We start from the raw sequence: 97822 nt of genomic DNA on the forward strand, positions 1-97822 counted from the left end.
GGCGGCGGGTCGCGCGCCGGCGGAGCCGGAGCCGGCTCTGGGCGGCTCGGCCCCGTCCGGCCCCGTCGCCTCGTTGCCTTTCTCGACCATCCACCCGCTCCCGCCGCCTGGTCCACGCCGCCGGCTCCCCCCCGCTCGATCGCCACGGGTGGGAGGACTCCTGCAGCCCGCTCCCGCGACGGCCCACGCCAGGACCACAAAACGCCGACAGGCGGGCACCTTACCGAGCGAGCGCCGCGGCGCCTATGCGCGCCGCCGCCGCCGGCCCGCGGCCAGCCCTTCCGCCGCAGAGCCCCGAGCCGAAGACCGGCCTGGCCGGTGGGAGTCCCCACCGGCCAGGCCGGGTCCGAACCAGCGGTGGCCTCGGTGACCTAGGAACCGGACCCGGCCGGGTCCGAGGAATCGGTGCGGCGGCCGGGCGTGTCCGGGGGCCGGGAGGGCTCAGACCGCCTCGCCGATCCGGTGGACGCGCATCGTGTTGGTCATGCCGGCGACGCCCGGCGGCGTGCCCGCGACGACGACGACCAGTTCACCCGGGCTGCACCGGCCGATCTTGAGCAGCGCCTCGTCGACCTGACGGACCATCTCGTCGGTGCTGTTGGCGAACGGGACGACGAACGTCTCGACTCCCCACAGCAGCGCCATCTGGCTGCGCACCGCCGGGATCGGCGTGAAGCCGAGCACCGGGACGTGCGACCGGTAACGGGCGAGGCGGCGGGCGGTGTCCCCGGACAGCGTGTGCGCGACCAGGTAGCGCGCCCCGACGGCGGCGCCGACCTCGGCCGCGGCCTGGGCGATCGCGCCGCCGAGGGTGCGTGGCGCGGTCCGCAGCGCTGGGATCCGGGACAGGTCGTTCTCGGCTGTCTCGATGATCCGGGCCATCGTCGAGACGGACTCGATCGGATACGCCCCCACGCTCGTCTCGGCGGACAGCATGATCGCGTCAGCGCCGTCCAGGACGGCGTTCGCGCAGTCGCTGGCCTCCGCCCTGGTCGGCCTCGGCGCGCTGATCATCGACTCGAGCACCTGAGTCGCCACGATCACCGGCTTCGCCCGCTCGCGGGCGGCGCTGACCGCCCGCTTCTGGACCAGCGGCACGTCCTCGAGCGGCAGCTCGACGCCCAGGTCCCCGCGGGCGACCATCAGGGCGTCGAACGCCTCGATGATGCCGTCCAGCTCGGCGACCGCCTGCGGCTTCTCGATCTTCGCGATGACCGGGATCCGGATCCCGGCCTCGTCCATGATCTCGCGGACCTTGCTGGCGTCCGCCGCCGAGCGGACGAACGACAGCGCGATCATGTCCACGCCCAGCTCGAGGGCGAAGCGCAGGTCTTCCTCGTCCTTCTCGGTCAGCGCGGGGACGGTGAGCGCCGCGCTCGGGATGTTCATCCCCTTGTTGTTGCTGACCGGACCGCCGATGACGACGGTGGTGTGGACGTCCGTGTCGGTGACGCCGTCGATAGCCAGCGCCAGCCGGCCGTCGTCGACCAGGATGCGGTCACCCGCCTTGACGTCGCCGGGCAGGCCCGGGTAGGTCGTGCCGACCTGGTGCTGGTCGCCCTCGACGTCACGAACGGTGATCGTGAACTGCTCGCCGGGGACGAGGGTCACCCCACCGGTGGCGAACGTCCCCAACCGGATCTTCGGGCCCTGCAGGTCGGCGAGGATGCCGACGGCACGCCCGGCCGCGTCACTGGCCTCCCGAACCCGCCGGTACACAGCGGCATGCTGTTCGTGGCTGCCATGCGAGAAGTTAAGTCTTGCTATGTCCATTCCGGCATCGACGAGGGCGCGCACCCTCTCTGGGGAGTTGGTGGCCGGTCCCAACGTACAGACAATCTTGGCTCTTCGTGGCACGAGTTCCAGCCTAGAAAATGATCGTCTTGGTTTGGACGCCGGCCCACACTGTTGTGCCGGCGCGTCGTTCTTCACCCGCCACCTTCGGCGGACAGTCCTGGAGTAACCGTACATCCCGTAACCGGTGCAGCGTGGAGCGCAACGGCGTACGGTCAAGTCACCGGCATCCGCCGGCTCTTCCCTGTGCATCTTGGCGCCCACGGCCGTTCAAGGTTACGCATCGTCGCGCGATCTTCGACCGGGGGTGCACCGGGCGGCGTCGGATCGACGACAACCGCCGGCCTGCCCGCGCCCGGAGGGCCCGCGGCCATGGCAGGCGCGACCACCGGAAAGCGAGTGGCGAGGTGGGCGGCGCCGACGCGGCCACCGGTATGGCAGGCCTGACGCCCGCCGCTGCGCCCGGGACGACATCCAGACGCCCCGGAATGTAGGGGCGAGCGACGATCCTCCTGATGCGCTCACCGACGTGTGCGGAGGTAGCGATGGTACAGCGGCTCAAGGACTTCCGGAGCGTGGCATGAGCGTCAATCCGGCGATTCACCGCAGGCCGTCGGGCGATGTGGACATCGCCCTTCCGACCGACGAGCCCGAGCCGTCGCGCGACGCGCCACCGCGCGGTTCCAACAACGCTTCGGTCGACGGTGGATTTACGTCGTCACCAACGACAACGGAATAACGAGACGCCGCCGTCCTGAAACGCCGCCTCAGCCGAGTATGGCCGTATACGGCACGTATCTCGACGTAAGGCCACCAGGGCTCCCCAACTGGGCGACACATACGCCTCCGGGACCGACCACACCGGCGAGCGCCCCAGCGTCCGTCTCAGGCGGAGGCCAGGCGCTCCACCGGACCTTCCAGAGCGCCGAACTCCCCGATCGGTCCCGCCTCCGCCTCCGCCTCCGCCGGCGCCGGCGCCGGCGCCGGGGAGAGTGGGGAGCCGGCCGCGAACTGCGTGCGGTAGAGCTCGGCATACAGGCCGTCGCGCGCCAGCAGGTCGGCGTGCCGCCCCTCCTCGGCCACCCGGCCGTCGGAGATCACGAGGATTCGGTCCGCGTCCCGGATGGTCGAGAGCCGGTGCGCGATGACCAGCGCCGTCCGCCCGCGCAGCGCCGCGCCCAGCGCCCGCTGCACCGCCGCCTCGGACTCGCTGTCCAGGTGCGCGGTGGCCTCGTCCAGCACGACGACGCTCGGCTCCTTCACCAGCAGCCGGGCGATCGCGAGCCGCTGCTTCTCGCCGCCGGACAGGCGGTAGCCGCGGTCCCCCACCACGGTGTCCAGCCCGTCGGGCAGGGACCGCACCAGCGCGCCGATCCGCGCCGCGTCCAGCGCCGCCCACATCCGCTCGTCGGTCGCGTCCGGGCGGGCATAGGCCAGATTGGCCCGGATCGTGTCGTGGAACATGTGGGCGTCCTGGGTGACGACGCCGACGGCGGCGCGCAGCGACGCGAGCGTGACGTCCCGGACGTCGACGCCGCCGACCCGGACGGCGCCCCCGACCGCGTCGTAGATCCTCGGCACCAGCTGGCTGATCGTCGTCTTGCCCGCTCCCGAAGGACCGACCAGCGCGACGAGCTCGCCTGGCGCCACCCGGAAGGTCACGTCGTGCAGCACCGGCGCCGGGACGCGCGGGTCGAGCACGGCGACCGACTCCAGCGAGGCCAGCGAGACCTCGCTCGCCGCCGGGTAGCGGAACGACACGTGGTCGAACTCGAGACTGGTCCCACCTGCGTGCACCGGGAGCTCCGCCGCTCCCGGCCGGTCGACGATGGCCGGCTCGAGGTCGAGAACCTCGAAGACCCGCTCGAAGGACACCAGCGCGGTCATCACGTCGACCTGCACGTTCGACAGCTGGGTGAGCGGCATGTACAGCCGGCCGAGGTAGGCGGTCAGCGCGACGATGGTGCCGACCGCGATGTGCCCCTGCGCCGCGTAGCGCCCGCCGAGGCCGTAGACGACCGCCGTCGCGAGCGAGGCGACCAGCGTCAGCGACGCGAAGAAGATCCGTCCGTACATCGCCTGGGTGACGCCGATGTCGCGGACCCGCCCGGCCTGGCGGCGGAACACGCCGGCCTCGCGCGCCGGGTCACCGTAGAGCTTGGCCAGCAGGGCGCCGGCCACGTTGAACCGCTCCGTCATGGTCGTGTTCATCTCGGCGTTCAGGCTGTAGCTCTCCCGGGTGAGCGCCGCCAGTCGGGGCGCGAGCGCCCGCGCCGGCAGGACGAACACCGGCAGCAGGACCAGCGCGATGAGCGTCACCTGCCAGGACAGCGTGAACATCGCGGCCAGCGTGAAGCTGACGGTCAGCACGTTGGAGAACACCGCCGACAGGGTGTTGGTGAACGCCGACTGGGCGCCGAGCACGTCGTTGTTGAGCCGGGTGATCAGCGCGCCGGTCTGGGTGCGGCTGAAGAACGCCAGCGGTTGGCGCTGCACGTGGTCGAACACCTGGGCGCGCATGTCGAAGATCAGGCCCTCGCCGACGCGCACCGAAAGCCAGCGCTGCAGCAGCGACATCCCGGCGTCGACGAGGGCGATCACCGCGACGACGCCGGCGAGCACCTCGACCACACCGACCCGGCCGGGAATGATCCCGTCGTCGATGATCGCCTTGAAGATCAAGGGGAGGGCGGTACCCAGGGCCGCATCGAAGACCACGACCAGCAGAAACCCGATCAGCAGCCGCCGGTAGGGCCGAGCGAAGGCGATGATCCGCCGCGTCGTCCCCGGCCGCAGCTTCTGCCGGGTGACCGACCTGTCTCGTTGGAAGCCGCGCATGGTCGTCCACGCGCCCGCCTGTCCCCCTGCCGGTCCCGCCATCCGCCGCCCTCGTCACTTTCTGTTCATGTTCCGCCCGTGTCCGCTCGGCCCATGGCCGGGCCGACCGATGTCGCCGCGTGGCCATGCGAACCAGCCTCGTTACCTGGTTGCAAGGACCAGCCCCATGCCCACCATTCCTGCCGTACCCCGCTGGGTGCGGCCGCCAGGCGGCGGTGTTCCCGCGCCGAACAGGAACGCTAAAACTTCAACCGGGGTTGAGGTCAAGGAGGCGAGGCGCCGCCGGCTCCGATGGTCAGCCGGCGGGATGGTCCGCGAGACAGCGGGCGAGGGCGGCGCGCTCGGCGACCGACCCCGTGTCGCGGCCGCGGCCGGCGGCGGCGCGCAGCAGCGCCTTCGTCTCGGCGGCGGCGGCGCGCGGGGCGGCGAGCAGTGCCGCGACGAGGTCGTCGACGGCGGCATCGAGGCTCGCCCTGGGCACGACCCGCTGCGCGACGCCGACGGCGCGCGCCTCGGCCGCGGTGAGCCCGCGGCCGGTCAGGCACAGGTCGAGCGCGGTCGGGTAACCGACGAGCGCGACGAGGGTGGCGCTGACGCCGAGGCCGGGTACCAGCCCCAGCGAGGCCTCGGGCAGCGAGAGGACGGCGTCCTCGGTCAGGACGCGCAGGTCGCAGGACAGCGCCAGTTGCAGGCCGGCGCCGCTCGCCGGGCCGGCGACCACCGCGACGCTGACCAGGTCGGCCCTGGCCGACAGCCAGGTGAACCCGGCCTGCCACTCGGCGACGCGACGCTCCACGGCGTCCGTCGTCAGGTCAGCGCCATCCAGGGCGGCGCGGTCCGGAGTACTCAGCGCGGACCAGATGTCGCCGCGCAGGACGACCACCCGGATGTCGCCTGGCAGCGCCCGGCCGACGGCCGCGAGCGCCGCCGCCACCGAAGGCAGCCGGGCTGCGGCAGCCAGGTCGTCCGTGACCGGTTGGTCTGAGGCCGGCTGCTCGCCGGGAGGTTGGTTTCCGGGCGGACGGTTTCCGGCCGGTTGTTTCTCGGTCCGTTGTTTTTCGGTCGATGGGTGGAACGTGACCGTCGCGCACGAACCCGTGACGGTCAGTCCAAGACCGGCCGCCGCCGTCCAGGCGGCGGCCGGCGTGGGCACGATCAGGCGCTCTTCTTCTTGCTGCCCCGGGTCGCCCCACCACGGCCCCGCAGGGTCGTTCCGGACTCGGACAGGATCCGGTGCACAAAACCGTACGACCGGCCCGACGACTCCGCGAGGAGTCGGATGCTCTGCCCGGACTCGTACTTCTTACGAAGTTCGGCGGCCAGCTTGTCACGCTCGGCGCCGGTGATCCGGGTCCCTTTCCTAAGCTCGGCCAACGTGGCCCCCTCCGTGTAGATGATCTGCGAACCGATCTTCACTCAGCTTCGGGAAACGCGCCACTCGAAGCACATGTGATCCATCACACGCGATCAGTGGCCCCCTGCCGCGCCCGTGGAGCCGACGTCGCTCCCGCTCCGCCCGCGCGCGGGCACAAGTCCCGACGCCCGAACGGTTCCTGGCCGCGGGCCGATGACCTGCGCGCCCGGATCGGATCAACGTCACGGCGTCAGTCTCCCCAATCACCGCCGCCGTTCCTAACAGGGAACCCGGCGCGTCGCGGGTGACACGAGCCCACACGGGCCCACACACCCCGCCAACCGCCGCTCGGCAGCCGCCGCCAGCGGCTGGCGCCGGGAGCCGGCCGGGCAGGTCGCGCTGGCAGTGGTTACCGTCATGTTGTGATCGCGGTACCGGGCCTCGCCGCATGACCGCCGCCGATACCGCCTCGAGGCCCGAGTCCGGCGCCGATCCTCCCCGCGCCGACCCCTCCGGCGCCGATGTCCCGGCCACCGGTGTCCCGGCCACGAGCGCCCCCGCGGCCGGCGGCGCGGGCGTGGGATCACCCTCACCGGGTGTCGCGCCGGCCGGATCGGGCGCGCAGTGCGTGGGTCGAGCCGGGTCCACCCCGCGGAGCTGGCTGGGGGGGCAGGCTGGCGAGGCCGTCTCGTGGGTCCTGGCGACGGCGGCGCTGGCCGGCGTCACCGCCCTGCTGGCCACCTCCGGCGTCACGTACGCGTCCGATGGGTCGGCTACGGACGCGAGGATCGCCTGGGGCACGCTGCCGCTCGCCTGGCCGCCGCGGCTGGGAACCGCGACCCTGCTGCCGTTGGCGCTGGCCGCGCTGGTGCTCTGCTCGGTCGCGCTGGTCGCCCGGCGCCGGACGGGCCGGCCGTCGCCCCCGTTCGGCCCGCTGCTGGGGCTGTCGTACGTCGTGAGCGCCGGTTGGTGGCTCGCGCTGGGGGTAGCCTCCCCACGTGGCCTCGGGGCACCGGTGGGCCTGCTGGCCGCCGCCGACCGGCACCCGTCCGATCTGCTGGACCGGGTGAGCGGCCAGCCGCCGGGGCCGGAGCTGCTCGTCTGGGTGCTCGGCCAGCTGGGGATCCGCGGCGCGACGGCGGTCGGGGTGGCTTTCACCCTGATCGGCGCCCTGGTCGTGCCGATGGTGGGGCTCGCGGTGCGCTCGCTGTGCCACGCGCCGGCGGCCCGCCGGCTGCTGCCGGTACTGGTCCTCGCGCCGTGGGCGCCGTTCGCCGCCGGCGGTCCGGACGCTGTCACGGCGGCGGTGGCGGCGTCGGCGGTGGCCGTCGGCGTCGTCGGCTCCGAGCGGGGACGGCGCGCCTGGTGGGCGCTGGGCGCCGGGCTGCTGCTCGGCGTGTCCGGGCTGTTCGCCTACCCGGCGCTGTGGCTGGGGGTGGCGGTGGCCGCGGCCTACTTCGTGCGCCGCCGCCCCATGCTGAACGTCATCACCGGCGCGGGCGCGCTCGCGCCGTTGTTCGCCGTGCGACTGACCGGGTACTCCTGGCCGGAGGGCCTGGGGCGGGCCGGCGCCGACCCGTTCGACCACGCCGCGCTGACCTGGCTGGTGCCCGACCTGCTGGCCGTCTCCCTGTGCTGCGGCCCGGCGCTGGCGCGGGCCGCGCGGCGGGTCTCGATGACGCCGGGCTGGCCCTTCCTCGTCGGCGCGGCCGCGGCGGCGCTGTTCGCCCTGCTGGCGGGCCTGGCGGCCGGCGGCGTGCAGACGAGCTGGCTACCGCTGTTCCCGTGGCTGGTGGTGCCGGCGCTCGCCCCCCGGCCGCGCCCGGCGCTCCCCGGCGACACCAGCAGCGCCGGCACGCTGCCCTACGGCCTGGTCGGCGCCGGCGCCGTGGTCGCCGTCGCCGTCGCCACTCTCCTCACGCCCGGCTAGTGCCGGTTTCGAGTAGTCGCCAACCCGACCGGCTGGAGCCCGCGGTCACCTGACCACGGCTTCCAGCCAGCCGTGACGAACCGGTGACCCAGCTGCCCACCGCTAGGTCCTGAATGTTCTCTGCAGCACCAGGGCCAGCCCGAAGCCATAGGCCGGCAACAGGATGAACAGCAGCCACGGGGTTATGTTGACGACGAGGACGACCGCGAGAGCCGAGAGTACGACATAGATCACGAATGCCGGGGAGCGCAGGAGACGGCCGAGAACTCGGGTCGGTGTCATCTCCGCTACGGCCTCCAGGACCTCTTGCGCGTGAACATACGCCTCGCCCCCGCCAGGCGGAGCCCCTGAACCTGAGACCCGCGCTGGCCCTGACAGCCGCCTTGCCGACGTACATCGGCCCGACGTTGCTACCGGCTCCGACGACCCCGGCCCGAGATATATCCACCTCGCGTATGGCGGCCTCCGCCCACCCCGTATGCCCCGACTCCCGCGGCCGCTCGATCCGAGCAGGGCGCGGGCCGGGCCTGGGCCGTGTCAGCTCGCGGTCAGCTCGGCGGGGGCGCGGGGGATGTCGGGCTCGAGGTAGACGCGGCAGGTGGTGGGAGCGGCGGCGCGCAGGCGGCGCTCGGCCTCGTTGATCGCCGCGGCGACCTCGGCGACGGTCAGCCCCTCGTCGAGGCCGATCTTCGCGGCGACGAGCAGCTCGTCCGGCCCGAGGTGCAGGGTGCGCATGTGGATCACCGCCGTCACCGACGGCGCGGAGACCAGGGCCGCCCGGATCGCGGCGACCACGGCGGGCGTCGCGGCCTCGCCGACGAGCATGCCGTAGCTCTCGACGGCCACCACGATGGCCACGATCAGCAGCAGCACGCCGATGGCCAGCGTGCCGGCGCCGTCCCAGATCGGGTCGTCGGTCAGCAGCGTGAGCCCGACGCCGGCGAGCGCGAACACCAGGCCGATGAGGGCCGCGAAGTCCTCGAGCAGCACCACCGGCAACTCGGGCGCCCGGGCTTCCCGGATGAAGCGCCACCAGGTCGCGTCTCCCTTGTGGTGGCGTGACTCACGGATCGCGGTCCGGAACGAGAACCCCTCCAATCCGATCGCGACCAGCAGGACGATGACAGCGACGAGGCCGGACTCCAGATGGTGCGGGTGGCGCAGCTTCTCGACGCCCTCGTAGACGGAGAAGAGTCCACCGACGCTGAACAGCACGATGCCGACCAGGAAGCCGGCGATGTAGCGTGAGCGGCCGAACCCGAACGGGTGGTCCTCGTCGGCCGGCCGGACCGACTGGCGCTGGCCGAGCAGCAACAGCCCCTGGTTGCCGGAGTCGGCCACCGAGTGGATCGACTCGGCCAGCATCGATGACGACCCGGTGAACAGGAACGCGACGAACTTCGCCACCGCGATCCCCAGGTTGGCGGCCAATGCCGCCAGAACCGCCTTGGTACCGCCGCCCGCACTCACCCGAAACCGTCTCCTCACCAGAAACCGGGCCTTCCGACCCGCGACCTGCCGGCAAGTCTGCCAACTCCCCCAAGCGGGCGGGCCGCTGGGTGCTTCTACAGGCAGGTGGCAGCTGATAGTGCGAACACCCGGTGACGAGGCGCCCTCCCCCGCCACCGGTCCGGCGGCTCCCGCTGGTTCTAGGCCAGGTCGATGAGCTCGAGGAGGTCCGGGGACCAGTTGTCCTCGACGCCGTCGGGCAGCATGAGCACCTTGTCGGGGTTGAGCGCCTCCACGGCGCCCGGGTCGTGGGTGACGAGCACGACGGAGCCCTGGTAGGTCGCCAGCGCCGAGAGGATCTCCGCGCGCGACGCCGGGTCGAGGTTGTTGGTCGGCTCGTCGAGCAGCAGCACGTTCGCCGCCGAGCAGACCAGCCCGGCCAGCGCGAGGCGCGTCTTCTCGCCGCCGGACAGCGTCCCCGCGAGCTGGTCGACCGTCTCGCCGCTGAACAGGAACGCGCCGAGGATGCGGCGCAGCTCCACCTCGGAGGTGTCCGGGGCGGCGGAGCGCATGTTGTCCAGCAGCGAGCGGTCGTGGTCGAGCGTCTCGTGCTCCTGCGCGTAGTAGCCCATCCGCAGCCCGTGGCCCGGGTTGACCCGGCCGGTGTCCGCCGGCTCGACCCCGGCGAGGATCCGCAGCAGCGTCGTCTTGCCGGCCCCGTTGAGGCCGAGGACGACGACCCTGGTTCCCCGGTCGATCGCCAGGTCGACGTCGGTGAAGACCTCCAGCGACCCGTAGGACTTCGACAGTCCCTCGGCGGTCAGCGGGGTGCGCCCGCACGGCGCCGGGTTCGGGAAGCGCAGCTTCGCGACCTTGTCCGCGACCCGGGTCTCGGCGAGGCCGGCGGCCAGCCGGTCGGCGCGGCGGTCCATCTGGTGCGCGGCCCGTGCCTTGGTCGCCTTGGCGCGCATCTTGTCGGCCTGGGCCTTCAACGAGTCGATCTTCTTCTCGGCGTTCGCCCGCTCGCGCTTGCGCCGCTTCTCGTCCTGCTCGCGCTGGGTCAGGTAGGTCTTCCAGCCGACGTTGTAGACGTCGAGTGCGGTGCGGTTCGCGTCCAGGTGGAAGACCTTGTTGACGGACTTGTCGAGCAGGTCGACGTCGTGGCTGATCACGATCAGGCCGCCGGTGTGGGCCCGCAGGAAGTCCCGCAACCAGCCGATCGAGTCGGCGTCGAGGTGGTTGGTCGGCTCGTCGAGCAGCAGCGTCGCGTCGGCGTTGCCCGCGCCGGCGAACAGGATCCGGGCGAGTTCCACCCGGCGGCGCTGGCCGCCCGACAGGGTGCCGATCGCCTGCGCGAGCACGCGGTCGGGCAGGCCGAGCGACGAGCAGATCCGCGCGGCCTCCGCCTCGGCCGCGTAGCCGCCGAGCACGCCGAAGCGTTCCTCGAGCCGGCCGTAGCGGCGGATGGCCCGGTCACGGGCGGTGTCGTCGGCGAGCTCGGCCATCTCGACCTGCAGCTTGTCCATGTCGCGCAGGAGCTCGTCGAGGCCGCGGGCGGACAGCACCCGGTCGCGGGCCGACTCGGTCAGGTCGCCGCTGCGCGGGTCCTGCGGCAGGTAGCCGACCTCGCCTCGCACGTCGATCTTGCCGCCGAACGGCAGGGTCTCCCGCGCCAGCGTCTTCAGGAGGGTCGTCTTGCCCGCGCCGTTGCGTCCGACGAGACCGATCCGGTCCCCCGGCTGCACTCGGAACGACACCGGCTCGACGAGGATCCTGGCTCCGGCCCGCAGCTCCAGGTCGGTCGCGATGATCATGAAGTATGTGGCCTCTCGGGACGTGGACGTGGGAGGACAGCCACGACCGCGCGCGGCGGCCGCTCGTCAGGGCAGGCAGGAAGGCGGGTAGGCGGCCAGCGGTCAGCCCGTTGGCGGGCCGACTTGGCTCGCTCGCTCACTCCAGCTGGACGAGGCGCTCCATCAGGTACCTGAGGCCGTTTCCGATCGGTCCGGGGCTCGGCCCCGGGGCAATGGACTCGGGCGTGGACGAGGCCCGCCCGCGAGAACGACCGGCGGCCCACGCCGCCCCCGCGCGGTCGACAGGCGCTCGGCCCGCGTCACGGCGGAGGCATCATCTCCAGGGTACGTGCGCCGGGGCGGCGAGATCCTCGCCCAGGGTGTTAAACCGGCGTCACTCAGCCACCGCCCGCTCGGGTGGCCAGCCGGCCGGCTCGGGCCCGCCGGCCGCTACCTAGCTCAGGCGGGTGACGTTCACCGTGACGCCAAGCGACGACGAGGTGCCGCCCGAGTAGACGCCGCGCATGGGCGACACGTCGTCGTAGTCGCGGCCGCGGGCGACGACGACGTGCCGCTCGCCCGCGCGCACGGCGTTGGTCGGGTCGAAGCCCCACCAGTCGCCGAACCAGCCCTCCACCCAGGCGTGACTCTGGCCCTCGACCGTCTCCCCCGGCTCGGCGTCCACGAGCGGGTGCAGGTAGCCGGACACGTATCGGCCCGGCATCCCGGCCGCGCGCATCAGTACCAGCGCGAGGTGCGCGAAGTCCTGGCAGACGCCCTCGCACTGCCGCCAGGCCTCGACGGCGGACGTGTGCACGCCGGTCGTGCCCGGGCGGTAGGTCAGCCGGTCGCGTACCCAGTCGCCGACGGCGAGCACGAAGTCGGCCGGGTCGTGCGCCGCGGCGAGCTCCCTGCCCGCCTCGACGAGCTCGGGGTGGTCGGGGGTGTAGCGGGCGGGGCGGAGGAACTCGACGTGCCGGTCGGCGGTCTCGTCGGAGCGCAGCGCCGGCCAGCTCGCGGCACCGGCGGGCGGCTCATGCTCGGGCGCGGTGCGCACCAACGAGCGCCCGGTGACCACCAGCTCCGTATGCGGGGTGTGGATGTCGAACGCGGTCACCTGGGTACCCCAGTAGTCCCAGTACCGGTAGGTGGTGACCGCCGGCTCGGTGCGCACGGTCGCCTCCAGCGTCAGCTGCCCGCTGCCGGTCTGCGGAACGATCCGCGCCTCGTTGTACGACGACAGGACCGGGCTGGAGTACCGATAACCCGTCGAGTGCTCCACGCGTATCTGCCAGCTCATGTCAGTCCTTCCGGAGCGGGGTCAGACCGGGACCTTGGTGGCCCAGGCACGCGGCGACTCCCGGGCGAAGTAGCGGTCCGTGATGGCGGCGCTGACCTCCGAGCAGGTCCGCTGCATGCCGCGCAGCAGCTCCGGCATGTCCTCGACCAGCTCGTCGACGCCGCGGAACTCCAGCTCGGTACGGGCCAGGCCCACGCCACGGCGGGCCGCGTCATGCACCGTGGTCCGCCCACCCCGGCGGCCGCTGTCGAGCTCGGCGAGGATCTGCTCGGCGAGCGCGAGCGACCAGTAGACCGAGCGCGGGAACAGCCGGTCCAGCAGCAGGAACTCGGCGACCCGGGAGGCGTCGACCGCGCGCCGGTAGGTGCGCAGGTAGGACTCGTGCGCGCCACAGGAACGCAGCAGGCTCACCCAGCTCTGCGAGTTCGGGTCGTCGCCGATGCTCGACGACAGCAGCCGGGCGGTCATGTCGACCCGCTCCAGGCTGCGGCCGAGCGCCAGGAACCGCCAGCCGTCGTCGCGGGCCAGGGTGGCGTCCACCAGCCCGGCGAGCATCGCGGTGCGCTCGCGGATGTACCGGAAGAAGATGTGCGGGCCGAGGCGGCGGGCGAGCTGCTCGGTGTGGTCGAGCTCGTTCCAGGTCGCGTTGAGGCATTCCCAGGCCTCGCTGGACACGACCACCCGGGCGCTGCGCGCGTTCTCCCGAGCCGCCGAGATCGCGCCGACGATGCTCGACGAGTTGTTCCGGTCATAGCCCAGCAGCTCGACGACCAGGTGCGAGTCGACAGATCCGGCGGGCGGCGGGGTTCCCATCACCGCGAGCAGCTCACGCCCGGCCGACGCCTCGTCCAACCAGGGGTCCTCCAGCACGCGGTGGACGTGGACGTCGAGGATGCGCGACGTGCTCTCGGCCCGCTCGACGTACCGGCCGATCCAGAACAGGGACTCCGCGATCCGGCTCAGCATGTGGCCACCGCCTCGTCCTGGTCGCGCTGTTGGTTCTGTTGTTGCTGTTGTTGTTGCTCGCCGGACGAGTCTGGTCCTAGGTCGGGGCCCTGGGCGGTCTCGAAGTCGCCGACGACGTGGCGGCCGTAGGCGCCGGGGCGTTCGCCCTCGGCGAGCTCGGGCGCGAGTACCCAGGTGTCCTTCGAGCCGCCGCCCTGGCTGGAGTTGACCACCAGGCTGCCTCTGGGCAGCGCGACCCGGGTGAGCCCGCCGGGCAGAACCCAGATCCGGTTGCCATCGTTGACGGCGAACGGCCGCAGGTCGATGTGGCGCGGGCCGAGCCGGTCGCTGGACAGCGTCGGCGACGTCGACAGCCGCACCACGCGCTGCGCGATCCAGCCCCGCGGGTCGGCGATCACCTGCGTGCGCAGCGTCGCCAGCTCCTCGTCGGTGGCCTGCGGCCCGATGACGATGCCCTTGCCACCGGAGCCGTCGACCGGCTTGACGACGAGCTCGTCGAGGTGGTCGAGCACGTAGGCGCGCTGGTCGGGATCCTCGACCCGGTACGTGTCGACGTTGGGCAGGATCGGCTCCTCGCCGAGGTAGTACCGGATCAGTTCCGGGACGTAGGTGTACATGAGCTTGTCGTCGGCGACGCCGTTGCCGACGCCGTTGGCGATCGTGACCCGCCCGGCCCGGGCGGCGTTGACCAGCCCGGCGCAGCCGACGACCGACTCGGGCCGGAACTGCAGCGGGTCGAGCCAGTCGTCATCGACCCGGCGGTAGATGACGTGCACAGGCTGCTCACCCTCGGTGGTGCGCATCGTCACCCGGTTGTTACGGATCGTGAGGTCACGGCCCTCGACCAGCTCGACGCCCATCTGCCGGGCGAGCAGCGCGTGCTCGAAGTAGGCCGAGTTGTAGATGCCCGGGGTGAGCACGACGACCGTCGGATCGGCCACCTCGGGCGGCGCCGCGGCGCGCAGCGCGTGCAGCAGATGCGAGGCGTAGTCGGCGACCGGGCGGACCCGGTGGGTGGCGAACAGCTCCGGGAACACCCTGGTCATCGCCCGGCGGTTCTCGATGACGTAGCTGACCCCGCTCGGCACCCGGACGTTGTCCTCGAGCACCCGGAAGCGACCGTCCTCGTCGCGGATCAGGTCGATGCCGGAGACGTGGCAGCGCACCCCGTTGGGCGGGTCGATGCCGTGCGCGGCCCGGTGGAAGTGCGAGCTGGACATCACCAGCCGGCGCGGCAGGATGCCCTCCTCGAGGACCTCGGCGCGGCCGTAGACGTCGGCGAGGAACGCCTCCAGCGCGCGCACCCGCTGGACCACGCCACGTTCGATGGTGTCCCACTCGGAGCCCGACAGCAGCCGGGGAACCAGGTCCAGCGGGAACGGGCGCTCCTCCCCGAAGAGGATGAACGTGATCCCCGCGTCCCGGAACGCCCGGTCGAGCGCCGCCTTGCGGGCCGCCAGGTCACCACTGCTCAGTGGCCGCAACGCGTCGTAGAGAGCCGCGTACACCTCTCGAGGCGTGTCAGCAGCCTCGAAAACCTCGTCCCAAGCGGCGGTGGCCTGCACCTCCGCCGGATATCCCTCGAACAGGTCCGCCACGGCCGCAGCGTAGGGCGCGGATGTTTCCACGACATAACCAACCGATCTACCCCAACGGTGACCAGAACCACTCCACCAGAACACCGGAAGGCCACCCCTAAGACACCACGGTCGCCCGTGGTCCTGCGTCGCCCGCCGCGACCCGCGCTCCCGAGCAGGCCAGGACCGTGAGAGGCTGGGCGGCGGCGCCACGGATCAGGCGCGGCCGCCGCGCGACCGGCGCTCCAGACATCTCTGGCCCTGACCTCGATCGGAAAGGCCGCACACGCCATGACGACGCTGCTGGTGACCGGTGCCGCCGGCTTCATCGGATCGAACTTCGTGCGCTACTGGCGCACCTGGCACCCGGCCGACCGGATCGTCGCGCTCGACGCGCTCACCTACGCCGGCCTGCGCGAGAACCTCGCCGACGTGCTCGACGCCGCGGCGGACGAGGGCGAGGCGACGTTCGTCCACGGCGACATCCGCGACCGGGAGCTCATCGAGTCGCTGCTGCGCGAGCACAGGGTCGACACGGTGGTCAACTTCGCCGCCGAGTCGCACAACAGCCTGGCGATCCTGCGGCCCGGTGACTTCTTCTCCACCAACGTGATGGGTACCCAGACCCTCCTGGAGGCGGCCCGCACGGTGGGCGTCGGCCGGTTCCACCAGATCTCCACCTGCGAGGTCTACGGCGACCTGGACCTCGACGACCCGGGAGCCTTCACCGAGGACTCGCCCTACCTGCCGCGCACCCCCTACAACGCGGCCAAGGCCGGCGGTGACCACGCCGTACGCGCCTACGGCTACACCTACGGCCTGCCGATCACCATCACGAACTGCTCGAACAACTACGGGCCGTACCAGTTCCCGGAGAAGGTCATCCCGCTGTTCATCGCCCGGGCGCTGCGGGGCGAGCCGCTGCCGCTGTACGCGTCCACGAAGAACCGGCGCGAGTGGCTGCACGTCACCGACCACTGCCGGGCGATCGACGCGGTGCTCGAACGCGGCCGGATCGGCGAGACCTACCATGTCGGCAGCGGCGTCGAGGCTGACATCGAGACCATCGCCGACACGATCCTCGCCGAGCTCGGCCTGCCCGACACGCTCAAGACGATCGTGCCGGACCGCCCGTCGCACGACCGTCGCTACCTGCTGGACTCCGGCAAGCTGCGCGCGGAGCTGGGCTGGGCACCGCAGATCGAGTTCACCGACGGCATGCGCTCGACGATCGCCTGGTACCGCGACAACGAGTCCTGGTGGAGTCCGCTCATCGGCCGCTCCCCCGTCCAGGAGACCGCCTGGAGCGGCACCTGACCGACCGTCCTCGGCACGGGGCCGATTCGCGGGTCCATTCGCCGGTCGGCCCCGGCCCGGTCATCGAAATGCCAGCTCAACGACGTCAGCAAGGGCGTGTGCGGGCGAGCTCGGCGCACTAGGCTGCGAGATGTGCCGGATTTGCCTGGTCGGTCAAGATGAGGGGGCCGGGGCCCAGGGTGCTCGGCCTGGTGCTCGCTGGTGGCAAGGGGACGCGGCTGGCTCCGCTCACCGCCGACCGTGCCAAGCCCGCGGTGCCGTTCGGCGGGCTGTACCGGCTGGTCGACTTCGCGCTGTCGAACCTGGTGAACGCCGGCTACCTGCGGATCGCGGTGCTCACCCAGTACAAGAGCCACAGCCTGGACCGGCACATCACCACCACCTGGCGGATGAGCACCCTGCTGGGCAACTACATCACCCCGGTGCCAGCCCAGCAGCGCCTCGGCCCGCAGTGGTTCGCCGGCAGCGCCGATGCCATCCACCAGTCGCTCAACCTGGTCCATGACGAGTCCCCGGACATCGTGGTCGTCTTCGGCGCGGACCACGTCTACCGGATGGACCCGCGCCAGATGGTCGCCCAGCACATCGAGACCGGCGCCGGGGTGACGGTCGCCGCGCTGCGGGTGCCGCGCACGGAGGCCGAGGGGTTCGGCGTCATCCGGCCGGCGGCCGACGGCCGCACGATCGAGGCGTTCCTCGAGAAGCCGGCCGACCCGCCGGGGCTCCCGGACTCGCCCGACGAGACGTTCGCGTCGATGGGCAACTACGTCTTCTCGACGAAGGTGCTCCTCGACGCCCTGCACGCCGACGCCGCCGACCCGGACAGCGTGCATGACATGGGCGGCGACATCATCCCGAGGCTCGTCAACCAGGGCCTCGCCGGCGTCTACGACTTCAGCGAGAACGAGGTTCCCGGCGCCAAGGAGCGCGACCGGGGCTACTGGCGGGACGTGGGAACGATCGACGCCTACTTCGACGCCCACATGGACCTGTGCACCCTCGAACCGGTGTTCAACCTGTACAACCCGCACTGGCCGATCCTGACCAGCGTCCCGTCGCTGCCGCCGGCGAAGTTCGTCCGGGACGCCCCCGGCCGCACCGGCATGGCGGTGGACAGCATCGTGAGCAACGGGGTGATCGTCTCCGGTGGCCTGCTGCGCCGCTCGGTCCTGTCCCCCGGGGTGCGGGTGAACTCGTGGGCACGGGTGGAGAACGCGGTGGTCATGAACAACACCGTGGTCGGCCGGCGGGCGGTGGTGCGGGACGCGATCCTCGACAAGAACGTCGTCGTCCCGCCCGGCGCCGAGGTCGGCGTCGACAAGGAGCACGATCTGGCTCGCGGGTACACGGTCAGCGCCGAGGGCATCACCGTCGTCGGCAAGGGCGTCACCGTCGAGTAGCCGGCCGTCTCGGCCTCGTCCGGCACCAACCCCCCAGCAACACCAACACCTCAGCAAAAGGACCACGTGGGATGCGCGTCGCGCTGCTGACCCGGGAGTACCCGCCGAACGTCTATGGCGGCGCCGGCGTGCACGTCGAGTACCTGGCCCGCGAGCTCGCTCGCCTCGTCGACCTGACCGTCCACTGCGAGGGCGACCCGAAGGCGGATGACCCGGCCATCCCGTCGCCCAGCGCAGGCGGCCCGGTCCCGGCGGTCCGGCGTCACCGGCCGTGGACCGAGCTGGACGGCGCGAACGACGCTCTTCGCACCTTCTCTCTGGACCTGTCCATGGCGGGCGCGGCGACCATCGACCTGGGCGGCGTGGACCTCATCCACTCGCACACCTGGTACACGAACCTGGGCGGCCACCTCGCGGCGATGCTCGCCGGGGTGCCACACGTGCTGACGTCGCACTCGCTGGAACCGCGCCGCCCGTGGAAGGCCGAGCAGCTCGGCGGCGGCTACCGACTGTCCTCCTGGGCGGAGAAGACCGCCATCGAGGCCGCGTCCGCCGTCGTCGCCGTCAGCGCTGGCATGAGGACCGACATCCTCGACGCCTACCCCGGTGTCGACCCGGCGAGGGTCCACGTCATCCGCAACGGGATCGACACGGACGAGTACTCCCCCGACCTGGGCACCGACGTGCTGGAACGCCACGGCGTCGACCCGGACCGCCCGTCGGTGGTCTTCGTCGGCCGGATCACCCGGCAGAAGGGCGTACCGGTGCTGCTGCGCGCGGCGGCGGAGCTGGACCCGCGCGCCCAGCTGGTCCTGTGCGCCGGCGCTCCAGACACCCCCGAGCTGCTGGCGGAGGTGACCGAGCTCGTCGACGCGCTCCATGCCCGCCGCGACGGCGTCATCTGGATCTCCGGCATGCTCCAGAAGCCCGAGGTCATCCAGCTGCTCTCGCACGCCTCCCTGTTCGCCTGCCCGTCGGTCTACGAGCCGCTGGGCATCGTCAACCTGGAGGCCATGGCCTGCGGCGCCGCGGTCGTCGCCTCCCGGGTCGGCGGCATCCCCGAGGTCGTCGACGACGGGGTTACCGGCCTCCTCGTCCCCCCGGACGACCCGCCGGCGCTGGCCGCGGCCATGAACGAGCTCCTGGCGGATCCCGCGCGCTCCGGAGCCATGGGCCGGGCAGGCCGCGACCGCGCCGTCACCGAGTTCGGCTGGCCCGCCGTCGCCCGCCAGACCGCCCGCCTCTACGAGTCCCTCCTCGCCGGCTGACACCCGGCCACCGGGCAGCCAAAAGAGCCCAAGTCCTTGTGGACTTGGGCTCTTCAACCGCCGGGGGCGATCACCCGTCGCCTCGTAGTTCTTACCTATTTTGGCTTCGGACTCGTCCTCGACGGCACTAGCTACATACCTCCAGTGCCGACCCGCAAACACAGCGTTACAAGATTTTCTGGACCCGCGACAGTTGCGCCGGCGCACCAGTCCGCCGGCGACACCCCGCGGCTCCAACAGGCCTGCCAACAGCCGGCAAGTCGCACGGATCCGCCAGCGTTCGATCAAGCCAAGGTACGAGCGCACCACCGGTCGCGCCGACCCACCATCGAAGCGCCCCCATGCGGTCCAGGACGACACTCATCGCCAGATGCACGTGCATATGCTCACCCATATGCACGCGCTACCATAAAGTGACCGTGTCGCCCACAGACTTCCGGAGTTCGCCCCATGGATCGGTTGGTCGATGCGACGTGCCAGCGCTCGCGGGCTCCGCGGAGGAAAACGACCATGACCATGCGCGAACGACCTCAACCTCCAGCCGTCGACCACGACTCCGGCCGGTTCCCGGTCGCCGTCGTCGTCGACGGCTGGAATGTCCGGAGCCAGGTCAGCCGGGCCTTCGGCCAGGCCAGGCACGTGACGTACCCGGGACTCGTCGGCGGTCTCCGGGCCTACGGGCTCGAGGTGGTCTCCGCCGACCTCGCGCTTGGCATCGAGCCGGCGGACGGGCCACGGTCGGTCACCCCCGGAGGCAGGCTGGCGGCGGCGCTGGCCGACAACAACGAGTTCGCGCGGCGGTGGGAGACGACTCCCGGTGCCAGGACTCTGCCCGGCCGGCTGCGGTTGTCGGACACCCGAGGAGAGTTGGAGGAGAAGCTGGTCGACGTCCTCTGCGCCGTCCAGATCTGCCGTCTGGCCACCCAGATTCAGCAGGGTGACTCATCAGCCCGTGGAATCGTCCTACTCAGCCGCGACATGGATCTCATCCCGGCGTGCCAGTTCGCGCACGAACTCGATGTTCCCGTCTGGGTCGCGGCCCGGGAGACCGTCCACCGGCGCCGCCGAGATCACGGCTGGCTTCTCCTGGATGACGCCGCATTGGCCACGATGGCCGGGTTTCGCGGCCGGGCGGTGCTCGAACGGCGAGCGACGGTCGCCCGGCTCCTCCATCCGGCCGCCGGGATGCCCCCGCCCCCGTGCCGCGTGATCGTGTCCAGCGTCGACGGTCCCGGACGGTCGGTGCGGCTCCACAGCCGGGACGGTGGCGTACCAGCCTCGGCGCCCGTCACGGCCATGCCGCGAGGGGTTCGACCCGGCAGAAGTGTGGATCTCTTCCCCATCGGGGTTGACATCAATGAGCACAACGGATTCCCGATCCTCCTGCTGGACCGACGCCCCAACCCGGGCTTGCCCAGCGGAATCGCCACTGGCGTGGTGGAACGTTGCCTGGACCAGCTCAGGCGGCAGATCAGGGTGGCGGGCGCGACGCACGTCGTGTACGTACCGGTGGGAGCCGCCCTGCCGGGCGAGCGGACGCTTCTGCTCATGCCGGCCGGTGGACGCGCGCTGTACATCGGTCCGGCTGGCGCCGTGGGCGGCCAGGCCTCGGGGCAGGACCGACGGGTACGCGTCGTCACAATCACCGAGGTACGGCCAACACTCAGTGCGCCGGTGTACCGCCAGGTCCGCGAGGTAACCGGGCGGCCGATGGAGTACGCCGTCGGGCAGCTGGAGTTCGGGCACAGAACGGTCATCATCGCGCACCAGGAATCACGCCTGGCGACTGGAGACCGCCTAGCTGTGATCACTGTTGGCGTATCGACCGGCGCTCAGGCCACGGTGCCGCTCATGATGCAGCTTGGCTCCCGGCTGCCTGAGCGGAAGACCATGACGTAAAAAAAACTCGCCGGAAGTCCGATGGACTTCCGGCGAGAGCCGGCCCTTGCGTCCGGCACGGCACGAGCGCGCGGAACCTTCCCATGCGCAGTCGCAGCATACCTCAGAAGCCACGGCGGGGCGGCGACGTTCCGTGCGGCTCCAGCGTGACGATCTCCGTCGCGTCCGTCGCCTGCCGGTGCCCGCATCACCGGGATGCGCCACCGAGACGTCCCGTCCTCGACCTGTCAGACGTTGAAACCAAGGGCGCGGAGCTGCTCGCGGCCGTCTTCGGTGATCTTGTCGGGGCCCCACGGGGGCATCCAGACCCAGTTGATCGTGATGTCGGTGACCAGCGAGTCCGGGCCGTCGACGAGCGCGGACCGGGCCTGGTCCTCGATCACGTCGGTGAGCGGGCAGGCGGCTGACGTCAGCGTCATGTCGAGGGTGGCGGCGTTGTCGTCGGAGACAGTGATCCCGTAGACGAGGCCGAGGTCGACGACGTTGATGCCGAGCTCGGGGTCGACGACGTCGCGCATCGCCTCCTCGATGTCCTCGATCGCCGCCTTGTCGACGGACGGGGCACTGAGCCGGGGCTGGCTGGCCGCGCCGGGCACCATGGCGCCCGCGGTCACGGCCTCCGGCAGCGGGGCGTCCTCGGCCAGAGCGGTGTCGGAAGGAGCGGTGCTGTCGTTCATGCCTGCTTCTCCTGCTCGGGAACGGACCCGGCCTCTAGAGGAAGGGGGGATGCCTCGGCGGCGGAGTCGGTGGGCGACCCGCTGGCGGCCTGGGCAGTGGCGTCCTTCCAGGCCATCCAGCCCAGCAGCGCGCACTTGACCCGGGCCGGGTACTTCGACACCCCGGCGAACGCGACCGCGTCCTCGAGGACGTCCTCGTCCGGCTCGACGGTGCCGCGGGACTGCATGAGCGCCAGGAACTCGCGTTCCAGCGTCATCGCGTCCTCGACACTGCGGCCGATGACCAGGTCGGTCATCACGCTCGCGGACGCCTGGCTGATCGAGCAGCCCTCGCCCTCGTAGGAGACGTCCACGACCGTGTCATCGAGGATCTTCACCCGCACCGTGACCTCGTCGCCGCAGGTCGGGTTGACGTGATGCACCTCGGCGTCGAACGGCTCGCGCAGCCCACGGTGGTGCGGGTTGCGGTAATGGTCCAGGATGATCTCCTGGTACATCGAGTCCAGCTTCACGCTCCGAAGAACCTCCGCACCCCGGCCAACCCTTCCACCAACGCGTCGATCTCGCCGGTGGTGGTGTAAAGGTGGAACGACGCCCTGGTCGTCGCGGGAACGCCGTAGCGCAGGCACACCGGCCGGGCACAGTGGTGGCCGACGCGAACGGCGATCCCCTGCTCGTCGAGGACCTGGCCGACGTCATGCGGGTGGATCGCTCGTCCGTCCTTGCCCGCGAGCAGGAACGAGATCGCCCCGCCCCGGTCGACGGCCTCGGCCGGGCCGATGATCCGCAGTCCGGGCACCTCGACGAGCCGCTCCAGCGCGTAGATGGTGAGCGCGTGCTCGTGCGCGGCGACGGCGGCCATCCCGGCCCCGCCCGCGAGCCCCGTCAGGTAGTCGACGGCGGCGCCGAGCCCGACCGCCTGGGCGATCATCGGGGTGCCGGCCTCGAACCGGTGCGGCGGCGGGGCGTAGGTGCTCCCCTCCATCGTCACCAGCTCGATCATCTCGCCACCACCGAGGAACGGCGGCATGACCTCGAGCAGCTCCCGGCGCCCCCACAGCACGCCGATGCCGGTCGGGCCGCACATCTTGTGCCCGGTGAAGGCGAAGAAGTCGACGCCGAGCGCCGCCACGTCCACCGGCAGGTGCGGCACCGACTGCGAGCCGTCGACCACGGTCAGCGCCCCGACCTCGCGGGCGCGGGCGGCGATCGTCGCCACCGGGTTGACCGTGCCCAGGATGTTCGACTGGTGGACGAACGAGACGACCTTCGTCCGGGCGTTGACGACCTCGTCCAGGTTGGACAGGTCGAGCCGGCCGTCGTCGGTCAGACCAAGCCAGCGCAGCGTCGCGCCGGTGCGCTGGCAGAGCATCTGCCAGGGCACCAGGTTCGAGTGGTGCTCCATCTCGGTGATGACGACCTCGTCGCCCGGGCCGAGCCGGAAGCGCTCGGCCTCGCCGCCGTGGGACGCCGCGTTACTGAACGCGTAGGCGACGAGGTTGAGCGCCTCGGAGGAGTTCTTGGTGAAGACGACCTCGTGCCGGTCGGGCGCGCCGATGAACGCGGCGACCTTGTCGCGGGCGGCCTCGTAGAGCGCGGTCGCCTCCTCGGCGAGCACGTGGATGCCGCGGTGCACGTTGGCGTTGTGCAGCTCGTAGTACTCACGCTCGGCGTCGAGCACCGCGCGCGGCTTCTGCGACGTCGCCGCGCTGTCGAGGTAGACGAGCGGCCTGTCGCCGTGCACGACCCGGTCGAGGATCGGGAAGTCCTTGCGGACGAGCTCCACGTCGAACTCCGCGACGTCGAGCTTGAGAGTGCCAGCCATCGCGCTCACGCTCCCGCGCCGACCTTGACGTACCTGTCGTAGCCGCCCTCTTCGAGCGTGGCCGCGAGCTCCGGGCCGCCCTCGTCGACGATCTTCCCGCCGGCCATCACGTGCACGAACTCCGGCTGCACGTAGCGCAGGATCCGGGTGTAGTGCGTGATCAGCAGTGTGCCGGTCTCGCCGGTCGCGCGGACCGCGTTGATCCCCGCGGAGACGACCCGCAACGCGTCCACGTCGAGGCCGGAGTCGGTCTCGTCGAGGATCGCGATCTTCGGCTTGAGCAGCGTCATCTGCAGGATCTCGTGACGCTTCTTCTCGCCGCCGGAGAAGCCCTCGTTCACGCCGCGCTCGGCGAACGCCGGGTCCACCTCGAGGTCCTTCATCGCCTCCTTGACCTCCTTGATCCACAGCCGCAGCTTCGGGGCCTCGCCCCGGACGGCCGTGGCGGAGGTACGCAGGAAGTTGGAGACGGAGACGCCGGGCACCTCGACCGGGTACTGCATGGCCAGGAAGATGCCGGCGCGGGCGCGGGCGTCGACGCTCATCGCGAGCACGTCCTCGCCGTCCAGCGTGATCGAGCCCTCGGTCACCGTGTACTTCGGGTGGCCGGCGATCGAGTAGGACAGCGTCGACTTGCCGGAGCCGTTCGGCCCCATGATCGCGTGCGTCTCGCCCTTGCGGACGGTCAGGTCGACGCCCTTCAGGATCTCGCGCGGGCCCTCGCCGTCGGTCTCCACCGTGACGTGCAGGTTCTGGATCTCCAAGGTCGACACCGGTCAGGTCACCTTCACTTAAGGTTGGCGGCGGCCAGGTCGACGTAGACGTCGCCGCCCTCGATGGTCACGGGATAGGTGGGCACCGGGTCGGTGGCCGGGAGGCAGGTCGGCTTGCCGCTCTCCAGGTCGAACTGGGAGCCGTGCAGCCAGCACTCGATCTTCCCGTCCTCGACCTCGCCGTCCGACAGCTGGACGTCCTGGTGCGAGCACTCGTCCCGGATCGCGAACACCCGTCCGCCGGAGCGCACCACGCACACCGGCGTCGGCTCGTCCGCACCCTCTACATCAAGCTCGACGCCCAGCGCCGCCTCCTCGGCGACGTCGTCGAGCGCGCACACCCTCTGCCGACTCACGAGCCCACCGCCGCCAGCTCGGCGTCGACGGTGGCGGTCACCCGCTCACGCAGCGACTCGATGCCGACCCGGTCGAGCACCTCGCCGAAGAAGCCGCGCACGACCAACCGGCGCGCCTCCTCGGCCGGGATCCCCCGGGCCATCAGGTAGAACAGCACCTCGTCGTCGAACCTGCCCGTCGCGCTGGCATGGCCGGCGCCGGCCACCTCACCGGTGAGGATCTCCAGGTTCGGCACCGAGTCGGCCCGCGCCCCGTCGGTCAGCACCAGGTTGCGGTTGATCTCGTAGGTGTCGGTACCGACCGCGTCCGCGCCGATGAGCACGTCACCGATCCACACCGAGTGCGCGTCGAGGCCCCGCAGGGCGCCCTTGTAGGTCACCCGGCTGCGGCAGTTGCGCTCCTGGTGGGTGACCAGCAGGCGGTGCTCCTGGTGCTGTCCGGCGTCGGTGAAGAACAGCCCGGCCAGCTCCGCGTCCCCGCCGGGGCCGCGGTAGTCGACCGTCGGGTTGATCCGCACCAGGTGGCCGCCCAGCGTGATGTGGGTGGCCCGCAGCTTCGCGTCCCGGCCGAGCGAGAAGGCGTGCGCCCCGGCGTGCACCGCGTCGCCGTCCCAGTCCTGCAGCGAGACGAAGGTGACCGACGCGCCGTGGCCGACGTACACCTCGACGTTGCCGGCGTACTTCGCCGTGCCGGTGTGGTCGAGAACCACGGTCGCGCGCGCGAACGGGCCGACCTCGATCGCCAGGTGGCTGTAGCAGACCCCGCCTTCGCCCCGCAGCGCCACCATGACCGGCTCGGTCAGCTCGGCCTCGGCCGGGACCGTGACGGCGACGGCGCCGCCGGCCCGCACTGTCGCGAACGCCGCGACCCGGTCGACCGGGGTGAGCACCCGGCCGACGCGCGGGTCGCCCGAGTCCACGAACTCGACCTCGACGCCCTCCGGCGCCGCGACCGAGATGTCGATCTTCCCGTCGGGCTCCTGGCCGGCGATCAGCGGCTTGAGCGGGCGCAGCGGGGTGAACCGCCAGGCCTCCTCCCGACCGGTCGGCACGGGGTGGGCCTCGGGGTCACGGGACCGGACCGGGGCGCTCGGCGCCGGCACCATCGGCGGGCGGCCGGTGGCGTCAATGACCGCCATCAGCCGACCGAGCCTTCCATCTGCAGCTCGATCAGCCGGTTGAGCTCGAGGGCGTATTCCATCGGCAACTCACGGGCGATCGGCTCGACGAAGCCGCGCACGATCATCGCCATCGCCTCGTCCTCGGCCAGGCCCCGGCTCATCAGGTAGAAGAGCTGGTCCTCGCCGACCTTGGAGACGCTGGCCTCGTGACCGATCGACGCGTCGTCCTCGCGGACGTCGACGTACGGGTAGGTGTCGGACCGGCTGACCGTGTCGACGAGCAGCGCGTCGCACTTCACGGTCGAGCGCGACTGCGTCGCGCCCTCGTGGATCTGCACGAGGCCGCGGTAGGACGTCCGGCCGCCGCCGCGGGCCACCGACTTGGAGATGATCTGTGACGACGTGCGCGGCGCCGCGTGCACCATCTTGGCGCCGGCGTCCTGGTGCTGGCCCGCGCCGGCAAACGCGATCGAGAGCACCTCGCCGCGGGCCCGCTCGCCGAGCAGCCACACCGCCGGGTACTTCATCGTCACCTTGGAGCCGATGTTGCCGTCGATCCACTCCATCGTGCCGCCCTCCTGGCAGGCGGCCCGCTTGGTCACCAGGTTGTAGACGTTGTTGGACCAGTTCTGGATGGTCGTGTACCGGCAGCGCGCGTTCTTCTTGACGACGATCTCGACGACCGCGGAGTGCAGCGAGTCCGACGAGTAGACCGGCGCGGTGCAGCCCTCGACGTAGTGCACGTAGGCACCCTCGTCGACGATGATCAGTGTCCGCTCGAACTGGCCCATGTTCTCGGTGTTGATCCGGAAGTAGGCCTGCAGCGGGATATCGACGTGCACACCCGGCGGGACGTAGATGAACGAGCCGCCCGACCAGACGGAGGTGTTCAGCGCGGCGAACTTGTTGTCGCCGACCGGGATCACCGAGCCGAAGTACTCCTTGAAGATCTCCGGGTGCTCGCGCAGGCCGCTGTCGGTGTCGAGGAAGATGACGCCCTGCTCCTCGAGGTCCTCACGGATCTTGTGGTAGACGACCTCGGACTCGTACTGGGCAGCGACGCCGGAGATGAGGCGCTGCTTCTCCGCCTCCGGGATGCCGAGCTTGTCGTAGGTGTCCTTGATGTCCGCGGGCAGGTCGTCCCAGCTCTCCGCCTGCTTCTCGGTGGAGCGGACGAAGTACTTGATGTTGTCGAAGTCGATGCCCGAAAGGTCCGCGCCCCACGTCGGCATCGGCTTGCGCTCGAAAAGCTTCAGGCCCTTAAGCCTAAGGTCGGTCATCCACGACGGCTCGGACTTCTTCGCCGAGATACCGCGGACCACCGTCTCGGACAGGCCACGCTCGACGTCGTCGGCATAGGCGTCGGCGTCGGCCCAGCCGAACTTGTACGAGCCAAGCCCCTCGAGGGCGGTCTCGGCAGAGGTAGTCATGTCGTTATGATCCTCACGGGCACGGGAGAGTTCCTCGTCGGCACCGAGGACCCGGTGCCGGTAGCGGTCTTGCCGGGGACGTGCGTCGTGCAGACACCGTCGCCGTGGGCGATGGTGGCGAGCCGTTGGACGTGGCTGTCGAGTAACCGGGACAGCGCCGCCGTCTCCGCGTCACACAGCGCGGGGAAGCGCTCGGCGACATGCTGGACCGGGCAGTGGTGCTGGCAGATCTGGGTACCGCTGGGCACCTCGGAGACGCTGGCCGTGTAGCCGGCGTCGGTCATCGCCGCCGCGAGCGCCGCGGGACGGTCCTCCTCCGGTACACCCTCGACCGCGGCCGCGAGCAGGGTCTCCAGCTCCTGGCCGCGCCGCTCGGCGAACGCGGCGACCGCGCCGCCGCCCGCGACCTCGTCGAGAAACCGCAGCGCACCGGCCGCGAGGTCGGAGTAAGCCGTCGGACCGGCCTCCTCGTGCCCCGCGTCGGTCAACGCGTAGTGTCGGGCCGGGCGCCCCCGGCCTCGCGGGCCACGGGCGTGCACGGTCGTGGGCGTGATGATCCCGTCCGCGACCATCGCGTCGAGGTGGCGACGCACCGCCGCCGGCGAGAGGTCGAGCCGGCGCGCGAGGTCCGCGGCGGTCGAGGCCCCCGCCTCCAGCAGGATGCGCACGACACGATCCCGGGTGCGCACATCGGCCCCCGCCGGCATCAACGCCGGCGAGACCGCGGCACCTGGGCCCGCGTCGAGGTCCTGCGTGGATTTCACAACACCAGTGTGCCCTATTTACCGGCCACCGTCGAACCGGCGTCCCACCACTGTGATCCGTCAGTCTCTTCCCGGCCGGGCGCCCCCCTCTATTATCCAGACCACCCTGCGGGCGGCCGCGACGTGAAGTGCACACTGGCACGATGCGGATGCAACGGGTCATGCCGACACGTTCGGGCGTTCCGGGCAAAGCGGCACGACAGGTAGCCGCGCTGGTGGGGGCCCTGCTCCTGGCAGCGGGCCTCGCCGGCTGCGGTGGCGGCGGACCGAAGGACAACGGGCTCGCCAAGGCCTCGGCGACCGAGGTCGGCAATCGGACACTCGATGCCTTCCGCCATGCCGAAAGCGTCCGGGTGCTCGGACGGCTCGCCAGCGGCAGCGCCGACAACAGCGCGTCCAGCTGGGACCTGCGGATGGCGGGCGCGGGCACCAGCGGCACGTTCACCAGCGGAAAGCACAAGATCGATGTCGTCAAGGCCAACGCCGACACCTTCATCCGCGGTGACCAGGGCTACTACCAGGAGATCGGCGAGAGCGACGCCTCCGCCCTCCTGGCCGGCCAGTGGGTACGGCTCACCCCGACCCAGGCCAACCAGTACCGCTTCCTCACCGTCGAAGGCCTGGCGCTCTCGCTGACCGAATACCTCAGCACCCTGTCGGGCACCGTCACCCCCACCACGTTCGCGGGCCGCGACGCCGTCCTGGTGAAGGGCTCCGGCGTCACCCTCTACGCCGCCGCGACCGGCGACCCGGTCCCGCTGCGGATCGACGTCGTCGGCAGCGACAACGGCCGCATCGAGTTCACCGACTACGACTCGGCGACCACCGCCAAGGCCCCGGAGGGCGCCGTCGACCTCGGCCGGCTCGGCTAGCTCCAGGGCTTGGCTAGCCCCAAGGCTTGGCCAACCTGGGCTCAGCAGCCCAGGCCCGGCCGGCCATGGCCCCTTCCGGCCGGGTGATCGGCGATAGCATGCGGCGGTGCCCGAGCCGGTGGTGGTCGCGATCGACCAGGGGACGACCGGCACGACGGTCTGCGTCCTCGACCGGGACGCCCACGTCGTGGGCCGGGCGCACGCCGAGGTCGCCGTGTCCTACCCGCGCCCGGGCTGGGTCGAGCAGGACCCGGAGAAGCTCTGGCGCGGCGTCGTCGACACCGTGGCGGCCGCGCTCACGGCGGCCGGGCGCCGCGCCGCCGACATCGCGGCCGTCGGCATCACCAACCAGCGCGAGACCGCCGTCCTGTGGGACCGGCGGACCGGTCAACCCGTCCACCCGGCGATCGTCTGGCAGGACCGGCGGACCGCCGCCGCCTGCGAACGGCTCGCCGCCGACGGGCACGGCCCGGCCGTCGCCGAGCGCACCGGCCTGGTGCTCGATCCCTACTTCTCCGGCACCAAGATCGCCTGGATCCTGGACTCCGACCCGGAGCTGCGCCGCCGCGCCGGGCGCGGCGAGCTGGCCTTCGGCACCGTCGACACGTGGCTTGCCTGGCGGCTCACCGGCGGGCGGACGCACGTCACCGACGTCACCAACGCCTCCCGCACGATGCTGCTCGACCTGGCGTCGGCCAGCTGGTCGGTGCCGATGGCCGAGCTGCTCGATATCCCGATGGAGCTGCTCGCCGAGGTGCGTCCCAGCTCCGAGGTGTACGCCGAGACCGACCCGGCCGCGTTCCTGGGGGTGGCGGTGCCGGTCGCCGCGGCGATCGGCGACCAGCAGGCCGCGCTGTTCGCGCAGGCCTGCGTCCAGGTGGGGCAGGCCAAGAACACCTACGGGACCGGCTCGTTCGTCCTGCTCAACACCGGCCCGACGCCGCCGCCCCCGAGCGCGCGGGGCGCGCTGCTGCGCACCGTCGCTTTCCAGCTGGCCGGCGAGCCGGTGCACTACGCGTTCGAGGGGGCCGTACTCGCGACCGGCGCCGCGGTGCAGTGGCTGCGCGACGGGCTGGGCGTGATCGGCTCGGCGGCCGAGACGGCCGAGCTCGCCGCGTCCCTGACCGGCAACGACGGCGTCTACTTCGTCCCGGCGCTGGCCGGCCTCGGCGCGCCGCACTGGGACGCCCGGGCGCGCGGCACCCTCGTCGGGCTCACCCGCGGCACGGGCCGGGCGCACCTGGCCCGCGCGGTGCTGGAGTCGATCGCCTACCGCACCCGGGACATCGCCGCGGCGATGGGGGCCGCCGGCACGCCCGTCACCGAGCTGCGCGCCGACGGCGGCGCGGCCGCCAACCCGTGGCTCATGCAGTTCCAGGCCGACATCCTCGGCGTCCCGGTCGACGTGCCGGACAACCTGGAGACCACCGCGCTCGGCTCCGGCTACCTCGCCGGCCTCGCGACCGGCTTCTTCCCCGACCGCGCCGCCCTCGCCGCGCTGCGCCGCACCGCCGTCCGCTACGAGCCACGGCTGGCCGCCACCGAGCGCGACCGCCTCTACGCCGACTGGCTGCGCGCCCTCGACCGCTCCCTGGACTGGTCTCGCGACTGACGGATCGACCAGACGGGCCCCGCCGGGGCCAGCCGTCGGCGGGCGGCCACGAAGGCCGCCCGGACGGGCCATCACCGTTTCGCATCGATCAGGGTGACCTTTCCCGACATATCGGATATTTGGCGCGCAGGGCAACGAACAGACCACACAATCGGGCTGGCGAATCCCGGCGAATCTACTGTCTGCGAAACCGAACCATGACAGTCTGTCACGGGGGCGGTTGGCGCTCCCGTTCGCCCCCTGTCCCCCGGACGGAGACCGTGACCGACACGGACTACGCCGTCGAGCTCGGCCGGCGCCTGCGCGCGGTCCGTAACCGGCGTGGCATGTCGCTACTCGACGTGCAGGAGATCACCGCCGGCCGATGGACCGCCGGCACCCTCGGCGCCTACGAGCGCGGCAGCCGAGTCATGCGGGTGCACCGGCTCGTCGAGCTCGCCGAGCTGTACGACGTGCCCGCGACCCTGCTCGTCCCACCGACCACCGACCACCGCGAGACCGACGGCCTGCCGCCGCTGGTGATCGACCTGCGCCGGCTGCGCAAGCTGCCGCCGACCCGCACCGGCCCGCTGCGGCGCTGGATCGCGATCGTGCAGGTGCTGCGCTCGGAGAACGCCCGCGACGTGCTCCGGCTGCGCCGCTCCGACCTGACGTCGCTCTCGCGCCTCTACTCGACCACCCCCGAGCTGCTCTACGAGCGGCTCGTCGCCTGGGGCGCGCTCGTCGACCCGGGCACCGAGACATCGGCCGGCGCCGGTGACGGACGACGCCGGCCGGGCGTCGGCGTGGACCGGCCACGGGCAGGCGGCCCCTCGGCGCCCCCTCGGCAGGGGCCGCGCCGCTGACCCCCGGCCCGTGCCCCGCGCGGGCCGGGGGCCAGCCGGCGGATCATGCGCAAGGGTGCCGGCGGGGGCACCGTAGGATCGGCGCGTGGGCGAGATCCTGGCTGTCGAAGTCGTCGACCTCGTCAAGTCGTACGGGCGGGCCCGCGCGGTGGACGGCCTGTCGTTCGAGGTGCCGGCCGGGAGGGTGACCGCCCTGCTCGGGCCGAACGGCGCGGGCAAGACGACGACGGTCGAGATCTGCGAGGGGTTCCGGCGCGCCGACACCGGCACGGTCCGGGTCCTCGGCGCCGACCCGCGGGACGCCCGGCTGCGCCCCCGGGTCGGGGTGATGCTCCAGGCCGGCGGGATGTACCCGGGTGCCCGGGCCGACGAGATGCTGCGGCTCGTCGCCGCGCACCACGCCCATCCGCTCGACCCGGACGCGCTGCTCGCCAGGGTGGGCCTGGTCGGGGCCCCGGCCCGCACACCGTTCCGGCGGCTGTCCGGCGGCCAGAAGCAGCTGCTCTCGCTGGCGATGGCCGTGGTCGGGCGACCCGAGCTGGTGTTCCTCGACGAGCCGACGGCGGGCCTCGACGTGCGAGCCCGCCATGACACCTGGGACCTGGTCGAACAGCTGCGCGCCGCCGGGGTGACGGTCGTCCTCACCACGCACGCGATGGACGAGGCGGAGAAGCTCGCCGACCAGGTCGTGATCATCAATCGCGGTCGGGTGGTCGCGGCCGGCGCCCCGGTCGAGCTGAAGGGCGGCGGCGCCGACGGCGAGCTGCGGTTCCGCGCGCCGGGCCGGCTCGACCTCGACCAGCTGCTCACCGCGCTGCCGGTCGGCTCGCGCGCCGTCGAGCGCGCCGGCGGGCACTACATCGTCAGTGGCACCGTCGACGCCGCGTTCGTCGCCGCGGTCATGGCCTGGTGCGCGAACAACGGCGTGCCGGCGACCGACGTGCGCGTCGAGCAGCGCAGCCTGGAGGACGTCTTCGTGGACCTGACCGGCTCGGAGCTGACCCCGTGAGCGCGGCCGACCCGGTGGGAACCCTGGCCCCGGCCGAGGCGCCAGCCCCCGTCCGCGCCCCGCTGGACCTGCGGCCCGCGCCCGGCGCCGCCCGGTGGCCCCGGATGCTCGGCGCGCAGACCCGGATGGAGCTGACCCTCAACCTGCGCCACGGCGAGTCCGTGCTGCTCACCCTGATCATCCCGATCGGGCTGCTGCTGTTCTTCTCCGCCGTCGACGTCCTGCCGTCCGACGGCCGTGACTCGGTCGACTTCCTGGTGCCCGGGGTACTCGCCCTCGCGGTGATGTCAGCCGCATTCACCGGGCAGGCGATCTCCACCGGGTTCGAACGCCGCTACGGCGTGCTCAAACGGCTCGGCGCGACCCCGCTGCCCCGCTGGGTGCTGCTCGCCGGCAAGACACTCGCGGTACTCGCGATCGAGGTCCTGCAGGTGGTGCTGCTCGTCGCGGTCGGGCTCGCGCTCGGCTGGGAGCCGCGGCTGCCCGGGACCGCCGCCGGCATCGGCTGGCTGGCGGTGCTGCTGGTCCTCGGCACGACCGCGTTCAGCGGCCTGGGCCTGCTCATGGCGGGCACGCTGCGCGCCGAGGCGACCCTGGCCGCGGCCAACGGCGTCTACCTGCTGCTGCTGCTCGTCGGCGGGGTGGTGTTCCCGCTGTCGGAGCTGCCAGGCTGGCTGCGCGCCCTGGCCGAGGGCCTGCCGACGGCGGCCCTGTCCGAGGGCGTAAGGGCCGTGCTGGCCGACGCCGCGTCCCCGGGGGCGGGGCCGATCATCGTCCTGGTGTGCTGGGCTGTCGCCTCCGTGGCACTGGCGGCGCGCACCTTCCGCTGGGAATGACCGCCCCGGCCGGGTGTCCCGCCTGGGCCGGGTGTCCCGCGACCGAGACGTAGGATGGCCGCGATGTCTTCTACAGCCCGTCGAAGCAATCCGGTGGCGACCCTCTGGGACCGGCTGCCGGTGGTGAGCCCGAGGGTGTTCCGGGTCCTCACGCTGATCAGCCTGGTGTTCCTCGGGCTGATCGTGGTCACCGGCGGCGCGGTCCGGCTGACCGGCTCGGGGCTCGGCTGCCCGACCTGGCCGCAGTGCGGCGACGGCTCGTTCACGCCGCACAGCCAGTACGCGCTGCACGGGGCGGTCGAGTTCGGCAACCGCATGGTCAGCATCCTGATGGGCGTGTTCATGCTGGTCACGCCGCTGGCGGCGCTGCGGTTGGCGGACCGGCGGCGGCGGCGCGACCTGGTGTGGCTGTCGCTCGGGCTGTGGGCCGGCTTCGTCGGTCAGGCCGTGCTCGGCGGGATCACCGTGCTCACCGACCTGCACCCGGCGACCGTCGCCGCGCACTTCCTGCTCTCGATGCTGCTGCTCGTCGACGGCGTGGTGCTCTACCGCCGGGCGAGGCAGGGCGCGGGCCCCGTCACCGTCTCCGTCCGCCGCGAGCTGCTCTGGCTCGCCCGGGTCCTGGTCATCGTGGCCGCTGGGGTTCTCGTCCTCGGGACCGTCGTCACCGGCACCGGGCCGCACAGCGGCGACGACGAGAAGGCCAAGCGGTTCGGCTTCGACATCGTCAACGTCGCGCAGCTGCACGCGGACAGCGCGATGCTGGTCACCGGCCTCGCCGTCGCGATGGTCTTCGCCGTCCGGATCGCGCGGGCCTCCCCGGAGGCCCGCCGCTGGGCCGACGTGCTGGTGGTGACGATCGTCGCCCAGGCCGCCGTCGGCTTCACCCAGTACTTCCTCGGCATCCCCGCCGGCCTGGTCGCCCTCCACGTAGCCGGCGCCACCCTGATGTGGATCGCTGCCCTCCGCCTCTGGCTGGCCCTCCCCGACCGGCCGGCACTCCCCCAGGCCCCGGAGTTGGACGCCCAGGCCGTCGCTGACGCTCCGGATGATGACGATGAGGCCAGGCTTCAGCCGGCCGCGCCGGTCACGACAGGCGCATAGGCACGGCAGGTGCACAGGCACTACAGGCGCACAGGCACTACAGACCCATAGGCACGGCAGGCGCACAGGGCCGACGGTTCGACTTGCTCCGACTCGGGAGAGCACTCCTGGTGCAGGTAAGCCGCAGCTATGTCTCGACGTTCACGGCTGCCCGCTCGCGCTCCAGGCGGCCGGCGAACTCTCTGAGCAGCTGACTGGCGCCGATCCCCGGCCTACAGCCGAGCTCCGATCCCAGCCTCAGCCTCAGCCTGACGAATCCTTGGGCACTCTCGGACCCGCGATGGTCCCGCCGCCTAGACCAGCGGGCTGACGGCCACCGCGAGGAAGAGGATGGTCAGGTACGTGATGCTGTAGTGGAACAGGCGCATCGGGCGGGCGGGCTCGCCGCGGGCCACCCGGCGGACGAGCCGGTGGGCCTCCAGCAGGAACCAGGCGCCGACGACGACCGCGACGGCCAGGTAGACCAGCCCCGCGTCGGCGACCGGGTACAGCACGAGCGACGTCGCGACCATCACGTACGAGTAGATCAGGATCTTGCGGGCGACCTCGCGCAGCGGCGCCACGACCGGCAGCATCGGCACGCCGGCCGCCGCGTAGTCGTCCTTGAACTTGATGGCCAGCGCCCAGAAGTGCGGCGGCGTCCAGAAGAACACGACGCCGAACAGCACGACCGCGCCCCACCCGACCGTGCCGGTCACCGCGGACCAGCCGATGAGCACCGGGAAGCAGCCGGCCGCGCCGCCGATGACGATGTTCGACGGGGTCCGCCGCTTCAGCCCCAGCGTGTAGACGAACACGTAGAAGGCGATCGCGCCGTCGGCGAGCAGCGCCGACGGCCAGTTGACCAGCAGCCCGAACAGCAGCGTGGACACGACGCCGAGCACGATGCCGAACCACAGCGCCTCGACCGGGGTGACGGTCGCCCTGACCAGCGGGCGGCGCTTGGTCCGTGCCATGAGCTCGTCGATGTCGCGGTCGACGTAGCAGTTGATGGTGTTCGCGCTGCCGGCGGAGAGCGTGCCGGCCACCAGTGTCACCGCGATCAGCCACAGCGACGGCAGGCCACGGTCCGCGAGGATCATCACCGGGATCGTGGTGATGAGCAGCAGCTCGATGATGCGCGGCTTGGTGAGCGCGATGTACGCCCGCGCCTTGGCCAGAGCGAACGCAAGGCGGCCGGTCGCGCCGGCCGGTACCTGGGAGCCGGCGGTCGCCGTACCCGGTGCGGCGGTGACGGGCTCCGAAATGGTCGACATGTCGGCTACCTCGACGGCGTCCGCGATCGCCGGCGTCTGGGTGGAAGCTGTGGTCACGGTGCCCGTCTGGCCACCCGCGGCGGTTGCCCGATGGACGCCGGAACCGGCCACGCGCGGGCGCGGCACGGGCTGCCGGCGGCGCAGGGCTGCCAGGGTGGACAGAGCGACCTCGCGTTCTCACCCCAGGAGCGGGGCGGCACCGTTTGCGCCCGCCTGGGCGGGTCGAGTTCTACGTCGCGTCGGAGTCTAACCGCCCGCGGGACGCGCGGGCATGCCGGCCGGGCGGCCGACGTTCTCCGCAAGGCGAGCAACCGTTGCCCGAGCGGTGAGATCTCCAGCTGTTCATGTGGGCACCCTGTTCACGAGCGTGACCTCGGCGGGCACACTAGGCCACAGGAGGTCCGCGCACCCGGGCCCGAAACGGCTGGAGGACGTGGCCAGGGCCACGGGCCGGCCGTGGGGGCGACCGTCCAAACCGGCGGCGGTTGCGCGGATGAGCTATGCATCACCGGGTAGGGAGCCGCTGTGCACGGCGTCTCCGCTGAGAGGATCTACCGACCATGACCAACCCGCTCTCCGACCTCTCCGCCGCCGGAGTGGCGGTCTGGCTGGACGACATCAGCCGTGACCGGCTTCTCAGCGGCAACCTCGCCGACCTGGCCAGCACTCACAGCGTCGTCGGCGTCACCACTAACCCGAGCATCTTCCAAAAGGCGATCACGTCCAGCAAGGCGTATGCCGAGCAGCTGCACGACCTCGCCGTCCGCGGCGTCGACGTGGGCGAGGCCATTCGCCTCATCACCACCGCCGACGTGCGGTCCGCCTGCGACATCCTGCGTCCCGCCTACGACGCCAGCGGAGGCGTCGACGGGCGGGTGTCCATCGAGGTCGACCCGCGCCTGGCGCACCTGACCGAACGGACCCTGGCCGAGGCCCGTTCGCTGTGGTGGATGGTCGACCGGCCGAACCTGTTCATCAAGATCCCGGCCACCGTGGAGGGCCTGCCGGCGATCACGGCCACGCTGGCGGCCGGGATCAGTGTCAACGTCACACTGATCTTCGGGCTGGACCGCTACGACGCGGTGATGGACGCCTTCATGAGCGGCGTCGAGCAGGCGATCGCGAACGGTGTCGACGTCTCGGATCTGCAGTCGGTCGCCTCCTTCTTCGTCAGCCGCGTCGACTCCGAGGTCGACAAGCGGCTCGAGAAGATCGGCACCCCGGAGGCGAAGGCGCTGCGCGCCAAGGCGGCCATCGCCAATGCCCGGCTGGCCTACGAGCGCTACGAGAAGGCGTTCGGCACCGAGCGGTGGGCGGCGCTCGCCGCCGCCGGCGCGAGCCCACAGCGGCCGTTGTGGGCGTCGACATCGACGAAGGACCCCACGCTGCCGGACACCCTCTACGTGCGCGAGCTGATCGCGCCGGGGACCGTGAACACGATGCCGGAGGCGACGCTGCTGGCGTTCGGCGACCACGGCGACGTGCCCGGCGAGACGATCCGGCCGCTCTACGCCGACGCGCACGCGACGATGGCGGCCCTCGGAGGCGTCGGGGTCGACGTGGACGACGTGGTCGAGGTCCTCGAGCGGGAGGGCGTCTCCAAGTTCGAGGACTCCTGGAACCAGCTGCTCGACGCGGTCCGCGGGCAGCTCGAGGCGCACTGACCGGCCGCCGCCGGGCCGGCGAGGGCGACCCGCCGGCCCGGCCGGACCGGTCGAAGCACCCACGGCCGAAGCACACAGAGCCGAAGCACACAGCGTCAAAGCGCACAGAGCCGAAGCACACAGAGCCGCCAGACCCAGGCAACCTACTCAGCCAGCACAGACAGGGGGAATCGCAGGTGGCGCCCACGGCAGGTGGCAACCCGCTGCGCGATCCGCGAGACCGTCGGCTGCCCCGGCTTCCCGACGCCAGTGCCCTCGTGGTGTTCGGCGTCACCGGGGACCTCTCTCGCAAGAAGCTCATCCCGGCGGTGTACGACCTGGCCAACCGCGGCCTGCTGCCGCCCGGGTTCGTGCTGCTCGGCTTCGCCCGCCGGGACTGGGAGGGCCACGAGCCGTTCATCGAGTTCGCCAGGGAGTCCGCGGAGAAGGGCGCCCGCACGCCGTTCCGGGAGGAGACCTGGGACCGGCTGGCGTCGTCGATCAGGTTCGTGCGCGGCTCGTTCGACGACGACGCTGGCTTCGACCGGCTTGCCGAGGAGCTGAGAAGCCTCGAGAGCAGCCACGGCATCTTCGGCAACGCGGCGTTCTACCTGTCGATCCCGCCGTCGGCGTTCCCGGTGGTGCTCAAGCAGATGGAGCGCACCGGTCTGGCCGACGAGGCGAAGGCTGGCGGCTGGCGGCGCGTCGTGGTGGAGAAGCCGTTCGGGCACGACCTGAAGTCCGCCCGTGAGCTGAACTCGCTCGTCGACGAGGTCTTCGGCAAGGCCGACGTGTTCCGGATCGACCACTACCTGGGCAAGGAGACCGTCCAGAACCTGTTCGCGCTGCGGTTCGCGAACACGCTGTTCGAGCCGATCTGGAACTCCCAGTTCGTCGACTCGGTGCAGATCACGATGGCCGAGGACGTCGGCATCGGCACCCGCGCCGGCTTCTATGACGAGACCGGCGCCGCCCGCGACGTGCTGCAGAACCACCTGCTCCAGCTGCTGGCGCTCACCGCGATGGAGGAGCCGGTCAGCTTCGGCGCGGAGACGATCCGCACCGAGAAGATCAAGACTCTGCGCGCGGTGTCGCTGCCGACCGACCTGGCCCACTACGCGATCCGTGGCCAGTACGAGCAGGGCTGGCTCGCCGGCGAACGGGGGCGCAGCTACCTCGACGAGGAGAACATCCCGCCCACGTCGACGACCGAGACCTATGCGGCGGTGAAGCTGGGCATCGAGACCCGCCGCTGGGCCGGCGTCCCGTTCTACCTGCGCACCGGCAAGCGGCTGCCCCGCCGGGTCACCGAGATCGCGATCAGCTTCAAGCAGGCGCCGCACCTGCCCTTCGACGCGACCGACACCACCGAGCTCGGCCACAACCAGCTGGTCGTCCGGGTACAGCCGGACGAGGGCGTGACGCTGAAGTACGGCTCCAAGGTGCCGGGAACCGCGATGGAGGTCCGCGACGTCGCGATGGAGTTCCTGTTCGGCGAGGCGTTCACCGAGGCGCTGCCGGAGGCCTACGAGCGGCTGATCCTCGACGTCCTGCTCGGCGACGCGATGCTGTTCCCGGACAACGCCGAAGTCGAGGAGTCGTGGCGGATCATCGACCCGCTCGAGGAGTTCTGGTCCGGGACCAAGCCGTTCCCGTACCGGTCCGGCAGCTGGGGACCGGCCGCGGCCGACGAGATGCTCGCCCGCGACGGCCGCCGCTGGCGCCGGCCCTGACATGGTTCGCTCCGTCCGGGCTGTGTCTCTGGTTCGCTCCGTCCGGGCGCGGCGCTCCGGCCCCGTACTCGCTTCGCTCCCACGGGACCTCCGCGCCGCGTCCTCCTCCGCGAACGGGCGCTCCGGCGACCTCCGCTGCGGCCCAACCCCATCGCTTCGCTCGGGGCCGGGCCTCCGCGGAGGCACGCCTACGCGCCAGCTCGGTCGCGTCTCGTGTGAACGGAACAATCACCATGAACTCTGCGGGGGCACATCGCTGAGCTCGTGGCCGCGCCTCCGCGTGCACCGTCAGCCCGCCCTCCTCGTCACAAGGAGCTCACTGTGACCACTCTCTGGGATACGACCGGGTCGGCGGTGGTCAAGGCGCTGTCGGCGGAGCGGCGGGCGGCGGGGGCGCTCGCCTTCGGGCTCGCGCTCACGCTCGTCGTGGTCGTCGACGAGAAGAACGTCGCGGCCGCCGAGAGCGCGGCCACGGCCGCCGCGGCCGCGCACCCGTGCCGGCTGCTGATCGTGGTGCGCCGCCAGATCGACGCGCCGCACCCGCGGCTGGACGCCGAGGTCTCGATCGGCGGGGGGCTCGGCCCCGGCGAGGCGATCGTGATGCGGATGTACGGCCGGCTGGCGCTGCACGCCGAGTCGGTGGTGCTGCCGCTGCTGGCCTCTGACGCGCCGGTGGTCACCTGGTGGCAGGACGAGCCGCCGACGCGGATCGCGTTCGACCCGCTCGGGGTGTTCGCCGACCGGCGGGTGACCGACTGCGACCGGGCGCCCGACCCGCTGGCCGCGCTGCGGCTGCGCGCGGCCGACTTCGAGCCGGGCGACACCGATCTCGCCTGGACGAGGATCTCCGGCTGGCGCACGCTGCTCGCCGCCGCGTTCGACGGACGCTCCGACCGTCCGCGCTCGGCCCACATCGACGCCGAACCGACCGACCCGAGCGCCCAGCTGTTCGCCGGGTGGCTGCGGGCGAAGCTCGGGGTGCCGGTCGACGTGGCGGGCACCGGGAAGCGCGGGATCCAGGCCGTCCGGGTGGCCGTCGACGACGGTGAGGTCGCGGTGGCCCGCGCCGACACCCGCTCGGGCACCATCACCAGGCCCGGGGTGCCGGCGCGCCGGCTGCCGCTGCGCCAGCTCGACGTCGGCGACCTGCTCGCCGAGGAGCTGCGCCGCCTCGACCACGACGTCATCTACGCGGAGGCGCTGTCCGCCTGGAGCGGCATCCCCGATCTGGCCAGGCGCTCGGGACACCGCGAGCACATCTGGCAGGACCCGATGGAGTCACCGCCCGCCGTCGCGGCGGCGGCGGCACCCGCGGCCGGAGCCGACAGCGGGCCGGTGGCGGGAGGCGGCAGCTGATGGAGCTGATCGTGCACCCGGACGCCGGCCTGCTCGCGAAGGCCGCGGCCGCCCGGCTCATCACCGCGCTCGTCGACGCGCAGTCTCAGCGCGGCGAGGCCTCGATGGTGCTGACCGGCGGTGGCATCGGCATCGCGCTGCTGCGCGCCGTCCGCACGAGTCCGGCGCTGGACGCGGTCAACTGGTCGAAGGTGGACGTCTGGTGGGGAGACGAGCGGTTCGTGCCCGCCGACTCCCGGGACCGCAACTCCAGCCAGGCCCGCGAGGCGCTGCTCGACCATGTGCCCGTCGACGAGAAGCGGGTGTTCGAGGCGGGTGCCCTCGCCCCGGCGGGCGGGTCCGTGGGCGTGGCTGGTGGCTACGCGAAGCCAGAGCAGGCCGCCGCCGACTACGCGGCGGCGCTCGCCGCCCGCGCGCCGGCGGGCACGGCCGTGCCGGCGTTCGACGTGCTGCTGCTCGGCATCGGCCCCGAGGGCCACGTCGCGTCGATCTTCCCGCACTCCCCCGCCGCGGCCGCGACGGAGCCGGTCGTCGCCGTCCGCGACTGCCCCAAGCCACCGCCCAACCGGGTCTCGTTCACCTTCTCGACCATCCAGGCCGCCAGGCAGGTGTGGGTGATCGCCGCCGGCGAGGAGAAGGCGGACGCCGTGGCCACGGCCGTCACGGGCGCCGATCCGCTGGACCTGCCCGCGGCCGGCGCTCGTGGCCTGGAACGCACCCTCTGGCTCGTCGACCGCGCGGCCGCCTCCCGTTCCAGCCTGAGCACCTGAGGCCGGTTCTCGCCGGCGCGGCGCCGATGGCGTCGAGTCCCCGTGACGGTGAAATCCCGTTGCGGGCCCTAGGGGTGTGACCCAGACTTGATCTCGTGTTGGTGACCTTCTCGCCTGACGAGACGCGCAGCGGTGGGTCGGTCGCATCGATCATCCGGCCAGACGGGGTGGTCCTGCGGCTCACGTCCTACGACCGGAAGTACTCCGTGCCGCACGACCTGGCGCATTTCGTCGCCGAACGCGAGTTCCGCATGGCCCGGGGCTTCTGGGGCAGCGTCGCGTCCGGGGTCATGTTCGCCAGCATGCGAGTGGTTGCCGGTCGTCCTCGTCATGACGCGGAGCGGCGGTCCCGGGCGATCCTCGCCGCGAACCAGCGGCACCTCATGCTGGCCGAGGTGGTGGCCGGCGTCGTGCACCGGGCGGTCGACGAGGTGGACCAGGGCGTCGAGGCCGCGCTGACCGCCGCCTGGGGCAGCGTCGGTACCGGCGCGCCGCCGTTCGACCCGGCCGGCGGGCCGGCGGCCGCGCGGCGGCTGCGGGAGCTGCGCGACCAGTGGCGGGAGCTCCCGCCGGGCGGCGAGCTGGCGTTGACGTGGGATGTCCCGGCCCAGGCGGCTCCCGGTGTTCCTCAGTCCCGGCACCGCGCCGCCGTCCGCGCGGACGGTGGCCGCCGGGGCGGCGGCCACCGCTGACACCACCGAGCCTCCGGATCCGCGCTATCCCCGGGTAAGCGTGGCCAGGCCGGCGGAGGTGACGACCGTGGGGTCGTAGTAATAGCCGAGCGTCCCGTCACCGTTCAGGGTGAGCCTGACTCGGAAGACGCCGATGCAGACCATGTTGTTCTGCGTCAGGATCTCCTGGACGTCCATCTGGGCCACGCCCGCCTCCCGCAGCACGAGGTCCGCGACACAGCCCTCGGACGACCGCGACGTGCCGACGGTCTGGCCGATGACACCGCCCCGCAGGTCCAGCGTCACCTCGAAACGGATCGGGGGCAGGGTGAAGGTCGAACCGTCCGGCGCCACGCCGGACGTGTCCACGCCCTGGGTGACGGTGCCGTGCCAGCGGCCGAGCATGCCCACCGGCACGACGCCAGCGCCGTTGGCGCCGCCGGTTGCGGCAATGCCCCCGCTGCCACCGGTGCCGGCGGTCGCCGCGGCTCCCGTACCGGCCGCGGTGGCGCCGGCTGGGCCCGACGCCGCCGCGGACGTCACGCCGCCGGAGGGCGCCGTCCCGGCCCGCGTGGACGAGGGCGGCGAAGGGCCGGTTCCGCCACGCGCCGCCCCGATTCCCCAGGCGGCCAGCCCCAGAAGCAGGAGAACGGCGACCACCGCGGCCACGCCGGGCGGCACGGGCAGCGGCAACGGGCGGTGAAGGCCCGCACGGCCGCCGCCGCCGCCGTCTTCGCCAGGCCCACCGGCCGCCGGGTCCAGCTGGCCCAACGGCACTGGTGCGGCACTCGACGCCCCCGGCCGCCCCAACCGCGGAGGCGTCGTCGTCGGCGGCTCGGGTGCGGGCGGCTTGGATCCGGGCGGCTCGGGCGCCCGCCCGTGGGGAGACCGCTCTGCCAGCGGACCGTCGGGTAGCGGCGGCCGGTCGGGCGGCGACGCGTGGAGAACCGGTACGCCCGCCGGAGGGGAGATGGGTCCTGGTCCATCGGGAGACGGCGGGAGCTGCGCCGCAGGCCTGGCGTCGTTGGTGAGGAGGCGCAGGGCGCGGGTAAGCAGGGCGGCGGCGCCGTCGGCGCGCAGCCGAGCCCCGGGGTCCTTGGTGAGCAGACCGGCGATCACCGGGGCGAGCGGGCCGACGTCGCGGGCCGGCTCCGGCTGGTGGTTCAGGACGGCGTGCAGCGAGGCGAGCAGGGAGTCCCGATGAAACGGGGCCAGGCCGTCCGCCGCGTAGAACAGGGTCGCGCCGAGGGCGAACAGGTCGGCGGTGAGCGTCGCCGGGCCGCCGCGCAGCCGCTCGGGCGCCATGTAGGCGGGCGTGCCGCTGGGCAGGCCGGCGCCGACGGGCTGGTGGGTCAGGGTCGGGTCTGCGGCCGAGGCCGCGATCCCGAAGTCGGTGAGCAGCACCCGGCCGTCGTGCGCGAGCAGGATGTTGGACGGTTTGACGTCGCGGTGGACCACGCCGAGCCGCTGCCCGGCGACGAGCGCGTCCAGCACGGCGAGCCCGATCCGCGCGACCTCGGCGAGGGGGCACGGCCCGTCCCGCGCGACCGCCTCCTGCAGCGAGCGGGCGGCGACGGCCTCCATGACGATCCACGGCGCGCCGTCGTCGACGACGGCGTCGTGGACGGTGACCACGTGCGGGTTCGCCCGCAGCTGGGCGGCGCTGCGGGCCTCCTGCAACGCCTGCGCCACCCAGGTGGCGGTCGAGGCCACCCAGCCGTCCGCGCTCCCGCCGTCCGCGCCCTGCGCGCCGTTCCCGCCGGCGCCGTCGTGGGCGCCCCCGCCAGGCCCACCGGCGCCACCAGCCACGCCGGGGCCGGCGAACGCGAACGGCGGCCGGATCTCCTTGACCGCGACGTCCACATGCAGCAGCTCGTCACGCGCGAGCCACACGGCCCCCATCGCGCCGACGCCGATGAGATCCGCCAGCCGGTACCGCCCGGCGATCAGCCGCCCGATGGCCCCCGTCGGCCCGGCCGGCAGAGCGACCTCCGCCGGCCCGACGGGCTCGACAGGCTCGACGTGCCCGGCAGTGGCCTCGGTCCCCATCCGCCCGCCGATCCGCTCGCACGCAACGCACGGGCCGTGGCCCAGGTTGAGCGAAGCGTAACGGGTCAGACTGGCCGGTTCCGGAACAACGCCAAATCCTGGCGTCGGCGGCGGCGGGTGCCCGGCGCCGGCGCCGGCGTCACTCCAGGGGAGCGGTCAGGACGAGGTGGGGGACCCCCGAAGCTTGGCGAGGGCCTCCGCGAGGATCGCCTCCCCGTCCTTCTCGTTACGCCGTTCCCGGACGTAGGCGAGATGGGTCTTGTACGGCTCGATCTTGGGCGGCGCGGGGGTGTTGTCCCGGTCACGACCCGCCGGGTAGCCGCAGCTCGGGCAGTCCCACTGGTCTGGGATCGCGGCTTCCGCGGCGAACGACGGCCGCGTCTCGTGCTGGTTCGCGCACCAGAAGGACACCCGCTGCCGAGCGGCCGTCTCTCCCCGCTCGGCCTCTCCCATCGGTCCCGCCCCGACCCGGCTCCCCCGGATGGCGTTGCCACCTGCCACGGCCCGCGTACTCCTTCTCCTCAGTTCCAGCCAGGTCAGCGCCGGCAAGGTCAGCCAGCGCCAGCCAGGCCGCTTTCGGCGCCAGCCAACGAGCCGGCGCCAGCCACATCAGACCTCGGACCAGGTATAACCCGGTTCGCTCTGGGGCGAGTGTAGGACGCGGGTGCCACCACGTGACGCACCGGGGGATTCCAGACCCCATGGGCCGTCCGCGGACGCCCGGGAAGCCGCTATGCCGGCCCCAGGGAGACGCCGGCCGGGTCGCCGGTGCCGAGCGACGGGACCGGGGTGAACGCCAGCACCGAGGAGCTGTGGAACCGCGGCTCGGCGACCACGGCGAGCGGGATGACGGCGACGTCGCGCAGCACCGTCGCCTCCAGGTCCGCCCACGCCCCGGCGCGCAGCGTCTCGGTCGTGGCGCGCAGGGCCACACCCATCGTCGCGACGACGTCCCTGGTGTCGTAGCCGCCGTCCACGGCTCGCTGGCCGACCCAGTTCGGGTCGAGCAACGGCTGGAACACGGTTCGCCCCGCGTCCCCGAACCACAGCGGGGTGATGGTCGTCAGTGCCAGGTCCCAGCTCTGCGCCAGCGGGCTGACCGCCGCCGTCGCGAAGTCCGCCGCCGAGCGCGCCTGGACGTCCAGCTTCACGCCCACCTTCGCGAACGTCTCGACCAGGGCCGAGGCGACGACCGCGTCGGGCCGGCTGTCGGAGGTGAGCAACGTCAGCGTGCTCACCGGCCCGCCCGGAGCGTTCGCGAGCCCCTGCCCGCACCGGGTGGCGTCGCCGGCGCCGGACGGGGTCGGGAACGGGTCCAGCGGGCTGTAGCCGGTCATCGTCGACTGCAGCAGCTGCGTCGCGGCCGTGGCGAACGGCGGACCGCCGAGCGCCTTGACGACCGCGATCCGGTCGATGCACGTCGCGAGCGTCTCCCGGACGGCCAGGTCGTCGAGGGCCGCGGCCGCGGGCCCGTGCTGGGCGACTGCGAGCAACATGGTCGATCCGGTGGTCGGTACCGACAGCCGCGGGTCACCCGCCGCCAGCAGGGCCGCGGCGCGGTCCAGCGGGACGGCGGCGTCCAGGGCCATGTCCGCCTTGCCCGCCTCGATCTCCGCCTGCGCGGTCGCCGCGTCCACCCCGGTGCGGATCTCGATGTGGTCCGGCAGGGCTCGGCGGACGAAGTCGATCGAGGCGTTCCACTCCGGGTTGCGGGACAGCAGGTACGTGCCGCTGGTCCTGGAGGTGATCCGGTACGGCCCGTCGGAGACCAGGTTCGCCAGGTAGTCGGGCGAGTTCGGCAGGTAGTCCAGCGCCTCGTAGGGCACCGGTGCCGACGCCGGCAGCGCGAGCACGTCGACGAAGTCGTTGACGGGCTCCGTCAGGTGGAACGCGATGTCGGTGTCGTTGATCACCTGGATGCCGGCGGGTGACTGGGTCTCGATGAAGTCCCTGACCTGGTCGATCGGCTTCGTGAACAGCGCGGTGCAGTAGTCGTTGAACCCGACGACGGTCGCCGAGAAGTAGCCGCGCAGCGGCGACGGGGTCGGCGGCGCGCACAGCCGCTTGATCCCACGGGCGACGTCGGACGCGGTGATCCGGCGCGGAACCGGGGTGTCCCAGCGGGCCGACGAACGCAGCCGCACCCGGATCACCTGGCGGTTGTCGCTGACCTGCGGCGCACCGGCGGCGAGGTCCGGGCGTGGGACGACGGAGTTGTCGACGTCCGAGTCGGCGGGGTAGGCGTACAGCGTGCGGCTCACCAGCCGGGTGAAAACCCGGTCGGCGGTCGTGGCGGCCCAGCCGGGGTCGCCGGTGGGCATGGCGGACGTCACCAGGCGCAGGGTGCCGCCTGGTTTGTCGGTCGGCTGGGCGGCGGTGGACGGGCTCACCGAGGCCGTCGGAACGGGGCCGTTCGACGAGCCGCCGCAGCCCGCGAGCACGGCGGCGACGGCGAGTAACGCCGCAAGCACGGGGACAGGGTGAAGGGCCGACCGGCGCCTCGCGCGGCCGGCGGCGCGGCGCGGGCTCAACTCTTCAGCAGCAGGCCGAGCCCGATGATCGCGATGATCCATATCGTCCCGACGGCGATCGTCAGCCGGTCGAGGTTCTTCTCGACCACCGACGAGCCGCCGAGCGACGACGAGACACCACCGCCGAACAGCGTCGACAGGCCGCCGCCCTTCGCCCGGTGCAGCAGCACCAGCATCACGAGGATGACACTCGTGATGATCACGACGATGGACAGCCCGATTGCCATCTAGACCAGCTCCCGCTCCTCGGGGAAGTGGCAGGCGACCTGGTGGCCCGGCTGGATCTCCACCAGAGGTGGCTCCACGGTCCTGCACACCTCCTCGGCCTTCCAGCAACGTGGGTTGAACCGGCACGCGGCGGGCGGGTTGAGCGGGGTTGGTGGGTCGCCCCGCAGCAGGATCCGCTCCCGCCGGTGTTGCTTCGCCGGGTCCGGCACCGGGACGGCCGACAGGAGGGCGTGGGTGTACGGGTGCAACGGATGCTCGTACATACCGACCCGATCGGCCATCTCGACGATCGTGCCAAGGTACATCACGGCGACCCGGTCACTGATGTGGCGCACCACCGAGAGGTCGTGGGCGATGAACATGTACGTCAGCCCGAGCTCGGACTGCAGGTCACCGAGCAGGTTGACGACCTGGGCGCGCACCGAGACGTCGAGCGCGGAGACCGGCTCGTCGGCGATCACGAGCTTGGGATTGGTCGCGAGCGCCCTGGCGATGCCGATGCGCTGGCGTTGGCCACCGGAGAACTCGTGCGGGTAGCGGTTGAGGTGCTCGGGAGAAAGGCCGACGAGCTCGAGCAGTTCCCGGACGCGAGCCCTGAGGGCATCCCCCGACAGGTCACCGATGATCTTCAGCGGCGCGGCGACGATCGACCCGACGGTGTGCCGCGGGTTCAGCGACGTGTACGGGTCCTGGAAGATCATCTGAATGTCCCGCCGCAGCGGCCGCATCGCGCGGGCGGACAGGTGGGTGATGTCCCGCCCGTCGAACTCGACCGTGCCGCCGGTCGGCTCCAGCAGCCGGGCGATCGCCCGGCCGGTGGTGCTCTTGCCGCTGCCGCTCTCTCCCACCAGCCCCAGCGTCTCGCCGCGGTGGATCGCGAAGTTCAGCCCGTCGACGGCGCGCACCGCGCCGATCTTGCGCGCGATCAGCGCGCCCTGGGTGACCGGGAAGTGCACCTGCAGGTCGGTGACCCGCAGCAGTGCTTCCGCCTCGGGCGTCTCGGCCGGCCGGCCGGGCTTGGTCAGCACGGCCGGCTGGCCGGGCTCCGGCTTCGACGTGGACGGAGCGTCCGCCCCGGTCTCAGCCGCTCCCGCGGCGCCGGGCTTCGTCACCTCGTGGCTGTTCACAGGCTCGGTGCCACCTCCTCACGGAAGATCCGGACACGGGCTTCGACCGGCAGGTGACAGGCCACCCGGTGGCCGGGCGCGACCGTCTCCAGCGTAGGCCGCTCGGTGCGCGTCGCCGGGCCGGCGAGGTTGGCGTACTGGCAGCGAGGGTGGAACGGGCAGCCGTCCGGCACGGCGATGAGGCTCGGCGGGTTGCCCGGCACGGCGCGCAGCCTCTCGGCGCGGGTCCGGTCGAGCCGGGTGATCGACGAGAGCAGGCCCCAGGTGTAGGGGTGCTGCGGCGCGCTGAAGATCTCCTGGACCGATCCATGCTCGACGGCGTTGCCGGCGTACATCACCAGCACCTCGTCGGCGATCTCGGCGACCACGCCGAGGTCGTGGGTGATGATGACGATCGCCGAGTTGAACTCCTTCTGCAGGTCGTTCAGCAGGTCGAGGATCTGGGCCTGGACCGTGACGTCGAGCGCCGTCGTCGGCTCGTCCGCGATGAGCAGCGAGGGGTCACAGGACAGCGCCATCGCGATCATGGCTCGCTGGCGCATGCCGCCGGAGAACTCGTGTGGGTAGCTGTCGACCCGGCGGGCCGCGGACGGGATGCCGACCCGGTCCAGCAGCTCGATCGCCCGCTTCTTCGCCACCTTCTTGGACACGTCGTGGTGCACCCGGTAGGCCTCGATGATCTGGTCACCGATCTTGAAGTACGGGTGCATGGCCGACAGCGGATCCTGAAAGATCATGGCCATCTCCCGGCCACGCAGCGAGCGGACCCGCTCCGGCGACGAGGTGACGAGGTTCTCGCCGCCAACCCAGATCTCGCCGTCCACCGTGGTACGCCGGCCGCGCTGCAGGCCCATGACGGCGAGGCTCGCCGCGCTCTTGCCCGAGCCGGACTCGCCGACGATGCCGAGGGTCCTGCCGCGCTCGAGGCTGAACGACAGCCCGTTGACGGCGCGCACGTCGCCGTCGTCCGTGCGAAACGTCACCCGCAGGTCGCGCACGTCGAGATACGGCCGGTCCCCCTTCACGAGAGCGGCGCCCGCGGCGCCCGCGGCATCCGATGACTCGGGCCGCGTGGTCATCGCTGCCTCCTCGTCCTGTCGTGGCTTGCTCGCGCGGTCTCTGGCACCTGGGAAGCGGTCATGTCGGGCGCACCCGGGGGTCGACTACGGCGTAGAACACGTCGACGAGGATGTTGGCCAGGACCACGAAGCCCGCCGCGAAGATCGTGACCCCGAGAATGGTCGGCAGGTCCCCGGTCGAGATGGCCTCGATGGACGTCTTTCCGAGCCCACGGAAGCCGAATGTGCTCTCCGTCAGCACCGCGCCGCCGAGCAGCGAGCCCAGGTCGAGGCCGAAGATGGTGACGACAGGGGTCAGCGCGGCCCGCAGCGCGTGCTTGCCGACGACCGTGCGCTCCGGAAGGCCCTTGGCCCGGGCGGTGCGGATGTAGTCCTCACCGAGCACGTCGAGCATGCTCGCCCGGGTCAGCCGGGCGTACATCGCGGAGTACAGGAAGGCGAGCACGATCCAGGCGGGCAGCAGGTTGCGCGCCCAGAGCAGGGGGTTGTCCAGGAACGCCACATAGTGGATGTTCGGGAAGATCCGCCACTGGTAGCTGACCAGCAGCAGCAGGACGAGACCGGTGAAGTAGACCGGGAGCGAGACGGCGCCGAGCGCGACGGTCATCGCCGCCCGGTCGAGGACCGAGCCGCGGCGCAGCGCCGACAGGATGCCGATCCCGACGCCGAAGAGCAGGAACAGCACCGCGGCGCCGAACGCCAGCGAGACGGTGATCGGCAGCGCCCGGGTGATCTCGGTCCAGACCGGTTCGCTGTTCTTGAACGAGTACCCGAAGCAGGGCGGCGGGCACCAGGTCTTGTCCGGCCCGGCGTCGAAGTGCCGGCCGATGAAGATTCCCTTGAGGAAGTGCCAGTACTGGACCACCAGCGGCTGGTCCAGGCCCAGCTTCTTCGTGACGCCGGCGATGGCCGCCTCGCTCGGCGAACGGCCGGCGAAAAGGACCGCGGGGTTCGAGCCCAGGGTCCTCGGTACCAGGAAGAACAGCAGGAACGTGATGACGCTGATGAGCCAAAGGATCACGATCCCGCCAAGCACCCGGCGGATCACGAATCCAGCCATCTCTGGTGGCCTCCGCTTCTGTCAGCGTCTCGGTGGGTCTTGGTTCGGTGGGTCTTGGGTTGCCAGCTCCTGGGTTGCCGCGCGGATCCGGCCGCCGGATGGGCGGGAGCGCCCACCCGGCGGCCGGATCCGTGGCTCAGGCCGGCGGCTGCCGGCCTTCGGTCACCGCACCACACCCATCGCGGCGAAGTTGGCCATGTTGTAGCCGGGCGAGAACTGGATGTTCGTGACCCGGTCGCTGTACAGGTTCATCGCCTTGTCGTAGATCAGCGGGACATACGCGCCGGACTGGACGACGCCCTTGTCGACCTTGGTCCAGGCGGCCTGCGCCGCGCCGTCGTCGCTGGCGGCGAGACCCTCGTCGATGCCCGAGTTCACGGTCGGGTCGTTGAGCTCGGCGTAGTTGCTGTTGCCCTGGGGCAGGATCTTCCGGCCGTCGACGATGGAGCTGAAGAAGCCGTAGGCCGAGGGCCAGTCCGGGCCCCAGCCGGTGATGTGCAGGCCGTAGCCCTTCTCCTGCACGTTCTTCGGGATGCCGATCACGGCCGAGAAGTACTGCGAGGAGTCGAACTTCTCGACAGAGGCGGTGATACCGATCTTCTTCAGGTCCGCCTGGAGCGCGGTCGCCTGGTTGACCTCGAGCGGCCGGTTGCTACGGGCGGTGATCTTGGTGGTGAACCCGTTCGGCTGGCCGCAGGCCTTCAGCTCGTCCTTGGCCTTGGCGAGGTCGCCGGCGTCGTTCGGCGTCGGGAAGAGGTTGAACTTCTGGTAGTAGGCAACGGTCGGCGGGAGCATCGTCGTCGCGGGCTCGCCGGCCGTGGGACCGCCGCGCGCCGCCACCTGGCCCTGCTTGTTGACCGCGTAGGCGACCGCGAGCCGGCAGTGGACGTTGTCGAACGGCTTCACCGTGGTGGCCACGCTCAGGTAGCGCAGGAAGCCGGTCAGGTCGACCGTGGTGCGGGCCTTGCGCAGCGTGGGGTCGGCGAGGAGCTGGTTGCGCGCCGCGATGTCCACGCCGGTCTGGTCGAGGAAGACATCGGCGTCACCGGACATCAGCCGGTTGTCGATCTCGGCCGACTCGAGACCCATGGTGATCTCGATCTTGTCCGGCAGCGCCTTGTTGATCTCGTCGGTCGACTGGTCCCACTGGTCGTTGCGGACCAGGGTGAGCGACTGGTTCGGCACGTACTTGTCGAACTTGTACGGGCCGGACGCCACCGGGTGCGACGTGTACTTGTCGCCGGTGTCCTTCGCCTGCGGCACGGGCGACGCGCCCGGCTGGGCCATGATGTAGTTCCAGTCCGGGAACGACTTGTTCAGGTGGAAGATAAGGGTCGTGTCATCCGGCGTCTCAACGGACGAAAGGCCCAGCTTGTCCGGGCTGGTGTCCTTGTACGGGCCCGGGTACTCGGGGTCGGTCTGAAGAGAGTCGATGACGAACGTCGGACCACCGTTGATGATGTCCTGGGCGAAGAACCGCTCGATGCCGTACTTGATGTCCTTGGACGTGATCGCGGACCCGTCCTCGAACTTGATGCCGGCCTTGAGCTTGTAGGTCCAGGTCTTCCCGCCGTCGGGCGACGTCGGGACCTCGGTCGCCAGGTCCGGCACGAGCTTGGCCGAGTTCGGCTTGGTCTCGTAGGTCAGCAGCGAGCGGGTGATCCAGCGCAGCTGGTCCCAGCAGGTCGCGTAGTAGGTTCGCGCCGGGTCCCACGAGTCGCAGTCGCCGCTGGACAGCGCCTTGAGGGTGCCGCCCTTCTTGTCCGACGCGTACAACAGCTGGTCCGTCGTCGTCGGCAGGCCGGAGGCGGCCGGGCCGCTGCTGCCCCCAGCGGTGGTGCCGTCGTCGTCGCTGCTGCCGCAGGCGGCGAGGGCCAAGCCCACAGCCGCGACGAACACGCCGGTCCTGATCCAGACCGAGTGTTTCCTCATCCGGTTCCCCTCTTCTTGTGCGGTGCTGCCCCGGGATGGGCCGAGGATTGTCCGTGCGTGCGGACCCCGACCCGCGCCGTTGCGGGAGGGATCCGGCTGACCGGCGCGGTACGGCGGGTCTCGCCGCCGCGCCAGGGTGTTGGCCCCGAGATGGTGGCCGCGTGCCGGCTGTCAGCCGCCGCCTCGGGGGTCGAAGGCATCCCGCAGCGCGTCGCCGAGCAGGTTGAACGCCAGCACGGTAAGGAAGATCGCCACGCCCGGTACGACCATGAACGTCGGATCGACCCTGAACAGCCCGCCCGCCGCGGTCGAGAGCATGTCGCCCCAGGACGAGGTCGGCGGCTTCACGCCCACGCCGAGGTAGGACAGCGCGGCCTCGAAGAGGATGTTCGTGGGGATCAGAAGGGTGCTGTAGACGAGGATCGGCGCGACCAGGTTCGGCAGCAGCTCATTCACCATGATCCGGATGGACCCGGCACCGGTGCCACGCGCGGCCGCGACGAAGTCCTTCTCCTTGAGCGAGAGCACCTGGCCCCGGACGATCCGGCCGATGTACGGCCAGCTGAAGAACCCGATGATGAACACCAGGATGAGCAGGCGCAGCGTGTTGCCGTTCAGGCCAAGGGCGCTGTCCGGGATCACCGCGACGATCGCGATCGCGAACAGCAGCAGCGGGAAGGCGAGCAGCAGGTCCATCAGCCGGGCGATCAGGCCGCCGATCCAGCCGCCCACGTAGCCGGAGATCAGCCCCATCACGGTGCCGAGGACGACGGACAGCAGCGTCGCCAGCGACGCGACCAGCAGCGAGATGCGAGCGCCGTAGACGACCCGGGCGAAGACGTCGCGCCCGCTGAGCGGCTCGACACCAAAGGGGTGATGGGAGCTCACGCCGCCGAACGAGCCCGCGGGAAGGGCTGTGTTCGGGTCGAGCAGGCCGTAGTTGGGCTCGTCCGGATTCACTCCGACGATCGACGTCAGCACGGGCGCGAAGATCGCGATGAGCACGACGAGGATGACGAAGGCGACGCTGGCAAGCGCGACCTTGTCCCTACGCAGCCGCGACCAGGCGATCCGCCAGAGCGACCGGCCGGCGACCGGCTTGACCGCCGGCGGACCGGGCGTCAAGTCGGTGGGCTCCACCTGAACCGGCACCGCCACGAACCACCTCCAGGGCAGCCAAAATAAACGTTCCCCCCAAAGCACCAAAGTCAACGCACGGTAGCGTTGTCCGGGCACACTGGATAGCGGATGTTATGAAGTGCTGAGGAAACGTTGCCCATTTGCCACACGATGACCGTTAAGTTACGTATGCGTTACATCGGGGAGAACGTGCGCGGCCGCCGACGTACTGGCGCAACGCGCCGGCCAGCTCAGCCGTAACAGAGCAGAGCGCGACGAAGCGCACCCGCGGCATCCGGCACGGCCACCGCCCCGCCACGGCGAGCGAACTTTCGCGACGCCCGGAGAACGACCGTCGCGGAGCACGGGCCAGGGGGCTCAACCACCCCCATACCCAACGTCGACACAACACCGCGCGCCGGAGGCGGCGACCCCCCGTTCGGGGTGGCCACGCCTCCGCGGGGCCACCCGCCGGTCCGCCCATCGGGCGGGCCGCCCAAAGCAAGAGGCCCGGGCCGCTGACAGCGACCCGGGCCCCAGAACACGCCCGATGGAACCGAACCCTAGGCCGGCGGCCCGCTGCGCACGATCGCGGTGAACTCCTCGGCCGCCAGGCTCGCGCCGCCGACCAGCCCGCCGTCCACGTCCGGCATGGTGAACAGCTCGGCGGCGCTGGCAGCCTTGACCGAGCCGCCGTAGAGCACCCGGATCCCGGCGGCGACCTGGGGCGTGAACTTCTCGGCCAGCCGGCCGCGGACGGCCGCGCACATGTCCTGCGCGTCCTGCGCCGAGGCCGTGCGGCCGGTGCCGATCGCCCAGACCGGCTCGTAGGCGACGACGAGCGTCTCCGCCTGCTTCGGCGTCACGCCCGCGAGCGAGCCGTCCAGCTGCGCCAGGCAGTGCTCGATGTGGCTGCCGGCCACCCGGACGTCCTCGTGCTCGCCGATGCACACGATCGGCGTCAGCCCGTTCCGGTAGGCGGCGGCCGCCTTCGCCGCGACCACCGCGTCCGTCTCGTGGTGGTCGGTGCGCCGCTCCGAGTGCCCCACGATCACATACGTGCAGCCGATCTTGGCCAGCATCGGCCCACCGACGTCGCCGGTGTGCGCCCCGGAGTCGAACGGCGAGAGGTCCTGGGCGCCGTAGCCGAGCGCGAGCTTGTCCCCGTCGATCGTGGTCTGCACGCTGCGCAGGTCGATGAACGGAGGGAACACGACCGTCTCGACCCGGTCCAGCTCGTCTGGCTTGAGGTCGTAGGCGATCTTCTGGACGAGCGCGATCGCCTCGAGGTGGTTGAGGTTCATCTTCCAGTTGCCGGCGACGAGGGTGCGCCGGCCGGTGCCCTTCGACTTCGGGCCACCAACCGGCTTGCCACTCGGCTTGCCACCTGTGCGCCCCAGCGGAGGCGGAGTCATGAGCCCAGCACCTCCAGCGCCGCGAGGCCGGGCAGGGACTTGCCCTCCAGGAACTCCAGGCTCGCGCCGCCACCGGTCGAGATGTGGCTGAACGACGACTCGGGGATGCCAAGGGTGCGCACGGCCGCGGCCGAGTCACCGCCGCCGACGACGGTGAAGCCGTCCTGCGACGCGATCGCCTCGGCGACACCCTTCGTGCCGGCGGCGAACGGCGCCATCTCGAAGACGCCCATCGGCCCGTTCCAGAAGATCGTCCGTGCGCCCGCGAGCCTGCCGGCGAACAGCCTGGTCGAGTCGGGGCCGATGTCGAGCCCCAGCCAGCCGTCGCGGATGCCGGCCGCCGGCACGACGTCGGTGGCGGCGTCGGCGGCGAACCGGTCGGCGATGACGACGTCCGACGGCAGCACGATCCGCTCGCCGCCCTCCGCGAGCAGGTCCTTGCACGTGTCGATCATCTCGGCCTCGAGCAGCGACGCGCCGACGCCGTGGCCCTGGGCCGCGAGGAACGTGAAGCACATGCCACCGCCGACGAGCAGCGCGTCGACCTTCGGCAACAGTGCCCGGATCACGCCCAGCTTGTCCGACACCTTCGACCCGCCGAGCACGACGACGTACGGCCTGCCGGCGTCGCCTGCCAGCCTGCGCAGCACGTCCAGCTCGGCGAGCACCAGCCCGCCGGCCGCGTGCGGCAGCCGCTTCGGCACGTCGGAGACGCTCGCGTGCGCCCGGTGGACGGCGCCGAAGGCATCGCCGACGTAGAACTCGGCGAGCGCGGCCAGCTCGTCGGCGAACGCGGCCCGCGCCGCGGCGTCCTTGCTGGTCTCCCCCGAGTTGAACCGCAGGTTGTCGAGCAGCGCCACCTCGCCGTCTCCGAGCCCGGCGACGACGCTCGCGGCGGCCGAGCCCGCGATGTCGGCGGTGCCGTCGCCGGTGAAGGCGACCGGCCGGCCAAGCGCCTCGGCGAGCCGGGCGGCCACCGGGGCCAGCGAGTACTTCTCGTCGTACTCGCCCTTGGGCCGGCCCAGGTGGGAGCAGACCACCACGCGGGCGCCGCGCTCGGCGAGCGTCCTGATGGTGGGCACACTGGCCAGCACCCGGCCGTCGTCGGTGATCCGCGGGGTGTCGCCGGACCGGTCGAGCGGCACGTTCAGGTCGCTGCGGACCAGCACCCGATGCCCGGCGACCTGCAGGTCGTCGATCGTCCTCACGCTTGGCGTCTCCAGTGATGAGGAAGGAAGAAAGGGGAAGATCTGATGGCACAGACGACACCGCCCGGTGCCGAGGGCACCGGGCGGCTCGTCACAGCGGGTTCGCTAGCTTCGGCTCGATCAGCCGAGCCGGCTGGCGACCAGGGCGGTCAGGTCGACCAGGCGGTTCGAGTAGCCCCACTCGTTGTCGTACCAGCCCACGACCTTCACGAAGGTGCCCGTGGACATGGTCAGCAGCGAGTCGAAGGTGCACGACGCCGGGGTGCCCACGATGTCCGACGACACGATCGGGTCCTCGGTGTAGACGAGGTAGCCCTTCAGCGAGCCGTCGGCCGCCGCCTGGTAGGCCGCGTTGATCTCGTCCCTGCTGGCCGGCCTGGCCAGGTTGACGACCAGGTCGGTGACCGAGCCGTCGAGCACCGGCACCCGCATCGCGATGCCGTCCAGCTTGCCCTTGAGCTTCGGCAACGCCAGTGCCGTCGCCTTGGCCGCGCCGGTCGTGGTCGGGATGATGTTCTGTGCGGCCGCCCGGGCCCGGCGCAGGTCCTTGTGCGGGAAGTCCAGGATCACCTGGTCGTTCGTGTAGGCGTGGATCGTGGTCATCAGGCCGTTCTCGATGCCGAACGCCTCATCGAGGACCTTCGCCAGCGGCGCCACGCAGTTCGTCGTGCAGCTCGCGTTCGACAGCACGTGGTGGCTGGCCGGGTCGTAGACGTCGTCGTTCACGCCCATGACGACGGTCAGGTCCTCACCCTTGGCCGGAGCCGAGATGATGACCTTCTTCGCGCCCGCCTCGAAGTGCTTGGCGGCCGGCTCGCGGTCGGTGAACCGGCCGGTCGACTCGATGACGATGTCGACGCCCAGCTCGCCCCAGGGCAGCGCCGCCGGGTCCCGCTCCGCGAGCACCTTGATCGTGCTGTCGCCGACCTGGATGCCGCCGTCGACCACGCTGACCGTCTCGGACAGCGTGCCCAGGGTGGTGTCGTACTTCAGAAGATGGGCAAGGGTCTTGCTGTCGGTCAGGTCGTTGACGGCGACAACCTCGAGCCCCGTCTGCGGGCTCGCCGCCAGCGCCCGCCAGAAGTTTCGGCCGATGCGACCGAAACCGTTGACCCCTACTCGCGTAGCCACGTCCGCGGACTCCCAACCGTCGTACCGACGTCATGTTCCGTTGCCGCCCCAGAGCCTAACGACTTTGCGCCGCCGGGTTCGGTATCCGAGGCCCAACGGGGGCCGGATCACTCGCGCCGGTCACCGCACATCAGGCGTTCTCCAGCAGCTCGGGCGAAACGCTGGCCTCTGTGTTGGGGATGCCGAGGACGCTCGCGCGCTTGTCGGCGAGGGCGAGGAGGCGGCGGATCCGGCCGGCGACGGCGTCCTTCGTCAGTGGCGGGTCGGCGAGCGCGCCGAGCTCCTCCAGCGACGCCTGGGCGTGCTGCAGCCGCAGCCGGCCGGCCGCCAGCAGGTGCTCGGGAGCGTCGTCGCCGAGGATGCGCATCGCGGCCTGCACCCGCGCGCCGGCGGCCACGGCCGCCCGGGCCGAGCGGCGCAGGTTCGCGTCGTCGAAGTTCGCCAGCCGGTTGGCGGTCGCCCGGACCTCGCGGCGCATCCGCCGCTCCTCCCAGGCCAGCAGGCTGTCGTGCGCGCCGATCCTGGTCAGCAGCGCGCTGATCGCGTCGCCGTCGCGGATCACCACCCGGTCGACGCCACGGACGTCCCGGCTCTTGGCCTGCACCCCGAGCCGGCGGGCCGCGCCCACGAGCGCCAGCGCCGCCTCCGGGCCGGGCGAGGTGACCTCCAGCGAGCAGGACCGCCCCGGCTCGGTGAGCGAGCCGTGCGCGAGGAACGCCCCTCGCCACGCCGCCGCCGCGTCACAGGCCGAACCGGTGACGACCTGGGGCGGCAGTCCGCGGACGGGACGTCCGCGCTGGTCGAGCAGGCCGGTCGACCGGGCGAGCTGCTCACCGTCGCGCTCGACCCGCACGATGTAGCGGACCGACCGGCGCAGGCCGCCGGCGGCCAGCACCGCGATCGTCGACGGGAAGCTGAACACCTCGGCGATCTCCCGGCGCAGCCGGCGCGCGGCCGCCCCGGTGTCGAGCTCCGCCTCGACGACGATCCGGCCCCCAACGATGTGCAGGCCACCGCCGAAACGCAGCAACGCCGCCATCTCCGCGCGCCGGCAGCAGGGCTTCGCCACCCGCAGCCGGCTGAGCTCGTCCTTCACGGTGGCCGTCATCGCCGCCACACCGATCACTCCTTGAGGTCGCGGGCGGTCACCCGCAGGTCGGGAGGGCTAGGGGTCGCGCGCATCGTCAGCACCGCGGCCTCGGCCGACGGGCCAGGGATGCCGCTGGACGCGGGACCGGATGCCGCGAAGACGGCCTCGAAGGCGGCCGCGAGCAGCGTGGGATCGTGGATCCCCGCCGCGTCGGCCGAACGGACCGGCGCGAGGTGCAGCTCGGCGCCGAGGTCGGCGGCCGCCTCCGCGAGCGCCGAGGGGTCGGGGACGGTCGCCGGGTCGGCGAGCACCACGTCCACGGTGAGCCCCGGGGCGTGCCGGGCGAGCACGCGCAGATGCGCCTGGGGAGTGAAGCCCTCGGTCTCCCCGGGCTGCGAGACCAGGTTCAGCACGACCAGCCGGCGCGCCGCCGCGCCGGTGATCGCCTTGTGCATCTCCGGTACCAGCAGGTGCGGCAGCATGCTGGTGTAGAGCGAGCCGGGGCCGAGCACCAGCCAGTCGGCCTCCTCGACAGCGGCGCAGGCGGGAATGCAGGCCCGCGGCTCCGCCGGCTCCACCCAGACCTCGCAGACCGAGCCCGCGGTGGTGGCCACCGCCACCTGGCCGCGCACCCGCCGCGTCGCCGCCGGGTCGTCAGGGTCAAGACCAGCGACCTCGGCGACGATGTCGATCCCGTCCTCGGACAGCGGCAGCACCCGGCCACTCACCCCGAGCAGCTGCGCGGCCAGCTCCAGCGCCAGCACCGGCGAGCCGATCTGCTCGGCGAGCGCGGCCAGCACCAGGTTGCCCAGCGCGTGCCCGGCCAGCGGCCCCGGACCGTCGAACCGGCGCTGGAACACGTCGGCCCAGGTCCGTGACCACTGGTCGGGGCCGGCGAGCGCCGCCAGCGCCATCCGCAGGTCGCCGGGCGGGAGCGCGCCGAGCTCGTGGCGCAGCCGACCGGAAGACCCGCCGTCATCACCGACGGTGACGACGGCGGTGAGCCGGTCGGTGATGCGGCGCAGCGCCGACAGCGACGCGGCGAGGCCGTGCCCGCCGCCGAAGGCGACGACGGCTGGCGCCCCGGGCGCCGGCAGCTGGTCCGCCCGAACCTGGGTCATGGGATCTCCGGGCAGGTCGTGGGGGTGATGGGGCACCGGCGTCACTCCCGACCCAGGTCGCGGTGCACGATCTGGACGCCAACGCCCGTCGCGGCGAGCCTGGCGGCGAGCTCCTCGGCCACGGCGACGCTGCGGTGCCGCCCGCCGGTGCAGCCCACGGCGAGGGTCAGGTACCGCTTGCCCTCGCGCAGGTACCCCTCGCCGACGAGGCGCAGCAGCTCGGCGTACCGGTCGATGAACTCCTTGGCACCCGGCTGCTCGAGAACATAGTCGCGCACCTGTGGGTCGCGGCCGGTGAACGGCCGGAGCGCCTCCACCCAGTGTGGGTTGGCCAGGAACCGGCAGTCGGCGACCAGGTCGGCGTCCAGCGGCAGGCCGTAGCGGTAGCCGAACGAGATGACCGTGGCGTTCAACCGATTGCCACCCGGCTGCCCGAAGGCGGCGTTGATCTTCGATCGCAGCTCGTGGACGTTGAGGTCGGTGGTGTCCAGCACCAGGTCGGCCTCGCCGCGCAGCTCGGCGAGCAGCGCGCGCTCCCGGCTGATGCCGTCGACGACCCGGCCGTCGTCCTGCAGCGGGTGCGGACGGCGGACGTGGTCGAACCGGCGGACCAGCGCGTCGTCCGACGCCTCCAGGAACAGCACCCGCGGGCGGGTGCCGGCGGCGTCGAGCGCGTCGAGCGCCGCCCGCAGGTCGGCGAAGAACGCCCGGCCGCGCACGTCGACGACGGCCGCGATCCGGCTGACGCCGCCGCCGGAGCGACGGCCCAGCTCGGCCATCGTCGACAGCAGCGCCGGCGGCAGGTTGTCGACGACGAACCAGCCCAGGTCCTCCAGGCACTTGGCCGCGGTGCTGCGGCCGGCGCCTGACAGCCCGGTGATGATCGCGAGATCCAGCGGCACACTGGGTGCGGCGGCGGTCACGGCGTGGTCCCCCTTGTCACGGCGTGCTCTTCCTCTGTCTCAGAGCCCTCTGCTGGCTCGGAATCCTCTGCTGGCTCGGAACTCTCTGCCGATTTCGGGCCCGCTGCCTTCGAGCCCGCCGCCGCTGGCGGCGGCGGGGCGGCATCCAGGATCTCGCCCGTGAGCGGGTCGACCGCCGGCGCGGGCGCGGCCGACGCCCCTGGGGCGCTCGTGGCGAGCGCCGCGACGACGGCGGCGGCGGTGCGCGGGCCGATCCCGGGCACGCCGGCGATCTCCTCGACGCTGGCCGCGCGCAGCTTCGCGACCGAGCCGAACGTGCGCAGCAGCGCCTTGCGCCTGGTCTCGCCGAGGCCTGGCACGCCGTCCAGCAGCGACACCGTCATCGACGCGGATCGCTTCTGCCGGTGATAGGTGATCGCGAACCGGTGGGCCTCGTCGCGCACCCGTTGCAGCAGGTACAGCGCCTCGCTGGTACGCGGCAGGATGACCGGGTCCGGGTCGTCCGGGAGCCAGACCTCCTCCAGGCGCTTGGCGAGCCCGCACAACGCCACCCCGCCGGGCCCGGACTCGATCCCCAGCTCCGCCAGCGCCCGGGCCGCGGCGGCCACCTGCGGCGGCCCGCCGTCGACGACGACGAGGTTCGGCGGGTAGGCGAATTTGCGCGGCCGCCCGTCGACCACCAGCGGATCGCCGGCCGGGACCTCGGCCGGCCCGGCCTCGCCCCGGGCCTCGTCGTCCTCCGCGCCAGGCAGCTCGCCCGTACGGGACCGCTCGGCGAGGTACCGACTGAACCGGCGGCCCACCGTCTCGTACATGCTCGCGACGTCGTCCTGGCCGGCCGTCTGCTGGGGGCCTCCGGCCGCGCGAGCTTCGCCATTGTCGCGCGGCCTTTGGCCGGCGACTCCTCGGACAGAGAAGCGCCGGTACTCCGACTTGCGGGGCAGGCCGTCCTCGAAGACGACCATGCTTGCCACGACGTTGGTGCCCTGGGTGTTGGAGATGTCGAAGCACTCGATCCGCAGCGGCGCGTCGGCGAGGCCGAGCGCCTCCTGCAGCTCGGCGAGCGCCTGGCTGCGGGCCGTCAGATCGCTCGCGCGCCGCGTGCGGTGCAGCATGAGCGCCTGCTTGGCGTTGCGCTCCACCGTCTCGAACAGCGTCCGCTTGTCGCCGCGCCGCGGGACGCGCACGTCCACCCGCCCGCCGCGATAGCGGCCGAGCAGCTCGCTGACCGCCTCGGCGTCGGCCGGCAGCTCCGGGACGAGGATCTCCCGCGGGATGTCGGCCTGGCCCTCGCCGCCCGCGCCGCCCTCGGCGCCCGCCGGGGCGCCGTCACCCAGGTCCTTGTCCCCCAGATACTCCTGGGTGAGGAACTGCTCCACGAGGTCGGCGGTGTCGACGTCGGCCAGCTTGTCGACGACCCAGCCGCGCTGCCCGCGCACCCGGCCGTCACGCACGTAGAAGACCTGGACCGCCGCCTCCAGCTCGTCCTCGGCGAACCCGACGACGTCGGCGTCGGTGCCGTCGGGCAGCACGACGGCCTGCTTCTCCATCGCGCGGCGCAGCGCGCCGGCGTCGTCGCGCAGCCGGGCGGCCCGCTCGTAGTCCTGCAGCTCGGCGGCGTCCCGCATCTCGGTTTCCAGCCGGCGCAGGAAACGGCCGGTCTGGCCGCCCATGAAGTCGCAGAAGTCCTGGACGATCTGGCGGTGTTCGTCCGCGCTGACCCGTCCGACGCAGGGCGCGCTGCAGCGGTCGATGTAGCCGAGCAGGCACGGGCGGCCGACCTGCCCGGCGCGCTTGAAGACACCGGCGGAGCAGGTGCGCGCCGGGAACACCCGCAACAGCAGGTCGAGCGTCTCCCGGATGGCCCAGGCGTGCGCGTAGGGGCCGAAGTACCGGACACCCTTGCGCTTGGGCCCACGCATGACCTGGAGCCGCGGGAACTCCTCCTGCAGTGTCACGGCGAGACTCGGGTAGCTCTTGTCGTCGCGGTAGCGGACGTTGAAGCGCGGGTCGTACTCCTTGATCCAGGTGTACTCCAGCGCGAGCGCCTCGACCTCGGTGGACACGACGGTCCACTCGACGGAGCTCGCTGTGGTGACCATCGTGCGGGTACGAGGATGCAGCGCATAGACGTCGGTGAAGTAGTTGGCGAGCCGGGCGCGCAGGTTCTTGGCCTTGCCGACGTAGAGGACGCGGCCATGGGGATCCCGGAAGCGGTATACGCCCGGGGTCTCGGGGATCGAGCCCGGCGCGGGTCGGTAGGACGCCGGATCAGCCATAGGTCGAGCCTACGGCGACCCGGGTCACGGTCAGACAGCGCCTCCACGTAACCATTTCATCACGCAGAGCGTTGATGCTTGTCGAGGGGTACCCCCCGAAGCCACCCGCTCCGTGTCCTTACCGTGTCTCGCTCACGGCGGATGCGGCTCTCACCACTTCATCACGGCCCGTGCGCCACCCTCCCGACGGCCAGCGCGCCACGCCCCGGGCCCGGGCGCGCCGCGGCCCGACGGCGCCGTCACCCGCGGGACCCACCCGGACGGACCTTTTTCCTGCCGCCGTTTCCTCACCCACCCAAGCGCGGGCGAGGCGTACCACGTATCGTGGACGTAGCGTGCTTGCGCGAGTGCGCGCCGCCGCTCGATCTGGCCGGTGCCGTTTGCGCGGCACAGGGTGACCGGCACAGGGTGAGCGGCGCTGGGGGCGCTCGCGCCTCCGTCAGACACATGGTGGTGTCGCCCCAAGGCCCGAGCCAGTGGGGCCGAAGGCGCACCGCGGTATTGCAATACCGCGCACAACAGCAAGGCCGCATCACCGGATGGGTGCACGGCTGTAGGGGCGCATCCGCTGTCGGGGACCTCCCGCGAGAGCGCCACCAGGAAGACAGCACAGCGGCGATGTCGCCGCGGGTAGCGGCTGCCTGTCGGCAAGCCGTCCACACCCGGCTGGCACCTGGGACGCGACGCTGCGACCCTCAAATCAGCAACTGGGAACTTGGCTGCTGGGAGAAAGCGGCGTCGTCGGCCTGGCAGGCGCAGCGAGGGAGGGACCCACCCGTGCAGGGTCTGGACGTCAGCACCGAGTTCATCATCGACGACGCGTCGACGACCGGACGGGTCACCGTCCTCGTGGTCACCTGGCGCGCCTGCGACCCGCTGGCCGTCAGCCTTTCCCTGGTCTCCCGGCCCGACCATCCGGCGCTGCCGCAGGGCAACTGGGTGGCCCCGCGGGACTCCTTGCGCGCCGGTCTGGAGAAGCCGACCGGCGACGGCGACGTGCGCTTCACCCCCGATCCGCGCCGCTCGGAGGTACAGCTGGTGCTCACTGACGGCGCCTCGCACTCGACCGTCGTTCTCGGTGCCGAGCCACTTCGCGACTTCCTGGAGCGCACCGAGCGGGTCGTCCCCGCCGGCCAGGAGCATCCCGAACGCGAGCTCGACGCCGTCCTCGACGAGCTTCTCCGCGCCTGACCGCGCCGTTCTCGTGACGACCGCGGGCGGTCCGGCGGCGGACGAGGACCGGCGGCCCACGTCGCGGTCACGGTCGGCGCGCGGCCCGTCGCGACTGACCTGTCTCGGGCCGGCGGCCCGGCCCGCGTTCGACGCGGTGACGAGTGCGTCGGTGGTCGCGGTGGCCGACGACGGCCGGCTGGTGCTCGCGGATCTCGCGCGCGGGCTCGACCTGCCCGGCGGCCACGTCCAGTGGCGCGACTCCTCCCCCGAGGAGACGGCCCGCCGGGAGACCCGGGAGGAGATCCGGGCCGAGCTGGGCGACCTGGCGCTGGTCGAAGTCATCGAGTCGGACCACTTCGGCCCGGACGACCTGACCTATATGATCATTTACGTCGCCCGGGTCCGCCACCTGCTCCCCTGGGCGGACGGTCATGAGTCGGCGGGCCGCGTCCTCCTGCCGCCCGCCGAGTTCCTGGCCCGCTACCGCGGCACCCGCCCCGGCCTGATGCGCCATCTCGTCACGTCCGCCCTCGCCGTGCTGTCCGCCGGCTAACGGACCGGCTCGGGCGCTGTTTGTCGGCTTCCCGACAATTCCGAACGTCGGGGTGGCGTCATCTCGTCCTCACTGCACCACCGGCCCACGTGAGGCCGGGCAGGCACGAAGGACCGACTTGTGGATGACGACTTCACCGAGTTCGTGCGCAACCGCGGCCAGGCGCTCGGTCGGACCGCCTACCTGCTGACCGGCGACGCGGGCCGCGCCGAGGACCTCGTCCAGAGCGCGCTGCTCGCGGTCTGGCTGCGGCGCGGAAAGGTCGACCCGGACCGCTGGGAGGCCTACACCCGCCGGACGATGGTCAACCTCTCGTGCTCCTGGTGGCGGCGCCGGTCGTCGGGCGAGCGCCCGGTGGCGACGCTGCCGGACCTGCCGGGAGCCGACCCGACCGACGCGGCCGACGAGCGGTCGCGCCTGGTCGCGGCGCTGCGGCGGCTGCCCGCGCGGCAGCGCGCCGCGGTCGTGCTGCGCCACTACGAGGACCTCTCCGACGCCGAGACGGCGCGGTTGCTCCGCTGCAAACCAGGCACGGTCCGCAGCCTCACCTTCCACGGGCTGAGCCGCCTGCGTGCCCTGTTGGCCGAGTCTCCGGGCCTGGCCTCGGCGGCCCACCCACCAGCCTTCGGCACACGCCCGTCCCTGGACGCCCACCCGCGGAGCGGAGAGGCTCGATGAACGAGACGAACGACCTCACGAGGCTGCTGCGGGCCGCCGCCACCGACATGCCCGACAACCCGCACCGCGCCGAGGACCTGGCGCGGCGGGCCGACGCGCGCCATCACCGGCAGGTCCGCACGGCGGTGGTCGCCGGCGTGACCGCGGTCGCGGTCGCCGCCGTCGCGGTGGTGTTCGGGCTGGGCCTGGGCCGTGACTCCGGTGCGGCTACGGTCGTCCCGGCCAGGTCGCCCGCACCGACTCCGGACGAGTCCCGCCGGCTGCACCTGTTCGGCGGGGTGTCGCTGGTGCCGCCGGCCGGCTGGACGGTCAGCTATGCGGGGAGCTCCGCGCGCGACATGTGGATCTGCCTCGTGCCGCCGCCGACCGAGACGCGGATGGACTGGACGTGCGACGGCGGGATCCTCGTCGAGTCCGGGACCGTCGTGGGCGAGGAGGGGCAGCCGTTCCAGCCGCACCAACACATGGGCTGGTACCCCGGTACGGGCCAGGCGCCCTGCCCGACGCCGCCCGCCGACGGGGCGAACGGGATGGTCAACGAGGTCTGGCCCGGCGGGCTCGAGCCCGACAGCCCCTCCCTGGTCGACCAGGGCGACCAGGACTACGAGGTCGTGAACGGCCGGTCCTTCGCCACCGACCAGTGGAACGCCCACTGCGACAACGGGTTCGTCTTTCACCCGCGCAGCTGGTACCTGGCCGAGGTCCCGTTCCGCGTCCTCGACTACCTGGGACATCCGCAGGCCGACGAAGACCTGCTCCGCAGCATCAGGATCGGTCCCGACGAGTCCCGCCGGATGACCTTCCAGGGTGGCGTCTCGCTGATCCCGCCCAAGGGCTGGACGGTCTTCTCCCAGGGCGCCGACCTTTCCGGTGGCCCCGGGGCGCCACGGGACCGCTGGGCGTGCCTGGTGCCCGGCCAGCTCGACCGGAGGATGTACAACCTCGCCTGCCCAGGCATCCTGATCGAGGCTGGCAGCGTCGCAGGGCACGCGGGACAGCCGTTCGAGGCTCATCAGGACGAGGGCTGGAACTCCGGCCCCGACAGCCAGGGCTGCGCGAGGCCGAACGGCGCGTCCGGCGGATCGGCGGTCGCGCCCGGGTCCCCCGGCGACACCCGTCCGGACCCGGCGGCGCCGGTCGAGCAGGGCCCCTGGAACGTGGCCAGCCAGGTCGGCGCGTACGACAAGTGGACCGCCCACTGCGTCGATGACGGGTACGTCTTCCACCCGCGCAGCTGGTACCTGCCGGGGATACCCTTCCGCATCCTCGACGGCGGCATCCCCTCGGAGGTCGCGAAGCTCCTGCCCACCATCAGGATCAGCTGATCCGCGCGCGAGCCTGGCCGGCGCGTTTCCACGCCGGCCAGGCTCGCGTCACCGCCGGCCGGTCAGTCGACGCCGGCGGCGGTCATGCCGCGGAGCTCCTTCTTGAGCTCGCCGATCTCGTCGCGCAGGCGGGCGGCGAGCTCGAACTGGAGCTCCTTGGCCGCCTCGTGCATCTGGTCGTCCAGCTGGCGGATCAGGTTCGCCAGATCGTGGCGGGGCATCCCGGCGAGCTCCGCGGCGTAGCGGCCGACGGCGTCCTGCCTGCCGCCGCGTGACTTCATCCCGGGCACCGGCGCCTTGCCACGGGACTGTGCCCGGCCGCCGCCGTACAGCTCCCCGTCGGCGTTCTCCCGGACCATGTCGTCGAGGATGTCCATGACCTTCTTGCGCAGCGGCTGAGGATCGACGCCGTTCTTCTCGTTGTAGGCGACCTGCAGGGCGCGGCGGCGGTTCGTCTCCTCGATGGCCGTACGCATCGACGGGGTGATCTTGTCGGCGTACATGTGCACCTGGCCGGCGACGTTGCGGGCCGCGCGGCCGATCGTCTGGATCAGCGACCGCTCGGAGCGCAGGAAGCCCTCCTTGTCGGCGTCCAGGATCGAGACCAGCGACACCTCGGGCAGGTCGAGGCCCTCGCGCAGCAGGTTGATGCCGACCAGCACGTCGTAGTCGCCGCGGCGCAGCTCGGTGAGCAGCTCCACCCGGCGCAGGGTGTCCACCTCGCTGTGCAGGTAACGCACCCGGATGCCTAGCTCCAGCAGGTAGTCGGTGAGGTCCTCGGACATCTTCTTGGTGAGCGTGGTGACCAGGATCCGCTCGTCGCGCTCCGCCCGCTGCCGGATCTCGTGGACGAGGTCGTCGATCTGGCCCTTCGTCGGCTTGAGGATGATCTCCGGGTCGATCAGCCCGGTCGGCCGGATGATCTGCTCGACGACGCCGTCCGCGACCCTCAGCTCGTACGGGCCGGGTGTCGCCGACAGGTAGACGGTCTGGCCGATGCGCTCCAGGAACTCCTCCCAGCGCAGCGGCCGGTTGTCCATCGCCGACGGCAGCCGGAAGCCGTGGTCGACCAGGTTGCGCTTCCGGGACATGTCGCCCTCGTACATGCCACCGATCTGCGGCACCGTGTTGTGCGACTCGTCGATGACCAGCAGGAAGTCGTCGGGGAAGTAGTCGAGCAGCGTGTGCGGCGCGGTGCCGGCGGCGCGGCCGTCGATGTGGCGCGAGTAGTTCTCGATGCCGGAGCAGAACCCGACCTGGCGCATCATCTCGATGTCGTAGGTGGTCCGCATCCGCAGCCGCTGCGCCTCCAGCAGCTTGCCCTGCCCCTCCAGCGTCTCCAGCCGGGCGGCCAGCTCCTCCTCGATGCCGGTGATCGCCCGTTCCATCCGCTCGGGGCCCGCCACGTAGTGGGTCGCCGGGAAGACGTGCACCTGCTGCACCTCGCGGACGATCTCGCCGGTCAGCGGGTGCAGGTACGAGAGCCGTTCGATCTCGTCGCCGAAGAGCTCGATGCGTACCGCCAGCTCCTCGTAGACGGGGAACACCTCGACCGTGTCGCCGCGGACCCGGAACGTGCCGCGGGTGAAAGCCAGGTCGTTGCGGGCGTACTGGACGTCGACCAGCCGGCGCAGCAGGATGTCGCGGTCGATCTCCTCGCCGACGGTGAGACGGACCATCCGGTCGATGTACTCCTGCGGCGTGCCGAGGCCGTAGATGCAGCTCACGGAGGCGACGACGATCGTGTCCCGCCGGGTGAGCAGGCTCATCGTCGCGGAGTGGCGCAGCCGCTCGACCTCCTCGTTGATCGAGGAGTCCTTCTCGATGTAGGTGTCGGTCTGCGCGATGTACGCCTCGGGCTGGTAGTAGTCGTAGTACGAGACGAAGTACTCGACGGCGTTGTTCGGCAGCAGCTCACGGAACTCGTTGGCCAGCTGGGCCGCGAGGGTCTTGTTCGGTGCCATCACCAGCGTCGGACGCTGTAGCTCCTCGATGAGCCAGGCCGTCGTCGCGGACTTGCCGGTACCGGTGGCGCCGAGCAGCACGATGTTCTTCTCGTCGGCCCTGATGCGCCGTGCCAGCTCCTTGATCGCCGCTGGCTGGTCACCGGACGGCTGGTAGTCGGAGACGACCGTGAAGGGCGCGCTGGAGCGCTCCACGCTCAGAGTCGGGCGTTCGAACGTCGTGCTCATGCCCTTTAGAACACCACACGGCTCCGACAGTTCCCAGGACGAGCCGACACGCCCTCGCGGGCGGATGTGCCCGTGCCGAGCGGGTGGGCCCTGCCCGGGCGGGTCCGGCGCAGACCGGCAAAATGCCCACGCTGGTAGCGAGATCGCCGGTTCGGGTGGGAGGGCGAGGGGCACGACAGACGTTGAGTGAGCGAAGGGCGACCGCGTAGGCCGGCATCACCGCGCGGGGCAACCTCGGAAGGAGCCACGAGCGCAATGACCACCCATGACGCGGACCGGGGCAGGCGGATCCCCCGGATCATCGTGCGTCCGGGGCTGATTGTCTCGGTAGCGGTCATCACCGCGCTGCTCGGTTGGCTAACGCTGCCGGTCACCGTCCCGAGCCGGACGGGATCCGCGTACGTCAGTGCCGGCCTGCTCGGTGCCCTCCTGCTGCTGGCGATCCTGGTCGTCGCCGACCTGCTGCGGGCCGTCGCGGCCCGCCGGGCCGGCCTCGAGGTGCACGCGATCGTGCTCGGGGCGTTCGGCAGCCGGCTCGTGCTCGCCCGGCCGGGCGGGCCGGGTGGACCGGGTGAGCCGGGTGGCTGGAGGCGCCCCGGCGACGAGATCGTCTGGGGTGTTCCCACGGAGCCCTACCCGGCCGAGCCCGCCGGCGGCGCGCGGCGGCCGGCCGAGCCGGAGCAGCCTCCCGACTCGGCCGGCCAGGGCCGGTCCTGGCCGGGCGGGCTCGACCCGCGGGTGGACGCGGCCATCGCCCGCGCGGGCCTGCTGGCGACTGGCCTGTGCGGCGCGGTCTTCGTGACGCTCGGCGCGCTCGCGCCCGGCGGGACGCTCGCGCTGGCCGGGCAGGTCGCGCTCTGGGTGGGGACGTTCACACTGCTCATCACCCTGGTCGACCTGCTGCCGTCGCCACGGACCCCGGGCGGGCGGATCCTGGCCGCGTCCGTGCTGCGCCGCACCGGAGATCCCCGCCGGGCCGAGGCGGTCGTCGCGCGGACCGGCGTGGCCATCGGCTGGGCGATGATCGCCGCGGGGGTCGTCGCCTGCTTCCTCGTCGGGCTGATCGGGCTGTGGGCGGTGCTGCTCGGCTGGATGGCGCTGGGCACCTCCCGACTGGCGCAGGCGCGCCAGCGCGCCGGTACCGCGCTCGAGGGTGTGTTCGTCCGGGACGTGATGCTCCCGCCGCCGCCCCGGCTGCCGGCCTGGCAGACCGTGGACGAGGCGCTGCGTTCCGCCGCGGCGCCGGGGAGGCCGATGTCGACCGTGTTCACGGTGCACGACTTCGACGAGTCGCTGGCCGGCGCCGCCCTGGTGCGTGACCTGGCCTCCGTGCCGCTCGACGACCGCGACCTCGCCAAGGTGAGCCGGGTGACGATCCCGCTGTCCTCGGTCCCGACGGCCCGGCCGGACGAACCGCTCACGGTCGTCGTCCCCCGGCTCGCCAGCCGGCCCGCCGCCGGCTGCGTCCTCGTCCTCGACGAGGAGCAGCGCGACGAGCGGGGACATCCCCGGGTGGTCGGAACGGTCGGCCCCGCGGAGATCCGCCGCGCGATCGAGACGGCCCCGGCGCGCGGCCGCGCCGTGATCCCCTCCGGCCTCGGCCGTCCCAACCAGCACCCGGGCCGCTGACGGCGCGGCCGGCCCTTCAGGCGCGGGGGCTCGGGGCGGGATAGACGGAGAAGGCCACGCGGGGCTGGATGGGCGTGGTGGTGAGTTCGGCGCGCTCGACGCGGTCCCAGCGGAACCAGCGCGGCGCGTCCTTGTCCAGGCACCACGCCATCAGGTACCAGTTGCCGCGGGCGTAGGCGAAGGCGTGCGGTTCGACCCGCCGGTGGCTGGACCTCCCGGCCGCGTCGACGTAGTCGATGCTGACGGCGACACCGTCACGCATGGCGTCCTCGATGACCGGGGTGGCCGGTATGCGCGGCAGCCCGTCCGGCCGGGCCCACATCCGGGCCGCGAGCTCCGTGACCCTGTCATGGCCCGCCGGGCCGAGCGCCGTGAGGACCTTGTGCAGTGCCTCCCGCGCGGCGTCGCTCGCCGGGCCGGGTGCCAGCGCGACCAGCGCCACCGCGGCGGCGACGGCCTCGTCCTCGGTGAGCGCGACCGCGAGCGGCCCGGGGTCGGCCGGCTGATGTGTCGGCACCGTCCGCTGTCGTCCCTTCGGCTCGTCCCGGCTCACACCGTCAGGGTGCCACCTTCTCGCCCGTCCAAGCACGGGACACCCACGTCACCCCACCGGCCACGTCACCCAATGGCCGCGCCGCCAGCTACTGCCGGATCTCGACGGTCTTGATCGATCGCCAGGCGACCAGCACCTGGCCGCCGCCGTCCAGCGGGAGTGCCGTCACCTCGCCGCGGGTCAGCCAGCCCTGCATCTCCCGCATCAGCGTGGCGAGCCGCGCCTCCCACGGCGTGGTGGCGTCGACCAGGCTGGAGATGTCGACGCGGTGCTCGATGGCGCCGTCGAGCACGAGTACAACGACCGCAGTGGACACCAGCCTCAGCCTTCCGTCTCGTTCGGTTCGGCGCCGGGCAGGTTACCGGGTGCCACGCCTTCGCTCCCGGGCAACCCTAGCCGGCGACACGATCAACCCCGCCGCGCGGGTGTTCGCGCGGCGGACGCCGTGGCCGCCGAGCCGCGCGGCCCCGGCGTCGCGAAACGTCAGGCGGCGCTGGTGGCTCCGATGACCGAGGTGAGCTGGGAGGCGTCGGCGGTCGCTGACTTCTCGGCGCGGCCGGAGAAGATCTCGCGGAGGAAGACGCCGGTGTGGCTGGCCGGGTTCGCGGCCACCGCCTCCGGGGTGCCCTCGGCGACGACCCGGCCGCCGCCGGTGCCACCCTCGGGGCCCATGTCGACCAGCCAGTCCGCCGTCTTGATGACGTCGAGGTTGTGCTCGATGACGATGACGGTGTTGCCGGCGTCGACGAGGCGGCCGAGCACGCCGAGCAGCTTGCGGATGTCCTCGAAGTGCAGGCCGGTGGTCGGCTCGTCGAGGACGTAGACGGTGCGCCCGGTGGAGCGGCGCTGCAGCTCGGAGGCGAGCTTGACCCGCTGCGCCTCGCCGCCGGACAGCGTGGGCGCGGACTGGCCGAGCCGGACGTAGCCGAGGCCCACGTCGTTGAGGGTGCGCAGGTGGCGGGCGATCGGCGGGACGGCGGCGAAGAACTCGGCCGCCTCCTCGATCGGCATGTCGAGCACCTCGGCGATGTTCCTGCCCTTGTAGTGGACCTCGAGGGTCTCCCGGTTGTACCGGGCGCCGGCGCACACCTCGCAGGGGACGTACACGTCCGGAAGGAAGTTCATCTCGATCTTGATCGTGCCGTCGCCGGAGCACGCCTCGCAGCGGCCGCCCTTGACGTTGAACGAGAACCGGCCGGGCAGGTAGCCGCGCACCTTCGCCTCGGTGGTCTCGGCGAACAGCCGCCGGATGTGGTCGAACACGCCGGTGTAGGTCGCCGGGTTGGAGCGCGGGGTCCGCCCGATCGGTGACTGGTCGACGCGGACGGCCTTGTCGAGGTGGTCGAGGCCGGAGACGGTGCGGTGCCGGCCGGGGACCTCGCGAGCGCCGTTGAGCTTGTTCGCCAGCACCGCGGCCAGGATGTCGTTCACCAGGGTCGACTTGCCGGACCCGGAGACGCCGGTGACGGCGACCAGGCAGCCGAGCGGGAACGAGACCGTGACGTCGCGCAGGTTGTGCTCGCGGGCGCCGTGGACGGTGAGCGTCCGGCTCTTCGTCGGCGGGCGGCGCACCGCCGGGACGGGGATGGACCGCCGGCCGGACAGGTACGCGCCGGTCAGCGACTCCTCGCTGGTGAGCAGCTCGGAGACGGGCCCGGAGACGACGACCCGGCCGCCGTGCTCGCCGGCGCCCGGGCCGATGTCGACGACCCAGTCGGAGGCGAGGATCGTGTCCTCGTCGTGCTCGACGACGATCAGCGTGTTGCCCAGGTCACGCAGCCGCACCAACGTCTTGATGAGCCGGCGGTTGTCGCGCTGGTGCAGGCCGATCGACGGCTCGTCGAGGACGTAGAGCACGCCGACGAGGCCGGAGCCGATCTGCGTCGCCAGCCGGATCCGCTGCGCCTCGCCGCCGGCGAGGGTGCCGGCGGAACGGTCGAGGGAGAGGTAGTCGAGGCCGACGTCGAGCAGGAACGCGAGCCGCGCGTCGACCTCCTTGAGCACCCGGCCGGCGATCGAGAGCTCCCGCTCCGTCAGGTCGAGGTCCCCGAGGAAGCCGGCGCAGTCGCCGATCGACATCGCCGAGACCTCGGCGATCGAACGGCCGCCCACCGTCACGGCGAGCGACTCCGGCTTGAGCCGGGCGCCCCGGCACGACGGGCACGGCACGTCGCGCATGTAGCCCTCGTAGCGCTCGCGGCTCGTGTCCGACTCGGCCTCGCGCAGGCGGCGCTCCAGGAACGGGATGACGCCCTCGAAGCTCGTGTAGTACGAGCGCTTGCGGCCGTAGCGGTTGGTGTACCCGACGTGGATCTCGGTGTCGCCGCTGCCGTGCAGCACCGCCTTGCGGGCGCGGTCGGGCAGTGCCTCCCACGGGGTGTCCATCGAGAAGTGCAGGTCCTCGGCCAGCGCGGACAGCAGCCGCTCGAAGTACTCCTTGTTGTGCCCGCCGGACCAGGGGCCGATCGCACCCCCGGCGAGCGACAGCGTCGGGTCGGTGACGACGAGCTCCGGGTCGACCTCCTTGCGGGTGCCGAGGCCGGTGCATTCGGGGCAGGCGCCGTAGGGGGTGTTGAACGAGAACGAGCGAGGCTCGAGCTCCTCGAACGACAGGTCGTCGTAGAGGCAGGCGAGGTGCTCGGAGTACATCCGCTCGCGGTCCTCGTCGTGCGGGTCGCGGTCGACGAAGTCGAGCAGTACCAGGCCGTTGCCGAGGCGCAGCGCGGTCTCGACCGAGTCGGTGAGCCGGCGCTTGGCGGTCTCCTTGATCGCGAGCCGGTCGACGACGACCTCGATCGTGTGTTTCTTCTGCTTCTCCAGCTTCGGCGGGTCGGTCAGCGGGACGACCGTGCCGTCCACCCGGGCACGGGCGAAGCCGGAGCCCTGCAGCTCGGCGAACAGGTCGACGTACTCGCCCTTGCGCCCGCGGATCACCGGGGCCAGCACCTGGAAACGAGTGCCCTCGGGGAGCTCCATCAGCCGGTCGACGATCTGCTGCGGGGTCTGCCGCGCGATCGGCCGGCCGCACTTCGGGCAGTGCGGGCGGCCGGCCCTGGCGAACAGCAGCCGCAGGTAGTCGTAGACCTCGGTGATGGTGCCGACCGTCGAGCGTGGGTTGCGGTTGGTCGACTTCTGGTCGATCGAGACCGCCGGCGACAGGCCCTCGATGAAGTCGACGTCCGGCTTGTCCATCTGCCCGAGGAACTGGCGGGCATAGGCCGACAGCGACTCGACGTAGCGTCGCTGCCCCTCGGCGAAGATCGTGTCGAACGCCAGGCTGGACTTCCCCGAGCCGGACAGCCCGGTGAAGACGATCAGCCCGTCGCGGGGGAGATCGAGGTCGACGTCGCGCAGGTTGTGTTCGCGCGCACCCCGCACGACGAGACGGTCCGTCATCCGCGTTCCTCACGTCTTCTCGGCTTCGTCGGCCCCACCCGCGCCAGACCTGGCATCGCGTTCGTGGGACCACGGGACAGCACTTCGGCACCCGGAGCGCCGACCGCGGGCCCTGACCCGCGGTCCCGGCCCGGCGACGCTCCTTGCCCTGCGCTCAACCCGATACGGACAACCCGGGCCCGAACAAAGGCACTCCCAGCGTACGGATGGGATACGACACTTCTCGGACGCGGGACGCCTTCCCGAACGTCCGTTCGATACTAGCGACCCGGGATGCGGTGCCCGCGGAGGGGCCACATCGGGGCCACCCCCGGCGGCGGCCCAGCGGGCCGGACCGCCGGGCCGGGTCGGGCGCGCTGGTGGGTTGGTGGGGCGAGGTCGCCGTCCGCCACCTGCGGCCTCCGCGCGGCGGCGCCGTCCCCGGCGGCCTCCCGCCCCCCGCACCGCACCGCTCGCGACCGGCCATCCCTGTATCGGAGCGACGATTACAAGGCGGACACAACACGCCTTTTCGTCCTTCCAGCAACGATTCGGATCCGTATGCTGTCTATGTTTCATCTGGTCGGAACGAAAATTCAGGGAGATAGCGAGTTGGTATGACGTGACCAGGGTCATGCTGTTTCCCCGACTCGCCGGAAAGAATTTCCGGGCCTGCCTCGCCGAGGTGGTTACGGTGAGACCGGTCATCAAGCACGCTGGTCGCCGAAATCACGACGAAGAGCGGCTGGCCCGCGCCCAGGAGGGCGGAATATTGCACAGCCTGCTCGCGGTCGTCGTCTCCTACGGCGGCTCACCCCACCTGAACAGACTGCTCGGCGCGCTCGCCGGCATGGCGAGCTGCCGGGTCGCATTGGTCGAGAACAAGCTCGGCAGGCCGCACGGCGCCGTGCCCGACGGCGTACGCGTTTACACGGGGCACGGCAACATCGGCTATGGCGCTGCGGTGAATCTCGCGGTCAAACGAGCCCTGACGGCCGCCCCGGAGGTAGACGCGCCCGGCGGCCTTCCGGACTGGCTGCTGGTCGTCAACAGCGATGTCGCCATTCCCGCCGACACCCAGGAGATGCTGCCGAAACTGCTCGCGCAGGCGGCCGCCGACGTCGACGCCCTCGGGTTCTCGATCCGCGCGCATGACGGCGGGCCGGGGCGGTCGACCGCGGTGCTGCCGACCACCGGCACCAGCGCCTTCACCGCGCTGCGCGGCGAGACCGCCGCGGTGGCGCGCTGGCCGGCGTTGCGGTACCCGGTCGGGGCGTTCTTCGCGATCCGCACGTCGGCGTTCCTGCGGATCGGCGGTTTCGACCCGTCCTTCTGGCTCTACTACGAGGAGACGGACCTGTTCGCCCGGTTGCTCGCCGCCGACGGGCGGATCGACTGGTGCGACGACGCCTGGCCGGTGCTGCACACCGGCGGTGGCACCGCCGGCCGGGACGCGGAGCTCCAGCGCGAGCTCGGCCGGGCCGCCGTCGCCTACGCCGTCCGCCACCGCGCGACCATAGGCCGGGGCTGGCTGGCCGTGCACGCGGCCCAGCTCGCCCTGCTGGCGGCCCGCAAGGCGGTCCTTGGCCGGTGGCCCGACGCCGCCAGGGCCGGGTGGATCCTCGCCGGCCTGATCCAGGCGGTCGCGCTGCCCTGGTGGGAGCCCGCCGCCCGGTCGCGCTGGCACGCGGTCCCGATCAGGACCCGGATGGCGCTCGCCGGTCTCGACAGCGTCCGGCCACGCCCCGGCGGGCCGCGCCCCGCCGGCCCGCCCGCGAACCCGGCCGCCGCTGGCTGGTGAGCCCCCGCCGGGTGCCTTCCAGCCGTGCCCGGCCGGTCCTCAGCGGGTGCTCGGGGAGAATGGTGGCGCCGGAGACGTCGGGCGCGCGGCCGAGTGGCCGCCGGTGGCAGTGCAGGAGGAGCTATGAGCGTGCGCGGGTACACGGGCGACGTCACGGTGGGCGGGCCGGCGGACGTCCGGGAGCTGCCCGACCTGACGATCACCAAGGTCGCGGTCGGCCCGTTCGACAACAACTGCTACCTGCTGCGCTGCGCCGCCACCGGCGAGCAGCTGCTCATCGACGCGGCCAACGAGGCGGACACCCTGCTGCGCGTGATCGGCGACGAGGGCCTGGCCACCGTGGTCACCACGCACCGCCACGCCGACCACGTCCAGGCACTCTCCGACATCGTCGCGGCCACCGGCGCGACCACCGTCGCGCACCCGGACGACGCGCCCGCGATCCCGGTGGCCACCGTGACGCTGCTGCGCGACGGCGAGGAGATCCAGGTCGGCGAGGTCACCCTGCGCGCGATCCACCTGGTCGGCCACACCCCCGGCTCGATCGCCCTGCTCCACGACGCCGAGCCGTCCGCCCCGCACCTGTTCACGGGCGACTGCCTCTTCCCTGGCGGACCGGGGAACACGCGGGGCGACGCGGCCGCCTTCACGTCCCTGATGGACGGCCTCGAGGCCAAGGTCTTCGGCCCGCTGCCGGACACCACCTGGATCTACCCGGGCCACGGCAAGGACAGCACCCTCGGCCGCGAGCGCCCCCACCTCGCCGAATGGCGCAGCAGGGGCTGGTGACGGCGCGGTCCCGGTGGCGCGGTGTCAGCGGACTGCCCGGGCACTACTTCTTGGGGAGGCGGACGACGAGTTCGACGCGGCGGTTGAAGTGCTGGCCCGTGGGGTTGGCGGAGCCGTCCGGGTTGGTCTCCAGGACCAGCGGGTGCGCGCTGCCGAACCCGATGGACGTGACCGAGGCGGCCTGGACCCCGTGGTCGGTGAGGTAGCGCTGGACGGTGGCCGCCCGGCGCTCCGACAGTGGCTGGTTGACACTCGCCGAGCCGGTCGCGTCGGCGTGGCCGCGGACCTGGATGTCGCCGCCGGCGTAGTGCGTGTTGATCAACCTGATGGTCGCGTCCATGGTGTCGGTGCTGTTGATGGCGTCGCTGCCGGTCTCGAACAGGCCGTCACTGTTGAAGATCAGGATGAAGACCTCGCGGCCCGCCTCGTCCTGCGCGGCGAGATTCCCGCCCGAGATGCCGGTGAGGTCGACGGTGTCGGGCCCGGGCAGCCGGTAGAGCGAGTCCGGCACCAGCGTGGTCCCGTCCTCCGGGGTGTGGGCGTACCCGCTGAAGTCCCCGCAGGGGATGCGCAGCACCAGCCCGCCGCCGAAGTCCTGGGTGCCGCAGGTGGGGTCGAGGGTGCCGTCGTCGTTGAGGTCGAACAGGCCCTGCTGGGCACCCGGTGGCAACGACGTCGCGGGCGCGTCCCCGGCGGGAGCGGTCGCTATCGGCTCGGCTGTCGTCGCGGTGCTCGGCGCGCCTGGGATGGACGTGTCCCCCGGAGACCCCGAGGAACCCCCGCAGCCACCGGCGAACAGCAGTCCAGTCGCCACGGTCGCCAGCAACGGTGTCGCTATCGTTCGCTTCATCCCGGTCCTCCCCCAGACAGCACGATGGTGCGAAGCTAGGCGGAGTCAGCCCCCCTGAACATCGCGATGCCGGGTAGCTGACAGAGCGGGGGCGCACCTTCGGGCCCGGCCGCCGTACTGCCTGTGCCGGGCGACTGTTCGTAGACTGAGCGCCTATGTCGGTCATTGAGCTGGAAAGGCTGGAAAGGCTGCTCGCGGCCGAGACCGCTCGGTTCGTCGAGACCCATCCGGCCGCCGGCGCGGCGTACGAGCGGGCCCGCGGCTCGCAGCTCGACGGCGTCCCGATGAACTGGATGACCCGCTGGCCGGGCAGTTATCCGGTGGTGGTCGCGTCCGCGTCCGGGAGCCGGCTCACCGACGTCGACGGGCACGACTACGTCGATTTCTGCCTCGGCGACACCGGAGCGATGGCCGGCCATTGCCCGGCCCCGACCGTCGCGGCGGTCGCCGCGCAGGCGGCTTCGGCGATCACCACGATGCTCCCCTCGCCCGACGCGGCCGTCGTCTCCGAACTGCTGCGCGACCGGTTCGGCCTGCCGCTGTGGCAGTTCACCCTAACCGCGACCGACGCCAACCGGTTCGTGCTCCGGCTCGCCCGCGAGATCACCGGCCGCCCGAAGGTGCTGGTCTTCGACCACTGCTACCACGGCACCGTCGACGAGACCGCGGCGACGCTGGACGAGCGCGGCGCCGTCGTCCCCCGGCCGGGCAGCCTCGGGCCGCAGGTCGACCCGGCCAGCACGACCCGGGTCGTCCAGTTCAACGACCTGGCGGCGGCGGCCCGCGAGCTCGCCCACGGCGACGTCGCCTGTGTGCTGACGGAGCCCGCGCTGACCAACGTCGGCATCGTGCTCGCGGACGAGGGCTTCCACGCGGGGCTGCGCGAGCTGTGCGACGCGCACGGGGTACTGCTCGTCATCGACGAGACGCACACGATCTGCGCTGGACCCGGCGGCTACACCGCCGCCCACGGCCTCCGGCCCGACCTCCTGACGATCGGCAAGCCGATCGCGGGCGGGATCCCGATCGGCGCCTACGGGATGACAGCCGCCGTGGCGGCTCGCGTGCTGGAGCATGACGTCCCACAGCTGACGGACGTCAACGGCATCGGCGGCACGCTCGCCGCGAACCCGGTGTCGTTCGCCGCCGCGCGGGCGACCCTCACCGAGGTGCTCACCCCGGCGGCGTTCAGCCGGATGACGAGGCTCGCGGCCCGCTTCGAGACGGAGGCCGCCGAGCTGTTCGCCGTGACCGGGCTGGGCTGGCACACGGTGCGCCTGGGCTGCCGGGTCGAGTACATGGCCGGCGCCGGCCCCCATGGCGACCGGCCCGCCCGCGACGGCGCGGAGGCCTCGGCCGCCTTCGACGAGCGCCTGGACGCGTACCTGCACCTGGCCCTGCTCAACCGGGGCGTGCTGATGACCCCGTTCCACATGATGGCGCTGATGTCCCCGGCCACCACCGACGGCGACGTCGCCGCCCACACCAGCGCCCTGCGCGCGGCGCTCGCCGCACTCGTCGGCTGAGCGCGGTGCCGGCCCGGCTATCCGGTGGGCACCGGCCCGGGAAGCAGGCGCAGGCCGGGCGCGTCGTCCCAGCCGGTGATTATCAGGAGGCCGAGCAGCCAGGGCGCGACCGCGTGCAGCACGAGCCGCCGCCCGTCGCGGTTCAGGTTCCCCGCCGACGCCACCAACGCCCGCAGGCCGCCGACGTCGACGCGGCGCAGCCTCGCCAGGTCGACGCGGACGTCGCCGCGGCCGTGGTGGGCGACCTTCGCGAGCGTGCCGACGAGCGCAGGCAGGACCGAGACATCTATGTCACCGTCGATCGACAGCATCGGCGGCTCGAAGGTGGCGGCGACGCGCATCGAGCCGGTCTGGATCTCCAACCGCTCGGCGTCGAAGCTGTGGTAGGCGGACTGCGCCGGGCCTGCCTGCTCGGTGGGGCCGGACAGGCCCGCCGGTGCCGCAGGGGCCGTGAGGTGTGTGAGGTCGTTGTCGTTGGCGTCGCCAGGGTTGTCGTTGGTGTCGTCGTTCGAAACCACTCTGACGTCGGGCATGCACGTCCTCCCCTGTTTCCAGGAGCCAGTGGCCACGCGGTGACGCGTGGCCACTGGCCAGCCGGGACCGCCATGTGTCGAAACGTATTGTCCAACGAACAGGACCCACCGTAAGGTCCGTTCCGATGAACGTCCTCAGTCCATTGGCCGTGCCATGGCCATGACGGGGTCCTGACGGTGACGACGGTCGCGGCGGTCCCGTCCGGGGTCAGCCCTTGACGCAGAGGACGGCGCGCAGCCGCGCGACCACCTCGACGAGGTCGCCGCTGAAGCCGATGACCTCGTCGATGTCCTTGTAGGCGGCGGGGATCTCGTCGATCACCCCGGGGTCGGTGCGGCATTCGACGCCGGCCGTCTGGGTGCGCAGGTCGTCGATCGTGAACGTCTTGCGCGCCTTGGTTCGGCTCATCCGCCGCCCGGCGCCGTGCGGCGCGGAGGCGAACGCCTCCGGGTTACCCAGGCCGCGAACGAGGTACGAGCCGGTACCCATCGAGCCGGGGATGATGCCGTACTCGCCGGCCCGAGCCGAGATCGCACCCTTGCGGGTCACCAGCACGTCAGCACCGTAGTGATGCTCCTCCGCGACGTAGTTGTGGTGGCAGTTGACGTTCGCGAAGGCCGGGTCGCCGGCGTGCGGGCCCTCGGCTGGTGGGCACGGGACCCGCAGCGCCGGGAAGAAGCCGCGCAGCGCGTCGGTGTACAGGGCGAGCATGGTCTGCCGGTTGCGCCACGCGTACTCCTGCGCCCAGCGCAGGTCTCGGCGGTAGGCGATCATCTCCGGGGTGCCAGCGAGGAACACCGCGAGGTCCCGGTCGGGCAGGCCGGTGTTGTGCGCCAGGCCCTTGGCAACCCCGATGTGCGCGTCGGCGAGCTCCTTGCCGATGTTGCGGGAACCGGAGTGCAGCATCATCCAGACGGCGTCGTCGGCATCGAGGCACAGCTCGATGAAATGGTTGCCCGACCCCAGGGTGCCGAGCTGCGTCATCGCCCTGCCCAGCAGGCCGGAGACCTTCGGGTGCAGCTCCGGGAAGGTGTCCCACAGGTCGGCGTTCCGCCGGACCCTGCTGGACACGGTGGCGTGATGACGGTGCCCGACCGGGATGGCCGCCTCGATGGCGGACCGCACCGCGCCGAGGTCGTCGGGCAGGTCGGCGGCGGTCAGGTTCGTCCGCAGCGCCGCCATCCCGCAGCCGATGTCGACGCCGACCGCGGCCGGGGAGACCGCGTCCCGCATCGCCACGACCGAGCCGACGGTCGCCCCCTTGCCCAGGTGTACGTCCGGCATGACGGCTACGTGGTGATGGATGTAGGGAAGCGAGGCAATCCCGCGAAGCTGGTCCAGCGCGGCGCTCTCCACGCTCTCAGGCCGAGTCCACATCCAGATCGGCGCACGCCCACCACCGAGCCGCGCCACGGGGCTCATGACTGTTGCTCCTGCTTCTTGCGGTAAGCGGCCTATTTCGGCCATCCGTCCGCGGATTGTCGGCACGACGAGATTGTCGGCACCGAGAAGGTTGTCGTCGCCGGGAAGCCTGCCCGGCTCAGGTACGCACGTCTGATCAGCATGCGGGACCACCCGACGACGGACAAATCATTTTCGCCCCGAGCCGATCCGCCCGGCACCCGTCAGCCGTCAGCCGTCAGCGAGCATGCGTCCGCCGGCCGAGGCGTGTCGCCCTCGGCCGGCGGACGGGGAGAACCGGGGTGTCGCACCCGGCGGGTGGCTATCGCAGGTCGATGTGCGAGCGGTCGCGGGTGTGCGAGCGGCGGCCCGCGCCGCCGAACATCGACGGCCCGCCGCCGACACCACCGCCACCGGTACGCCTGCGCAGGAAGAACGGGGACGCCAGCGCGACGAGGCCACAGGCGACGCCGATCTGAAGGATATGGCGGATCCAGTCGATTCCGCCCGTATGGCGCACCCCGATTGCGCTCGCGATGACATTACCGATAAGGGCGCCAATAATACCCAGGACGACGGTCGCCCACAGCGGAACGCCTCCTCGGCGCATCAGCGCGCGGGCGAGCAGACCGACGATCGCCCCGCCGATCACGATCCACAGGATTTGGAACACGGCAGCCTCCGACGTGCTCGACGGTAAGGCCGAGTGGATACCCGTGTCCCCACCCCGGAAACGCCGCGGGTAACGCGCGGAATACCAAAGAAGAATCTCCGCGAGAACCGATCTCGCCGCCCCTGCGCCGTTTCTTGACGGTCTCGATCGCCAAACGGGTAGGTAGGCCCCCGCCCCAAGTGACCTCCGGGCCGCGGCCCGCTAGCGAGGAGCGGGCAGCAGCGGGGCCCGGGAGAGTAACTGGATCAGATCCTTGGCCTCCGCGGGAACCGGTTCGGCGAAGTGGTGCCGCCCGCGGCGGTCACCGCCGTCGACCTCGACCGTGTAGGCGAACCGGTCGGGCGCGGTGGCCATCGCCCGCGCGGGCGCCTCCGGAAGCCCGGCGACGAGCGCGCGAAGGCGGTCCGCCGCCGCGGCTGGCAGGTCGTCGGTGTCCAGGCCGCGCCGGATCGTCCGGCCGGCGAACCCGCCGGACCGTTCCAGCACGACGCGCACCCGCTCGGCCCCAGTCATACGGCGATTGTCCTCTCCGCTGTCCTCCCCGCCGGCATGCGGCGGCGCAGCACCCGGGTCCGCCGCACGGAGGCCCGGCGAGGGTGCCGGTCCCAGCAACTCGCCGGCCTCCGCGTGCCCCGGCGGACCCGGACGCCCGTCAGATCTTGACGCCGACCGCGCGCCAGGCGTTCTGGACGACCTTGACCGCGTCCGCGTCGAAGAGCGCCCTGGCCTGGGTGACCGTCACGTTCGCGAACGAGACGAACGAGGCGTTCGAACGCAGCTGCGACGAACGCAGCGTCTCATACCAAATCTTGCCTGCCTTTTCCCAGGCATGGCCGCCGAAGGCGATCGCGGCGTTGTAGAAGGCCTTGTTCGGGATACCGGAGTTGGTATGTACGCCGCCGTTGTCCGAGGTGGTGCGGACGTAGCCGGACATGTTCGCCGGCTGGTCGTCCTTGCCCAGGACCGGGTCGTCGAACGCGGTTCCCGGGGCCTTCATCGAGCGCAGCGCCACACCCTGCACTCCGGGGGCGAGCAGGCCCTCTCCGATCAGCCAGTCGGCGTCCTCCGCCTTCTCGCCCAGCTTGTACTGCTTCACCAGGGACCCGAAAACGTCGCTGACGGACTCGTTGAGCGCACCCGCCTGGTTCAGGTAGGCGAGCCCTGCCTCGTCCTCGGTCACACCGTGTGTGAGCTCGTGGCCGATGACGTCGAGCGAGATCGTGAACCGGTTGAACAGCTCGCCGTCGCCGTCGCCGAAGACCATCTGCTCGCCGTTCCAGAAGGCGTTGTCGTAGTGGTCGCCGTAGTGGACCGTCGCGAGCAGCGCCAGGCCCTCGTCGTCGATCGAGTCGCGGTGGAAGACCGTCGAGTAGAAGTCGAACGTGGCGCCGAGGCCGTCGTAGGCCTCGTTCACGGCGACGTCGCTGACCGACGCCTGCCCCTCGGTGCGGATGGTCTTGCCCGGCAGCGTCTCGGCGCCCTGGGCGTCGGCGATCGTGCGACGCGCGGACGGCGACGCGGGCACCGGGCGCGGCCGGCGACGCGGCAGCGCGGCGGCCACCTGCGCGTTGTGGACACGGATCATCCGGTTGGTCGTGTCCAGCGACAAGGTGCTCAGCGCCCAGTCGCGTTGCTCCTCGGTGCCGTTGCGGATGATCCGCTCAAGGATGTTCGGCGGGAGGGCGCAGGGCGTCTGCCGGGTGGGTGCGATGCTGCGGGGCTCGAGGTGCACGTCGGCTCCCTTGTGGCGGTCTCGGGGCTGGGCCGACACGTCCGCGCCAGCCCAGCCCCCGGATGGTGCGCAACGTGACCGACCTTTCCGCCTCCGGCGCACCTTGTCCAGACTTGGTACCCATCTCCATCTGGACACACGCCATCCGGACACGTCCTGCCCGAACACACCCTGTCCGGACGCACCTCGCGAATGCCGCCACATCCGCCGGGCCGAGCCTGGCGCCCGCCTCAGCCCGCGCGGCGGGCGGTGCCGGTCAGCCGGACGTAGTCGATGACCGGCTCGGGCAGTCGTTCGGCGACGGTGTTGACGAACCCGGCCCGCTCGTCGATGGGCAGCCGGTCCAGGTCGGAGCCCAGGAGGATCGTCTCCAGGAACCGACGCAGGATGTCGGGATCGTCGAGCCGGGTCGGGTCCGGGTCGAGCGAGGTCTCGACGTCGACGAAGCCGGTCGCGCCGAGCCGGTCCGCGGTCTCCTCGGCGGTCGCGAAGGGCCACACCACCGGCCGGTCGGGGACGAGCTCACCAACCACCCGCTCGACGGCCGCGATGTTGCCGTGACCGCCGCAGTCGAAGACCAACTGACCGCCTGGGCGCAGGACTGCGGCAAGGTTCTTGAACAGCGCGTCGTGGTCGGGGACCCAGTGAAAGGTCGCGACGCTGAAAACCGCGTCGACCTGCTCGGACAGCGGCAGCGGCGTCGTCAGGTCGGCCCGCAGCACCGTCAGGCGGTCTCGCAGGTCCGGCCGGTCGGCGAGCCGGGCGAGCAGCGCGGCCAGCATCTTCTCGGACGCGTCCAGCGCGATCACCCGGCCATCCGGCACCGCCTCCAGCAGCGCGACCGTGTCCCGCCCGGTACCGGCACCTGCGTCGAGCACGGTCTCGGTGCCGCTCAGCTCCAGCCGAGCGAGTGTCCGCCGCCCCCACCGCTCGTGCGGGAGGGGCAGGCTGTCGTACGTCGTGGCGTCCCATTCGCGTGCCATATACGGACGCTACTTCCTTAGCCAATCTAAATACATGATCGTCGCGTATGCGGAGGACGACCTTCGGTCACCGCCGGACCCCATGACGGGCGTCGCCCCGGACGTCACGGCCGAGCGTCACGACCGGACGTCACAGCTGGGCATCGCGGCGGGTGACGAGGTCACGCCACAGGGCGTCGACCTGGGCGTGCAGCTCGGCGAGGGTCCCCGCGTTGTCGAGCAGGACGTCGGCGACGGCGCGCCGGGCTGCGTCGTCGGCCTGGTTGGCCATCCTCGCCTCGGCCTGGTCGCGGGGAAGCCCGCGGCCGGCCAGGCGCTCGAGCCGCAGCTCGCGCGGCGCCTCGACGACGACCACGACGTCGTAACCCTTCGCCATCCCGGCCTCGACCAGGAGCGGGATGTCGTGCACGATGATCGCGTCGGGCGGCGGGGCGGCGAACCGGCGGGCGGTCTCGTCCCGGATCAGCGGGTGGGTGATGCCCTCCAGCCGTCTGCGCGCCGCCTGGTCGACGAAGACGATCTTTCCGAGCGCCTCGCGGTCCAGGCTGCCGTCCGGGCGCAGGACCCCCGGCCCGAAGGCCTCGGCGACCGCCGCGAGCCCAGGGGTGCCGGGCTCGACCACCTCTCTCGCGAGCTTGTCCGCGTCGACGACCACCGCGCCGTGCTCCGCCAGCCGGGCCGACACGGCGCTCTTACCCGACCCGATCCCACCGGTTAGTCCCACCGTCAGCACGCCGCCGAGTCTGCCCTACGCGCCGGGCAGAGGAGACGCCGCGGGCATGCTGGTCCAGTGGAGGAACAGCCGGAGCCAGCGGAGTCGCGGTCGCGCGGGGCGCGGTGGCGCGGGGCGGGCTGGCGCGGGGCGCGGTGGGCGGCCAGGCTCTGGCCGGTCGCGCTGCTGGCGGTGCTCATCGGCGGCGGGGTGCTGGGGCTGGCGCTGTCCACCCGGCTGGCGTCGACCGCGCCGCTGCTGCTCGTCGCGCTGCGGCCGACGCCCTCGATCCTGCTCCTGGTCGGCGGGTCCGCTCCGGTGCTGCCGACGTTGCTGATCGCGGTGCCGCTGCGGGCGCTGGTCGACGTCGGCTACTTCGGCGTCGCCAGGGCGAACCTGCGCTCACTGATGATGTTGCGTCCCGGCGGGCAGCGCCTCGTCGGCGCCCTCTCACGCCATTCGACCGAGCGGGCCCTGCTGTACTTCTGCCTGATCAACACCAACGCGGCCGTCGACGCGGCGCTGGGCGGCGGCGACGTCCCCTGGCGGCGCTTCCTGCGCTTCCTCATCCCGGGCACGGTCATCTCGACGACGACCTACCTGCTGGCGGCGCGCGCCGTCGCGCCGTGGGCCCGCGGTCTGGTCACCTGGCTGGACAGCCACGCCACCGAGGGGCTGCTGCTCCTGCTGGTGGTCGGCGCGCTGCGCCTGGCCGCCCAGGCCATCCGGTCCCGGGTTCGCCGGCGCGCGGACCGGCCCGAGGCGGCACCCGGCGAGCCTGGGTGACGCGCGGTTCGGTCGGCACCGGCCCGGCGATCGGGGTGCCCGTACGCCCTGGTGCCCGGCACACGTCGTGTGCCGGGCACCAGGGGCGTTCCACGCCGGGGCGGGAGACCTCGTCGTCGTCTCGTCCCGGCGGCGTCTCCTAGCGGTCGGCTCGCGACGAGCCGCTCAGGACGTCGCCGTCCCGTGGCGCAGTGGGGTCCTCCGACCGGATCGAGGCGTCCTGGCCGCCCCCCGTGACCGCGCCCACCGCGGCCACGGGGGGCAGGTGCGCGGCGCCCGGGTCCTCCTCATCGGGGTCGGCCGGCGGCGGAGGCGTCACCAGCGACCAGATGACCGAGGCCGTCAGCAGCACGCCGATGACGCCGAGCGAGACGGCGATTGGCATGTGCACGACGTCGGTGAGCAGCATCTTCACGCCGATGAAGGCGAGGATCACCGCCAGGCCGGTGCCGAGGTGGTGGAACCGGTCCAGCGCGCCAGAGAGCAGGAAGAACAGCGACCGCAGACCCAGGATCGCCAACGCGTTCGCCGAGTAGACCAGGAAGGTCTCGTCGGTGACGCCGAGCGCCGCCGGCACCGAGTCGAACGCGAACAGCACGTCGGCGGTCTCCACCGCGACCAGGACGGCGAGCAGCGGCGTAGCGACGAGCTTGCCCGCCCGGCGCAGCACGAAGCGCTGGCCCTGGTACTCGTCGGTGACCGGCATGACCCGGCGGAGCAGTTTCACCGCCCGGCTCTGGCCCGGGTCCACGTCGACGCCGGAGTCCCGGACCATCTTCACCGCGGTGTAGACCAGGAACGCGCCGAACACGTAGATGATGAAGTGGAAGGTGTTCAGCAGCGCCATGCCGCCCGCGATGAACGCGAACCGCAGCACCAGCGCGCCGAGCACGCCGTAGAACAGCACCCGGTGCTGGTACTCCCGCGGCACCCGGAAGTACCCGAAGATCAGGGCGAACACGAAGAGGTTGTCGACCGACAGACTCTTCTCCAGCAGCCAGGCGGCCGTGTACTCGCCGGCCGCGGCCGGCCCCTGCCAGGCCCAGATGACGAAGGCGAAGCCGATGCCGAGGCTCACCCAGAGCGCGCTCCATAGCGCCGCCTCGCGGAGCCTGATGACGTGGGCCCGCCGGTGGGCGAGCAGGTCGATGGCGAGGAGGGCGACGAGGGCGGCGACGAAGGCTGCCCAGGCCCAGAAGGGGACGTGCACGGCTGTCTCCAGGTGAGTCCGGGTAGTCGGCGGATGGGGTACGGGTGCCGGCCGGCCACGCCGGGTGGCGCGCTGACCTGTATCTAGTTCACCCGCTGAGACCCTTCCAGGTCCCGGCAGTAGCGCATCGATGTTGGCGGGATTCGCTATCCTCAAATTGCCGAGACTCGGCAAGAAGAAGACTTCGGACGCACGGCCAGCCCGGGCGCGGCCCGCGTGCGGGAGGGGGTGGCGGATGCCAGTCGACGACGAGCTCGGCGAGGCGGCGGGCCTGCCGGGGACGAGCCTGACCCGGCTGCCACGCGCCGCGGTGCTCGCCGCCCAGGACGCCCGGCTGCCCGCCAGCCTGCTCGGCGACTACCTGCCTGCGCTCGCCTCGGCGGCTCAGACCGGCCGCCGGCTCACGGTCGCCGAACTCGCCCGTTTCAGCGAGCTCGGCCAGGCGGCGGCCGAGTCGGGCGCCGCCCTGCGCGCGCTCGTCGACCTGTACCTTTCCGCGACCTGGCGGGCCTGGCCGTCGCTGCCCGCCACCGAACAGGCCGCGGCGCCGCAGCACCAGACGGGCGACGACCCGGCGGACTGGGGCACCCGAGATCCCGGCGGCCCGGCCCGACCCATGCCGCCCCGGTCCGCCCGGTCGCGGCGCCGGGCCGGGCCTGAGGCCCCGGGTGCGGCCGAGCGGACGCGGGCCGCCGCCGCGGCCGTGCTGCGGGCGAGCGACGACGCCGTCGCGGCCGTCTGCGAGGGCTACGAGGCGGCCCGGACGGCCCGTGCCAGGGCCGAGGAGTCCCTGCGCCGCGAGCTCGTCGACGACCTGCTCACCGGCACCGCCACCGACCCGGGCCTGGTCCTGGAACGTGCCTTCGCGTTCGGGCTGCGACTGGAGGCGCCACACCTCGTCCTGGTCGCCGCCGGGGACCGCCGCTTCGTCGACGGCCGCGGGACGAGCCGCGCCGTCGACACCGCACTCGGCGTCATCTGCGCGACCCCGCCCCTGGTCGTCGCCAAGGGCGGCCTGCTCGTCTGCGTCGTCCCGCAGGAAGCCGAGCGCGACGCGGCGACCGGCGACGCGGCGACCGGCGACGCCGCCGACCTCGGCGCCAGCGTGGACCGGGCCGCCGGGCCGGGCGGCCCCGGCCTGGCCAGATCCGCGGGCGACGGGCCGGCCGCGCGGTTCGCTCCCCTGCCGGCCGGCGGGGCCGGTGCCGCCTCGGGGGCTCCGCGGGCGGTGGCGGCCCTGACCGCGGCGCTGGGGAACGTGCCCGGGTGGCGGGTCGGGGTCAGCCGGGTGCGCACCGGCGTGACGGGCGTGCGGATCGGGTTCGCCGAGGCGTCGAGCGCGGTCGAGCTCGCCGGAAGGCTCGGCGTCGCCGGCCAGGCCGTGCACACCGACGACCTGCTCATCTACAAGGTGCTGCTACGTGACCGGGAGCCGCTCTCCGAGCTGGTGGAGACCGTCCTCGGCCCACTACGAGCCGCCCGCGGTGGCCCCGGCCCGCTGCTGGAGACCCTGGACGCCTATTTCGCCACCGGTGCCGTCGCGCTGGCCACCGCCCGCCGTCTGCACCTCTCGGTCCGTGCCCTCACTTACCGCCTGGCTCGTATCCACCAGCTGACCCACCACGACCCCACCGCCCCGGCGGATCGTTACGTCCTCCAGACCGCGGTGATCGGTGCGCGGCTGCTGAGCTGGAGTGGTGCCGAGTAGCAAACCGGGCCGAGAGGCCAGCAGGCCACGCGGCGCCCGAGGCAGACGAAAACGCCCCCGCCGGTTTCGGCGGGGGCGTCTTCAGGGGCTGACTAGAGAGAGATCATCCCCGGCCGAACTGCTCCCGCAGGCGGCGCAGGGCCTCTTCGTCGATCGCCGAAGCCGGCTGCTGCGACTCTGAGGTGTAGGAGCTCGGCGCGACCGCGGCGGCCTCGGCCTCGCGGGCGGCGCGGATCTGCGCCTGGTGCGCCTCGAAGCGGGACTGGGCCTCGGCGTACTGCCGCTCCCACTCGGCCTGCTGCTCCTCGAAGCCCGGCAGCCACTCGCCCGTCTCGGAGTCGAAGCCCTCGGGGTAGACGTAGTTGCCCGCCTCGTCGTACTTGGCTTCCATGCCGTACTGGCTCGGGTCGAACGTCTCGCCGTCGCCCGCCAGCCCGGAGGCCTCGTTCGCCTGCTTGAGCGAGAGGCTGATCCGGCGCCGGTCGAGGTCGATGTCGATGACCTTGACGAGGATCTCGTCGCCGACGTTGACGACCTGCTCCGGGATCTCCACGTGGCGCTCGGCCAGCTCGGAGATGTGGACCAGGCCCTCGATGCCCTCGTCGACACGGACGAACGCGCCGAACGGCACGAGCTTGGTGACCTTGCCGGGAACGACCTGGCCGATGGCGTGCGTCCGGGCGAACTGGCGCCACGGGTCCTCCTGCGTCGCCTTCAGCGACAGCGAGACCCGCTCGCGGTCCAGGTCGACGTCGAGGACCTCGACGGTGACCTCCTGGCCGACCTCGACCACCTCGGACGGGTGGTCGATGTGCTTCCAGGACAGCTCGGAGACGTGCACCAGACCGTCGACCCCACCGAGGTCGACGAAGGCGCCGAAGTTGACGATGGAGCTGACGACACCCTTGCGGATCTGCCCCTTGGCCAGCTGCGACAGGAACTCGGAGCGGACCTCGCTCTGCGTCTGCTCCAGCCACGCCCGGCGGGACAGGACCACGTTGTTGCGGTTCTTGTCCAGCTCGATGATCTTGGCTTCGAGCTCACGGCCGACGTACGGCTGAAGGTCACGGACGCGGCGCATCTCCACCAGCGATGCGGGGAGGAAGCCGCGCAGCCCGATGTCGAGGATCAGACCGCCCTTGACGACCTCGATGACGGTGCCGGTGACGACGCCGTCCTCCTCCTTGAGCTTCTCGATCGTGCCCCAGGCGCGCTCGTACTGGGCGCGCTTCTTGGACAGGATCAGCCGGCCCTCTTTGTCCTCCTTCTGGAGGACGAGAGCCTCGACGTGGTCACCGACCGAGACGACCTCGTGTGGGTCAACGTCGTGCTTGATCGATAGCTCACGGGACGGGATGACACCCTCGGTCTTGTAACCGATGTCCAGCAGCACCTCGTCGCGATCCACCTTGACGATGGTGCCGTCGACGATGTCACCGTCGTTGAAAAACTTGATCGTCTTGTCGACGGCGGCGAGGAAGTCCTCGGCCGAGCCGATGTCGTTGACCGCGACCTGTGGTGTGGTCGGGCTTTGCGGGCTGGTCACGGTCTCCACGGGTCGAACGTCGGTGGTGCTCGTCAAGGGGTCGGCTCCGACTAGGGGTTGACGTCAGCGCGAGAGCCGGGTCGAACCGCCGGGACGGAGGGACAGAGAACGCGCTACAACGACATTGCGCTGACAACGACACTGTCAGAACCGATAACGACTGCTCGAGTGGATCTGCTCGGTCCGAGACCCACAGACCCTCGTGCTGACTCCAGTCTAGGGAAGCCTCTCCGGCGAGGTCAACGGGAGCCGACGGGCACGCTCGCGCCGAGGGGACCCCGCAGCGTCGCAGGTCGGGCGAAGCCCGACATCAGGGGTTCGGGGGCCCGGCCCCGGGCACCATCACGGCCCTGGAAAAGCCGCCCCTGGGGCGGCGGCATGGCAGCCACCGGTCATGGTCGATCGCCTGGGCCGAACCGGCCGCCCGCGCTGTCCTGTCGGCCGATCCTATCGGGTTGATGCGGCTCGGGAAGGGGCGGGATGGTGGTCTCGTCCAGCGCTCTCCCGGCCGTGACGCCCCGGGTTGACCCTGTCACGGGCGCCGCCGCGGACGCTGGCGCCGGCAGCGGCGCCGGGCGGCCCTGCGCCACCACTACCGGGCCATGGGCGCCGGCCACGACCGGGTGCGGAGCCGCTTCCGAGGCGGCCACAGGAGCGGAGGCGGCCGTCGCCGCGCGTCCGCGCCGGGGGCGGTTCTTCCAGCGACGGGCCCAGTCACGGGCGAGGTTCTGGCACGGCCGCTCGACCAGGTAGTAGGTCAGCGTCGAGAGCGCCACGGTGATCACCAGGACCACCGCGAAGAGCGGGGCGAAGGAGACCTGCCAGATCTTCCAGCCGCTGCGCGCCATCACCACGTCGATGACGGTCTGGTGCCACAGGTAGATGCCGTAGGAGATCGAACCGAGGAAGGTCATCACCCGGCTGGCCAGGAAACGGCGCACGACCCCGCGCCGCTGCGGGCCGAACACCACCGGCAGTAGCAGGAAGAAGCCGAACAGGCCGTAGAACAGGTGCTTGCCCAGATCGGTCCGGACGGTGGCGTCGTAGATCGGCCACAGCGGCAGCCCGATCTTCTTGCTGGCCACCCAGTAGCAGACGGCCGCGAGCAGCCAGCAGATGGTGCCGGAGAACGGCAGCGTCGACCAGCGCGGGTGGCGCCCCTGCCGGCCGTACCAGGCTGAGACCACCGCGAGGAACATGCCCAGGGAGAACAGGTCCCACCAGACCGGCAGCCACACCGACCACCCGTCGGCCAGCCCCGAGTCGGTGCCGATCATCCGCCAGTGCACCAGGGTGCCCAGCAGGTAAAGCGCGGCGACGCCGGTCAGCTCGAGCCACAGCTGGGTACGCGGCGCGCGAACCCGCCGGCCAAGCAGCCACGCGTAGAGCGGGACGAACAGGTAGAACGCGACCTCAACGTCGAGCGTCCAGGCCTGGGTCAGGCCCTGCAGCGCCCACGACTGTCGGTAACCCTGCACGAACAGCAGGCACTCCAGCAGGCCCCGGACGTTCGCCACGATCATCTTGTCGGTGACGACGACCAGGCTGATCACGAACACCAGCCAGTACAGCGGGACGATCCGCATGAACCGGCGCAGCAGGAAGCCACCGACCTCCGGGACGTCCCGGCCGCCGCCCCGGTCGGCGAGCGCGAGATGGCGCGCGACGAACGGTCGGTAGAGCAGGAAGCCGGAGATCAGGAAGAAGACCGCGACGCCGATCTCGGCCCGCGCGGCATATGGCCCCAGCGAGGACCGCAACGTCAGGGTGGTCATGAAGCCGGCGTGCACGACGACCACGAGCAGCGCCGCGATCGCCCGCAGCCCGTCGAACCCGGGAAAGACCGTCGTGTCCCGGCGCGGGGTGGGGGCCGCCGGCGCGGAGGGCTCGTCCGCCGGCGCCAGCGGGGCCCCGGACACGACGGTGGTGCCGGCGTCGACCGCGACGGTCGTCGGGTCGTCCGGGCGCCCGAGCTGGCGAAGCCCGGCCCCGGTCATGACGCGGGCCGGGGGTGGCTGCGGTCCGGCACGGTCGCAAGGTACCAGCCAGCGCCGTCACGGCCCCGCCCGAGCCGTCGCGGGTAACCACTCAGGACCACGGACGAACCGACGGTGATCAGCGGACCGGGCATGCTCACGCGGCCGGGGTCTGGGCCTGGGCCGGAACCGGAACCGCCGCGGGCTGCCCGGCGCGCGCCGTCGCCCGGGAGCCGCTGTGCCGGCCGCGGGGGACGAAGCGGGCGCGGATGGAGGCGAACGCGACAGCGGCCAGCAGCACCACCGCCGGCTCCGCGACCGCGCGGAACCGGCTGGTGCCGTAGACCATCGTCGAGGCGACGGTGAGGGCTCCCGGCAGTGCCAGCAGCGGCAGCAGCAACGCGCGGCGCCGGCGCAACAGCACCGCGCCGACGGCGCCCGCGGCCAGCAGCACCCACAGCGAGAACAGCGCCACCTTGCTGAGACCCACCGGCCGTGACTCGATCGTGTCGAACCGGACCTGCTGGAACGGCCGGAACACCCCCCAGGTCCGCCCGGCCCTCGCCAGCGCGACCTTGGGCAGCTCGGCCTTGTGGTCGCCGATGTACCGGTAGGCGGCCTCGCGATAGAAGACATCGCGCTCGGAGCGTTCGGTCGGCTCGTTCTGGATCTTCAGGATGCACTTGAAGTCCCACCAGCCGAGGAACGTGCCGTGGTATGTCGTGTCGCAGTGCGTGACCGCGAGCGTCGTGCCGAGACCCGTGGACAGGTATTCCGGCTCGCTGAACCGGCTCAGGTTGTAGACGGCCCACGGCGCGATCGTCAGGACACAGGCCGCCCCCGCGGCGGCGAGCATCCCCACCCGCCGCCGCCACGACGCCCTGGCCGCCGGGAGCGCTCCGGCATCCGCGGGACGATGGGCCGCCGGCCCGCCGGGCGAGCGGGCCAGCAGGACCAGTGGCGTCACCAGGAAGACCGCCAGCAGGAGCAACTCGGCCCGGGCGAGCGCCGCCGCGGCTGTGGCCAGCCCCAGCAGGGCGGCGTCCAGGTAGCCGCGCCGGTCCCAGAAGCGATAGGCGAGCCACAGCACCACCGAGCAGGCCAGGATCCCGGTCGTCTCCGACATCAGCAGCGGATCATTGATCCACATACCGGGGTAGACGGCGGCGAGCCCGGCCGCGACCAGCCCCGCCGCGGGTCCGGCGGCGCGCCTCCCGGTCAGCGCGACGATCAGGATGGCCAGCGTTCCGAGCAGGCACTCGAACACCTGGTGCTCGAGGAACGTGCTGAGGCCGACCAGGGACGGCAACGCGAGCAGCGCGCTGGTCAGCGGCGGGTGCTGCGCGTCCGGCACGTACCGGTGGTTCAGGTGGAGCTCGTACGGGTCGGGCCAGCCCCGCCCGTCGGCGAACAGGTTGGCCGCCTCGTGGTAGTAGAGCGGGTCGCCCTGCACGACCGCCGGATGCATCCAACCGAACAGGTACCACAGGCGAACGCCAAGGCCGACAGCCATGATCAGGGTCAGCAGCAGCCACCAGCGCCGGTCCCGCGGCCGCACGCCGCCAGCCTCGGGCGCCTCCGCCACAACCGGCGTGATAGCGGTCTCGGTCACGGCCGGAAGGTACCAAGGCGCTTCCGGTCATCTGAGCGCGATAGGTGTGACGATTAGCCTCTGGCGGAGTCGCGCGCGAGCGCGAGGCCGGTGAGCGGTACAGCCAAAGGTCGCGCGACGATGGCGAAGCCTCGCGCGACCGGAGGCTAGTCGAGCGGTGTAGCCAAGGACGCGCGCGCGGGACCACGCCGGGTCTGCCGCATACTTCGCAGAGCGGTCAGCCGGACGCTGGCCGCCGATCATGACTGGCGGACGAGCGGGAGGAGGCCCCGGCTGAGCGGCAAAGACGCTGACACCGTCCGGATCTCCGACGCCACTCGCTTCCGCGCTCACCAGCCCGCCCGGCCCGGCCGGCCCGGCGACGACCAGCAGGACGGTCGCGAGGACGACGGCCGCGGCGGCGGCGCCCACGGTGACGACGAGCACCGGGACGACGGTCACGACCACGACGAGGAACGCGGCGGCGCGGGCGCCGGCCGCGGTGACGGCGCGCGCGACGGCGCTGCCCGTGGCCGCCGGACCAGCGAGGGTCGCGACGACGTCGGCGCGCGACCACGGGACAGCCACCGCGACACGTTCCGCCCGCCCGCCGGGCCGTACCGCGGTGTCACGGGCGAGCGCGCCGCGCGCGGGCGCGGCGTCGCCGGTGACCCGGACCTGCCCGATCGACGGCCCGGTGGACCGCCGACCCAGCGGGAACCCCGTCGCCCGTCCGGCAGGGACCCCGAGCGTCCAGACGTCCCCGATCGGCTCCGCCGATCGAGCGGGAACCGCGGGAACGGCGGGATCCCAGGCGGAGGCGAGCGGCCTGAACGTGCCGGCGGCGGGCGCCCCGGCGACGCGCGGCGGGGCGACGCCGCCCGCGAGGAGACCCGCCGGCCGGCCACCCGCCCGGCCGGACGGCCGGCACCCGACGATGAGGACGCCAGCCAGCACACCATCGCCCTCGTCCGCGGCGCCATCGAGCGTGGCGGCCGCGCGCGCGGCGCGGAGCCCACACGTGCGCCGGACCCGGTCTACACCCGCCGCTCGCCCCAGGAACGCGCCGCCGATCGCGACGGCGACGGCGAGGCCGACCCGGAGCCGAAGACCGCGGGGCTGATGCTCCTGGACCCTGCGGCCGCGCCGGCGGCGACCGCGATCGGCCCGGGGGACTCGGACACCACCGGGACCTTCCTCGCACCGATCGTCCACTCCCCCGGCCTGGACGGGCTGCGCGCGCTCGCGGTGCTCGCCGTGATCGCCTATCACGCGGGGCTGTCGTGGGTTCCCGGCGGCCTGCTGGGCGTGGACACGTTCTTCGTGCTGTCCGGGTTCCTGATCACCGGCCTGCTGGTCGCCGAGTACCGGGCCACCCGCCGCATCGACCTCAAGGACTTCTGGACGCGGCGGGCGCGGCGCCTGCTGCCCGCCTTCCTGCTCCTGTTGCTCGCGATCTCGGCCTACGCACGGTTCCTCGCCACGCCGGGCGACATCACGAAGATCCGCCTGGACATGCTGGCGTCGCTGTTCTACGTCGCGAACTGGCGGTTCGCGCTGTCGAACCAGAGCTACTTCGACCACTTCTCGGCGCCGTCGCCGCTGCTGCACACCTGGTCGCTGGCGGTCGAGGAGCAGTTCTACGTGCTCTGGCCGCTGATCGTGTTCCTGTTGATGCGCCACAGCGCGCGCACGGTCGACAAGTGGAAGGGGCAGCGGCGCAAGGCGCAGTCGGCGGCGCTGGCGGTGGCGGTGCTGGGCGCGGAGCTGAGCGCGCTGATCGGCATCGTGCTGCTGCTCGTCGGCGTCGACGCGTCCCGGATCTACTACGGCACCGAGGTGCGCGTCCAGGCGCTGCTGACCGGCGCGGCGCTGGCGGTGTGGCGGGCCCAGCGGCGGGCCGGGTTCACGGCACGCGGCAAGAAGGTGCTCGGGTACGCCGGCGGACTGGCGCTGGTCGCGCTGCTGGCGCTGTGGGCGACGGTCGACGGCCAGGCGCGCGGTCTGTATGCCGGCGGGTTCCTCGGCGTCGCGATCATCGTGGCGGTGCTGGTCGCGTCGATCGTCGAGGTGCCGGGCTCGGCGGTGGCGAAGGTGCTGTCGATTTCGCCGCTGACCTACATCGGCAAGATCTCCTATGGCCTCTACCTGTGGCACTGGCCGGTCCTGCTGACGGTTACCGCGGGACGGACCGGCCTACATGGGCCGGTTCTGCTGGCCGCCAGAGTGGCCGCGACCATGGCCTGTACGCTGCTGTCGTTCTACCTGGTGGAGAACCCGATCCGGCGCCGGTCGATCCGGATCCCGAGGCCGGTCGTGACCACGCCGGTGGTGATGGCCGGGGTCGTCGCCGTGGCGATATTGGCGACGAGCACCCAGGCGTCCAGCGCCCGCAGCCCCGCGGACCTGGAGAAGCTCGCCGCGAGCGTCCAGGCGGGTGGGGCGCTGCCCACGGCGGCGCCCGACGCGCAGGGAAACCGGCCGCTGCGGATGCTCATCGCCGGCGACTCGCTGGCGACGACGCTGATCGGCAGCCAGTTCGGCGAGGTGGCGGCGTCGATGAACGTGCAGCTCGCGGACGCCTCCATGCTCGGCTGCGGGGTGGCCCGGCTGCCGACCAGGAAGCTGGACGGCAAGCCCGGGCCGACGACGATCGGCTGTGACCAGTGGCCGGCACGGTTCACCAAGCGGGTGAACGAGGTCCATCCGGACATCGCGGCGCTGCTGATCGGCCGCTGGGAGGTCACCGACCAGCTGCTGGACGGCGACTGGAGCCACGTCGGCGAGCCGAAGTTCGACGCCTACCTCGCCGCCCAGCTGGACCTGGCCATCACCACGCTGTCCGCGGGCGGCGCGAAGGTGGTGTTGTTCACCACACCCGCGGTCGCCGCCCGGGAGGGGCCGGATGGGTCGCAGTACCCGGAGACGAGGCCGGAACGAGTGGCAAGGTTCAACCAGCTGCTGCGCGCCGCGGCCGACCGGCATCGGGGTGTGGCGACCATCTCGGATCTCAACGGCGTACTCACGCCGGGTAATCGCTACACCGATCACGTGAACGGCATCCTCACCCGGGACGACGGCGTGCACATTACTGCCCCAGGTGGGCGAATCGTTGGTCAGGCGTTGCTTCCCGCGATTGTTGGGCTGGTTCGTCCGACAGGCGCGGATCGTGCCCCCGTGGGGACGACCACGTCCCCCGGCTGACCTGCGTGCATTACCGAACGCTAATCTTTCGACGGCAGCGTGCCGCACACAGACGGGAGGGTGATCGTGCCCCGCGCGCTCATTACAGGGATCACCGGCCAGGATGGTCTGTATCTGGGAGAGCTGCTCACGGCCAAGGGCTATGAGGTGTTTGGACTGGTCAGGGGCCAGTCCAACCCGAAGGTGGCCACGGTCGAGCGGATCATTCCGGGCGTCCAGCTCCTGGAGGGCGACCTCACCGACCTGTCCTCGCTGATCGGCGCGGTGGAGATCTCCCAGCCTGACGAGGTGTACAACCTCGGCGCCATCTCGTTCGTCGGACTGTCCTGGAAACAGGCTGAGCTGACCGGCGAGACGACCGGGATGGGTGTGTTGCGTATCCTCGAGGCGCTGCGGATCACCGCCGGCAGCGACGTCTCCCGGATGCGCTTCTACCAGGCGAGCTCATCCGAGATGTTCGGCAAGGTCCGCGAGACGCCGCAGCGGGAGACCACACCGTTCCACCCGCGCTCTCCCTATGGCGTCGCCAAGACCTTCGGGCATTACCTGACCGTCAACTACCGCGAGTCGTACGACATGTTCGCCTGCTCGGGGATGCTGTTCAACCACGAGTCGCCGCGCCGCGGAATCGAGTTCGTCACCCGGAAGGTGACCCGGGCCGTCGCCCGGATCGCGCTCGGGCTGCAGGACTCGATCACCCTGGGCAACCTCGAGTCCCGCCGGGACTGGGGCTTCGCCGGTGACTACGTCGACGCGATGTGGCGGATGCTCCAGCAGGACGAGCCGGACGACTTCGTCATCGCGACCGGGGAGACGCACTCCATCCGCGAGCTGCTGCAGGCCGCGTTCGCCCGGGTCGGCATCGACGACTGGGAGCCCTACGTCAAGCAGGACCCGCGGTTCTTCCGTCCGGCCGAGGTCGACCTGCTGGTCGGTGACCCGTCGAAGGCCATGGACAAGCTGGGCTGGAAGCCGACGGTCACCTTCACCGCCCTCGTCGACATGATGGTGGACGCGGACCTCGCGCTGGAGCGGGAGACCGCGGGGCAGGCGCTGACGATTCGGTGACCGGTCCTCGGTTCGGCGCGACCACCCCGGCCCACGGCCGTGCCTGGGTGGGACGCCGTGCACCGACGGCAGCATCTGCGGCAGCGCCGGCCGCGCTACCGGATACACCGGGAGCGCGGCCGGCTACACCGCGTGACAGTAACAGTATGTCACGGCGTCCCTACGTTCCCCCGCGCGCGACACCGACGCCCCGTCCGGCGAGCCAGGGCGGCCCCGCCGGCCTGTTCTCGGCCGGGCGGGACGCGGCGGTCCCGGTGGACTGGGCCAAGCCGACGAGCGACGCCCTCGTCCCGCCCGGGCCGGCCGAGGGCCCGTCCGCGCCGGACGCGGAATCCAGGTCGACCACGACCACGGCCCCGGCCCCGGCCCCGGCCGCCGCCCCGCCGGCCACCGCGCCTCCTGTCGCCGCCGTGCCTCCGGTCGC

The 97822-nt window shown here is 72.0% G+C and carries 81 protein-coding genes and 1 pseudogene; 30 read left to right on the forward strand and 52 right to left on the reverse strand.

Annotated features, from left to right (window positions below; genetic code table 11):
- Positions 1 to 441: 441 nt before the first annotated feature.
- Positions 442 to 1857 (reverse strand): pyruvate kinase, encoded by a 1416-nt coding sequence (gene pyk / locus FRCN3DRAFT_RS0236590; RefSeq protein ID WP_007514675.1) that lies wholly within the window; start codon positions 1855 to 1857, stop codon positions 442 to 444.
- A gap of 517 nt (positions 1858 to 2374) precedes the next feature.
- Between pyk and FRCN3DRAFT_RS54530 the strand changes: the two genes are divergently transcribed.
- Positions 2375 to 2533 carry a hypothetical protein gene (locus FRCN3DRAFT_RS54530; protein WP_157845319.1) on the forward strand — a complete coding sequence of 53 codons (159 nt, stop codon included), beginning with the start codon at positions 2375 to 2377 and terminating at the stop codon, positions 2531 to 2533.
- A 146-nt stretch (positions 2534 to 2679) separates the two neighbouring features.
- Here FRCN3DRAFT_RS54530 and FRCN3DRAFT_RS0236595 read toward each other — a convergent pair whose 3' ends face one another.
- The 3 genes from FRCN3DRAFT_RS0236595 to FRCN3DRAFT_RS0236605 all read right to left on the reverse strand — a co-directional run bounded on the left by FRCN3DRAFT_RS0236595 (position 2680) and on the right by FRCN3DRAFT_RS0236605 (position 6048).
- The gene (locus tag FRCN3DRAFT_RS0236595) at positions 2680 to 4674 is read right to left on the reverse strand and encodes an ABC transporter ATP-binding protein (RefSeq protein ID WP_007514674.1); all 1995 of its coding nucleotides are present in this window, start codon (positions 4672 to 4674) and stop codon (positions 2680 to 2682) included.
- A 253-nt stretch (positions 4675 to 4927) separates the two neighbouring features.
- A complete protein-coding gene (locus FRCN3DRAFT_RS0236600; protein ID WP_232794366.1) occupies positions 4928 to 5566 on the reverse strand; it encodes an enoyl-CoA hydratase/isomerase family protein in 639 nt (212 codons plus the stop codon).
- A 221-nt stretch (positions 5567 to 5787) separates the two neighbouring features.
- Positions 5788 to 6048, reverse strand: coding sequence for a helix-turn-helix domain-containing protein (locus tag FRCN3DRAFT_RS0236605; RefSeq protein WP_007514672.1), 261 nt, complete (start codon positions 6046 to 6048; stop codon positions 5788 to 5790).
- A 386-nt stretch (positions 6049 to 6434) separates the two neighbouring features.
- Between FRCN3DRAFT_RS0236605 and FRCN3DRAFT_RS0236610 the strand changes: the two genes are divergently transcribed.
- Positions 6435 to 7916: a hypothetical protein gene (locus FRCN3DRAFT_RS0236610; RefSeq protein WP_007514671.1), complete on the forward strand. Its 1482-nt coding sequence runs from the start codon at positions 6435 to 6437 to the stop codon at positions 7914 to 7916.
- Between the two features lie 102 nt (positions 7917 to 8018).
- Here the strand turns inward: FRCN3DRAFT_RS0236610 and FRCN3DRAFT_RS0236615 are convergent, their stop codons facing one another.
- The 6 genes from FRCN3DRAFT_RS0236615 to FRCN3DRAFT_RS0236640 all read right to left on the reverse strand — a co-directional run bounded on the left by FRCN3DRAFT_RS0236615 (position 8019) and on the right by FRCN3DRAFT_RS0236640 (position 15022).
- Positions 8019 to 8198: a hypothetical protein gene (locus tag FRCN3DRAFT_RS0236615; RefSeq protein WP_007514670.1), complete on the reverse strand. Its 180-nt coding sequence runs from the start codon at positions 8196 to 8198 to the stop codon at positions 8019 to 8021.
- 255 nt (positions 8199 to 8453) lie between these two features.
- The gene (locus FRCN3DRAFT_RS0236620) at positions 8454 to 9386 is read right to left on the reverse strand and encodes a cation diffusion facilitator family transporter (protein ID WP_007514669.1); all 933 of its coding nucleotides are present in this window, start codon (positions 9384 to 9386) and stop codon (positions 8454 to 8456) included.
- A 179-nt stretch (positions 9387 to 9565) separates the two neighbouring features.
- On the reverse strand, positions 9566 to 11179 hold the full coding sequence (locus tag FRCN3DRAFT_RS0236625) for an ABC-F family ATP-binding cassette domain-containing protein (protein ID WP_007514668.1): 1614 nt from the start codon (positions 11177 to 11179) through the stop codon (positions 9566 to 9568).
- Positions 11180 to 11612: 433 nt separating this feature from the next.
- Positions 11613 to 12458 carry a transglutaminase family protein gene (locus FRCN3DRAFT_RS0236630; RefSeq protein ID WP_007514666.1) on the reverse strand — a complete coding sequence of 282 codons (846 nt, stop codon included), beginning with the start codon at positions 12456 to 12458 and terminating at the stop codon, positions 11613 to 11615.
- Between the two features lie 21 nt (positions 12459 to 12479).
- Positions 12480 to 13424 carry an alpha-E domain-containing protein gene (locus FRCN3DRAFT_RS0236635; protein ID WP_007514664.1) on the reverse strand — a complete coding sequence of 315 codons (945 nt, stop codon included), beginning with the start codon at positions 13422 to 13424 and terminating at the stop codon, positions 12480 to 12482.
- Entirely contained in the window at positions 13418 to 15022 is a 1605-nt protein-coding gene (locus FRCN3DRAFT_RS0236640; protein ID WP_035931122.1) for a circularly permuted type 2 ATP-grasp protein, read from the reverse strand. Before FRCN3DRAFT_RS0236640 ends, FRCN3DRAFT_RS0236635 begins: the two co-directional genes overlap by 7 nt.
- Before the next feature lie 270 nt (positions 15023 to 15292).
- Between FRCN3DRAFT_RS0236640 and rfbB the strand changes: the two genes are divergently transcribed.
- The 4 genes from rfbB (at position 15293) to FRCN3DRAFT_RS0236660 (ending at position 20885) form a co-directional block, all read left to right on the forward strand.
- Complete coding sequence (rfbB, locus tag FRCN3DRAFT_RS0236645; RefSeq protein ID WP_007514662.1) at positions 15293 to 16318, forward strand: dTDP-glucose 4,6-dehydratase; 1026 nt, start codon at positions 15293 to 15295, stop codon at positions 16316 to 16318.
- Positions 16319 to 16476: 158 nt separating this feature from the next.
- Positions 16477 to 17718 (forward strand): glucose-1-phosphate adenylyltransferase, encoded by a 1242-nt coding sequence (gene glgC, locus FRCN3DRAFT_RS0236650; RefSeq protein WP_007514661.1) that lies wholly within the window; start codon positions 16477 to 16479, stop codon positions 17716 to 17718.
- A gap of 71 nt (positions 17719 to 17789) precedes the next feature.
- Positions 17790 to 18986, forward strand: coding sequence for a glycogen synthase (gene glgA / locus FRCN3DRAFT_RS0236655; RefSeq protein WP_007514660.1), 1197 nt, complete (start codon positions 17790 to 17792; stop codon positions 18984 to 18986).
- A gap of 510 nt (positions 18987 to 19496) precedes the next feature.
- On the forward strand, positions 19497 to 20885 hold the full coding sequence (locus FRCN3DRAFT_RS0236660) for a PIN domain-containing protein (protein WP_007514659.1): 1389 nt from the start codon (positions 19497 to 19499) through the stop codon (positions 20883 to 20885).
- Between the two features lie 227 nt (positions 20886 to 21112).
- Here the strand turns inward: FRCN3DRAFT_RS0236660 and FRCN3DRAFT_RS0236665 are convergent, their stop codons facing one another.
- Genes FRCN3DRAFT_RS0236665 through FRCN3DRAFT_RS48010 form a run of 8 tightly spaced genes read right to left on the reverse strand, consistent with a single transcriptional unit; the run spans position 21113 to position 27831 of the window.
- Entirely contained in the window at positions 21113 to 21562 is a 450-nt protein-coding gene (locus FRCN3DRAFT_RS0236665; protein ID WP_007514658.1) for a metal-sulfur cluster assembly factor, read from the reverse strand.
- Positions 21559 to 22074 carry a Fe-S cluster assembly sulfur transfer protein SufU gene (sufU, locus tag FRCN3DRAFT_RS0236670; protein WP_007514657.1) on the reverse strand — a complete coding sequence of 172 codons (516 nt, stop codon included), beginning with the start codon at positions 22072 to 22074 and terminating at the stop codon, positions 21559 to 21561. The genes FRCN3DRAFT_RS0236665 and sufU overlap by 4 nt, the downstream gene beginning before the upstream one ends.
- Positions 22071 to 23387 (reverse strand): cysteine desulfurase, encoded by a 1317-nt coding sequence (locus FRCN3DRAFT_RS0236675; RefSeq protein WP_007514656.1) that lies wholly within the window; start codon positions 23385 to 23387, stop codon positions 22071 to 22073. Before FRCN3DRAFT_RS0236675 ends, sufU begins: the two co-directional genes overlap by 4 nt.
- A 5-nt stretch (positions 23388 to 23392) precedes the next feature.
- Positions 23393 to 24160 carry a Fe-S cluster assembly ATPase SufC gene (gene sufC, locus FRCN3DRAFT_RS0236680; protein WP_007514655.1) on the reverse strand — a complete coding sequence of 256 codons (768 nt, stop codon included), beginning with the start codon at positions 24158 to 24160 and terminating at the stop codon, positions 23393 to 23395.
- Positions 24161 to 24174: 14 nt separating this feature from the next.
- Entirely contained in the window at positions 24175 to 24516 is a 342-nt protein-coding gene (locus FRCN3DRAFT_RS0236685) for a non-heme iron oxygenase ferredoxin subunit (protein WP_007514654.1), read from the reverse strand.
- The gene (gene sufD / locus FRCN3DRAFT_RS0236690; RefSeq protein WP_007514653.1) at positions 24513 to 25655 is read right to left on the reverse strand and encodes a Fe-S cluster assembly protein SufD; all 1143 of its coding nucleotides are present in this window, start codon (positions 25653 to 25655) and stop codon (positions 24513 to 24515) included. The genes FRCN3DRAFT_RS0236685 and sufD overlap by 4 nt, the downstream gene beginning before the upstream one ends.
- Positions 25655 to 27067, reverse strand: coding sequence for a Fe-S cluster assembly protein SufB (sufB, locus tag FRCN3DRAFT_RS0236695; protein WP_007514651.1), 1413 nt, complete (start codon positions 27065 to 27067; stop codon positions 25655 to 25657). Before sufB ends, sufD begins: the two co-directional genes overlap by 1 nt.
- On the reverse strand, positions 27064 to 27831 hold the full coding sequence (locus tag FRCN3DRAFT_RS48010) for a winged helix-turn-helix transcriptional regulator (RefSeq protein ID WP_007514649.1): 768 nt from the start codon (positions 27829 to 27831) through the stop codon (positions 27064 to 27066). The genes sufB and FRCN3DRAFT_RS48010 overlap by 4 nt, the downstream gene beginning before the upstream one ends.
- A 143-nt stretch (positions 27832 to 27974) precedes the next feature.
- Between FRCN3DRAFT_RS48010 and FRCN3DRAFT_RS48015 the strand changes: the two genes are divergently transcribed.
- From FRCN3DRAFT_RS48015 to FRCN3DRAFT_RS48025, 6 genes are all read left to right on the forward strand, one after another.
- Positions 27975 to 28703, forward strand: a complete 729-nt coding sequence (locus tag FRCN3DRAFT_RS48015; RefSeq protein WP_232794367.1) for a hypothetical protein — start codon at positions 27975 to 27977, stop codon at positions 28701 to 28703.
- A gap of 106 nt (positions 28704 to 28809) precedes the next feature.
- Complete coding sequence (gene glpK / locus FRCN3DRAFT_RS0236710; protein ID WP_106410590.1) at positions 28810 to 30315, forward strand: glycerol kinase GlpK; 1506 nt, start codon at positions 28810 to 28812, stop codon at positions 30313 to 30315.
- A gap of 260 nt (positions 30316 to 30575) precedes the next feature.
- Positions 30576 to 31160, forward strand: coding sequence for a helix-turn-helix domain-containing protein (locus FRCN3DRAFT_RS48020; RefSeq protein ID WP_007514643.1), 585 nt, complete (start codon positions 30576 to 30578; stop codon positions 31158 to 31160).
- Positions 31161 to 31245: 85 nt separating this feature from the next.
- Complete coding sequence (locus tag FRCN3DRAFT_RS0236720) at positions 31246 to 32169, forward strand: ABC transporter ATP-binding protein (protein WP_007514641.1); 924 nt, start codon at positions 31246 to 31248, stop codon at positions 32167 to 32169.
- Positions 32166 to 33005, forward strand: a complete 840-nt coding sequence (locus FRCN3DRAFT_RS0236725) for an ABC transporter permease (protein WP_007514639.1) — start codon at positions 32166 to 32168, stop codon at positions 33003 to 33005. The genes FRCN3DRAFT_RS0236720 and FRCN3DRAFT_RS0236725 overlap by 4 nt, the downstream gene beginning before the upstream one ends.
- A gap of 63 nt (positions 33006 to 33068) precedes the next feature.
- Positions 33069 to 34109: a COX15/CtaA family protein gene (locus FRCN3DRAFT_RS48025; protein ID WP_007514637.1), complete on the forward strand. Its 1041-nt coding sequence runs from the start codon at positions 33069 to 33071 to the stop codon at positions 34107 to 34109.
- Positions 34110 to 34402: 293 nt separating this feature from the next.
- On the opposite strand, the gene FRCN3DRAFT_RS0236735 is transcribed toward FRCN3DRAFT_RS48025, so the two are convergent.
- Positions 34403 to 35365, reverse strand: coding sequence for a heme o synthase (locus FRCN3DRAFT_RS0236735; protein WP_007514635.1), 963 nt, complete (start codon positions 35363 to 35365; stop codon positions 34403 to 34405).
- Between the two features lie 560 nt (positions 35366 to 35925).
- Here FRCN3DRAFT_RS0236735 and tal point away from each other — a divergent pair.
- The 5 genes from tal to FRCN3DRAFT_RS50260 all read left to right on the forward strand — a co-directional run bounded on the left by tal (position 35926) and on the right by FRCN3DRAFT_RS50260 (position 41559).
- A complete protein-coding gene (gene tal, locus FRCN3DRAFT_RS0236740) occupies positions 35926 to 37029 on the forward strand; it encodes a transaldolase (RefSeq protein ID WP_007514634.1) in 1104 nt (367 codons plus the stop codon).
- A 176-nt stretch (positions 37030 to 37205) separates the two neighbouring features.
- A complete protein-coding gene (gene zwf, locus FRCN3DRAFT_RS0236745; RefSeq protein WP_007514632.1) occupies positions 37206 to 38741 on the forward strand; it encodes a glucose-6-phosphate dehydrogenase in 1536 nt (511 codons plus the stop codon).
- 321 nt (positions 38742 to 39062) lie between these two features.
- Positions 39063 to 40097: a glucose-6-phosphate dehydrogenase assembly protein OpcA gene (locus FRCN3DRAFT_RS48030; RefSeq protein ID WP_007514630.1), complete on the forward strand. Its 1035-nt coding sequence runs from the start codon at positions 39063 to 39065 to the stop codon at positions 40095 to 40097.
- On the forward strand, positions 40097 to 40867 hold the full coding sequence (gene pgl / locus FRCN3DRAFT_RS0236755) for a 6-phosphogluconolactonase (protein ID WP_007514628.1): 771 nt from the start codon (positions 40097 to 40099) through the stop codon (positions 40865 to 40867). Before FRCN3DRAFT_RS48030 ends, pgl begins: the two co-directional genes overlap by 1 nt.
- 95 nt (positions 40868 to 40962) lie before the next feature.
- Complete coding sequence (locus FRCN3DRAFT_RS50260) at positions 40963 to 41559, forward strand: hypothetical protein (protein ID WP_007514626.1); 597 nt, start codon at positions 40963 to 40965, stop codon at positions 41557 to 41559.
- A 24-nt stretch (positions 41560 to 41583) separates the two neighbouring features.
- On the opposite strand, the gene FRCN3DRAFT_RS0236765 is transcribed toward FRCN3DRAFT_RS50260, so the two are convergent.
- The 16 genes from FRCN3DRAFT_RS0236765 to uvrC form a co-directional block, all read right to left on the reverse strand.
- Positions 41584 to 43587 (reverse strand): serine/threonine-protein kinase, encoded by a 2004-nt coding sequence (locus tag FRCN3DRAFT_RS0236765; RefSeq protein WP_007514624.1) that lies wholly within the window; start codon positions 43585 to 43587, stop codon positions 41584 to 41586.
- A gap of 156 nt (positions 43588 to 43743) precedes the next feature.
- On the reverse strand, positions 43744 to 44088 hold the full coding sequence (locus FRCN3DRAFT_RS0236770) for an RNA polymerase-binding protein RbpA (protein WP_007514622.1): 345 nt from the start codon (positions 44086 to 44088) through the stop codon (positions 43744 to 43746).
- A 230-nt stretch (positions 44089 to 44318) separates the two neighbouring features.
- Entirely contained in the window at positions 44319 to 46058 is a 1740-nt protein-coding gene (locus FRCN3DRAFT_RS0236775; protein WP_007514620.1) for an ABC transporter substrate-binding protein, read from the reverse strand.
- 56 nt (positions 46059 to 46114) lie between these two features.
- The gene (gene secG, locus FRCN3DRAFT_RS0236780) at positions 46115 to 46345 is read right to left on the reverse strand and encodes a preprotein translocase subunit SecG (RefSeq protein ID WP_007514618.1); all 231 of its coding nucleotides are present in this window, start codon (positions 46343 to 46345) and stop codon (positions 46115 to 46117) included.
- Positions 46346 to 47473: an ABC transporter ATP-binding protein gene (locus tag FRCN3DRAFT_RS0236785; RefSeq protein WP_007514616.1), complete on the reverse strand. Its 1128-nt coding sequence runs from the start codon at positions 47471 to 47473 to the stop codon at positions 46346 to 46348.
- Positions 47470 to 48552: an ABC transporter ATP-binding protein gene (locus tag FRCN3DRAFT_RS0236790; protein WP_007514614.1), complete on the reverse strand. Its 1083-nt coding sequence runs from the start codon at positions 48550 to 48552 to the stop codon at positions 47470 to 47472. Before FRCN3DRAFT_RS0236790 ends, FRCN3DRAFT_RS0236785 begins: the two co-directional genes overlap by 4 nt.
- A 58-nt stretch (positions 48553 to 48610) precedes the next feature.
- Positions 48611 to 49612, reverse strand: coding sequence for an ABC transporter permease (locus FRCN3DRAFT_RS0236795; protein ID WP_007514612.1), 1002 nt, complete (start codon positions 49610 to 49612; stop codon positions 48611 to 48613).
- A 162-nt stretch (positions 49613 to 49774) separates the two neighbouring features.
- A complete protein-coding gene (locus tag FRCN3DRAFT_RS0236800; protein WP_007514610.1) occupies positions 49775 to 51544 on the reverse strand; it encodes an ABC transporter substrate-binding protein in 1770 nt (589 codons plus the stop codon).
- A gap of 171 nt (positions 51545 to 51715) precedes the next feature.
- The gene (locus tag FRCN3DRAFT_RS0236805) at positions 51716 to 52747 is read right to left on the reverse strand and encodes an ABC transporter permease (protein ID WP_232794430.1); all 1032 of its coding nucleotides are present in this window, start codon (positions 52745 to 52747) and stop codon (positions 51716 to 51718) included.
- Between the two features lie 479 nt (positions 52748 to 53226).
- Positions 53227 to 54078 (reverse strand): triose-phosphate isomerase, encoded by an 852-nt coding sequence (tpiA, locus tag FRCN3DRAFT_RS0236810; protein WP_007514606.1) that lies wholly within the window; start codon positions 54076 to 54078, stop codon positions 53227 to 53229.
- Entirely contained in the window at positions 54075 to 55286 is a 1212-nt protein-coding gene (locus FRCN3DRAFT_RS0236815) for a phosphoglycerate kinase (protein WP_007514604.1), read from the reverse strand. Before FRCN3DRAFT_RS0236815 ends, tpiA begins: the two co-directional genes overlap by 4 nt.
- 120 nt (positions 55287 to 55406) lie before the next feature.
- Positions 55407 to 56417, reverse strand: coding sequence for a type I glyceraldehyde-3-phosphate dehydrogenase (gene gap, locus FRCN3DRAFT_RS0236820; RefSeq protein ID WP_007514602.1), 1011 nt, complete (start codon positions 56415 to 56417; stop codon positions 55407 to 55409).
- A gap of 130 nt (positions 56418 to 56547) precedes the next feature.
- A complete protein-coding gene (gene whiA, locus FRCN3DRAFT_RS0236825; RefSeq protein ID WP_007514600.1) occupies positions 56548 to 57534 on the reverse strand; it encodes a DNA-binding protein WhiA in 987 nt (328 codons plus the stop codon).
- A 5-nt stretch (positions 57535 to 57539) separates the two neighbouring features.
- Positions 57540 to 58628, reverse strand: a complete 1089-nt coding sequence (locus tag FRCN3DRAFT_RS0236830) for a gluconeogenesis factor YvcK family protein (RefSeq protein ID WP_007514599.1) — start codon at positions 58626 to 58628, stop codon at positions 57540 to 57542.
- Positions 58629 to 58669: 41 nt separating this feature from the next.
- The gene (gene rapZ / locus FRCN3DRAFT_RS0236835) at positions 58670 to 59551 is read right to left on the reverse strand and encodes an RNase adapter RapZ (RefSeq protein WP_007514598.1); all 882 of its coding nucleotides are present in this window, start codon (positions 59549 to 59551) and stop codon (positions 58670 to 58672) included.
- Complete coding sequence (gene uvrC / locus FRCN3DRAFT_RS0236840) at positions 59548 to 61830, reverse strand: excinuclease ABC subunit UvrC (protein WP_007514597.1); 2283 nt, start codon at positions 61828 to 61830, stop codon at positions 59548 to 59550. Before uvrC ends, rapZ begins: the two co-directional genes overlap by 4 nt.
- Before the next feature lie 777 nt (positions 61831 to 62607).
- On the opposite strand from uvrC, the gene FRCN3DRAFT_RS0236845 reads away from it, so the two are divergent.
- From FRCN3DRAFT_RS0236845 to FRCN3DRAFT_RS0236860, 4 genes are all read left to right on the forward strand, one after another.
- Positions 62608 to 63021, forward strand: a complete 414-nt coding sequence (locus FRCN3DRAFT_RS0236845; RefSeq protein ID WP_007514596.1) for an SsgA family sporulation/cell division regulator — start codon at positions 62608 to 62610, stop codon at positions 63019 to 63021.
- Positions 63022 to 63034: 13 nt separating this feature from the next.
- Positions 63035 to 63556 (forward strand): NUDIX hydrolase, encoded by a 522-nt coding sequence (locus FRCN3DRAFT_RS0236850; RefSeq protein WP_027141267.1) that lies wholly within the window; start codon positions 63035 to 63037, stop codon positions 63554 to 63556.
- Positions 63557 to 63676: 120 nt separating this feature from the next.
- Positions 63677 to 64234: a SigE family RNA polymerase sigma factor gene (locus FRCN3DRAFT_RS48040; protein ID WP_007514594.1), complete on the forward strand. Its 558-nt coding sequence runs from the start codon at positions 63677 to 63679 to the stop codon at positions 64232 to 64234.
- Positions 64231 to 65559, forward strand: coding sequence for a hypothetical protein (locus FRCN3DRAFT_RS0236860; RefSeq protein ID WP_007514593.1), 1329 nt, complete (start codon positions 64231 to 64233; stop codon positions 65557 to 65559). The genes FRCN3DRAFT_RS48040 and FRCN3DRAFT_RS0236860 overlap by 4 nt, the downstream gene beginning before the upstream one ends.
- Before the next feature lie 62 nt (positions 65560 to 65621).
- On the opposite strand, the gene uvrB is transcribed toward FRCN3DRAFT_RS0236860, so the two are convergent.
- Complete coding sequence (gene uvrB / locus FRCN3DRAFT_RS0236865) at positions 65622 to 67751, reverse strand: excinuclease ABC subunit UvrB (RefSeq protein ID WP_007514592.1); 2130 nt, start codon at positions 67749 to 67751, stop codon at positions 65622 to 65624.
- Between the two features lie 255 nt (positions 67752 to 68006).
- On the opposite strand from uvrB, the gene FRCN3DRAFT_RS0236870 reads away from it, so the two are divergent.
- Positions 68007 to 69380: a zinc metalloprotease gene (locus tag FRCN3DRAFT_RS0236870; protein ID WP_007514591.1), complete on the forward strand. Its 1374-nt coding sequence runs from the start codon at positions 68007 to 68009 to the stop codon at positions 69378 to 69380.
- 16 nt (positions 69381 to 69396) lie between these two features.
- Here the strand turns inward: FRCN3DRAFT_RS0236870 and FRCN3DRAFT_RS0236875 are convergent, their stop codons facing one another.
- From FRCN3DRAFT_RS0236875 to uvrA, 3 genes are all read right to left on the reverse strand, one after another.
- Positions 69397 to 69933: a helix-turn-helix transcriptional regulator gene (locus tag FRCN3DRAFT_RS0236875; RefSeq protein WP_232794369.1), complete on the reverse strand. Its 537-nt coding sequence runs from the start codon at positions 69931 to 69933 to the stop codon at positions 69397 to 69399.
- 88 nt (positions 69934 to 70021) lie between these two features.
- Entirely contained in the window at positions 70022 to 70249 is a 228-nt protein-coding gene (locus FRCN3DRAFT_RS0236880) for a hypothetical protein (RefSeq protein ID WP_007514589.1), read from the reverse strand.
- Between the two features lie 167 nt (positions 70250 to 70416).
- Positions 70417 to 73329 (reverse strand): excinuclease ABC subunit UvrA, encoded by a 2913-nt coding sequence (gene uvrA, locus FRCN3DRAFT_RS0236885; RefSeq protein WP_007514588.1) that lies wholly within the window; start codon positions 73327 to 73329, stop codon positions 70417 to 70419.
- A 751-nt stretch (positions 73330 to 74080) separates the two neighbouring features.
- Here uvrA and FRCN3DRAFT_RS0236890 point away from each other — a divergent pair.
- Together FRCN3DRAFT_RS0236890 and FRCN3DRAFT_RS0236895 are read left to right on the forward strand one after the other, a co-directional pair.
- Positions 74081 to 75109, forward strand: a complete 1029-nt coding sequence (locus tag FRCN3DRAFT_RS0236890) for a glycosyltransferase family 2 protein (RefSeq protein ID WP_035931528.1) — start codon at positions 74081 to 74083, stop codon at positions 75107 to 75109.
- A gap of 123 nt (positions 75110 to 75232) precedes the next feature.
- The gene (locus tag FRCN3DRAFT_RS0236895; protein ID WP_007514586.1) at positions 75233 to 75898 is read left to right on the forward strand and encodes an MBL fold metallo-hydrolase; all 666 of its coding nucleotides are present in this window, start codon (positions 75233 to 75235) and stop codon (positions 75896 to 75898) included.
- 43 nt (positions 75899 to 75941) lie between these two features.
- Here FRCN3DRAFT_RS0236895 and FRCN3DRAFT_RS0236900 read toward each other — a convergent pair whose 3' ends face one another.
- Positions 75942 to 76748, reverse strand: coding sequence for an OmpA family protein (locus FRCN3DRAFT_RS0236900; RefSeq protein WP_007514585.1), 807 nt, complete (start codon positions 76746 to 76748; stop codon positions 75942 to 75944).
- Positions 76749 to 76903: 155 nt separating this feature from the next.
- Here FRCN3DRAFT_RS0236900 and FRCN3DRAFT_RS0236905 point away from each other — a divergent pair, with 155 nt between their 5' ends.
- The gene (locus FRCN3DRAFT_RS0236905; RefSeq protein ID WP_007514583.1) at positions 76904 to 78274 is read left to right on the forward strand and encodes a transaminase; all 1371 of its coding nucleotides are present in this window, start codon (positions 76904 to 76906) and stop codon (positions 78272 to 78274) included.
- Positions 78275 to 78291: 17 nt separating this feature from the next.
- Here FRCN3DRAFT_RS0236905 and FRCN3DRAFT_RS0236910 read toward each other — a convergent pair whose 3' ends face one another.
- The 7 genes from FRCN3DRAFT_RS0236910 to coaE form a co-directional block, all read right to left on the reverse strand.
- Positions 78292 to 78807, reverse strand: a complete 516-nt coding sequence (locus FRCN3DRAFT_RS0236910; protein WP_007514581.1) for an STAS domain-containing protein — start codon at positions 78805 to 78807, stop codon at positions 78292 to 78294.
- A gap of 208 nt (positions 78808 to 79015) precedes the next feature.
- A complete protein-coding gene (locus FRCN3DRAFT_RS0236915; RefSeq protein WP_007514579.1) occupies positions 79016 to 80230 on the reverse strand; it encodes an RtcB family protein in 1215 nt (404 codons plus the stop codon).
- Between the two features lie 301 nt (positions 80231 to 80531).
- A complete protein-coding gene (locus tag FRCN3DRAFT_RS0236920; RefSeq protein WP_342435977.1) occupies positions 80532 to 80861 on the reverse strand; it encodes a GlsB/YeaQ/YmgE family stress response membrane protein in 330 nt (109 codons plus the stop codon).
- 222 nt (positions 80862 to 81083) lie between these two features.
- Positions 81084 to 81395, reverse strand: a complete 312-nt coding sequence (locus FRCN3DRAFT_RS0236925; RefSeq protein ID WP_007514576.1) for a protealysin inhibitor emfourin — start codon at positions 81393 to 81395, stop codon at positions 81084 to 81086.
- Positions 81396 to 81534: 139 nt separating this feature from the next.
- Positions 81535 to 82614: a M4 family metallopeptidase gene (locus FRCN3DRAFT_RS0236930; protein WP_007514574.1), complete on the reverse strand. Its 1080-nt coding sequence runs from the start codon at positions 82612 to 82614 to the stop codon at positions 81535 to 81537.
- A gap of 230 nt (positions 82615 to 82844) precedes the next feature.
- Positions 82845 to 83597 (reverse strand): class I SAM-dependent methyltransferase, encoded by a 753-nt coding sequence (locus tag FRCN3DRAFT_RS0236935; RefSeq protein WP_007514573.1) that lies wholly within the window; start codon positions 83595 to 83597, stop codon positions 82845 to 82847.
- 130 nt (positions 83598 to 83727) lie between these two features.
- Complete coding sequence (coaE, locus tag FRCN3DRAFT_RS0236940) at positions 83728 to 84321, reverse strand: dephospho-CoA kinase (RefSeq protein WP_007514570.1); 594 nt, start codon at positions 84319 to 84321, stop codon at positions 83728 to 83730.
- Between the two features lie 66 nt (positions 84322 to 84387).
- Here coaE and FRCN3DRAFT_RS48045 point away from each other — a divergent pair, with 66 nt between their 5' ends.
- The gene (locus FRCN3DRAFT_RS48045) at positions 84388 to 85095 is read left to right on the forward strand and encodes a hypothetical protein (protein WP_007514569.1); all 708 of its coding nucleotides are present in this window, start codon (positions 84388 to 84390) and stop codon (positions 85093 to 85095) included.
- A gap of 139 nt (positions 85096 to 85234) precedes the next feature.
- On the opposite strand, the gene FRCN3DRAFT_RS0236950 is transcribed toward FRCN3DRAFT_RS48045, so the two are convergent.
- Positions 85235 to 86305 carry a TerC family protein gene (locus FRCN3DRAFT_RS0236950; RefSeq protein WP_007514567.1) on the reverse strand — a complete coding sequence of 357 codons (1071 nt, stop codon included), beginning with the start codon at positions 86303 to 86305 and terminating at the stop codon, positions 85235 to 85237.
- A 235-nt stretch (positions 86306 to 86540) separates the two neighbouring features.
- Here FRCN3DRAFT_RS0236950 and FRCN3DRAFT_RS0236955 point away from each other — a divergent pair, with 235 nt between their 5' ends.
- Positions 86541 to 88013 carry a PucR family transcriptional regulator gene (locus FRCN3DRAFT_RS0236955; RefSeq protein ID WP_027141269.1) on the forward strand — a complete coding sequence of 491 codons (1473 nt, stop codon included), beginning with the start codon at positions 86541 to 86543 and terminating at the stop codon, positions 88011 to 88013.
- A gap of 103 nt (positions 88014 to 88116) precedes the next feature.
- Here the strand turns inward: FRCN3DRAFT_RS0236955 and rpsA are convergent, their stop codons facing one another.
- The 4 genes from rpsA to FRCN3DRAFT_RS0236975 form a co-directional block, all read right to left on the reverse strand.
- Positions 88117 to 89595, reverse strand: a complete 1479-nt coding sequence (gene rpsA, locus FRCN3DRAFT_RS0236960; RefSeq protein WP_007520119.1) for a 30S ribosomal protein S1 — start codon at positions 89593 to 89595, stop codon at positions 88117 to 88119.
- 356 nt (positions 89596 to 89951) lie between these two features.
- Positions 89952 to 91556, reverse strand: coding sequence for an acyltransferase family protein (locus FRCN3DRAFT_RS0236965; protein WP_007520120.1), 1605 nt, complete (start codon positions 91554 to 91556; stop codon positions 89952 to 89954).
- Positions 91557 to 91692: 136 nt separating this feature from the next.
- The gene (locus FRCN3DRAFT_RS0236970) at positions 91693 to 93147 is read right to left on the reverse strand and encodes a glycosyltransferase family 39 protein (RefSeq protein ID WP_007520121.1); all 1455 of its coding nucleotides are present in this window, start codon (positions 93145 to 93147) and stop codon (positions 91693 to 91695) included.
- A 27-nt stretch (positions 93148 to 93174) separates the two neighbouring features.
- The gene (locus tag FRCN3DRAFT_RS0236975) at positions 93175 to 94083 is read right to left on the reverse strand and encodes a hypothetical protein (protein ID WP_007520122.1); all 909 of its coding nucleotides are present in this window, start codon (positions 94081 to 94083) and stop codon (positions 93175 to 93177) included.
- A 165-nt stretch (positions 94084 to 94248) separates the two neighbouring features.
- On the opposite strand from FRCN3DRAFT_RS0236975, the gene FRCN3DRAFT_RS48050 reads away from it, so the two are divergent.
- From FRCN3DRAFT_RS48050 to FRCN3DRAFT_RS56820, 3 genes and pseudogenes are all read left to right on the forward strand, one after another.
- The gene (locus tag FRCN3DRAFT_RS48050) at positions 94249 to 96330 is read left to right on the forward strand and encodes an acyltransferase family protein (protein WP_007520123.1); all 2082 of its coding nucleotides are present in this window, start codon (positions 94249 to 94251) and stop codon (positions 96328 to 96330) included.
- Between the two features lie 66 nt (positions 96331 to 96396).
- Entirely contained in the window at positions 96397 to 97398 is a 1002-nt protein-coding gene (locus tag FRCN3DRAFT_RS0236985) for a GDP-mannose 4,6-dehydratase (protein WP_007520124.1), read from the forward strand.
- A 146-nt stretch (positions 97399 to 97544) separates the two neighbouring features.
- A pseudogene (locus FRCN3DRAFT_RS56820) lies at positions 97545 to 97822 on the forward strand (hypothetical protein); the annotation flags it as partial.

Origin of the sequence: Pseudofrankia saprophytica (genome assembly GCF_000235425.2) — a bacterium.
GTDB classification, from domain to species: domain Bacteria; phylum Actinomycetota; class Actinomycetes; order Frankiales; family Frankiaceae; genus Pseudofrankia; species Pseudofrankia saprophytica.

Bases quoted from the DNA above. Each gene is read 5' to 3' on its own strand.
- FRCN3DRAFT_RS0236900 (WP_007514585.1), bottom strand. From the start codon at position 76,748: ATGAAGCGAACGATAGCGACACCGTTGCTGGCGACCGTGGCGACTGGA.
- tpiA (WP_007514606.1), bottom strand. From the start codon at position 54,078: ATGACTCCGCCTCCGCTGGGGCGCACAGGTGGCAAGCCGAGTGGCAAG.
- FRCN3DRAFT_RS0236830 (WP_007514599.1), bottom strand. From the start codon at position 58,628: ATGACCCAGGTTCGGGCGGACCAGCTGCCGGCGCCCGGGGCGCCAGCC.
- FRCN3DRAFT_RS0236905 (WP_007514583.1), top strand. From the start codon at position 76,904: ATGTCGGTCATTGAGCTGGAAAGGCTGGAAAGGCTGCTCGCGGCCGAG.
- FRCN3DRAFT_RS0236795 (WP_007514612.1), bottom strand. From the start codon at position 49,612: ATGGCTGGATTCGTGATCCGCCGGGTGCTTGGCGGGATCGTGATCCTT.
- uvrA (WP_007514588.1), bottom strand. From the start codon at position 73,329: ATGACGGACCGTCTCGTCGTGCGGGGTGCGCGCGAACACAACCTGCGC.
- FRCN3DRAFT_RS0236665 (WP_007514658.1), bottom strand. From the start codon at position 21,562: ATGAACGACAGCACCGCTCCTTCCGACACCGCTCTGGCCGAGGACGCC.
- FRCN3DRAFT_RS0236595 (WP_007514674.1), bottom strand. From the start codon at position 4,674: ATGGCGGGACCGGCAGGGGGACAGGCGGGCGCGTGGACGACCATGCGC.
- FRCN3DRAFT_RS0236955 (WP_027141269.1), top strand. From the start codon at position 86,541: ATGCCAGTCGACGACGAGCTCGGCGAGGCGGCGGGCCTGCCGGGGACG.
- FRCN3DRAFT_RS0236910 (WP_007514581.1), bottom strand. From the start codon at position 78,807: ATGCCCGACGTCAGAGTGGTTTCGAACGACGACACCAACGACAACCCT.
- FRCN3DRAFT_RS0236735 (WP_007514635.1), bottom strand. From the start codon at position 35,365: ATGTCGACCATTTCGGAGCCCGTCACCGCCGCACCGGGTACGGCGACC.
- sufB (WP_007514651.1), bottom strand. From the start codon at position 27,067: ATGACTACCTCTGCCGAGACCGCCCTCGAGGGGCTTGGCTCGTACAAG.
- uvrB (WP_007514592.1), bottom strand. From the start codon at position 67,751: ATGAGCACGACGTTCGAACGCCCGACTCTGAGCGTGGAGCGCTCCAGC.
- FRCN3DRAFT_RS0236625 (WP_007514668.1), bottom strand. From the start codon at position 11,179: ATGATCATCGCGACCGACCTGGAGCTGCGGGCCGGAGCCAGGATCCTC.
- FRCN3DRAFT_RS0236800 (WP_007514610.1), bottom strand. From the start codon at position 51,544: ATGAGGAAACACTCGGTCTGGATCAGGACCGGCGTGTTCGTCGCGGCT.
- FRCN3DRAFT_RS0236870 (WP_007514591.1), top strand. From the start codon at position 68,007: ATGACCACCCATGACGCGGACCGGGGCAGGCGGATCCCCCGGATCATC.
- FRCN3DRAFT_RS0236860 (WP_007514593.1), top strand. From the start codon at position 64,231: ATGAACGAGACGAACGACCTCACGAGGCTGCTGCGGGCCGCCGCCACC.
- FRCN3DRAFT_RS0236660 (WP_007514659.1), top strand. From the start codon at position 19,497: ATGACCATGCGCGAACGACCTCAACCTCCAGCCGTCGACCACGACTCC.
- FRCN3DRAFT_RS0236635 (WP_007514664.1), bottom strand. From the start codon at position 13,424: ATGCTGAGCCGGATCGCGGAGTCCCTGTTCTGGATCGGCCGGTACGTC.
- FRCN3DRAFT_RS0236675 (WP_007514656.1), bottom strand. From the start codon at position 23,387: ATGGCTGGCACTCTCAAGCTCGACGTCGCGGAGTTCGACGTGGAGCTC.
- FRCN3DRAFT_RS0236935 (WP_007514573.1), bottom strand. From the start codon at position 83,597: ATGGCACGCGAATGGGACGCCACGACGTACGACAGCCTGCCCCTCCCG.
- uvrC (WP_007514597.1), bottom strand. From the start codon at position 61,830: ATGGCTGATCCGGCGTCCTACCGACCCGCGCCGGGCTCGATCCCCGAG.
- sufD (WP_007514653.1), bottom strand. From the start codon at position 25,655: ATGGCGGTCATTGACGCCACCGGCCGCCCGCCGATGGTGCCGGCGCCG.
- pgl (WP_007514628.1), top strand. From the start codon at position 40,097: ATGGAGCTGATCGTGCACCCGGACGCCGGCCTGCTCGCGAAGGCCGCG.
- FRCN3DRAFT_RS0236965 (WP_007520120.1), bottom strand. From the start codon at position 91,556: ATGACCGGGGCCGGGCTTCGCCAGCTCGGGCGCCCGGACGACCCGACG.
- FRCN3DRAFT_RS54530 (WP_157845319.1), top strand. From the start codon at position 2,375: ATGAGCGTCAATCCGGCGATTCACCGCAGGCCGTCGGGCGATGTGGAC.
- FRCN3DRAFT_RS48015 (WP_232794367.1), top strand. From the start codon at position 27,975: ATGCGGATGCAACGGGTCATGCCGACACGTTCGGGCGTTCCGGGCAAA.
- FRCN3DRAFT_RS0236615 (WP_007514670.1), bottom strand. From the start codon at position 8,198: ATGACACCGACCCGAGTTCTCGGCCGTCTCCTGCGCTCCCCGGCATTC.
- glgC (WP_007514661.1), top strand. From the start codon at position 16,477: ATGAGGGGGCCGGGGCCCAGGGTGCTCGGCCTGGTGCTCGCTGGTGGC.
- FRCN3DRAFT_RS48050 (WP_007520123.1), top strand. From the start codon at position 94,249: ATGCTCCTGGACCCTGCGGCCGCGCCGGCGGCGACCGCGATCGGCCCG.
- tal (WP_007514634.1), top strand. From the start codon at position 35,926: ATGACCAACCCGCTCTCCGACCTCTCCGCCGCCGGAGTGGCGGTCTGG.
- FRCN3DRAFT_RS0236765 (WP_007514624.1), bottom strand. From the start codon at position 43,587: ATGGGGACCGAGGCCACTGCCGGGCACGTCGAGCCTGTCGAGCCCGTC.
- FRCN3DRAFT_RS0236895 (WP_007514586.1), top strand. From the start codon at position 75,233: ATGAGCGTGCGCGGGTACACGGGCGACGTCACGGTGGGCGGGCCGGCG.
- rfbB (WP_007514662.1), top strand. From the start codon at position 15,293: ATGACGACGCTGCTGGTGACCGGTGCCGCCGGCTTCATCGGATCGAAC.
- FRCN3DRAFT_RS0236790 (WP_007514614.1), bottom strand. From the start codon at position 48,552: ATGACCACGCGGCCCGAGTCATCGGATGCCGCGGGCGCCGCGGGCGCC.
- FRCN3DRAFT_RS0236915 (WP_007514579.1), bottom strand. From the start codon at position 80,230: ATGAGCCCCGTGGCGCGGCTCGGTGGTGGGCGTGCGCCGATCTGGATG.
- FRCN3DRAFT_RS0236925 (WP_007514576.1), bottom strand. From the start codon at position 81,395: ATGACTGGGGCCGAGCGGGTGCGCGTCGTGCTGGAACGGTCCGGCGGG.
- secG (WP_007514618.1), bottom strand. From the start codon at position 46,345: ATGGCAATCGGGCTGTCCATCGTCGTGATCATCACGAGTGTCATCCTC.
- FRCN3DRAFT_RS0236610 (WP_007514671.1), top strand. From the start codon at position 6,435: ATGACCGCCGCCGATACCGCCTCGAGGCCCGAGTCCGGCGCCGATCCT.
- glgA (WP_007514660.1), top strand. From the start codon at position 17,790: ATGCGCGTCGCGCTGCTGACCCGGGAGTACCCGCCGAACGTCTATGGC.
- FRCN3DRAFT_RS0236630 (WP_007514666.1), bottom strand. From the start codon at position 12,458: ATGAGCTGGCAGATACGCGTGGAGCACTCGACGGGTTATCGGTACTCC.
- FRCN3DRAFT_RS48025 (WP_007514637.1), top strand. From the start codon at position 33,069: ATGTCTTCTACAGCCCGTCGAAGCAATCCGGTGGCGACCCTCTGGGAC.